Source organism: Pseudomonas sp. 14A, assembly GCF_018132745.1.
GTDB lineage: Bacteria > Pseudomonadota > Gammaproteobacteria > Pseudomonadales > Pseudomonadaceae > Aquipseudomonas > Aquipseudomonas mercuritolerans.
Window position 1 is genome coordinate 1 of record NZ_JAGRQJ010000015.1, and the last position, 113427, is coordinate 113427.

Consider the following 113427-nt stretch of genomic DNA (forward strand, 5'->3'; position numbering starts at 1 on the left):
ACTTCAACCACTTGCGCTTCCGATCTCTCGTTAGCGGGAGGCGAATTCTACAGCGTTAATCGCTGCTGTCAACACCTCTTTTTCTCCGCTTTCGATCGAGAAGATCGAACCGTTAAAAGAGCCAAACATCACCGCTCTTTCAACTCCTTCCAGGCTTCGATGATCTGAAGCAAGCCGCTGTCGAAAACCGTGTAACTCTCTGAATCTCAAGGAGTTTTCCGTTTCGACTGCGCCGGAAGTGGGGCGAATTATAGACCTCTGGAATCTGCCGTCAACCGTTAATTTCGCTTTTCTTTCAAAAGCTTAAAAAGCTTCTCTATATATAGACGCAGCCCACTCCAATGCGCAGTATATTGCCCACTACCACAACAATATTTGTTTTTGCCTTGGATGCTGCCGCGCAATGAATCACCACCCCCGCTCTCTCTCCTCCACATTGTTTCCGGTTTGCCTGCTCATGATAGCCATGGCGTCCATCCAGTCGGGCGCTTCTCTGGCCAAAAGCATGTTCCCCGTAATAGGGGCACAGGGCACAACCACGCTGCGCCTGATCTTTGCCAGCGTGATCATGCTGCTGATACTGCGCCCATGGCGTGCAAAGCTGACCGCCAAGTCTCTTCGTACCGTAATCATCTACGGGATGGCATTGGGCGGGATGAATTTCCTCTTCTATATGTCTCTGCGCACGGTGCCGCTGGGCATCGCCGTTGCGCTGGAATTCACTGGCCCTCTGGCCGTAGCTATATATGCCTCTCGCCGAGCCATCGATTTTCTCTGGATCGCGCTCGCTGCAGCCGGTTTGCTCCTATTAATACCTACTGGGACAACCACTGCTGGCATAGACCTGGTCGGAGCAGGCTATGCGCTGGGCGCCGGGGTGTGCTGGGCGCTGTACATTCTCTTCGGGCAGAAGGCCGGCGCTGATAACGGAGTGACTACGGCTGCGTTGGGCGTGATGATCGCCGCGCTGTTTGTGGCGCCGATCGGAATCGTTCATGCCGGCGCGGCGCTGCTTACACCATCACTGATTCCGATTGCTATCGGTGTCGCCATTCTCTCCACCGCTCTGCCCTATACCCTGGAAATGGTAGCTCTCACCCGAATGCCCGCGCGCACCTTCGGCACTCTCATGAGTATTGAACCGGCATTCGGCGCGCTATCAGGTCTGCTTTTTCTCCAGGAATACCTTTCATTGTCACAATGGCTGGCCATCCTGTGCATTATCCTGGCGTCGGTGGGCGCAACCATGACCATGGGCAGCGGAGCAAAGCCTGCTGTCGCTGCCGACTGAAGCTTAATAGAAAGTGAGATCTGGTAATTGGTGCTCATTTAGGCCATGTTTAGCTTCGTAACCCATCGCCAGGCATGGATTTTTTCGCAAAGGACGGCACAACGCTGCAAACGCGAGCGAATACAGGCAGACCCGAGCACCAGACTCGTGGCCGCTATTAAGGATGGTAATGAAACGAATTTTGCTATTGATCGCCCTGCTGGCGATCGCGAGTTGCGCAGCGACCTCGGAAACCCAGGTCAAACGCGGCAAGAAGGGGCTGCATATCAACTGTTCCGGACTTTCATCCTCATGGGACAAGTGCTACACCAGCGCCGCCAATTCCTGCGCGCCCAAGGGTTACAAGGTGATCGCCAAATCCGGGGACGCCGTCGAAGAACCTGGCGATTATCCGTTCGGCTTGAACCCGGCCGGTTATACCAGCCGCAGCATGATCGTCATCTGCAAATAACTACTCGGCTCGGGACAAAGCGAGCTGACGTGTAATTTCCTCGTGACTCGAGCGCAACACCGTACGCTGTACGTCCGGTGTCGCCAGCATCCGCGCGACCACCAATGCGCCCACGCATTGCGACAGCACCGACCAGGCCAGACTCTCGCTTTCTAGTATCTGCGCCCAACTTTGCTGCAGACGGCAGATCCATTCTTCAGCCTGCTCACGCACCCGCACATCGGCACGGGCAATCTCTGCGCCCAATGTCGGCAACGCGCAACCGGCCTCGGGTTGCTCGACGTGGGCCATGCTCAGGTACTGCTTCAGACAACGCTCCAGACGCTGCCGATCCGTACCGCCCTGCCCACCAAGACGCTCAAGACTCTCACTCAACTCGCGCTCTACGATGGCAGCAAACAGGGCATCCTTGGATGAAAAGTGGCTGTAGAACGCGGCGCCACTCAAACCGATGGCTTTCATCAGGCCATCCACGCCCACCGTGGAAAACCCCGATTTCTTTGCCGACAGCGCGCTGCTTTGCAGCAATCGTTCGCGGGTTTCCGATTTGTGTCCGGCCAAATAACGCATGTCATCTCCTGAAGTAGATCGCCTTGACGCTGCCCCAATCCTAGCATAACGTTCGTTAACTAAACGATCGTTAACCCAAAGGGATTCACCCATGAATAACAAGAAGGTCGTGTTGGTTGTCGGTGCCGGTGATGCCACGGGCGGGGCAATTGCCAAGCGCTTTGCCAGTGAGGGGTTTATAGCCTGCGTGACCCGGCGCAGCGCCGACAAACTGCAGCCACTGGTTGACGCAATCATCGCTGAGGGCGGTGAGGCGCATGGTTTTGCCTGCGATGCGCGCAAGGAAGATGACGTCATCGCCTTGATCGAAGACATCGAAACCCACGTCGGCCCGATCGAGGCCTTCGTCTTCAACATCGGCGCCAACGTGCCGTGCAGCATTCTCGAAGAAACCGCGCGCAAATATTTCAAGATCTGGGAGATGGCCTGCTTCTCCGGCTTTCTCAATGCTCGTGAAGTGGCCAAGCGCATGGTCACTCGGCAGCGCGGCACGATTCTGTTCACCGGTGCCACGGCCGGGCTGCGCGGCGCCTCTGGATTTGCCGCTTTCGCTGGAGCCAAACATGGCATCCGCGCACTGGCGCAAAGCATGGCGAGAGAATTGGGGCCGATGAACATTCATGTCGCCCACGTTGTGGTTGATGGTGCGATCGACACCGACTTCATCCGCAGCAGCTTTCCCGAAAAATACGCGACCAAGGATCAGGACGGCATTCTCAATCCGGAGCACATCGCTGAAAACTATTGGTATCTGCACAGTCAGCCACGGGATGCCTGGACTTTTGAGCTGGACCTGCGTCCCTGGAACGAACGCTGGTAAGCCCTCCTCCCTCATTACAACAATAAGAGAGCAATTTGATCATGACCAAAACCGTGGAATTCTATTTCGACCTCGGCAGCCCCACCACCTATCTGGCGCACACCCAGCTAGCGAAAATCTGCGCCGATACCCAAAGCGAACTGATCTACATCCCGATGCTGTTGGGTGGCGTATTCAAAGCCACCGGCAACGCTTCGCCGGCAGTGATTCCGGCCAAGGGCCGCTACATGTTTCAGGACCTCGATCGCTTCGCCAAACGCTACGGCGTACAGCTCAGATTCAATCCGCACTTTCCAATCAACACGCTGATATTGATGCGTGCCGTCACCGGCATTCAACTGCATCAGCCACAGCGTTTCGCCGAGTTCGTCGATTGCCTGTTCAGGGCGCTTTGGGTGGAGGGCCGTAACCTCAACGACCCGCAAACCATCGCCGCCGTGCTGACTGAAAACGGCTTCGATCCCGAAGAAGTATTGGCCCTGAGCAACGATGAATCAGTCAAAGCCAAACTCAAGGAAAACACCGAAGCCGCTATCAAGCGCGGCGTCTTCGGTGCCCCCAGCATGTTTATCGGCGATCAGCTGTTCTTCGGTCAGGATCGACTCGACTTCGTAGAAGAGGCATTGCGCCAGGATTGAAGCCGAGCCCCAAGGCATCGCGAGCGGTGCCTTGGGTAAATCGATCAAATGGCCACAGTGCGCTCGTTCAGCCAGCTCAGCGCCGCGCCATCCAGCAACGGACTCAGACGCTCGCGTACTTCACTGTGATAAGCATTGAGCCACTGCTTTTCTTCCTGAGTCAGCAGGTCGGCAATCAGGCAACGGGTGTCGATCGGGCACAGCGTCAGGGTTTCGAACTTGAGGAAGTCGCCGAATTCGCTGCTGCCGGCCTCGCGGTTCATCGCCAGGTTCTCGATGCGCACGCCCCAGCGGCCCGGGCGATAAGTGCCGGGTTCGATCGAGGTAATCATCCCCGGCTGCATCGCCGTCTGCGGTGCCGGTGCCGCTTGATAAGCGATCACTTGCGGACCTTCGTGAACGTTGAGGAAATAGCCAACGCCATGACCGGTGCCGTGACCGTAGTCGACGTTGTCAGCCCAGATCGGCGCACGAGCGATGGCGTCGAGCAGCGGCGACAGGATGCCTTTCGGGAATCGTGCCCGCGACAGCGCAATCACGCCTTTCAACACGCGCGTGCAGTCCTGTTTCTGCTCCTGCGTCGGCGTACCCACCGGGACCATGCGCGTGATGTCTGTGGTACCGCCAAGGTATTGGCCACCGGAGTCGATGAGCAACAGACCATCACCCTCGATCACCGCATGCTCTTCTTCGGTAGCGTGATAGTGCGGCATCGCGCCATTGGCGTTGAATGCGGCAATGGTGTTGAAGCTCAGCGAAACATAATCGGGGCGACGTTCACGGGCAGCCGTAAGCTTCTCGTCGATGGTCAGTTCGGTGATGCGCTCGCGCCCCCATGCCGATTCCAGCCAGGCAAAGAATTCGCACAACGCCGCGCCATCCTGCTCCATGGCTTTACGGATGTGTTGAGCGTCGGCTTCGCTTTTCTGCGATTTGGCCAACGTAGTCGGGTTGAGACCCTCGACCAGTTTCACGCCACTGTCCAGGTTATCCAGCAACCCCGTGGTCACTCGCGCCGGATCGACCAGCAGGCTCGCGTCACTCGGCACAGCACGCAACGCATCGGCCACTTCGCGGTAGTCACGCAGCGTCACGCCATCCTGCTCGAGTACCGCGCGCAGATCGGCATCGACCTTGCTCAGCGCCACAAACAGCGTGGCCTGTTGCTGATTGATCAAGGCGAACGAAACAAACACCGGGTTGAACGAGACGTCACCACCGCGCAGGTTGAACAGCCAGGCAATGTCATCCAGGGTGGCGATGAAATGCCAGTCAGCACCGCGCTCTTGCAAGGTTTCGCGCAGTTTCGCCAGTTTCTCGCCACGGCTGACGGTCGCTTGCGGCGGCAGATGCTGATAGATCGGCGCGTTGGGCAGGCTCGGGCGATCGCGCCAGACTTCCTGCAACAGGTCGATATCGGTACGCAGGCGAGCGCCGCGTGCTTCGAGCTTGCTGCTCAGCGTACGCGCCGACGCCACTGCCATCACCGCGCCGTCCACCGCAACCACGCCGCCCTCAGGGGTTTGTTCGGCCAGCCAGTCCAGCGGGCTCGGCTGCCCCGGTTGCAGTTTGACCAGTTCGATGCCGCTGCCGTTGAGCTCCTTGGTCGCCTGTTCCCAGTAACGACTGTCGGCCCACACACCGGCGAAATCGGCAGTGACGATCAGCGTACCGACCGAACCGTGGAAACCCGACAGCCATTGCCGGCCCTGCCAGTAGCCCGGCAGGTATTCCGAAAGATGCGGGTCGGCGGACGGCACCAGCAGCGCATGGATGCCTTCGCGGCGCATCAGTTCACGGGTATGCGCCAGGCGCTGAGGCACCGATCCTTCGGTCAAGGTGTGGGAACTCATCATGTCTCCTGCTAATCGCGTCATCGTTATTGTTCGTAGCCTTCGCGGCCATGGAAAGCGTCTGCTGTTTAGAGCCCTGTCGCCCAGAATGCCGGGGCACTGGCGCAGGCGGTTGTGATCAGGTCAACGGCCTTGTCGACATCCTCAACGGTGGTAAACCGCCCGAGGCTCAAGCGAATGGTGCGCCCCGCCAGCCGCGCATCGTGCCCGAGCGCGAGCAGCACGTGGGACGGTGCGTTGCTCGCGGAATTACATGCCGAAGTCGCGGAAAACGCGATCGAATGGCTCAATGCGGCGCTGTTGAACTCGCCCTCGCTGAAGGTCAGGCTCAGGGTGTGCGGTATTCGTTGCGATTCACTGCCATTGAGGCGTACGCCTGGCAGAGTCAACAAGCGTGCGAGCAAGCGTTCGCGCAAAGCGATAATGGACTTTTTCTCTTCATCGAATGCGCTGGCGGCCAGCGCGAACGCTGCGCCCATGCCGGCGATCTGATGAGTCGCCAAGGTCCCGGAGCGCAGGCCACCTTCATGACCGCCGCCGTGGATCTGTGCCTGCAAGCGTTGCTGCGCCTGCGGGCCGACATACAAGGCGCCGATGCCCTTGGGGCCGTAGAGTTTGTGTGCGGAAAACGACATCAGATCCACCGGCCAGCGGCTCAGATCGATCGCGACTTTGCCCGCGCCTTGCGCCGCATCAACATGAAACAACGCCTGCCGACTGCGCACCACTTCGCCAATCGCCTCGACATCGTTGACCGTGCCCAACTCATTGTTGACCAGCATCAGCGACACCAGAAAAGTGTCGTCACGCATCGCTTCGCTGACCGCTTGCGGCGTGATCAAGCCTTGGGCGTCCGGCACCAGATAGGTCACGGCAATGCCCGAGTCCTGCAATTGCCGCGCGGTGTCGAGAATGGCCTTGTGTTCGATCTGACTGGTAATGATGTGCCCGCCGCAAACGCCACGGGCCTGGGCGACGCCTTTGAGGGCGAGGTTGTTGGATTCGGTGGCACCAGAGGTCCAGACGATCTGCTCAGGCTGCGCGCCGACCAGATCGGCGACTTGCCGACGTGCCTGCTCGACCGTCTGCCGGGCCTGCTGGCCGAAAGCGTGGGAGCTGGACGCCGGGTTACCGAAGTTACCGTGAAAACCCAGACATTCGATCATCACCTGGATGACCCGCTCGTCCACCGGGGTGGTGGCGGCGTAATCGAAATACAACGGACGTGTGTTCATAAAGGTCTCGCAGAGCGTGTTCCGGGATCAGGAGGCTCGTGTCTGCAAACGACGATGCACAGCCTCGTGAGCTGTGCATGGGTTCGAGAGCGTCATCAATACCTGATCGGATGCCGTTAAAGAAGTAGGGCTTCATTTAAAAGTGCGTAGGAACGCTCCTGAAACCGAGCTTAACAGGCATCGGGCCGGCGATTGAAGCAATGCGTCAGTGAAAGCTTTCCAGAAGTAACGGGTACAACGAGATCACCAACAGCGCCGCCATGCCCCAATTGAACACGCGCAACCAGCGCGGATCTTTCAGCACATTGCGCAACAGCGTGCCGCACGCCGCCCACAGGCCGACACTGGGCAGATTGATGATGGCGAACACCGCCGCGATGATCACAACGTTATAGAAATAACCCTGCATCGGCGTGTACGTGCTGATGGCACCGATGGCCATGATCCACGCCTTGGGATTGACCCACTGGAACGCCGCGGCGCCCAGATAGCTGATCGGTTTCGCCTCGCCGTGGGCACTGTCGCCGACCGGGCCGGAGTGGGCGATCTTCCACGCCAGATACAACAAATACGCCGCGCCGACATAACGCAGCACCGTATACAGAATCGGATAGGCCTGAAACACGGCGCCAAGGCCAAAGCCCACCGCTACCACCAACAGGAAGAAGCCGCAGCTGATGCCGAGCATGTGCGGAATGGTGCGGTTGAAACCGAAATTCACTCCGGACGCCAGCAACATGGTGTTATTCGGCCCCGGTGTGATAGAGGTGACAAGGGCAAACAGGGCAAAGCCCAACAGCAGATCAAGCGAGAGGTTCATCGAGGCAGTCCATCCAGGGTCGTTCAGCTGTTGACCCTATCCCACACGGCCCGGCAAACCCACGGACAGTTAGGGAAAACTTCAAGCAGTACAGTTTGCTTTCAGCTTGGACGGCCGTGCAGCTGTATGGCACGTTCGGCGCTCATCTCACCCTGTTGGTCGAAGCCGAAAGTCTTCTGCGGCTGGCCGAGCAATTGGGCTTTTTTCGCGTGGTATTCGTCGAACGACAGGCCGCTGCGGTTCAGCGCTTCCAGTGCCAGTTCGCGGGACTCTTCAGCGGTGTAAGGGCGCAGTTCTGGCGAAACATGGCCGGCACAACCGGCGAGTACGGAAACAGCGAGCATCAGCGAAACAGTCAGTAAACGGTTCATGGGAGCGTCCTGGCGAGCAATGTGGGGTCGATGAAGAAAGGCTACGCCCCGGCTCGCTCGCGCAGAAATCAACGCTCTCAATAGTGGCTATCAGCTTTGCGCTAATACTGGCTGACCGGCAGACGGCAGTGCAGCGCGTCGTCGTGGCTGCGGGCAATGCTGCTGTGCACCTGGAACGAATTGAAGGTCACGGTTTTCGCCCGATGAGTGCGGATCAATTGCCAGAAATCCTGCTCCCCGCTTTCGAAACCGTGAAATGCCGCCTCCCCCGCTTCGCGACTTTGCCACTGCAAAAAGCTCAACACGCGGCGGCCGTCGTCGCTGGCCTGCACGCTGGCGCTGAGAAACCCGTCGTAACGCTGGGCCAGCCGCTCGGTCTGCGTGGCCAATGCCGAGACCAGCGCCGCTTGCTGGCGGGGTTCGATTTCGAATTCGATCAATTGGGTAAAGCTGCGATTGCTCATGGAAAGCCCCACTCATCTTGAAGCGAGCCTTGCGACCCGAAGAGCTGCAGGGTAAAACCTCTAGTTAAGTCAAGGTCAAGAGTATTTTCCGCATGATCAGCAAAGAGCAGGTGCACAAGCCTCTCACCGTGGGTGAGGTTGCGGCGCGCAGTGGCGTCGCAGTCACGGCGCTGCATTTTTATGAAGCCAAAGGTTTGATCAAGAGTGAACGCAATGCCGGCAATCAGCGCCGCTATCCGCGCGCCGTCCTGCGCCGGGTGGCGTTGATCAAAGTCGCGCAACGGTTGGGGATACCGCTGGCGGAGATCGGCGAAGCGCTGAAAATCCTGCCGCAGGATCGCGCGCCATCAGCGGCGGACTGGAAGATTCTGTCTGAACAATGGCAGCGCGAGCTCGACGAACGGATCAGGCAATTGACGCTGATGCGCGATCAGCTCACCGGGTGCATCGGCTGCGGCTGTCTGTCAATGGAAGCCTGTCCGTTGCGCAATAAAGGCGACATGCTCGGTGACCGAGGGCCAGGCCCGCACTTTCGCGATGAGTGATGACGCTGCTCGTCGGCGAACAATTTGCGCAGCAAGGACGGTTCTATAGTGATTGCTCCGGGTAAATCCGGTGTAACCACATCTGTTGAAAACAAAAACAGGGAGAACGTCATGAGCGTCAAACCCATTCCCGAGGGGTATCACAGCATTACCCCGTATCTCGGCATCCAACAGGCTGCCGAGGCCATCGAGTTCTACAAGAAAGCCTTCAATGCCAGCGAAGTCATGCGCCTGACCATGCCCGACGGCAACATCGGCCACGCCGAGCTGCGCATCGGCGACAGCGCGATCATGCTCGGCACGCCTTGCGATCAAGGGCCGCTGAGCAATCCGCAGCAGGCGGTGTCGATCGGCTTGCACCTGTATGTCACCGATGTCGACCAGTCCTTTCAACAAGCGCTGGATGCCGGGGCGCAAAGCGTTTCCGAGGTCAAAGACCAGTTTTACGGTGACCGCAGCGATACCTTGAGAGATCCGTTCGGCCATCTGTGGTTTCTCGCCACCCACAAGGAGGATCTGAGCGAAGAGCAGATTCGCCAGCGGGCGATGGAAATGTTCAGCCAAGGCTGAGGGCTTTTTGCCTCGAATCGACCGGTAAAAAATGCACCGCCGATGTAATTGCGAAACATTTACTTTCATATCCGCTTTCGGGATTTTCTTCGCTCATCCGTCTTATAGGAATGCAGGCCGTTCGCGTAGGCAAAAGCCACGAACGGCCTCCCGGGGAGTTCAGTGCTGCGAAGCCCGTAGCCCGGCCCCTTCCACCGCAATCAAGACGCGCAATCATGTCGAAGAAATCCCGTTCCAAACTGTGGTTCCTGGTGCATAGCTGGCTGGCGTTGCCGATCTGGTTCTTTGTGTTGATCGTGTGTGTCACCGGCACGCTGGCGGTGGTCAGCCAGGAGATTGTCTGGCTGGCCAACCCGCAAATGCGCGCCAGTCAGCCGTCGGACGACGCACCGCGACTGAGCTATGACCAGATTCTCGCCGCGATCAAACAGGCCGAGCCGCAAACCCTGGTGCAGAGCATCAATCGGCCGGACGAGTCGCACTTTGCCCTCGACGTCGAAGTCAGCTACCCCGACGGGCGCTCGTTGACGGTCTATGTCAATCCGTACACCGGGGTCATCCAGGGCACCGCGCCGGCCTTCGATTTCAAGGCCTTTACCCGCGCCCTGCACGGCTGGTGGCTGGTGCCGTTCACCAATGGCTATAGCTGGGGCTGGTATCTGGTGTCATTGCTCGGCGTGCCGATGCTGGTGTCGCTGATTACCGGGCTGGTGGTCTACAAGCGCTTCTGGAAAGGCTTTCTGCGCCCGACCCTGCGCGTGCGCCATGGCGCGCGGATCTTCTGGGGCGACTTCCATCGCCTGTGCGGCATCTGGTCGATCTGGTTCATCGCGGTGATTTCCATCACCGGCATCTGGTTCCTGATCAAGGCTTTCCTTTTCGATAACCAGATTTCCATTTCCAGCGAGCCGATCATTCCGGCGATGTCCCGCGAAAGTGTGCCGATTTCGGCCGCTGGCACCCCGCCGCCGCGCATCAGCCTGGACCGCGCCATCGAAATCGCCCAGCAGAAGATTCCCGGGCTGGAGGCCAGTTACGTCAACCTGCCGGGCAACGCCTACTCGCACATGAGCGTCAGCGGCCGTGGCTGGTATCCGTTGATGTACCAGACCGCGACTCTCAATCCGTATAACGGCGAGATGGCCTCCTCACGGTTGCTGTCCGATCGGTCCTCGCTGGAATTCGTCACCGAATCCATGCGCCCGCTGCACACCGGCGACTTCGGTGGGATCTGGATCAAGTTGATCTGGTTCTTCTTCGGTCTGTTGCTGAGCATGATGATCCTCAGCGGCCTGCTGATCTGGACCAAGCGCACCGCGCTGGCCACCGCCAATGCGCTGAAACGCGAGGACAAGAAAAACCGCGTCACCGCCCAGCCGGCGCTGCGCCGTGAGCCTTCGGAGGCGAGCCTGTGAACAAAGCCATCTCGGTCACACCGCCCTCGCGCCTGTCGCGTTTCTGGCACAAGTGGCGTTTCCACATCAATGTCCTGCTGTTGCTGATCCCGCTGGGCTTCATGCCGAAATACTTTGCCGATGCCTCGCTGTTTCGCGGCGACAGTGGCCTGGGCCAGCGTGAAATAGGCAACGTTCAGGTCGGCCCGTGGAGCCTGCGCCTGGCCGAACTGCGTGACGAGGCGCCGCACCTTAGCGGGCCGGCGGGCTATATGAAGGATTTCACTGCCGCCGTTTGTGATACCTGCGTCGAACAGGTGAAGGCCACTTACCTGCGCATCGGCAAACCGCGCAGTCTGCGCGCCGCTGGCACGATCTTCTTCGGCACCCCGTACCGCATGGGCACGCAAATGCCGATCCCGGCGAAGACCAAACCTGACGCCGAGCTGTGGATCACCATGGAAGGCTGGGACGGCAGCATGCACCAGGCCGCGATTCCCCTGAGCCAAGCCTCCCCCGCCACGGTTGCGTGGCTGAACAAACAAGGAGCCAAACCATGACTCGCTCACCCCTTCAGACCCGTTTGCTCGCCAGCGCCGCGCTGCTGCTGAGCGCCGGTTTCAGCGCCAGCGCCCTGGCGCACAACCCGATGTGCGAATGCAAAGCCATCGATGCCGAACAGATCAAATGCACCGGCGGTTTCTCCGACGGCAGCGGCGCGCCGGGGGTGACCCTCGATGTGATCGGCTACGACGAAACCATTCTGGTGCCGGGCAAATTGGGTGATGACTCGACGCTGACGTTCAAGAAGCCCGGCAGTGAGTTCTATGTGCTGTTCGACGCCGGCCCAGGCCACGTGGTGGAAATCGACCAGGCGGATATCGAAGCCCCATGAGTAGCCCGACGACGCAAGTGGTACGCCCGGCCGGCGCCGGCCATGAAACCCTCAATGTGCTGCTGTTGTGCCTGCTGATCCTCGCGGTCGCCGGCTCGGTGGTGGCGTGGCGCGGGGTTTCCCATGAACCGGAGCCGGTCGCCAGCAACCAGTACGACGCCCGCCGCGATCTCAGCGCCGCAGAGCAAGGCATCTATGCCGACCTGCGAGTGACCCTCGACGAAATCCGCTTGCTGCGCGAAGAGCAACAAGCCCTGCCGACACCACAAATGCTCGCCGAAGAAGGCTTTGCGCCGTTCGCGCAGGATGCCAGTTCGGTCAGCCGTGGCGGTCATGCATGGCAGATGTTCGCCGATCGCGCCTATTTCGGTCGGAGTGCGACGCCTGACGTCGCCGGCTCGTTTCTGATGCGTGTCGGCACTGACGCCAACGCGGCGCCGGACATCTGGCTGAACCGCAGCGCCGATCCCGCGCCTGCTGGGGATCTGTCCGACGCCGCGCTGTCCGCCGCTGGCTGGAAACAGATCGTCGCGCAATTCGATGCCGGGGTTACCCGCGAACATCGCCATTGATTCCTCGCCTTTATCCGAGAGAAGACTGCTTGCCCATGTTCATTTCATCTCCTCGCCGTCCCTTGTTGCGCCTGTTTCTGCTTGGCCTGTGCGCCTGCCTGCTGAGCCCGTTGGCCAGCGCCGAGCAAGGCAAACGCCTGCGCATCGGCATCACCCTGCATCCGTATTACAGCTATGTCGCCAACATCGTCGGCGACAAGGCCGAAGTGGTGCCGCTGATTCCTGCGGGCTTCAATCCGCACGCCTACGAACCGCGCGCCGAAGACATCAAGCGCATCAGCGGACTGGACGTGATCGTGCTCAACGGCGTCGGTCATGACGACTTCGCCGACCGGATGATCGCCGCCAGCGAAACACCCAACGTCAAAACCATCGAAGCGAACGAAAACGTGCCATTGCTGGCGGCCACCGGTGTCGCTGCGCGCGGCGCCGGCAAAGTGGTCAACCCGCACACGTTCCTGTCGATCAGCGCCTCCATCGCCCAGGTCAACAACATCGCCCGCGAGCTGGGCAAGATCGACCCGGACAACGCCAAGACCTACACGCAAAACGCGCGCGCCTATGGCAAACGCCTGCGGCAGATGCGCGCCGACGCGTTGGCCAAACTGACCCAGGCACCCAACGCCGAACTGCGCGTAGCCACAGTGCACGCAGCTTACGACTATCTGTTGCGTGAATTCGGTCTGGAAGTGACGGCCGTGGTCGAGCCGGCTCACGGCATCGAGCCAAGCCCGAGCCAGCTGAAAAAAACCATCGACCAGTTGCGTGAACTCGACGTGAAAGTGATCTTCTCGGAGATGGATTTCCCGTCCAGCTACGTCGACACCATCCAGCGCGAATCCGGGGTGAAGCTGTACCCGCTGTCGCACATTTCCTACGGCGAATACACCGCCGACAAGTACGAAAAGGAAATGACCGGCAACCTCAACACCGTGGTTCGGGCGATTCAGGAGTCGGGGGCATGACGTCGAAAGAAACCCTGATCCCTGACAACACCGATAACCCGGTGGGAGCGAGCCTGCTCGCGAAGGCGCCGGATCAGGCAACATCTTCGTTGAATGACGCACCACATTCGCGAGCAGGCTCGCTCTCACAGGGGATAACCGGGCCATCGCTGGAGTTTACGGAAGTGAGCCTGACGCTGGGGCGCACGACGATTCTCGACAAGGTCACTTTCCAGGTGCAGCCCGGCAACGTGCATGCGCTGGTCGGCCCCAACGGCGGTGGCAAGAGTTCGCTGATCAAGACCCTGCTCGGGCAGATGCCGCATCAGGGCCAGCTCAGCCTGCACTGGCCCGGCGAGCCTGGCACCATTGGTTACGTCCCGCAGGCGCTGGAGTTCGATCGCGGCCTGCCGATGACCGTCGACGATTTCATGGCCGCCATGTGTCAACGCCGCCCGGCCTTTCTCGGCTTGAGCAAACACTACGCCGGCGCCATCGGCGAAGCGCTGGAACGGGTCGGCATGCAGGGCAAGCGCAAGCGCCGCATGGGCGCGCTGTCCGGCGGCGAGCGGCAGCGGGTGCTGCTCGCGCAGGGCTTGATTCCGGCGCCGCAACTGCTGGTGCTCGACGAGCCGATGTCGGCCCTCGATGAGGCCGGGATCCGGGTGTTCGAACGTCTGCTGACTGACTGGCGCGCGGCGGGCATCACGGTGTTGTGGATCGAACATGACCTGGAAGCGGTGGGTCGGCTGGCCGATCGGGTTACCGGTCTCAACCGCCGCGTGCTGTTCGATGCCACACCGCAACAGGCGCTGACTCCGGAACGTCTGCTGACGCTGTTTTCCACCCATCCACGGAGCGCGGTCTGATGAGCTACGAAGCCTTTCGTTTGATGGTCCAGGGTTGGGCGTCTTCCGGTTATCTGCCGGAAGCGCTGGCCTACGGTTTTGTCGTCAACGCCTTGCTCGCCGGCCTACTGATCGGCCCGGTGCTGGGCGGGCTCGGCACGCTGGTGGTGGTCAAGCGCTTCGCGTTCTTTTCCGAAGCAGTCGGCCATGCCGCGTTGACCGGTGTCGCCATCGGCATCCTGCTCGGCGAACCCTACACGGGCCCGTACGGCAGCCTGTTTGGCTACTGCCTGCTGTTCGGCATCCTGCTCAATTACTTGCGCAACCGCACAGGGCTGGCACCGGATACGCTGATCGGCGTGTTTCTCTCGGTGTCGCTGGCCCTGGGCGCGAGCCTGCTGCTGATTCTTGCCGGCAAAATCAACGTGCACATTCTGGAAAACGTGCTGTTCGGTTCGGTGTTGACCGTCAACGGCAATGATCTGGCGGTGCTGGCCATCGTCGGTTCGCTGGTCATGGCCCTCGCCCTGCCGCTGTACAACCGCATCATGCTCGCCAGTTTCAATCCGCAACTGGCGGCGGTGCGTGGCGTAGCGGTGAAGACCCTGGATTACCTGTTCGTGATTCTGGTGACCCTGATCACCGTCGCGGCAGTGAAGGTGATTGGCGCGATTCTGGTCGGTGCCTTGCTGGTGATTCCGGCGGCAGCGGCGCGCTTGCTTAGCCAGTCGCTCAAAGGTTTTTTCTGGTGTTCGGTGCTGATCGCTACCGTCAGTACGCTGTGCGGGATTCTCGCGCCGATCGTATTCGATCTGCCGATCCCGTCCGGCGCCGCGATCATTCTGGTCGCCGGCATCGCTTTCGCCCTCGCCGCCATTGCGCGCGGCGTCGTCCCCAGCCTGAAAGGGAACCTTGGATAAATGGCTTTTTCACTGCGTAACCTGACTTTGGCCATGGCCCTGTGTGGCGTGGTCTGCACCCCGCTGCTGGCGGCTGAAAGCGCGAAACCCTTGCGCGTTCTGGCCTCGTTACCGATCACCTATGGATTGGGCGAAGTATTGCTCAAGGGCACGAACGTCAACCTCGAACGTGCGGCGCCGGCCAACCTGCCCGGCAGCCGTCAGACTGCGTATTTCACCGGCCGTGGCGCTCCGGCGCTGAGCAAACTGGCCACCGACGCGGACGCGGTAATCGGTCTGCGTTCGCTGTGGGCCGATGATCCGCTGTACCCGATCGCGCGGCGTAGCAACATCCGTATCGTCGAAGTCGACGCTGCGCGCCCGGTCGACGGCGCCCTGCCCGGCATCGCCGTGCAGCCGGGCCTGCAGGTTGATGGCCTGAACAGTCAGCCATGGCTGGCGAGCAACAACATGGGGCGCATGGCCGATGTGATGGCCGCAGACCTGGTGCGCCTGGCGCCGAGCGCCAAGCCTGCGATCGAGGCCAACCTGGCGGCGTTGAAACAGCGTTTGCTGAAACTCAGCGCGGACACCGAAGCGCGCCTGGCCGAGGCGGACAACCTGAGTGTGATGAGCCTGAGCGATCACTTCGGCTATCTGATTGGCAGCCTCAACCTTGAACTGGCTGGACAGGACGCGCGTCCCGATGCCGATTGGACGCCTGAAGAACTGAAGAAACTGACGGCAACGCTCAAGGACAATGACGTGGCGGTGGTGCTGCACCATCGCCAGCCAGCAGAACCAGTGAAAGCGGCGATTGCCGAATCCGGCAGCCGCCTGGTGGTGTTGAGTACCGATGCGGCAGATCCGCTGGCGGAGCTGGAGGGGAATGTGGATTTGTTGCTCAAGGGGTTGAGCGGAGCGTAGTTTTAGTAAGTCCGCGTAATCGTTCTTCGCGAGCAGGCTCGCTCCCACAGGGGATCGCATTTCAATTGTGGGAGCGAGCCTGCTCGCGAAGAGGCCCGCACCCACAACGTCACTCTCCAGACATGAAAAAACCCGCTGACCATCACTGGCCCAGCGGGTTTTTTATGCCCGGTCGCTTATTGCGCCGCGACTTGCGCATCCATCTTCTGGCGCAGGCTCAACGGGCGCATGTCGGTCCAGACTTCTTCGATATAGGCCAGGCATTCCTTTTTCAGGCCGCTTTTGCCCACGGTACGCCAGCCTTGCGGCACAGCTTTGTAATCGGGCCAGATCGAGTATTGCTCTTCGTGGTTGACCACGACCTGAAAGAGGATGTCCTCGCGGTCGAATACTGACGTCATGCTGGTTCTCCATCGTTGTAAGGTCGGCTGCACAAAAAATGCAGCCGGGTATGTAGAAAGAACGTTCGCCGAGCGGAAAAATTTACAGTGCGGCGCTGGCAGCGGCCAATGCGCGACCGAAGATCTCGGCCACCCGATCGATTTCCGCGGCAGTGATCACCAGCGGCGGCAGGAAGCGCACGACCGCGCCATGGCGACCGCCCAGCTCCAGAATCAGGCCACGCTTGAGGCATTCTCGCTGCACCAGCGGCGCCAGACGCGCAAACGCTGGCGGATGACCGAGCGCGTCGGGCGCGCCGTTCGGGTCGACCAGTTCGACGCCGAGCATCAGGCCACGACCACGAATATCGCCCAGCTGCGGGAAGTCGCGTTGCAGGATGTGCAGATGTTCGCTGAGTCGATCACCCATGGCAGCGGCGTGCTCGCAAACCTTGTGCTCCACCAGATAGCGCATCACCGCTGAACCGGCGGCCATGGCCATCTGATTGCCACGGAACGTGCCGGCATGGGCGCCGGGTTGCCAGGTGTCGAGCCAGTCGCGGTAAACCACCACCGCCAACGGCAGGCTGCCACCGATGGCTTTGGACAGTACAACCACATCCGGAACGATGCCCGCGTGTTCAAAGGCAAACATCTTGCCGGTACGGGCGAAACCGCTCTGGATCTCATCAACGATCAACGCCACACCGGCCTTCTCGGTGATCCGGCGCAAGCCGCGCAACCACTCGATGTCCGCCGGTATCACGCCGCCCTCGCCCTGCACCGCCTCGACAATCACCGCCGCCGGCAATTGCACACCAGCCTCGGGATCGTTGAGCAGGTTTTCCAGATAACTCAGATTGGCATTGACGCCCGCTGCGCCGCCGAGACCGAACGGGCAACGGTAATCGTAGGGAAAAGGCATGAACTGCACGCCGTTGCTGAGCAACGCACCCAATGGTTTTTTCGGCCCCAGGCTGCCCATCAGGCTCAACGCCCCCTGACTCATGCCGTGATAACCGCCGGAAAATGACAGCACGGTGCTGCGCCCGGTTGCGGTGCGTACCAGTTTCAGCGCTGCTTCCACGGCGTCGGTGCCGGTCGGGCCACAAAACTGGATTTTCGCCTGCGCCGCCAGCTCCGTCGGCAGCAGGCCGAACAGGTCCTGGACGAATTGATCCTTGACCGGCGTGGTCAGGTCGAGGGTGTGCAGCGGCAACTCGTCGGCCAGCACTTGCTGGATCGCCTCGATCACCACCGGGTGGTTATGCCCCAGCGCCAGCGTGCCGGCTCCAGCCAGGCAGTCGATGAATGTACGTCCTTCAACATCCTCGACATACAGGCCCTTGGCACGCTTGAGCGCCAGCGGAATACGCCGAGGATAGCTGCGCGCATTGGACTCCTGCCGGCTCTGCCGCGCCAGCAACGGGGATTCGTTGAATTCGTACAAGGTTTCTGCCGGCGCCGAGGCGACCCGGGCCGATGACGCTTCGATAAGACTGGTGGCGACTGACATCTCTCGACCCCTCAATTCGCTATGAATATTGACCAAAACAGCACACCGACAGATGCGCGTTCCGGTCGCGGGGCGCACTTGCAGGTTTCCTGTTCTGGAAACGCTTCAGCGCGGTGCGGATTTACACCCCTGATCGAGTTGTCAGTCCGATAAGGACAAAGGTTTGTGCAGCGGCACGGTCTGCAAGCCGTTGGAGAGGCCGGGTGGCGCGGTTTGTCGGTAACCCAGATGCCGATAGAATGCCTCGGCGGTGCGGGTGCTGTTGAGATGAACATTGCGCGCACCGCGAACCCGCAACCAACCCTCGAGATTGTGCATCAGCGCCCGACCGACGCCTCGGCGGAAGGATTCAGGCTGGACGTAACACAGCAGGATTTCGCCATTGGCCCGGGCCATGCCCACACCAACCGGTTTGTCTTCGAACGAAGCGGTACAAAGATAGAAGTGCGGGTCGGCGAGACGGCTACTGATGAGGTCGACGCAGGAGCGACCGAGCCAGTGACTGACGAGCAGCGGATCATTGCGGTGATCGAGTGCGCATCCGACGCGGATCGAACGCTCGACGATACGACTGATGATGCCGGAGTCGGCCAAGGTGGCCGAACGTATGCAGACGGGTGCTTCCATGGCGCAGTTCCCTCAATCCATTGAGTCAAAGCTGCGTTGACCTTAGCCCCAACCCTCACGGATAGCCAACGCCGAGAAGTTACATTTGATGTGCCAGAACATGTTCTTTTGTGGGAGCGAGCCTGCTCGCGAAAGCGTCAGGCCAGTCAACGTCGATGTTGAATGACTTACCGCATTCGCGAGCAGGCTCGCTTCCACAGGGGATCTGAGGTGCGATCAGAGGGGTTGCAACGGCATGGTCAGCTCGACCCGCAAGCCATCCGCGCGGCTGTCGAAATGCAGGGCGCAGTCACAGCGCTGGACGATCGCCTGGACAATCGCCAGCCCCAAGCCGCAACCGGTGCTCTGGCCGTTGCGCCAGAAGCGCTGGGTCAGATGCTGCAAGTCATCCGGCGCAATCCCCGGGCCATGGTCACGCACGACAAAACGCACGCGGTTGCCGATGCTTTCGAGATTGACCTCGACCGCACAATCTTCAGGCGTATGGCGCAGGGCGTTGTCGAGCAGGTTGCGCAATGCAGCAATCGCCAGCACGGCAGGCATTTGCAGCGGCGCGGCGGAGAGGTCGTCCGGCACGTGCAGTCTGATCCGCAGCCGTTCACCGCCGGTGGCGTCCTGAATCGCCAGCCTGGCCACTTGCTCGGCGCTGCATTGCGAGCCGTCATCGAACGACAGGCTGCCTTCGACCCGCGCCAGCAGCAGCAACTGTTCAAGGGTGCGGTGCAGGCGATCGGCGCCCTCCTCGGCGCGGGCCAGCGATTGATCGCGGGCACTGCCGTCGGTCATGCGCGCCACTTGCAGGTGGGTCTTGATCGCCGTCAGCGGGCTGCGCAGTTCATGCGCGGCGTCACCGGTCAGGCGACGTTCACGCTCGATGGTCTTGCCGATGCGCTGGAACAATTGATTCTGGGTTTCCAGCAACGGCTTCAATTCGCTGGGAAAGGCCTGCAACTGCAATGGCTCAAGGGAATCGGCATTGCGCCGCATCAGCGCCTCACGCAGGCGATTGAGTGGTGCAAGACCCTGGCCGATGCCCAGCCACAGCAGGCACAGGCAACCCAGCAAGGCCACACCGACCGGCACCGAAGCGGCGAGCAGAATCGACATGTTCAAGGCTTCGCGTTCGATCTGCCGATCCGCCGTAGTGATGCGCACATCGCCCCGGGCCAGGGTGAAACTGCGCCACGGCGCGCCGTCGATCATCTGATCGTGGAAGCCCATTTTTTCCGCTTCCAGCGCTTGCTCGGGATTGTTGTGGCTACGGGCAAGGATTTCGCCGCGCAATGAGCTGACCTGACAGGCCATGCCACCGGGAATGTTCAGCTGTTCGGCGCTGAAGTGGGTGCCCTCGCCCTTGCTCGGCAGGGTCGGCAATTGCTCGAGCAAACCAGCGACCATGCGCGCCGAGGCAACCAGACGCTGGTCGAGGGAAAACATCATCTGATTGCGCAGATCGCTGAGCATCCATGCCGCCGCCAGCGCCCAGATCAACGCGAAGGCGGCGCCGAGCGTCAGGCTCAGGCGCAGGCGCAGACTCATCACTTGCCTTGCTCTCCGCCATCGGCAGGCCCGAGGCGATAGCCCAGACCACGCACGGTTTCGACAATGCCTTTGCCAAGCTTGCTGCGTAGATGATGGATATGCACGTTCAGTGCGTTGCTTTCCAGTTCGTCGTTGAAGCCGTAGACGCTGTCCTTCAGTTGCTCGGTTGACAGCACCCGGCCGCGATTGTGCAGCAATGCCTGCAACAGAGACTGCTCGCGGCGCGACAGGTCCACCGGCTGCCCGGCGAGTCGGGTTTCGCGGCTGCTCGGGTCGTAGGTGAGCGCGCCGTGTTCGATCAGATTGACGCTGCGCCCGGCCACCCGGCGCAACAGGGTTTGCAGGCGAGCGAACAGTTCGCGCAGGTCGAAAGGCTTGAGCAGGTAGTCGTCAGCACCGGCCTGCAAGCCGTCGACTCGATCAGTCACCGAATCACGGGCGGTGAGGATCAGCACGGGGATCTCCAGGCCGCTCTGCCGCAGCTGTTGCAGCAACTTGAGGCCGTCTTCGTCGGGCAGGCCGAGATCGAGCACCATCACGTCGAATTCAGCAACCTTGAGCATCGCCCGCGCTTTCGACGCGGTGTTGACGTGCTCGACGGTCAGGCCCTGAGCCGTAAGCCCGGCAACGATGCCGCTGGCGATCAGCTCATCGTCTTCGCATACCAGTACGTGCATGGAGGCTCCATGAATAAAAACGCGAGTGAAGCAGGCGAGGATTAAGGCGCAATTATGGCGGTACATGTCGAGTTCGGGAAGCTGCACGAGAACATCGCGAATTGTCGTGTTCAGCAGCGGATGCCAAGCATACAGTCAAACTATTGCCAATTCGGGCTACCGATCCAGAAACACATCCAGACTTTATCGAAAACATGAGTTCATTTAGTTTCGCACTGCAACTTCAAAACCACATTCAAATGGAACTTGAAACATGAGCAACTTGAATCACTTCGTCGCGATAGATTGGCGCTCGGGTCCTGATCGAATTTATTTTTTCTTCAAGGACACCGACACTTATTCGCGCTTTGATCTGGGAAGCAATAGCGTATCGGCAAATTACCCAGCCTCCACCGCAGGCAGCTGGGATACTTTCGATCCCTATACAAAGGATCTGCGCTTCGGTTTGACCACCACTTCGTTCGGCTGGAATGCCGGAAGCGACGAGGATATTGCATGGTTGTTCTTCTATCAGGGAACAACCCCGATGGTGTGCAAGTATGATCAGGACAAGGATAAAGTTGCCGCCTTCTACAAAGTAGCCGACTCAGCGTGGAAGCCGATTCTTCCATATTTTGACAAGATCATCGCTGGCACCTGGTTTCAACTTACCGGCCACCCCTTTCTGTTCCGATTCATTCTCAATGACGGGCACTATCTATCGTTCAACTTCAAGGCCAAGACCGTGACACGCAACCGTTTCGGCGAATATCAACTGGGCGCGCTGAAACCCTATAAAGACCGAATTATTACCGCTGCACAGAATGACCGAACACTCGCAGACAGTTACTGGTACATCTTCCTTACCAACAATGAGTATTTGACCTACAACATTCAGTCCGACCGACTGGTGTCCGGCCCCCGAACCATCAATGACGATAACTGGCCCGGCCTGCTGCGCGGCTGATTGGTCAATCCCGGCGAGCCTAGTAGGATAGGGTTAATTATCGGTTAATCGCCGCCGCCCATCCTGCACCCCACTTGCACAGGGACAAGGCTCCTCCATGCGTCATTTTTTTCTTCTGTTTGCTCTACTGGTTTCCGGTCTGGCTCAGGCCGGAAACAATCCGTTCGAGTCCAAGCCGGACTTTTTACCCGTCGACAAAGCATTCGTACTCACCTCCGAGCGTCTGGACTCGGGCGAAACCCAGCTGTTCTGGCAGATCACCGACGGCTACTACCTGTATCAGAAACGCTTGAAATTCGATGGATTGGCCGCCGAGCAGCAGCCGGTGCTGCCTGAAGGCGAATCCCACAGCGATGAGTTCTTCGGCGAGCAGCCGGTCTATCGCCAAGGGCTGGAAGTGAAGATCCCGGCGGCGGCCAGCGGTCAGATCAAGGTCAGTTATCAGGGCTGTGCCGATGCCGGCCTGTGCTATCCACCGCAAACCCGGGTGATCGATCTGGGCGGCAAAGCCGCAGCAACAACGGGTGCCGAAGCGCCGGATCAGGCGTTGGCCAGCAGCCTGCAACAACGAGCGCTGGGCTGGAGCCTGCTGGTGTTCTTCGGACTTGGCCTGCTGTTGGCGTTTACCCCGTGTTCGCTGCCGATGCTGCCGATTCTGGCCGGCATGATTGTCGGCAGTGGCGCAACACCACGGCGCGGCTTTGCCTTGGCCAGCAGCTACGTGATCTGCATGGCACTGGTCTATGCGGCGATGGGCGTGATTGCTGCGCTGCTCGGTGCGAACCTGCAAGCCTGGTTGCAGAATCCTTGGTTGCTTGGAGCGTTTGCGACGATTTTCGTGGTTCTGGCGCTGCCGATGTTCGGCTTCTTCGAGCTACAACTGCCGGTGGCCCTGCGTGATCGCCTTGAACATGCTTCACGCAGCCGCAGTGGCGGCAGCCTGATCGGCGCCGGGGTGCTGGGCGCATTGTCCGGTCTGTTGGTCGGGCCGTGCATGACCGCGCCATTGGCCGGAGCGCTGCTGTACATCGCGCAGAGCGGGAACGCGTTGCACGGCGGTCTGATTCTGTTTGCACTGGGCATTGGCATCGGTGTGCCGCTGTTGCTGCTGGTCACAGTGGGCAACCGCTTCCTGCCGAAACCCGGCGCGTGGATGAATCTGCTCAAGGGCATATTCGGCTTCCTCTTTCTTGCCACTGCATTGTTGATGCTGCGCCCGGTACTGGACCCGTCGTTGTGGCTGGGCCTGTGTGGCGCGCTGCTGGTGATTGCGGCTTACAGCGCCTGGAAACAATCCGCAGGGTTTGGCCGCGTCGCGCAGATGTTTGGCGCCCTGTCCCTGTTGCTCGGTTTGTGGGGCAGCTTGTTGGTGATCGGTGCGGCGGGTGGCAGCGAGGATCCGTATCAGCCTTTGCAGGTCTACAGCGCCGGCCCTGTCGCCAGCGCGGCGCCGACGGGTCACGATGCCTTCAGCACAATCAAGGAACCGGCCGCCCTGCAACGTGAACTCGACGCGGCCAAGGCCCAGGGTCAGTGGGTGCTGCTCGATTACTACGCCGACTGGTGCGTGTCGTGCAAAGTCATGGAGAAGAAGGTGTTCGGTGAGGCCAAAGTCATGCAGGCCCTGAGCGATGTGCGCCTGCTGCGCCTGGATGTGACCGCCGACAACGCCGCCAGCCGCGAGCTGCTCAATCGCTATAAGGTACCTGGGCCGCCGACGTTCATCTGGATCGGCGCCGACGGTGAAGAACGCCGCAGCCAGCGCATCACCGGCGAGGTCGATGCCGACACCTTCCTGCAACGCTGGTCCGCCACCCGAGACGCCAACTGATGCTGACGTTCACCCTCGGCACCTTCGCCATCGCGCTCAACCACCTGCTGCTGATCAGTGCTCTGGCGCTGGCGACATTTGTCGGCTGGCGAGTGGCCAAGCGCGGCGGCGATAACCCCGAGTCAGCGCTGTTCAGCCTGTTTTTGCTGGGCATGCTCGCGGCGCGCATTGCGTTTGTCGCGCTTTACTGGCCGCACTATCGCAATGACCCGTGGCAGATCATCGATCTGCGCGACGGTGGTTTCCTCGCCTGGCCCGGAGTGATCGTGCTGCTGCTGACGGCGTTGTATCGCGGCTGGCGCCGGCCCGCTTTGCGTCGACCGTTGGGTTTCGGCGTGGTCAGTGGCGTGGCGTTCTGGCTGCTTGCCACCCTGTCGCTGAATCTCTATGAACAAGGCACACGCTTGCCGGATATCTCCCTGCGTAACGCCGCCGGGGAAAAGATCAAGCTCAGCGACTATCAGGGTGGCCCGCTGGTGATCAACCTTTGGGCAACCTGGTGCCCACCTTGCCGGCGGGAAATGCCGGTGCTGGAAAACGCCCAGCAACAACGCCCGGATCTGACGTTCTTGTTCGTCAATCAGGCCGAGAGCATGCAAAGCGTGGCAACGTTCCTGGAAACCCAGGGCCTGAGCCTCAACAACGTGCTTTTCGACCGCAATGGCCGTCTCGGTCAGGCCGTGGGTTCCATGGCGTTACCGACTACGCTGTTCTATAGCCCGAACGGTCGTTTGCTGACCAGTCATCTCGGTGAACTGTCGAACGCCAGCCTCGCCCGCGCCCTGGAAACCTTCGACACTTCGCCTTCAAGCCCGAATCAGGCCGTTGCCCCGGCCAACTCTGCAAGGAAACTGCCATGCCCCGCCTCCGCCACCTGCTGACGCTGACCCTGGGCACTGCCCTGCTGCACTTGCCGTCGGTGCAGGCTGCTGAAGAACTGCCCGCCGCAATCAAAAAGATCGAAGCCAAGGGCGCGAAAATCGTCGGCCAGTTCGACGCCCCCGATGGCCTGCGCGGGTACGCGGCGCAATACCAGAACCGCGGCATGGCGCTGTACCTGACCCCGGACGGCAAACACGTCGTGGTGGGTAACCTGTACGACGCCGACGGCAAGGACCTGAGCAGCGAACCGTTGCAGAAACTGGTCTACGCGCCGATGTCCAAGGAAGTCTGGGGCAAGTTCGAGGCGAGCAACTGGATTCAGGACGGCAACAAGGATGCACCGCGCACGGTGTACCTGTTCAGCGATCCGAACTGCCCGTACTGCAACATGTTCTGGGAACAGGCACGGCCATGGGTCAAGGCCGGCAAGGTGCAGTTGCGCCACATCATGGTCGGCATCATCCGCGAAGACAGCCCGGGCAAATCAGCCGCGCTGCTGGCGGCGAAAGACCCGGCCAAGGCCCTGGAAGATCACGAAAAGGCCGGCAAGGGCAGCGCGCTAAAGGCCATGAAAGACATTCCGGTCGCCGTGCAAAGCAAACTCGCGGCCAACATGCAGTTGATGGAAGACCTCGAACTGCAGGCCACCCCGGCGATTTTCTACATGGATGACAAAGGCGAACTGCAACAGCAGCAAGGCGCGCCATCGCCGGACAAGCTGGTGAAGATTCTCGGGCCTAAGTAGCCTTCACAAGCACTGACCGATGCGGGTCTGTCAGTACTCACACCGCTCGATAATGTCCTGCAAGTGCTCGGTGTTTCCCTGTTCCGTGAGAAAGCTTGTCACCTCAGCGCACCACGCTTGGTCTGAAGGAATACCGGCCCAAGCGTGCGTCCCCGCCCAATGCCAGGGACGGTCGTCAAACGTATTGATCAGCGCCTGATTGAATGTGTGAACGTTGAACTTGGGGTTTCTCGCGTTTTGCAACATCAACGAACTGAACACGCGTTGTTGCGTTGCTTCGCATGGTTTGATTTGCTGGGCTTTGGTCGAGCTCAGGACAATGAAATCAGGTTTGACACCTTCATCGAGCGCGGCCTGCAATCGGTAATGTCCATCGATGACCACGTAAGAACACAGTCCGCCCACATACCAGAGCAGGATCGGCGGCAAGCTGCCCTCCCTGGCTTTTTTGCGCCACCATTTGAGGCGACCTGCGAAAGGGTCCACCGTGTGCAGCCCGATCAAGTGCCCCAAACCCCAATCAAGCCAATGCACGGTGTGCGGTTGCACGTTGTCGAGAATGCCCTCGCCGCGCGCGTACCAGTTGGGCAGATGGCTGGACGCCTCGGCCGGGGTGGAAAAATACCAGCCATCCGGACCGGCAACGGGTTTGTATCGGCTGACTGCTGGCAATAAAGGGCGCGCCACCCAGTGGCCGGGATAGAGAAAGTCCGCCTGATTGTTCATCAACTGGTTGATGAAATAGCGACACCAGCGCGGGAAGCGCTCTTCGACGGGTAATTCAAAGTGCTCCTGGACGTCGGCCGAATCGATGGGTGGCACGGGTGACGATTCCAGTTGAACGGGCCTCGGATTGCGAACCAGCCAAGCACCGTAATATGAGGTGGCAATGGTCGCCCAGAAGAGTGGGCTTCCATTGAGCATCAACTTCATCCGCCCGTTGTTGCCACTTTGCAGATGAAGCAGCGGTTTGCTTGATTTCGGTCGGTTGACCTCAATACTCAACCCAACCCACTTGTCCTCGAGATCCTTGAGGTCACGCCACCAGAACTGTTGCACGTCATTCCCTTATCAAATGCTCTTGTAGATGAGTTTCACACTCGCGATTGTATGGTGCCCTGAGAGGCCCCTTCGCGAGCAGGCTCGCTCCCACAATGGAATGCGATTAACTGTGGGAGCGAGCCTGCTCGCGAATGAAGCTCACTCGGTCTCGCGGTTGCGCTCGGCCAGAAACGCCAGCAGTGCCTCAGTGACAAACTCGGGATTCTCCAGATTGGAGATATGCCCCGCCTCCGGTACCAGCACGCACGGGCAACCGATCAATTCAGCCATTTCCCGTGCTTCCGACGGTGGCCGTGGTTTGTCCTGATCGCCGCACAGCACCAGCGTCGTCGCCGGGTTCAGCTCGCCCAGGCGTGGCAACAGATCGTCGCGGCCAAACGTGATGCGGCCCATCGGCACGATGCTTTCACGCAGACGGTCGGGCGAGTAGTTCTTCAATTTCGCGCGGAAATCCTGATACAGCGCCGAGTGCGGGTCGATGCCCGGGCGGAAAAAGATCGGCACGACGATGTTGAGCAGTTGTTCGGAGATGGCGCCGCTGTCTTCGATCTGCTTGAACAGCGAGAAGTAATACTGCCGGGTCGGTTCCGGCTCGACGCCGACGTAGGTGTCCATCAGCACCAGACCGTTGAGACGTTGCGGCGCGGACAGCGCCAAACGCACGCCCCACATGCCGCCGACCGAAAGCCCGACGAGGGTGACGCGGTCGATGTCCAGATGATCAAGCAAGGCCTGCGCCTGTCGGGCAATGTCGTCGAGCGAGGTTGTGCCTTCGGGTAACTTGCCGGACTCGCCATGCCCCCAAAGATCCACGGCAATGACGCGATAGTGCGGGGTCAGCGCGGCGATCTGCGGCGCCCACATCGCTTGGTCCCAAAGGTAACTGCCGGCCAGCAACACGGCCGGGCCGGTGCCTTGATCAATGTAGTGCAGTGCTTGTCCGTCAACCGTGAAAAAGGGCATCGACCACCTCCGCGAGAAAAAACAGAACCGGCAGACTGAGCTGCCGGTTGTTGATCGTCAAGGATGGAAATGTACAGACGCCATTCGCGAGCAGGCTCGCTCCCACAGGGGATTTGTGTTCACCACAGATCCCGTGTGGGAGCGAGCCTGCTCGCGAAGAGTCCAGCCCAGGCGCCGAAGAACTACAGCCCTTCCAGCTCCGCCATCAGGTCGTTCAACCGATCGACCTTCTCCTCAGTCATATCACTGGCCGCCAGCCCATCGATGTATTCGGCCAGTTCCTCCACCGTGCTGCACTCGAACATCGCGCGCAGCGGCACGTTGCGTTGCAGGGCTTTTTGTACCCGCGATGCAATTTGCGTAGCCAGCAGCGAATGCCCGCCCAGTTCGAAGAAATTGTCGCGCACGCCGACCTTTTCCACTTTCAGCACCTCAGCCCAGATATCAGCCAGGGTCTGTTCCAGCTCGTTGCGCGGCGCTACATAATCCGCACTCTGCAACTGACCGATCTCCAGCGTTGGCAAGGCTTTGCGGTCGAGTTTGCCGTTGGCATTCAGGGGCATCTGCTCCAGCCATAGCCAGTGCAGCGGCACCATGTATTCCGGCAGTTCGGTGCGCAGGCGTTGCTTGATCCGTTCCAGACGCTCTCCCGGATTGAGCGCTGCATCGGCCGCGACCAGATAGCCGACCAGATGCTTGCCGTTGACGCCCTCCTGCACACCAACCGCCGCGTCACGCACTTCCGGTTGTTCGTGCAGGCGCGCTTCGATTTCACCGAGCTCGATACGGTAACCGCGAATCTTCACTTGATGATCGACGCGGCCGACGTATTCCAGCACGCCGTCGGTGCGGCGCCGTGCCAGGTCACCGGTGCGGTACAGGCGTTCGCCCGGCGCGCCGAACGGATTCGGCACAAACACCGGAGCGGTGCGCAGCGGATCGCTGACATAACCGCGACCGACCCCGGTGCCAGCCACACACAATTCACCCACCGCACCCAAAGGCACCAGTTCCAGCGCGCCATCGACCAGGAACAGCAAGTTATTGTCGGTCGGCGTGCCGATCGGCAAGTAACTGCCGCGCGTTGAAGCCATGTCGACACGGAAGAACGCCACGTCATCCGAGCATTCCGCCGGGCCGTAAGCATTGACCAGACCAATGTCCGGGTAACGCAGCAGCCATTGATGGGCCAGTTCCGGCGGCATCGCTTCGCCGGTGGGCAGCATCCAGCGCAAACCATCAAGGCTCGTGTGATCAGCGGCGAGCATGCCCTGAATCAGCGATGGCACACTTTCGAGCACGGTGATGCGCTGCGCCTGCACATGGCCCAGCAAACCTTGCGGATCGTGGGCAATCGAATTCGGCACGATGTCGACCCGCGCGCCGAACAACGGCGCGGCGAGGAATTGCCAGACGGAAATATCGAAGCTTTGCGAGGCGGTCTGCGCGATCACATCGGCCTCGCTCAAATCGAGGTACGGGCGTTTGCTCAACTGGTTGTTGAGCATGCCGCGCTGCTCGACCATCACGCCTTTAGGCAGCCCGGTCGAACCCGAGGTGTAGATCACATAGGCGAGATTGTCCGGGCCGCTGTGAATGCCGAGATTGTGCGTCGCTGCCACCGATGCCTGGACCTCTTCCCACACCAGCAGGCGCGGGCGATTCGAACAGCCAAACTCTTCGAGCAAGGTCTGCGCCTGCTCTAGGCAGGCTGCGCTGCACACCAGCAACGGCGTGCGGCTCAGCTCGATGATGCGGCTCAGGCGCTGGCTCGGCAGACCCGGGTCCAGCGGCAGGTAACCGGCACCGGCCTTGAAGCTGCCGATGATCATGCCGAGCAGGTCGAGATTACGCTCGGCCAGCAGCGCCACCGGTTGATCCATGCGCACGCCGGCAGCGACCAGGGCATGGCCGAGGCGGTTGGCGTTGTGGTTCAGCTCGGCGTAGCTAAGTTGCTCGTCAAGGCAACTGGCGGCAACGCGCTGCGGATGCGCTTCAACCTGCGCTTCGAACAACGCCACGTAGCTTTGCTCCAGCGGATAGTCGTGGCCGCTCTGGTTGCAACCGTGCAACAGGAAGTCGCGTTCTTCGTCGCCCAGTAGCGGCAAATCGGCCATGTCGCCATGGAAGCCGTCGACCAGCGCCAGCAGCAAGCGCTTGAACTCAGCGAGCATGCGCTCGACCGTCGCCTCGTCAAAGTAACGCTGGTCATACGACAAATGCAGGCCAAGGTCATCGCCCGGGTAACACACCGCCGTCAGCGGGAAGTTGGTATGGGTGCGACCGGAATCCGAGGTCGCATTCAGGCTCTGTGCACGATCAAGCACCGAGACTTCCACCGGGGCGTTTTCGAAGACGAAGAGGCTGTCGAACAGCGGCTGGCCTTTGGGCAATTCGCTCTGTTCCTGGATATTCACCAGCGGCAGATATTCGTACTCGCGCAGTTGCATGTTGCTGTCGAGCAAAGCGCTGAGCCATTGACGCACACTGCTGCGCTGATCGTCGGCAGGCATCTTCACCCGCAGCGCAATGCTGTTGATGAACAGGCCGACGGTGCGCTGCATTTCCGGCATGTCAACCGGCCGACCGGCGACGGTGACGCCGAAGAGCACGTCGCGATCGCCGCTCAGGCGTCGCAGGACTAATGCCCACGCAGCCTGGGCGAAGGTGTTGACGGTCAGTTGATGAGCCTGCGCCAGTTCCCGCAACCGTGCTCCTTCTTCAACATTGAGGCGGGTGTAACGGTCGCCGACGATCATGCCGCCGCTTTCACCGGCGTGTTCGCGCAGGAACGGCCGGTCGCTCGGGATCGGCGTGGTGCGCTCGAAGCCTTGCAGATTCTGCCGCCACCACTGCCGCGCCTCGGCCAGGCTCTGGCGTTGCAGCCAACCGATGTAATCGCGATAACGCGGCGGCACGCTCAACTGCGCTTCACGACCTTCACCGAGGGCGCTGTAGATCTCGAAGAAGTCGTTCATCAGCAGAGAACGGCACCAGGCGTCGATGAGGATGTGGTGGTTGCTCATCATGAACCAGTAGCGCGCCGCGCCGACCTTGATCAGGCGCAGGTGAAACGGCGCCTGATTGAGCAGATCGAACCCGGCTTCGCGCTCGCTTTTCAGCAGCGCTTGCAGCTGTGGTTCCTGCTCGGTTTCGGCGACGGCGCTCCAGTCCAGATACTCGATCGGCGTACGCCCCGGCGTGTGAATCACTTGCAGCATGTCTTCGCCAACGTTCCAGCAGAACGAAGCGCGCAACGCTTCATGTCGGGCGACCACCGCTTGCCAGGCCTGGGCGAAACGCTCGGGGTCGAGCTCGCTGTTGATGCGATAACGATCCTGCATGTAGTACAGACCGGTGCCAGGTTCGAGCAAGGTATGCAGGAGCATGCCTTCCTGCATCGGCGTCAGCGGGTAGACATCTTCGATGTGCGCGGCCGGCACCGGCAGCGCATCGAGTTGCGCCTGAGTCAGTTTCGCCAGCGGGAAGTCCGACGGCGTCAGGCCGCCGGCTTCGTCTTGCAGACAATGGGCTATCAGGCTTTGCAACTCACCGAGGTAGGCGTCGGCCAGATCGTTAATGGTTAGCGCCCCGTAACGCTCGGCACTGAAAGTCCAGCGCAGCAGCAGTTCTCCACCGTAAACCTGACTGTCGACACTCAGCTCGTTGGGCAACGGCGCCTGCGGATCGTGGGCAGCACCGATTGGCTCATCGAGAGGACGGAACAGCGCATCGCTGCCGAAGCTCTGGTCGAACTGGCCGAGGTAGTTGAAGGTGACCTGCGCCTGCGGCAGCGCGGCCATGTTCTGGCGGCAGCCGTCATCAGCCAGATAACGCAACACGCCATAACCGAGACCTTTATGCGGAACGGCGCGCAATTGTTCTTTGATCGCCTTGATCGAAGCGCCCTGCCCGGCGGCCTCTTCGACATTGTGCGGAGTCAGGCGCAGCGGATAAGCGCTGGTGAACCAACCGACGGTGCGGGTCAGGTCGATCTCGTCGAACAGGGTTTCGCGACCGTGGCCTTCCAGTTGAATCAGTGCCGAGGGCTGGCCGCTCCAGCGGCACAGCACCCGAGCCAGCGCGGTCAACAGCAGGTCGTTGACCTGAGTGCGATAAGCGCTCGGTGCCTGTTGCAGCAACTGCCGGGTGCGCTCGGTATCGAGGCGTACGCTGACGGTTTGCGCATGACGATTCTGCCTGCCGCCCTGCGGATTTTCGCAAGGCAGATCAGCGCTCGGCCCGGCCAGTTGTGCTTGCCACCAACCGAGTTCTTCGCGCAGGGATTCGCTGCCGGCGTAGGCCTGCAAACGCGCGGCCCAGTCCTTGAAGGCGCTGGTTTTCGCCGGCAGTTTCAGCGGCTGCGCAGCGTCGAGCTGGCGATAGGCGGTTTGCAGATCATCCAGCAGCACGCGCCACGACACACCGTCGACCACCAAGTGGTGGATGGCGATAAACAGACGTTGCTGATCATTCGCTACATCGACCAGCACTGCGCGCAGTAATGGGCCGTTGTGCAGATGCAGACTGCGTTGCGCGTCGGCGAACAGGGCTTCGCACCGATCCAGCGAATCGACGCTGACTTGCCAGAGCACATCCTCATTCATCAGCGCTCGATGCGTCGCTTGCCATGCATCATCGGCTTCAGTGAAACGCAGACGCAGGGCATCGTGCTGCTCGATCACTGCCAGCAAAGCTTGCTGCAATCGTTGCGGCTCGAGGCGCACAGTCGGTTCCAGCAGCAGCGCCTGATTCCAGTGCTGACGCTGGGGAATGTCCGTATCGAAGAACCAGTGCTGAATCGGCGTCAGACGCGACTCGCCGACCACCAAACCTTGCTCGGCAGTCACTTGCTGGGTGCGACTGGCAACGGCGGCGAGCGTCTGTACGGTCTGATGCTGGAACAGGTCGCGCGGGCTGAAATGAATGCCCTGCTGACGCGCGCGGCTGACCACTTGAATCGACAGAATCGAGTCACCGCCGAGTTCGAAGAAGTTATCGTTGAGGCCGACCTGCTTGACGTTAAGCACATCGCACCAGATCTGCGCCAGGGTCTGCTCCAGCTCATTGCTTGGCGCCACATAGTCCTGACGATTCAACTCGGGATCGGGCGCCGGCAAGGCGCGGCGGTCGAGTTTGCCGTTGGCGGTCAGCGGCATGCTTGCCAGCAGCATCAGCTGGGTCGGCACCATGTAGTCCGGCAGTTGCGCCTTGAGGTGCGACTTGAGCGCTTCGCGCAGTTCAGCCTGTTGCGCTTCGCCGTGTCCGGCGACATCGGTAACGAGGTAACCCACCAACTGCTTGCCACTCGGCGCATCCAGCGCCAGCACCACCGCTTCGCGGATCGAAGGGTGATCGAGCAGGCGCGTTTCGATTTCGCCCAGCTCGATGCGGAAGCCACGGATTTTCACTTGATGGTCAATCCGGCCCAGATACTCGACCAGACCATCGGCACGCTGGCGCACCAGGTCGCCTGTGCGGTACATGCGCCCGCCTTCAGCGGCAAACGGGTCAGCGACAAAACGCTCGGCGCTGATGCCCGGACGGTCGTGATAGGCCTGAGCCAGACCGGCGCCGCCGACAAACAATTCACCGGTCGCGCCTTGCGGCACCAAGGCCAGATCGACGTCGAGAATGTACGCGACCCGCGCGCCGATCACGCTGCCGATCGGCACACTGCCAGCGCCCTCTTCCAGTACCTGCGGCGCCAGACTGGCCAGCGGCATGACCACGGTTTCAGTCGGGCCGTAGGCGTTGAAGAACTGCGCTGGCTGGAACGCCGCGCGGATGCGCTGCAGATGCTCGCCGGTCAGCGCTTCACCGCCGGTGATGATCATGCGCACCGGCAGGACTTCATTCTGCGTGGCAAGGAACTGCGCCAACTGGCTGCCGTAGCTCGGCGTGAAGCCGAGGACGTTGATCCGATGCGCACGAATCAAGCCGCAGATTTCTTCCGCGTCCCACTGCCCTTGCGCCCGCAGCACCACCTGCGCACCGCTGAGCAGCGGCACCAGCAAACGTTCGGTGGCGGCGTCGAAGTTGATCGAATAGAAATGCAGTTCACAGTCGTCCGGGCGCATGCCGAACCGTTCGATCACGGCCTGACAGTGCATGGCAATTTCGCCGTGGGAGACCACCACGCCTTTCGGTTTGCCGGTCGAGCCCGAGGTGTAAATCAAGTAGGCCTGATGCTGCGGCAGGCTGATAAACGGCAGCTCGCTGGCCGGGTAGTCGGCCAATCCCGGGCTGTCATCTTCCAGACACCAGCGCGCCACGTCTGACGGCAAGTCACCCAGGGCCTGAAACATCGCCCGATCGCTGAGCAGCAAACCGATGCGGCTGTCTTCGATCATGTAATGCAGACGGTCGAGCGGGTACTCCGGATCCAGCGGCACATAGGCGCCGCCAGCCTTGAGAATCGCCAGCAGGCCGATGACCATTTCCAGCGAACGCTCCAGCGCCAGACCGACCCGCACTTGCGGGCCGACGCCGCGCTCACGCAGCGCCCAGGCCAGACGATTGGCCCGGGCATCGAGTTCGGCGTAGCTCAGGGTCTGCCCAGCGAAAGTCAGTGCTGGTGCGTCTTTGCGCGCCAGTGCCTGTTCGGCAAACAGATGATGGATGCACTGGTCGAGACGATGTTCGCCCGGCTCGACGCCAAGGCTGTCGAGCAGGTGCTGTTGCTCGGTGTTGTCGAGCAACGGCAGTTCGCTGAGGCGTTGCTGCGGATCAGCGATCAACGCTTCAAGCAGGTTGCGCCAATGCCTGGCCATGCGTTCGATGGTCGGTTCGTCGAACAGATCGGTGCTGTAAGTCAGGCAGCAGCCGAGGCGATGGTCGAGGTCGGTGACTTCCAGATTGAGATCGAATTTGGTCGCCCGCGCATCGTTGGCCAGATACTCGACAGTCATCCCAGCGAGGGTGCGGCTCTGCTGGAATTCCCAGCGCTGCACGTTGCACATCACCTGGAACAGCGGGTTGTAAGCCGCGCTGCGTGGCGGCTGCAAGGCTTCGACCAAATGATCGAACGGCAGATCCTGATGGGCCTGGCCTTCGATCACGGTGTGGCGCACCTGCTCGAACAGTTCGCCGACCGACATCTGCCCGTCGAGCTGGCAACGCAGCACCTGGGTGTTGAGAAACGCCCCGATCAGCCCTTCACTCTCCGGGCGGATGCGGTTGGCCACCGGTGCGCCGATGCGCAGATCGGTCTGGCCGCTGTAGCGGTAGAGCAATGTGGCGAGCGCGGCGGTCATGGTCATGAACAGGGTCAGACCGTTTTGCGCATTGAACGCCCGCACCCGCGCAGCGAGATCGTCGCTCAGATCGAAACGGAACAGCTCGCCCTGATGGCTCTGCACCGGTGGACGCGGACGGTCGCCGGGCAGTTCCAGCAGCGGGTGTTCGCGACCGAGTTGCGCGGTCCAGTAATCGAGCTGGCGCTGGCGCTCGCCGGACTCCAGCCACTGACGCTGCCAGATGCTGTAGTCGAGGTATTGCACCGGCAGCGGCTCGAGCGGTGATTCGCGCTCATCGACGAACGCTTCATACAGCGCGCTGAGTTCACGGGCAAAGATGTCCATCGCCCAGCCTTCGGTGACGATGTGGTGCAAGGTCAGGACGAAGTAATGCTCGTGCTCGGCAGTCTTGACCAGGCAGGCACGCAGCAACGGACCGGTTTCCAGATCGAACGGCTGGTGCGCTTCTGCATCGGCCAGTTGTTGCACTTGTTGCTCCCGGACTTCTGCCGGCAGGCTGGAGAAATCCTTCCAGCCCATGCGCACGCCGGTCTCGGCATGCACCTGTTGGCGGGCGACGCCGTCAACGCTGGGGAACGTAGTGCGCAGGGTTTCGTGGCGCAGGATCAGTGCCTGCAACGCCGCCTCGAAATGCTCGACATGCAGCGCGCCGCGCAAGCGCGCCATGCCGCCGACGTTGTAGGCCGGGCTGTCCGGTTCCATCTGCCAGAGGAACCACATGCGCTGCTGCGAATAGGACAGAGGCACCGCTTGGCTGCGGTCGACTGTGCCGATCGGCAGCTGTTGGTTGGTGCGGCCGCTGGCCTGGATCAGGCGGATCTGTTCGGCGTAATCGCCCAGTTTGCTGTGCTCGAACAGTGTGCGCAGCGGCAGTTCGACGTCACAGGCCTGACGTGTGCGCGAAATGATTTGCGTGGCCAGCAGCGAGTGACCGCCGAGAGCAAAGAAATCGTCGCGCAGGCCGATCTGCTTCAGACCCAGCACTTCGCGCCAGATCGCGGCGATTTGTTGCTCCAGTTCGCTGACCGGTTCGATGTGTTCACGCACTTGCCATTGCGGCTCGGGCAAGGCGCGGCGGTCGAGTTTGCCGCTGGGGCTCAGCGGCATCGCGTCGAGGCGCATAAGTTGCGCCGGGACCATGTATTCCGGCAGCTCAGCGACCAAAGCGTTGTTCAGTCGAGCGATTTGTTGCTCGGCATTTTCATGCGCATCGCTCGCCGTGAAGTAGCCGATCAGTTGCCCACCGGCAGCGGTTTCGCGCACCAGCACCACGGCTTGGGCGACGCCATTTTGCGCCAGCAGTCGCGCCTGGATTTCTTCCGGTTCGACGCGAAAGCCGCGCAGTTTGACCTGCTGATCGAGACGGCCGAGGTATTCGATCACGCCATCAGCGGTCCAGCGCGCACGGTCGCCGGTGCGGTACAAACGGGCACCCTGCTCGCCCAGTGGATCGACGACAAAACGCTCGGCGGTCAACGCCGGACGCCCCAGATAACCACGCGCCAGACCGATGCCGCTGATGCACAACTCGCCCGCCACACCCGCCGGCACTGGATTGAGATCGGCATCGAGAATGCGGCAGACCACATTGCCCAGCGGCCGGCCAATCGGCGAGCGCGCACCATCGGCGGCACTGCAATGCCAATGGGTGACATTGATCGCGGTTTCAGTCGGGCCATAACGGTTGTGCAATTGCACCGCCGGCAGTTGCGTCAGCACACGGTTGCGCAACTCGGCGGGCAAGGCTTCACCGCCGGAAAACAGCCGGCGCAGGCTGGTGCATTCGGCACTCAGCGGCTCGTCGATGAACAGCGCCAGCAGCGGCGGGACGAAGTGCAGCGTGGTCACGCCGTATTGCTGAACCAGTTGCGCGATGCGATGCGGGTCGCGGTGCTCGCCTGGGGCGGCAAGCAACAGACGCGCGCCGCTGATCAGCGGCCAGAAGCATTCCCACACCGAGACGTCGAAACTGATCGGCGCTTTTTGCATCAGCACGTCGGTTTCGTCGAGGCGGTAAGTGTCCTGCATCCATTGCAGGCGCTCGGCCAGCGCGGCGTGGGTGTTGCCGACGCCTTTCGGTTGCCCGGTGGAACCCGAGGTGTAAATCACGTAGGCGAGGTTGTCGCCGTGCAGTCGCAGTCCCGGTGCCTGGCTCGGCCATTTATCCAGGTGCAGCGCATCCATGGCGATCACGCTGACGCCATCGCTGGCCGGCAGACGCTCGAGCAATTGCGTCTGGGTCAGGAGCAGTTCGACGCCGCTGTCGCGGAGCATGTACGCGAGACGCTCGGCCGGATAATCGGGATCAAGCGGCACATAGGCGCCGCCGGCCTTGATGATCGCCAGCAGACCGATCAGCAGTTGCGGCGAACGCTCGGCGGCAATGGCCACGCACACGTCCGGGCCAACGCCCTTGTCGCGCAGGTAATGGGCGAGGCGGTTGGATTGCGCGTGCAGCTCGGCAAAATCCAGACTACCGCCGTCCCACACCAGCGCGGTGCGTTGCGGGGTGTTGCGCAATTGTTGCTCGAGCAGTTCCGGCAGCCATTGTTGCGCCGGGGTGCACGGAGCGACGCTCCAGTCCTTCTGCTGATTCTGCTCGCTGGCGGTCAGCAAGCGCAGATCGCCGATGGCCTGCTTTGGCTGTTCGCAGACCTCGCTGAGCAGATTATGGAAATGCTCGGCCAGACGCTCGATGGTCGTGGCATCGAACAGTTCGCTGGCGTAGTCGAACGCCAAGCTCAGACGCCCGTTGCGATCCTCTTCGCTGTGCAATTGCAGATCGAACTTGGCCTCGCGGCTGTGCCACGGCAGTTCTTCGGCGAGCAGACCGGGCAGGCGCTTGAGTGCACTGAGGTCGCGCTGCTGATGGTTGAACATGACCTGGAACAGTCCCTGTTCGCGGGCCTGCGGGAAAGCTTCGAGCAATTGTTCGAAGGGCAGATCCTGATGGGCCTGGGCGCCGAGTGCGGCTTGGCGGGTCTGGTTCAGCAACTCGGCAAATGTCAGGCGCGAATCGATTTGCGCACGCAACACTTGGGTATTGATGAAGAAGCCGATCAGGCTTTGGGTTTCCAGGCGCGGACGGTTGGCGTTGGGCACGCCGATGCGAATGTCGCGCTGACCACTGTAGCGGTGCAGCAAACTTTGCAACGCAGCGAGCAGAAGCATGAACGGCGTGGCTTCGTGAGCCTGCGCGGTCTGGCGGATCGCCTCGCTGAGTTTGCTACTCAAGCGCACGTTGTAGCGTGCGGCGCTGTGGTTGTGTCTGGCCGAGCGCGGGTGATCGGTGGCCAGTTCCAATGGCGGATGTTCTTCGCCCAACTGCGCTTTCCAGTACGCCAGTTGCCGCTCGCCCTCGCCTTGCGCCAACCATTGCCGCTGCCAGTTGCCGTAATCGGCGTAATGCGTGGGCAGCGCTGCCAGTGTCGCCGGCGCACCTTGGGTAGCCGCCGCGTAGAGACGCGAGAATTCATCGAGGAGGATATTCAGCGACCAGCCGTCAGCGATGATGTGGTGCAGGGTCACCAGCAGTTGATGTTCTTCGTCATCGAAACGCACCAGTGTCACCGACAGCAGCGGGCCTTTTTCCAGATCGAACCGAGTGCGCGCCTCGTCTTCGCGAATCTGCTCGGCACGGGCTTCACGCTCGGCCATTGGCAGGTCGCTGATGTCGATCAGTTGCAGGTTGAATTCGGCATCAGCGAGCACTTGCTGCAATGCCACGCCGTCACGTTCGAAGAAACGTGTGCGCAGTGATTCATGGCGTTCGATCAGTTGCTGGAAGCTGTCGCGCACGGCGTTTACGTCCAGCTCGCCCCGCAGGCGCAGGCCGCCGGGAATGTTGTAGGCGCTACTGTGCGGGTCGAGTTGCCAAGTGATCCACAGACGGTTTTGTGCCAGCGACTGCGGCATCGGCTCGCTGCGCGACAAGGTGCTGATCGGACCTTGAGCGCTGCCGCCGTCCTGTTTTAGCTGCGCCACAGCGGCGGCGAAAGCGGAGAGGGTTGGCGCTTCGAACAGCAGGCGCAGGCTCAGCTCGACACCGAGTGCTTCGCGAACCCGCGCCACCACTTGCGTGGCAGCGATCGAGTTGCCGCCGAGCAGAAAGAAATGGTCATCGCCACTGACCTGCTTGACGTTGAGTTGCTCGGCCCAGATTTGCCCGATCAACGCTTCAAGGTCCGAAGTGCTGCTGGTCGCGGTTTCCGTTGCGGCTGTGATCGAAGGGAACAGCGCGTAACTGTCGAGGCTGCCATCAGCCAGACGATTGCGGCACGCCGAGCGCTGCAGTTTGCCGCTGGAGGTTTTCGGCAACGCGCCCGGATTGAGCAGCACCACCACGCTTGGCGCCTCCTGATACGCCTCGGCCACCGCTTGGCGAATGGCTTTGATCAGCGCATCTGGCGCAAGGATTTTCTGCACGCTGCGGCTGATTTCTGCAGCGATGCCGATGCCCTCTTCGCCGTCGTGAGTGACCGCGAACGCCGCCACGCGGCCCTTGCGCACCACTTCGACTTCGCGCTCGACAGTCTGCTCGATGTCCTGCGGATAAAGGTTGTGTCCGCGGACGATGAGCATGTCTTTCAGGCGCCCGGTGACGAACAACTCGCCCGCACGGATAAAACCCAGGTCGCCGGTGCGCAACCAGGTGCGGCCGGCGTGCTGGACAAAAGTCTTGGCGCTGGCTTCGGGGTTGCGCCAATAACCGTGGGCGATGCTCGGGCCGGCGGCCCAGACTTCGCCGACGGCGTTGTCGGCGAGTTCTTCGAGGGTATTCGGTTCGACGATCAGCACCGCGTGCTCAGGCTGGCTGATGCCGCAACTCATGACCGCGCTGCCGTCGCCCGGCTCGGCGCGGTTTTGCGCCAGCGCCTGATCGTCCACGCGCAAAGCCGGGATGCCGGTGCCACGCGGCGTGCCGGCGACAAACAGGGTCGCCTCGGCCAGACCGTACGAAGCCATGAAGCTGTTGTCGCTGAAACCGCAAGCAGCGAATTTTTCCGCGAAGCGCTCGAGGGTATCGAGACGGATCGGCTCGGAACCGGAATAGGCCACGCGCCAGCGGCTCAGATCAAGGCGCTCAAGGGCCGATTCGCTGACCCGCTCACTGCACAAACGGTAGGCGAAATCCGGGCCGCCGCTGATGGTGCCGCCGTATTCGGCGATCGCTTCCAGCCAGCGCAACGGCCGGCCGAGGAAGTAGGCCGGCGACATCAGAATGCACGGCACGCCGCTGAAAATCGGTTGCAGCAGGCCGCCGATCAGCCCCATGTCGTGGTACAGCGGCAACCAGCTGACGATGACGTCGCCCGGATTGACGTCGATGCCGAAACCGTGACGGATCAACAGTTCATTGGCGACCAGATTGCCATGGCTGACCTGTACGCCCTTGGGCAGCGCGGTGGAGCCGGAAGTGTATTGCAGAAAGGCGATGTGTTCGGGCGGCAGGCTCGGTTCAACCCACTGTTCGGCCAGTGCGCTGTCGAGGGTGTCGACACACAACAGCGGCGGCGCGCCGTCGATTTGTTGCAAGGCATCGCGCAGGTCGGCGCTGGTCAGCAACAGCGTGGGCTCGGCGTCGGCGATGATCGACAGCAAACGCTCCTGATGATGACGACGCGCGGATTCCGGCGGATAGGCCGGCACCGCAATCACACCGGCATACAGGCAACCGAAAAACGCCGCGACGTAATCCGCGCCACTGGGAAACAGCAGCACCGCACGCTCACCGAATCCAGCCTGAGCCTGCAACGCAGCGGCGATGGTGCGCGCGCGTTGATCGAGTTCGCGATAGCTGAGCACCACAGCCTGCTCCGGGTTTTCGGCGAGAAAACGCAAGGCCAGTCGGTCCGGCGTCAGGGCCGCGCGACGCTTGAGGGCATGGACCAGGGTGCTGGGAAGTTCGAACGCGTCGGTCATGAGGTTTCCTGCCTGAATTCGGCTTGCAAGTGGAATCGGGTGGCTGCGTCACACCTGTCGAGAGGCGTGCGGGGCGCGGTCTGTGCCGACCGCGCAAGGCATCGGAATGCGCTGAGGCCGGGGATCTGCACCCGGGCCATTCACCAATGAGAACGGATGGAGTGGGGAAATAATTAGTCGGCAGGCGCGACGTCCAGCGGGGCTGGGGTGCGGCGGCGTGTCGCAGTTGGCAAAACACATCGCCTTACAGCAATACCTCTCTTTCTCATTTGACAATCATTATCATTCAACATAATTTGTCGCTCGATGTGTAGGACGGCGCCGTCCCCCGAGGCCCTCCCACTAACCTATTGGCAGCAAGGTGATTTCCATGACGGAACAAGTATCCACAAGCAGGTGCGATTCACCGCTACTTCAGGCATTCGTCGACAATCGACTGATTCTGGTCAAGATTGCAGCCCGCATTACCGGTTGCAGGTCTCGTGCCGAAGACGTGGTTCAGGATGCGTTTTTCCGACTGCAATCGGCGCCGCCGATCACGTCGTCGATCAAGGCTCAGCTGAGCTACCTGTTCCAGATCGTGCGCAACCTCGCCATCGATCACTACCGCAAGCAGGCGCTCGAACAGAAATACTCAGGCCCGGAAGAGGAAGGCTTGAACGTGGTGATTCAGGGCGCTTCGCCGGAAACTTCGCACATCAATTTCTCGACCCTGGAACATATCGCCGATGCGCTGACCGAGCTGCCCAGCCGCACCCGCTATGCCTTCGAGATGTACCGCTTGCACGGCGTGCCGCAGAAAGACATCGCCAAGGAACTGGGCGTATCGCCCACCCTGGTCAACTTCATGATTCGTGATGCGCTGGTGCACTGTCGCAAGGTCTCGGGCAGTCGGCGGGATGCGGTGATTGCGGGTCGTCGTTAGGATCCGGATGCTGCGTCAAGCCATTCGCGAGCAGGCTCGCTCCCACAGGGTTTGATTAACGACACAAATCCAGTGTGGGAGCGAGCCTGCTCGCGAAAGCGGCCTCAGACTCAACGCAATACCGATGCCGAACGCATCAGGTCAGCTTGCACCGATCAAAAAACCGCTCCCGCCCCAGAATCATCAATGCCGCGCGCTTGTGCGGAAAATCGAATTCCTTCTCGCAGTGAAAGCACTGGTTGTGCATATGTCCGATCATCTTCGCGTTGTCGGCACGTGGCTCGGCGACCACGCGCTGGGTCCGTGGATCATCGAGAAACAGGTAATGCACCAGTGCCGATAACCAGCTCGCCACTTTGTGTGGGCCGCGATGACTCTCCTCGCCGACCAGCATGTGAATGCCACGGTCGTAATCGCCGGCATCGTAGAACGGCGCGATGCGATCTTCCTTGGCCCAGTAGGCTTCGAAATAGGCAAATGGCTGATCGTCAAAACAGCCGATCAGCGTCAGCGTGTGCGGATCGGCATCGAGCTTGTTGAGATAGTCGCGATGCTGCTCAAGGCTGCCCTCCTCCTGCCAGAAACTCGCCACGCGCGGGCTATTCTGCCAGCGATTGAAGCGCGACAGATCTTCTTCGATTTCCAGCGTACGCAAGGAAATCCACGCGCCGAGCCGTGCATCGAAACGCCGATAGACTTCACCGCGCGGCTTCACCGCTCGCAGCGGATGGCGCTTGCCGTGGCTGATGACCATTTGCTGCGGATAGCTGCCCGTCAGTGAAGTGCCCAGCCACGGTTGCGGCAATTGCCAGAACAACGCGCGCTCGCAGCGATACTCGCCGGCGACTTCGGTATTGATCAGCAGACCACTGCGCAAGGCTTCGGTCGGCGGCTGATCGAGTTGCCAGCTCAATTGCTGACACGCCGGGTCACGGGCGAACAACCAATAACAGGCGGCCCACAAGGCTTGCCCGGGCGGCAGGGCAAAACGTTCATCAAGCTGAATCGGGCCATTGGCCTCGCGGTCCAGGCGCAGCCGAATCAGCGGTTGCCCGTCCAGGCTCAGGCTCAGTCGGCTCTCGGTAGCATCAGCGATCAATCGACTGCCCGAGGGCAACGCCAGGGCAGTCAGGTCATTCAGATTGGACATGGGTCGGGCTCACGTAATCGTCGACAGTTCAACGAAGTGACGTGAGCCGGGAGGGGAAATTTAAGCGCGAGATGCAAACAGCACTTCAGTGATGCGGCACGGGCACCACGGCAATCCTGTAAGGCTCGAAAATCTTCAGCAATTCGCCATTGTCACGCAGACGCTGCAACAGATTGCCGAAGGCGTCGCCGGTGATCGGAGCGCTTGGCCGCAGAATCGCGTAATGGTGATAGATCTGATCGGTACGCTGCGACGCCAACAGCTCATCGCGGACCTTCTCGTTGCGCAGCAGGTAATCGAACAGATAGGAGCGGGTCACCAGGGCAATGTCGGCGCGTCCGCGCAGGACCATCAACAGGTTGCTGTCGTGGGAATAGGTCAGCGTGGCGTTGTAGTTGTGCGCGAGGTATTTCGGGTCGGCGTTGAAGTTGGCGAATTCGTAGTGATAACCGCTGAACAGCGCCAGACGCTTGCCCGACAGGCTCGAGAAGTAATTCTGCTGGCGACCGTCTTCGCGTTGTGCGACGAAGATTTCGGCGTCTTCCAGGCCCATGTCGACGTCGTCGTGGGGAATGTCCTTCCAGCCCCACTCGGGGTTCTCGAAGATCGCCATATCGATGCGGCCCTGCTTGAAATCACCGAAACGGCGCGGGATCGAGGTTGGCACCAGGACGAACTGATAGTCGCTTTGCGAGCGGTTCAGCGCCTCGATCAATTGCGGCAACAGGCCGGTATCGGCGCCGTTTTCCGGGCGAATCGTATAAGGCGGGAAATGCGCGGCGCCGACCCGGACCAATTGCGCTGACTGAGCGGGCAATACCCATAACGCAGCCAGCGCAGCGAGCATCAGCCCGGCGGCTGTCCGAATTGGCGAAGACTTCAAAACACCCCACTCCCCGAAAAAAATAGCGATCAATGCATTCAAGCTAGGCGGTTTCGCCGACTTAGCCAGTTTGTCGGCCGGTCCGACAACTGTTCAACGCGCTTCGAGGACCAGAATCAGCGCTTCATCGGCGAGCTGATCGAGGCTCAAACTGCCGCCGGCACGGAACCAGGTGGTGGTCCAGGACAGTGCGCCGGTAAGGAAACGTCGGGTAATAAAAACGTCGCCGCGAATATAGCCGGCGTCCTTGGCCTCGCCCAGAACCTGCAGCCAGATGTCTTCATAAACGTCACGTAAAGCAAGGACTTTAGCCTGGCCGTCTTCGGACAATGAGCGCCATTCGTACACCAGCACCGCCATCGCCTCGCCACTGCCGCCCATGATCGACTGCAATTCGCAGCGAATCAGCGCCAGCACTTTCTCGCGCACGTCGCCGGCTTCGGCCAAGGCTGCGCGCATCAGCGCGGTGTTGTAGCGGATGGTTTCCTCCATCACCGCGCGGAGAATTTCATCCTTGCTTTTGAAGTGATGAAAAATGCTTCCCGACTGAATGCCCACAGCGCTGGCCAGATCGCGCACCGTGGTGCGCTCGTAGCCTTTGTTGCGAAACAGGTGAGCCGCCACTTGCAGCAATTTGCCGCGGGCGCTGTCCGGGTCGGTCAACTGGCCTTGGTCGACCAGTTCGCGCATGACCCGCAGGGCTTTTTGCTCGTCCACCCGTTCTCTCCTACAGTCGATCAGTGTGTTGCCCCCTGTAACCGCAGGGTTGCGCGCAATTTAAGCCGCGCGCGGGCACCAAGCAAGCGCTTGGGCAGAAGAATGTTTCGCCTGTTTACAAACCAAGCGCTTGCTTGGTAGCCTCCAGACACTTCTGTCGCAGGTCCCTGAGTCGGAGATAAAAATGCCAACCACCGTGCGAATCGGCTGCGCCAGTGCTTTCTGGGGCGACACCTGCACCGCCGCCGCCCAACTGGTGACGGGGGGAAACCTCGATTATCTGGTCTTCGATTATCTGGCCGAAATCACCATGTCGCTCATGGCTGGTGCGCGTCTTAAAGACCCACAGGCCGGGTTCGCCAGCGATTTCATCGAAGTGCTGGCGCCGCTGCTGACGCAACTGGCCGAACAGAACATCCGCGTGATCAGCAATGCCGGCGGGGTCAATCCGCAGGCTTGCGCGGCGGCCCTGCAAGCGGCCTGTGACCAGGCTGGAGTCCAGCTGAAGATTGCCGTGTTGCTCGGCGACGACTTGCAAGGACAGCTCAAAAACCCCGCCGATATCCGCGAAATGTTCAGCGGCGCGCCACTTCCGCGCAGGTGCGTGTCGACCAACGCCTACCTCGGCGCGCCGGGAATTGTCGAAGCGTTGCGCCTGGGCGCCGACATTGTCATCACCGGCCGGGTGGTCGACAGCGCCGTAGTCAGCGCGGCGCTGGTCCACGAATTTGGCTGGTCGTGGCATGACTACGACAAACTCGCCCAGGCCGCGCTGGCCGGGCACATCATCGAATGCGGCGCGCAGTGCACCGGCGGTAATTTCACCGACTGGCGCGAGGTGCCGGATTACGAGCACATCGGTTTTCCGATCGTCGAAGTCAGGGCCGATGGCCAGTTCCTCGTCAGCAAACCCGAAGGCTCCGGCGGACTGGTCACGCCGTTGACCGTCGGCGAGCAGATGCTCTACGAAATCGGCGATCCGCAGGCCTATCTGTTACCCGACGTGGTCTGCGATTTCACTCAGGTCAAACTCCAGCAACAAGGCAAAAACGTCGTGCAGGTGCATGGTGCCAAAGGCCTGCCGCCCAGCGACAAATACAAGGTCAGCGCCACGTACCCGGACGGTTTTCGCTGCACCGCCAGTTGCCTGATGGCCGGCATCGACGCGGTGGACAAGGCGCGGCGGGTCAGTCAGGCGATCATCGACAAGACCGCCGAGATGTTCAGCCTGCGCGGCTGGGCGCCGTACAGCGAAACCCATGTCGAACTGCTCGGCAGCGAAGCCACCTACGGCCCCCACGGCCAACGCCGCGACAGCCGTGAAGTGGTGATCAAAATCGCCGTGCGCCATCCTGACAAACGCGCGCTGGTGCTGTTTTCCAAAGAGATCGCCCAGGCCGCGACCGGTATGGCGCCCGGTCTGACCGGCATCGTCGGCGGACGTCCGACCGTGTACCCAGTCATCCGCTTGTTCTCGTTCCTCGTCGATAAAAGTGCCTGCGCCCTGCAAGTCGACATCGCAGGCGAACGTCATCCTTGCGCCCTACCCGACCCAGTGGCCCTCGACAGTGCAGATTTGCCGATCGCCCATCAGCCACCCAAACCCCAGGGCCGCGCCGATGCCAGTGTGCCGTTGGTGAAATTGGCGGTGGCGCGCTCCGGCGACAAGGGCAACCACAGCAACATCGGCGTGATGCCGCGTCATCCCGATTACCTGCCGTGGATCGCCGAAGCGCTCACCACCTCGGTGGTGGTCGACTGGATGCGCCACGTCCTCGATCCGCTTCTCGGGCGTGTCGAACGCTGGTATCTGCCCGGCACCCACAGCCTCAACTTTCTTTTGGAAAACGCCCTCGGCGGTGGCGGTGTCGCCAGTCTGCGCATCGACCCGCAAGGCAAAGCCTTCGCCCAGCAACTATTGGAAATCCAGATCCCGGTGCCGCAGAGCATCGCCGAACAGCTCGACTAGAGGATGGTGTGCATGGCTTACGCGTCGATTTTTCGCGCCGATCTGTTCAGCGGCCAGAACCTGATTGTCACCGGCGGCGGCAGCGGCATCGGTCGCTGCACCGCCCATGAACTGGCAGCGCTCGGCGCCAATGTGCTGCTGGTCGGGCGCAAGCCGGAAAAACTCGAAAAGGTCGCCGCCGAAATCGCCGAGGACGGCGGCCGCGCGCACTGGAAGGCCTGCGATATCCGCGATGAAGAAGCGGTCAAGCAATTGGTCAAAGAGCTGATCGCCGAACACGGGCCGATCCACGGCCTGGTCAACAACGCCGGCGGCCAATACCCGTCGCCCTTGGCCTCGATCAATCAGAAGGGCTTCGAAACCGTGCTGCGCACCAATCTGGTCGGCGGTTTTCTGATGGCCCGCGAAGTGTTCAACCAGTCGATGAGCAAACACGGCGGCAGCATCGTCAACATGCTTGCCGACATGTGGGGCGGCATGCCCGGCATGGGCCACTCGGGCGCGGCGCGTTCGGGCATGGACAACTTCACCAAGACTGCCGCGTTCGAGTGGGGTTACGCCGGGGTCCGGGTCAACGCGGTGGCGCCGGGCTGGATCGCCTCCAGCGGCATGGACACTTACGAGGGCGCATTCAAAGCGGTGATTCCGACCCTGCGCGAGCATGTGCCGCTCAAGCGTATCGGCACCGAATCGGAAGTCAGCGCGGCAATCGTGTTTCTGCTCAGCCCGGCGGCGGCATTCATCAGCGGCACCACAGTGAAAATCGACGGCGCCGCCAGCCTCGGCAGTCGCGCCTGGCCGCTGCACAAGGCCAGCCACAGCGAATCGTTCAACGGTTTTCACCGCGCGTATTTACCAGAAGTGTTGCGTCCCGACGTGCTCAAGGACAAGGAATAAGCCATGGCGCAGATTCAGTCGCAACTCGATCCGCACAGCGAAGCGTTCGCGCGCAACCGCGCGGCCATGCTCGCCGCCATCGAGCAGGTGCAGCAGCTCGAACAGAACCTGTTGAACAAGGCCGCCGAAGCCAAAGACAAATTCAGCAAACGCGGGCAACTGTTGCCCCGCGAACGCCTGAACCTGCTGCTCGACCCCGGCGCGCCGTTCCTCGAACTGGCCAGCCTCGCCGGCTATAAATTGCACGACGACAAGGACGGCAGCTCGGCCGGTGGCGGGCTGATTGCCGGCATCGGTTATGTCTGCGGCATCCGCGCGATGGTGGTCGCCAACAACAGCGCAATCAAGGGCGGCACGATCTCGCCGAGCGGCCTGAAAAAATCCCTGCGCCTGCAACAGATCGCGCGGGAAAACAAACTGCCGATGATCACCCTCGCCGAAAGCGGCGGCGCCAATCTCAACTACGCGGCAGAGATCTTTGTCGAAGGCGCGCGCAGTTTCGCCAATCAGGCGCGCATGTCAGCGATGGGTTTGCCGCAGATCACCGTGGTGCACGGCTCGGCCACCGCGGGCGGCGCCTATCAACCGGGGTTGTCGGATTACGTGGTGGTGGTGCGCGGCAAGGCCAAGCTGTTCCTCGCCGGCCCGCCATTGCTCAAAGCGGCGACCGGCGAAGTGGCCACCGATGAAGAACTCGGTGGCGCCGAGATGCACGCGCAGGTCGCCGGCACTGCCGAATATCTCGCTGAAAACGACGCTGACGGCATACGCCAGGTCCGCGAGATCATGCGCATGCTGCCATGGAACGAGCAGTTGCCGTGGCTGCCGGAGCGGCAATTCAAAGAACCGCTCTACCCCATCGACGAGCTGCTCGGGCTGATCCCGGACGATGCAAAAAAGCCCTACGACGTGCGCGAAATCATCGCGCGGATTGCCGATGAGTCGGACTTCCTCGAATTCAAAGGCGAGTTCGATCAGCAAACCCTTTGCGGCCAATTGAAAATCCAGGGCCGCGCCTGCGGCTTCATTGGCAACAACGGACCGATCACCCCGCAAGGTGCGAGCAAGGCGGCGCAGTTCATCCAGTTGTGCGACCAGAGCCAGACGCCGCTGCTGTTTTTCCACAACACCACGGGGTTCATGGTCGGCACCGAATCGGAACAGCAAGGGGTGATCAAGCACGGCTCGAAACTGATTCAAGCGGTGGCCAACGCACGGGTGCCTAAACTGACCATTGTCGTCGGCGGTTCCTACGGCGCCGGCAACTACGCCATGTGCGGGCGCGGGCTCGATCCGCGCTTCATCTTCGCCTGGCCCAACAGCCGCACGGCAGTAATGGGCGGCGCACAGGCCGGCAAGGTCTTGCGCATCGTTACCGAAGCCAAACAGCTCAAGGACGGCATCGAGCCGGATCCGAAAATGCTCGACATGCTCGAACAGATGACCGCGCAGAAACTCGACAGCCAATGCACCGCGCTGTACGGCAGCGCCAACCTGTGGGACGACGGCCTGGTCGACCCGCGCGACACCCGCACCCTGCTCGGTTACTTGCTGGATATCTGCCACGAAGCCGACATGCGCACGCTGCAACCCAACAGCTTCGGCGTCAGCCGCTTCTGACCGCCACGGATCCTACGGAGAACAACAACAATGATCTTCACCCCGGAACACGAAGCCCTGCGCCGCACCGTCCGCCAGTTCGTCACGCACGAGATCAACCCGCACGTCGAAGAATGGGAAAAGGCCGGGCGCTTTCCGATCCATGAGATTTTCCGCAAGGCCGGCGGCCTGGGTCTGCTGGGCATTTCCAAGCCGGAAAAATTCGGCGGCATGGGCCTCGACTACAGCTATTCGATCGTCGCCGCCGAAGAGTTCGGCACCATCCATTGCGGCGGCATTCCGATGTCGATCGGCGTACAGACCGACATGTGCACACCCGCCCTCGCCCGCTTCGGCTCCGATGAATTGCGCGAAGAATTCCTGCGCCCGGCCATCACCGGCGAACAGGTCGGCTGCATCGGCGTCTCCGAAGTCGGCGCCGGTTCCGATGTCGCCGGGCTGAAAACCACGGCGCGCAAGGACGGCGATGACTACGTGATCAACGGCAGCAAGATGTGGATCACCAACTCGCCGAGCGCCGACTTCATCTGTCTGCTGGCCAATACCTCAGACGACAAGCCGCACATCAACAAGTCGCTGATCATGGTGCCGATGAACACCCCGGGGATCAGCCTCAGCTCGCACCTGGACAAGCTCGGCATGCGCAGTTCGGAAACCGCGCAGGTGTTCTTCGACAACGTGCGCGTGCCGCAGCGCAACCGCATCGGCCACGAAGGCGCGGGGTTCATGATGCAGATGCTGCAGTTCCAGGAGGAACGCCTGTTCGGCGCGGCAAACATGATCAAGGGCCTGGAATATTGCATCGACAGCACCATCGAGTACTGCAAGGAGCGCAAGACCTTCGGTAATGCGCTGATCGATAACCAGGTGATCCACTTCCGCCTCGCCGAATTGCAGACCGAAATCGAATGCCTGCGCGCGCTGGTCTATCAGGCCACCGAGCAGTACATCAAAGGTCAGGACGTCACGCGCCTGGCGTCGATGGCCAAGCTCAAGGCCGGACGCCTCGGCCGTGAAGTCAGCGACAGCTGCCTGCAATATTGGGGCGGTATGGGCTTCATGTGGGACAACCCGGTGGCCCGCGCCTATCGCGATGTGCGCCTGGTATCGATTGGCGGCGGCGCCGATGAAATCATGCTGGGGATCATCTGCAAACTGATGGGCATCCTGCCGGGGAAAAAGAAATGAGCCGCCTGCCCGATTGCCAGACGCTGTTGCTGGAACTGCATGGCGGCGTGCTGCACATCACCCTCAACCGCACGGACAGCCGCAATGCGATGAGCCTGCAAATGGTCGCCGAACTGCGCGCGGTGCTGACGGCGGTGCACGATGACCGCACAGTGCGGGCCATGGTGCTCAGCGGTGCCGGCGGGCATTTTTGTGCCGGGGGCGACATCAAGGACATGGCCAATGCCCGTGCTCAAGGCGCGGAGGCTTATCGCGATTTGAACCGGGCGTTCGGTGCGTTGCTGGAGGAAGCCCAGCACACGCCGCAGGTGCTGATCACGGTGCTGCAAGGCGCCGTGCTCGGCGGCGGCTTCGGCCTGGCCTGCGTCAGCGATGTTGCGATTAGCGATCACCAGGCGCAGTTCGGCTTGCCGGAAACCAGCCTTGGCCTGATCCCGGCGCAAATCGCACCGTTTGTGGTGCAACGGATCGGCTTGACCGAAACCCGCCGGCTCGCGCTGACGGCGGCGCGTTTCGATGGCGCCGAGGCGCAGCGATTGGGGCTGGTGCATTTCGTTGAACAGGATGCCCAGGCGCTGGCCGAGCGACTGGATGAGGTCTTGCAACAGGTACTGCGCTGCGCACCCGAAGCGAATGCCGCGACCAAAGCATTGTTGCTGGCGAGTGCCGGACAGCCGTCGAGTGAGTTGCTTGATGAGGCGGCGCAGTGGTTCAGCGCGGCAGTGACTGGAGACGAAGGGATCGAAGGCACCTTGGCCTTTATGCAAAAGCGTAAACCGCGGTGGGCTATCTGAAAGCTTCGCGAGCAAGCTCGCTCCCACATTGGATCTGGATCACTTACAAATCTCTGTGGGAGCGAGCTTGCTCGCGAAGAGGCCAGCACCTGCGACGCAACTTCTGAGGAAATAGCCCATGCCCACCCTCCACAAAATCCTGATCGCCAACCGCGGTGAAATCGCCTGCCGCATCCAGCGCACGGCCCAAGCGCTGGGCTATCGCACCGTCGCCGTGTTCAGCGACGCCGACGCCGATGCGCTGCATGTACAAATGGCCGATCAGGCCGTGCACATCGGCCCGGCGCCGGTGCAGCAGTCGTACCTCAACATTGCGGCGATCATCGACGCCGCCCGCCGCAGCGGCGCTGATGCGATTCACCCCGGCTACGGCTTCCTCTCGGAAAACGCCGATTTCGCCCGCGCCTGCGCCGAGGCAGGGCTGGTTTTCATCGGCCCCAGCGTCGAAGCCATCGAACTGATGGGCAGCAAACGCCTGTCGAAAATCGCCATGCTCGACGCGGGCGTGCCGTGCATTGCCGGCTATCAAGGCGCAGCGCAGGACGATGCGACCCTGTTGGCCGAAGCCGAGCGCATCGGTTATCCGCTGATGATCAAGGCCAGCGCCGGTGGTGGTGGACGCGGCATGCGTCTGGTGCACGAGGCCAGCGATCTGCTGGCGCAACTGCGCACCGCGCGCTCCGAAGCGCTGAACGGTTTCGGCAGTGACGAACTGATTCTCGAACAGGCGTTGATCGAGCCGCGCCACGTCGAAGTGCAGCTGTTCGGCGACCAGCACGGCAACCTGGTCTACCTCGGCGAACGCGATTGCTCGATCCAGCGCCGCCATCAGAAAGTCATCGAAGAAGCGCCGTGCCCGGTGATGACCGCCGAGCTGCGCCAGGCCATGGGCGAAGCGGCGCTCAAGGCCGGGCGCGCGGTGGATTACGTCGGCGCCGGCACCGTGGAGTTCCTCCTCGACGCGCGCGGGCAGTTCTACTTTCTGGAGATGAACACCCGTCTGCAGGTCGAGCATCCGGTAACGGAATTGATCACCGGGCTGGATCTGGTCGCGTGGCAGTTGCTGGTTGCCGAGGGCCAGCCGCTACCGCTGACGCAGGCACAGATTCGTCTCGACGGTCACGCCATGGAAGTGCGCCTCTACGCTGAAGATCCCGCTGCGGATTTTCTCCCGCAAACCGGCCGAATTGCGGCATGGCAACCGGCTTCGGATCGCGGTGCGCGCATCGATCACGGTCTGCTTGAAGGCCAGTCGGTCAGCCCGTTCTACGACCCGATGCTGGGCAAACTGATCGCCCACGGCGCAACCCGCGAAGAGGCGCGACGCAAATTGTTGCGTGCGGTGCAGGACACCGTGCTGCTCGGCGTGCAAAGCAACCAGCGCTTGCTCGAAGGCCTGCTGCAACATCCGCAGTTCATCAGCGGCGATTTCAGCACCGCTTTCATCCAGCAACATTTTTCCAGCCATGCCTGCCTCAACACTTATGTGCCGACGACGGCGCAACTGGCGATTGCCGTGGCGTTGTTCTATCAGGCCAGCGCCCTGCCCCATCGCCCGCCGTTGAACGGCTGGCGCAACAACGCCAGTGTGCCGTTGCACTATCGGCTCGGCAGTGACGAGCAGGACTGGACGCTGTCGGTGCTGGCGCGCAAACCCGGCGAGTTGGTCGTGCAGGCTGGCGAAAGCACTCTGGCGATGAAAATCATCGAGCACGCCGCGCAATCGATCACCATCGAAGTCGACGGCTTGCGCCAACGTCACGCCTATCGTCTGCACGACCAACAGCTGTGGCTGTTCACCCATCCGGGCAGCCTGCGCCTGGAGGATCGAACTCATGCGCCGATCGACAGTCAGACCAGCGTCGCCTCCGGCATCCTGAAAGCCCCGATGGACGGTGCCATTGTCGATGTGCTGGTCAGCGAAGGCAGTATGGTCAGCAAGGGTCAATTGCTGGTGGTACTGGAGGCAATGAAAATGGAGCATCCGTTGAAGGCCGGCATCGATGGCGTGCTCAAACGGGTGCAAGTGAAGGTCGGCGATCAGGTAAAAAATCGTCAGGTTCTGTTGCAGGTCGAGTAGTCGCCCGGGCACAAGCGCGGGGTTTGACTACGCTCTGATAAATCAGAACGCGGAAATCAGGAACCCTGCGATGCCCCATTGGCTGGTCATAGATCTGGAAGCCACCACAGACGAGGGTGGCTGGCCGGTCACGGAAATGGAAATTATCGAGATCGGTGCGACCCTGGTCGACCGCGCCGGGCGCGAGCAGGATCACTTCCAGCGCTTCGTCAAACCGACCCGCCGGCCATTGCTGACGCCGTTCTGTCGGGAGCTGACACACATCACCCAGGCCAACATCGATTCGGCGCAACCGCTGAGCGAGGTCTGGCCGGCCTTTGAGCGTTGGCTCGCGCAGCATCAAACCCGTCTGGAAGGCTGGGCCAGTTGGGGCGGTTACGATCGCCAGCAATTGCTGCAGGAGTGGCAGCGTCTGCACATCGACAGCGGCCTGAGCAAAGTCCCGCACATGAACCTCAAACAGCGCTTCGCCAAGGCCCGCCGCCTGGAACGACCACTCGGGCTCAACGGCGCGCTGCAACTGGCGGGCATGCAGTTCAGCGGCCAACAACATCGCGCGCTGGAAGATGCCCGCAATACCGCACGGTTATTGCCGCTGGTCCTGCCGCTTTAGACGCGTGACGGCGCGAAAAGCCTTGTGCATACTGGCCGCCCCCTTTTAAGCCCTTTTCGAGGAATCCGCCCATGTTTAAAGTCAACGAGTACTTCGACGGCACCGTCAAGTCGATCGCCTTTGGCACCGCTGAAGGTCCGGCGACCATTGGCGTCATGGCCCCGGGCGAATACGAATTCGGCACCAGCCAGCGCGAGATCATGCACGTGGTGTCCGGCGCGCTGAGCGTAAAACTGCCAGACAGCAGCGACTGGGAAACCTTCGCCGCCGGCAGCCAGTTCAACGTTCCGGCCAACAGCAAGTTCCAACTGAAAGTCGAAGTGGATACCGCTTACCTGTGCGAATACCGCGGCTGATCCCGCCGGTTTCACAGCGCAAAAAAATGCCCGCGTCCAAAAGACCCGGGCATTTTTCGTTTCAGCGACAGCCTATTCGAGAATCTCCACCGGCATGCCGACTTCCAGGCGACCGTTACCGTCGTTGACCAGATTCTGCCCGAACATCGCGCCATCGGCGGTGCTGCGGTGTTTCTGTAACGTCGCGAACGGCTCACGATCAGCACTGCGCTCACCGGTTTGCGGGTCGACGGTGGTCATGATGCAACGCGCACATGGCTTGACCACGCGGAATTCGATATCGCCGATGCGAATGCGTTTCCATTGGTCCTCGGCGTAAGGCGCGCTGCCTTCGATCACCAGATTCGGGCGGAAGCGCAGCATCTCCAGCTCTCGCCCTACCGTCTCCGAGAGCGCCAGCCGCGAGGCTTCGCCGATCAGCAGCAATGGATAACCATCGGCGAACGCCACTTGATCGTCATCCTTGCCGAAACCCGACTGCGTGGTGCGCGCCCGCTCGAGTGGCATTTGCACCAGACGTGTCGGCTTGCCGAGGAATTCGCTGACAAAACGCGCGGCTTGATCACCGGCGTCCGGCACCCGCAGGGTGTCACGCCAGATCGTCACACCGCGCAGCTCGGCGTCGGCAGCAGGCAATGGGACTTCAATCGAACCCTGCTCGGGCGTGCTCAAGGTCAAGCCACCACTGGCATTCCACAGCGCCGACAACTGACTCATCTTCGCTTCGGCACGCTGGGTCAGAAAGCGCCCGCTGGCCTCGTCCACCAACATCCAGCGTCGGTCACCCGCCAGCCCGAGCTTGTCCAGCTTGATGCTTTGCAGGATTTCGCCCTTGCCGGATTTCAACGGGTAACGATAAAGCGCGCTCAGACGCAGCATGACCAGCTTCCTTGGAGGAAAAACGCCACCCTATACGAGCTTCAATACCGAATCAAAGCCGTCTGGGGTTTAAACACAATCCCCGTGGGAGCGAGCCTGCTCGCGAACAGGCCGGCACATTCGCCATCAATGTGTCCGACCCTGCGCTTTCGCGAGCAGGCTCGCTCCCACAGGAAGCAAGATGTGCGTGTTTCAGGCCGGCACAACGTCGAGCATCAGACGCTGGCGCACCACGTCGACCAGTTTGTCCGGCTGGAATTTGGAGAGGAAGTTGTCGCAGCCGACCTTCTTCACCATCGAGTCGTTGAAACTGCCGGACAGCGAGGTGTGCAGCACGACGTACAGGCCACGCAGACGAGGGTCGTTGCGGATCTCCGTGGTCAGGCGATAGCCGTCCATTTCCGGCATTTCCGCATCGGTGAAGATCATCAGCAGTTTGTCGGTCATGTGCACGCCGGTATCGGCCCAGGCCTTGAGCATGTTCAAGGCTTTCAGACCGTCGCTGGCAATGTGCATTTTCACCCCGAGCTGGCCGAGGGTATCGCGCAATTGCGAAAGCGCTACGTTGGAGTCGTCCACCAGCAAGACTTCGCGGCCACGGGCGCGCTCCAGTACCGGGTCGTCGAGTTTTTCGCGCGAGACCTTGGCGTTGTACGGGACGATCTCGGCGAGGACTTTTTCGACGTCGATGATCTCTACCAGTTGCTCGTCGACCTTGCTGATTGCGGTCAGATAATGCTGGCGGCCGGCACTGGTCGGCGGCGGCAGAATGGCTTCCCAGTTCATGTTGACGATGCGGTCGACACCGCCGACGAGGAAGGCCTGCACCGAACGGTTGTATTCGGTGACGATGATCGTGCTGTTCGGGCCCGGCACCAGCGGGCGCATGCCGATTGCCTGGGACAGGTCGATCACCGGCAATGTCTGGCCGCGCAGGTTGACCACGCCGCAGACGAAAGGATGACGCTGCGGCATCAGGGTCAGCTTTGGCAGTTGCAGAACTTCCTGAACCTTGAACACGTTGATCGCGAACAATTGACGTCCGGCCAGGCGAAACATGAGGATTTCCAGGCGATTCTCACCCACCAGTTGCGTGCGTTGGTCTACCGTGTCGAGAATGCCGGCCATCAATGACTCCTGGGCTTGTTCTGATGAATTCACTATGGGGGTTTATCGGCTGCATTCAGCTAATCTTGATTGCTGTAAAGCGCGCCGCTAAAAATGCCATAAACGGCCATTGATGTCACACTGACATCATGCTTTACTGGCAATCGTGATTTCATCTGCTAGATTCATTGCGGCGCGACCTCGGTTTGCACGTTAGGTTCCCGCGCCTAAGGGATTCCCCTAGGATCAATCAGGCCCAACCTGATATTCGCCATTTCCAATAGCCATTACTGTGACGCCATTCTCATTGCATGAACGGAGTCAGGCTATTGTGTGCGATCGCAATTCAGTGGCAACCCACCCTCTGGAACCCCTCGGTCCGTGCACCTGCACCGCCGGGCGCGATCTGCCGACGATTCACGATCGTCGCCACACACGGCCATCCGTCAACCAACACGACGTGGTGGAGATGAACATGCCAATCGACCGTAAAGACTGGGCGCAACGCTTCCCCGAATTTCTGGTCGAGGCCGAAATGCTTCTCGCCAAGTCCGAAGAATGCCTGAGCCATCTGCAACTGATCAGCAATGACAAGGATGCCATCGACTGCATGCTCGGCACTCTGCTGAAATTGGCTGGCCGTGCCGAAGCGTTGGCGCTGGAAGCGATCTCCGAATTCTCCCTGCACATCTATAGCCTGCTGAATCTGACTCAGGACCGGGTAGATCTGCACGAACAGGCCCTTGATGCGCTACGTGACTGCTTTACCTTGATGGCTTGGCAGCTTGAGCTGGTCGACCCTAAGACCGGGCAGCTAAGCCTGGATGAACGCGAGCAGGCTGATCTGCTCGAAGCCTTTGCGGCACAAATGGGCCAGACCTCGTTTGAGCCGAAGATGATGAGCAAACGTTTGCTCTCTGCGTCCGTTACCGCTCGCCAGGCTTGAGCCTGTCTGCAGCAATATTGTCGTAAATGAATAGTTCGTACCTGTCAGCGACAGTCCGGGCCAAATAATCAACCCGACCAACGGCTGATTTCCAGGCACCGCCCTCAGGGTTTTCCTGTGTGCCGCAAGCGATACTTCCAAACGTATGGAAGTCATTCAAAAAACAAGAATTCAGACTTTTCCAATATGGAACTTGCGTCCACGTTCCGGTATTTCCTGACTGAATGGACATATATAGCAACCGCGACCAACGGTATGTTAAGTGGTATTATGCCGCCGGTTAATTGCTTGCCACTTAATGGCACACTGACTCCAGCGTTTCATTAGCGATGTTATTGCCAGCCAATGATTGCTTAACGAATACGGTTTGAATCCATAACATAATTGACAGTATTTCCAGACAGAGATCCGCCATCCACCGGCCGGTCTGCCCGCAGCGAACATCCATTGGCTCCATCCGTTATGTACGCCAGTCTCAAGTCACTCATCACATGGCCACCCTCGCGGGAAAACGCCCGGCGCTTCACACTGGTTCTGTGTGTTCTGGCGACCCTGGGCAGTCTGCTGGCGTATGTTGTTTCCGCGCGCATTCCCTTGGGGTTGCTGGCACTCGACATCGCCGCCACCGCGTGCGTCTGGGTGCAATATCGCTTGTCACGCAAATCGATCAAGTTTCAACCACAAGAGCTGGCTGATCGACTGTTGCAAGTCCAGGAAAACGAGCGCCATCGCCTCAGCCGGGAATTGCATGACGATATCGGCCAGTTGCTCACCGCCGCCAAACTGCAAAGTGACTGGCTCAAACGCCGCCTGCCGGAAGATCTGCAGGAACAATGCAAGGTCCTCTGCGACACGCTGGATGAAACCCTGAACAAGGTGCGTGACGTCTCGGCGATTCTCAATCCACGGCAATTGACCAGCCTGGGACTCGAAGCCAGTCTGCGTGCGCACTTGCTCAAGACGTTGGCCAACACGCCGGTCAACTGGAGTCTCGATTGCCAGCAGCGGCTCAACGGAATCCCCGAGGAAATGGCCGTCGCGGCGTTTCGTATTGCTCAGGAAGCCGTGACCAACATCCTGCGCCACGCACAGGCGAAAAACCTGTTGATTCTGGTACAGCGTCTGCCGCAAGGTCTGACTTTGTTGATCAGCGATGACGGTCTCGGTTTCGCGCCTGCTAGCGATCCGGCCAGAGAAGGCCAACGCGGCATGGCCGGGATGGCCGAGCGCGTCGAACAGTTGGGCGGTACATTGAGCGTTACCAGCGAGCCGGGCAAAGGCACAAGAATCGAAGCACTTTTCCCCTGGGCGCCGCGAGCGCTCGAAAGGGCCAGTACGAATAAGGTTATGCGTTGACTTGTAACTTACTTCTGGTGGATGACCACTCGCTGATCAGAGCCGGCGTGCGCGCTCTGGTACTGGATATTCCCGGTTACGCGGTAATCGGCGAAGCCAGTGATGGTTCGCAATTGCTCGAAATGGTCGAGCACCTGAGCCCGGACATCGTATTGCTGGACATCTCGATGAGGGAAACCGGTGGACTGGAAGCGCTGCAACGCCTCAAGCGCGTGCGCCCGCAGAGCAAAGTGCTGATCCTGTCGATGCACACCGATCCGGCGCTGATCATGCAGGCGCTGGAGTCCGGCGCCCACGGCTATCTGCTCAAGGACACCACGGCCACCGAGCTCGAGCACGCGCTGGAAGCACTGCGCAACAACGAACGCTACCTCAGCCCGGCCATCGCTCATACGGTGATCAATCAGGCACTGACCCGAAACCAGAAAAGCCAGCCCGACATCGCCGATTCACACAATCTGACCGCGCGCCAGCTGGAAATCCTGCGGCTGATCGTGCGCGGCAAATCGACCCGGGAAATCGCCAACGGTCTGGGCTTGAGCGTCAAGACCGTCGAAACCCACCGTGCGCAGATCATGAAGCGCCTGCAAATCTACGACGTGGCGGGTCTGGTGCTGTTCGCCGTGCGTGAGCAGATCATCAGCCTGGATGACTGATCGACGGTTGTTGGCCCAGTAATGGCGAGTCCTTTGGCAGGTGCACCTGCAACGCAGCAGGTTTCGCAACAAATCGCAGACTGTCGCCCTCCAGCGGCTCGCCGTCGAGATTGATGCTGAGCCCTTCGGCGACCTTGATCTCGACCCACGGCAATCGCGCCCGCACGAACATATTGTCGAGGCCGAAGCCCTCGCTCAGCAGATTCTTCAGCGTGCCGACCAGCTCCTGCGGTGCCGGGAGGATGCTGATATCCAGCAAACCATCGTCGACTCGCGCCTCGGGGCAAAGCACATGGCCGCCACCCGCCTGCCGCCCATTACCGATGCCCAGCGCCAGCAGCTCGCCCTGCCAATGAAAGTCCGGCCCCTGCAACTCGCCGTAAGCGGCATGCAGCTCGCTGAACCGGGTCAGGCCGGTGAACAGATACGCGGCGCCGCCCAAGACCTTTTTCAGGTCTTCTGAAGTATTGGCGGTAACCTGACTGCCGAATCCGCCGGTCGCCATGTTCAGGAAAATCTGCCCGCCCACCTCGCCCAAATCGATATCCGAGGGGTGAACATCCAGTAGCTCAAGGGCTTCGGCAGGCTCCAGGGAAATACCGGCGGCGCGGGAAAAATCGTTGGCGGTCCCCAGCGGGAGCAAAACGAGGCTGGCTTTCTTAGGGTGTTGAGCCAGCGCTTCGGCGATATCGCGCAAGGTGCCATCGCCGCCGCCAGCGATGATTTTCGTGTAGCCCGCTGCCAGCGCTTCTTCTACCAGACGCTGGGCGTCGCCGGCCTCCCAGGTCACTCGCACGGCCAGCTCCCAGCCTTGCTCGCGCTTGGCTTCGACGGCAGCGCGGACATCCTCGTTGAGTGCCTGTTTGCCATGCAAGATCAGCAGTGCCCGGCGTTCACTCATAACGTCACTCCAAGAATTGAATCGATTGAAACATCTTGACCACTGTGCGCCTTAAAAAAGCCACGGAGCTGGCAATTAATTGCTCATCCAGCAGCTGGCGTCCTACACGGCGGTATTTTTTCTTACGAAACAAGAGGAATCGGCTCAATTGACCCCGCCCACCCCATGGGTCACCGTGTGCTGGCAGCATCAACCTTTAACCTTCAACCCAATAACACAAGGATGTGCCGGTAATGTACGGATACCCCCCGATTTATTTTCATGAATCGCGCAACGGAAAAACCAGCAGGCGTGCAATCGTTACGATCAGCGAGTACTTCCATGCACAACCATGAAACCAAGGCACCGGTGAGCCCGGTCGCCGCTCTCGCCGAAAGCCGTGCCAGCAAGAAACCAGACTTCTGTAACAGCACCAAGCCCACTGGAGAGTTTGATATGGAACCCCGTGTCAGCGAGCTGGAAACCCACTTCAAATACATGCGCCGCGACATGGACGAAGTGCTCAATGACGTCCGCACGATCAAACACCGTCTGGCGTATTCGGCGGGTGCGACCGCTGTCATCCTGGGACTGCTGGGATGGGTGGCCAACAGCCGATTCGACCAGTTGGTGACCCTGATCAGCAACTGACCGAATCACTTGTCGCACGCGCCGCGCACATCAGCCGACGCGTGCTTGGGCAAGAACGGTCAGCCCAGCAGGTCACTGAGCGGAATGAAGCTCACTTCATCACCCTCGTGCAGCGTGCGGCCCTCTCGGACTTCCACCAACCCGTCGGCCCACGCGGCGCTACGCAGCACACCCGAGCTCTGGTTGCGGTAAATGATTGCGCGCCCCTGCTCCAGACGCCCGCGCAGGTATTCGCGACGATTGCCGGCCACCGGCCAGACAAAGCCTGCGGGCACTGCAAACTTCAGCGGCTCGACGTCCTGCGTCCCGAGGCGTCGCAATAGATAAGGGCGCGTCAGCAAGGCGAACGTCACCAGCGTAGAGGCGGGATTGCCGGGCAGGCCAATCACCGGCACGTTGCGGAAATGACCGAAGGTCAACGGCTTCCCGGGCTTGATGGCCAGCTTCCACAGGGCCAACTCGCCTTCTTCACGCAGGGCAATGCCGAGGAAATCCGCCTCACCGACCGAGACACCGCCGGTAGACAGAATCAGATCGACATTTTGTAGCTCGCCCAACCGCGCCCGCGTGGTGGCCAGATCGTCCGGGAGAATTCCGCCATCAATCACTTCACAACCCAGACGCTGCAGCCAGCTGCACAAAAGCACGCGGTTGCTGTTATAGATCTGGCCCGGACCCAATGCCTGACCGGGTTCAACCAGCTCATCCCCGGTGGACAAAACCGCGACGCGAGGTTTGCGCACGACATGGAGGCCGGCACAGCCAAGCGAAGCAGCCAGCCCTTGCTCAATCGGCCCCAGTCGGGTTCCAGCTTGCAGCACCAATTCACCGACCGTAGTTTCCTGGCCCTGCGGACGAATGTTCTGCCCGGCTTTCAAAGGCTCGAGGAAGCGCACTCGGCCGTCGGCCTGAACTTCAGCGTTTTCCTGCATCTCGACACAGTCGGCGCCGGGCGGCAGCGGTGCACCGGTAAAGATGCGTGCGCATGTGCCTGGTTCCAACGGCTGCGGAGATTGCCCGGCAAAGACCTTTTGACTGACCGGCAGCGGCTCGCCCTGCCAATCCGCCAGGTTCAAGGCGTAGCCGTCCATGGCGCTGTTCGGCCAAGGCGGCAGATCCAGCGTCGAGATCAGATCTTCCGCCAGCACCCGCCCTTCGAGTTGAGACAGCGGTAAATATTCGCGCTCGACAATGCGCGACGCATCGGCCATTGCCAGCAAACGCTCGAGCGCCGTTTCGACGGGCAGCAAACTGCCAGTCTTGCCCGGCTTACCCACGGGATTCACAAGGCGCCGCCTGCTTCAGATGGGTGACGAAGTTGCACGGACGATGACGGGCATCCAGTTGTTCAGCGAGGATGCCATCCCAGCCGGTGCAAACCGCATTGGTCGAACCCGGCAGGCAGCACACCAGCGTGCCGTTGGCCAGACCCGCCAAGGCCCGGGACTGCACGGTCGAAGTGCCGATATCGGCCAAGGAGATCTGGCGGAACAGTTCGCCAAATCCGTCGACCTGTTTGTCGAGCAGGCATGCCACCGCTTCCGGCGTGCTGTCACGCCCGGTGAAGCCGGTGCCGCCGGTGATCAACACAACCTGAACCACATCGTCGGCAATCCAGTTGGCGACTTGCGCGCGAATTTTGTAGAGATCATCTTTAAGCAAAACCCGCTCGGCCAGCGCGTGGCCGGCCGCGATCAAGCGATCAACGAAGACCTGGCCGGAGGTATCGGTTTCCAGGGTTCGGGTGTCGCTGACAGTCAGCACCGCAATATTGAGCGGCACGAAAGGTACATCAGCCTTGGCTTTCATAGGCTCTTCCAGTTGTAGGGGAAACAGCCCGGTGTTATATCACAGCGGCTCATTTTTCCGCCGCCCCTCTGGAGAGTCGTCATGCCCTGGAACAGCCAATTGCCATCCTGCTCAGTCCTGCTTCTGGCCGGTGGACGCGGCCAGCGCATGGGCGGTCAGGACAAGGGGCTTATCGAGTGGCTGGGCGAGCCTTTGATCGGGCATTTGCAGCGCAAGGTGCGTTCGTTGACCGACGATCTGATCATCTCGTGCAACCGCAATCGCGAGCGTTATGCCGGATTTGCCGATCAGTTGGTGATGGATGATGAAGGCGATTTCCCCGGGCCGTTGGCCGGGATTCGGGCAGGGCTGAAGGCTGCACGGCATTCGCATTTGCTGGTGTTGCCCTGCGATGTGCCGCGAATCGACGAGGCGCTGCTGAAGGACATGCTGGTTACTGCCGATCAGCAACGTGAAAAACCTTTAATGCTGCGCCATGGCGAACATTGGGAACCGCTGCTGTGCGTGATTCCGGTGGCGCTGTTGCCAGCGTTCGAAGCGGCATGGAATGCTGGCGAACGTAGCCCGGGGCGGGTAATGCGCAGCCTCGGCGCCGTCGCGTTGCAGTGCCCCGAAAACGATCCGCGGCTGGCCAACCTCAACACCCCGCAATTGTTACATCTGCACAACACTGTGTCAGACTGACACCATGCAAGGAACTCTCACGCCTTGTTTACGTCTCAAGCTCAGTAACCAGAAGATTTCCCATTCGGAGACACACTCATGACCCAACGGACCCTCGCCACTTTCATGCTCGCACTGGGCCTGGCAACCCTCGCCGGTTGCTCCTCGCCGACAGTGATCACCTTGAATGACGGTCGCGAAATCCAGGCCGTCGACACCCCGAAATACGATGATGATTCGGGCTTCTACGAGTTCCAGCAGCTGGACGGCAAAGAGACCCGCATCAACAAGGATCAGGTTCGTACCGTCAAAGAGCTGTAAGGCTTCAGGTCGTGACCGGATACAGAAAAGCCCGCATTGTCATGCGGGCTTTTTCATGGGCGCTCGGAAAGCAGCTTCAGCATTACCACTGCAAGGTGATTCGACTCTCGAACTCCCGTAATTCCCCGGTCACCGGGTCAATGAAGCGCAGGCCTTGCGCAAGCAGCTTCAACGGGTTGGCGTAATCGTCCTCGACATCTTTCAACACAGTCGGATAAAACGGATCGTTGCAAATACTCGCTCCCAGCGACGTCATGTGCACCCGCAACTGATGCTTTTTGCCGGTCACGGGATACAGGCCATAGCGCCACAGATCACCATTTTTCTCACGCACCTCGACCGCCGTTTCGGTGTTGCTGGTGCCAGGCCCCTCTTGCATGCGGAAGAACGGCTCGCCATCAACAAGGCGGCTCTTGTGCACCAAGGGGAAATTCAGCTCGGGCAACGCCGGGGCAATCGCTTCGTAGCGCTTGTCGATCTGCCGGGTCGGGAACAATGACTGATAGGCCGAGCGGGTCTGCGGATTGGCCGAGAAGATCACCAGCCCTGCGGTGTGCCGGTCAATACGGTGCAGCGGCACCAGATGCGGATTGTCCAGCCGACGGATCAGCCGGCGCAGCAGGGTTTGTTCGACATATTCCCCGGCCGGGGTGACTGGCAGGAAGTGAGGCTTGTCGGCCACCACCAGATGCTCATCGGCGTAGAGAATCGACTCGAGAACCGGGATCGGCTTTTCGTCCGGCACCTCACGAAAGTAATGAATGCGCAGCCCTTCCTTGTACGGCAAGTCCAGCGCAATTGGCTGGCCCTGCGCATCCAGGACCCGCCCCCGAGCAATGCGGTCGAGCCATTGTTCGTGGCCGATGGCACTGAAGTGCTCGCAGAGGCAATCGAATACCGTCAGCCAGTGCCCGGGCGGCAAGTACAAGGTGCTGGCCTGATTGTGCGCAGCGGAAAATACGGGACTGGACATACGAAACGGAAATCCTCAATGCGGGCCGGCATTATCCAACACCGAGGCAAAGCCACCTAGCGCAGTTTGATCAGGCCGGAATCGATTTGAGCGCCGCCGCTTCGGTGAACTCCTTCAGCCAGCGCAACACATCGACCGCTTCCCAGCGTCCCGGATCGTACAAGGCGTACAACAGCCCCTGATAACCGACCACATCCAGTTGCTTGTGATAACCGGCGCGCTGAAACAACGCTTCGATTTCGGCAAAGCAGGTATTGAAATGCAGCTTGTTGAACGGCGTCTTGCCTTCCGTGACCAGCCCGTCCAGGCGCAATTCGAGGACGGCCTCGCGCACCACGTCGACCGACATCCGGTTAACGCTGCTCTTCAACTGTTCGACATTGACCACGGTTCATCCCTCTGACTCGATTGCTGTATGGACATACAGTAACCGAAGAAGCCGGCGAGTGCCAACGCAAGGATGGGTTGCTGCGACCAGCGGAATGAAGGAGATCAATCTGCGTCAGCGTAAAAACGCCACGACCTGGTCTGCGCTGAAAGGCCAATCCAGCTCGGCGCCAGTGTCGATCCGCCGCAGCACCGGGATACGCAAGCTGTATTTTTCGAACCACGATTCGTCTTCGGCGATGTCCACCAGTTCAACCAGCAGACCATGCTCGACGAAGGGCATCAGCTCGGCTTCGGCGACTTCACACAGATGACACCCAAGGGTGCCGAACAACTGACATTCAGGAGGCATGACGGCGTTACCGGAAAACAGGTGAGGCCATTCTAGGACGCCACCGAACCCTCGTCGACCCAGCGCCGCCCAAAGGCCGCGACGCTCCCGGCGCAAAATCCTGACGCAAATCATTCAGCGCAAAGTGCAATTGCGTCATCCTCGCGGACTTTTTGCCTCTACGCTTCAGAGGCCAACGCCCTGACAGCGGAGTGTCCCGTGTTTGCAAACCTGTTGATCATCCTCGCCTCATCCCTGGTGGTGATTGCCCTGTTCCGGCGCCTGCGACTGCCGCCGGTGCTGGGCTACCTGTGCGTGGGATTGCTGGTCGGGCCGAACGCGTTCGACTGGGTCAACGAGAGCGAACACTTGCCGGATGTCGCCGAGTTGGGCGTGGTGTTCCTGCTGTTCTCGCTCGGTCTGGAGTTCTCCCTGTCGAAGATGATTGCGCTGCGTCAGGTGGTGTTTCGCCTTGGCAGTCAGCAAGTGCTGATCAGCACAGCGTTGCTCGGCACACTGTTGATGTTGCTGGGCATGCCACTGATGCCAGCGCTGTTGCTCGGAGCCGGTTTATCGCTGTCATCCACGGCGATCGTGACCAAGGAGCTGGGCAGCCTCGGTGAAGTGTTCAGCAGCCACGGCCAGAACGCGGTCGGCGTGCTGCTGTTTCAGGATGTGGTCGCGGTATTGCTGCTGACACTGGTTCCGGTGTTCGCCGGCACCAGCGAGCAGGCCTGGTATTGGGCCTTGCCGCTGACCCTGGGCAAAACCGTGGTGCTGTTTTTCGGCCTGCTGCTGGCCAGTCGCTGGTTGCTGCCACGGCTGTTTCATGAAGTGGCGGCCTCACGCTCGGCAGAGCTTTTCGTCCTGCTGGCACTGGTGATCGTGCTGCTCACCGCTTGGCTGACGCATTTGCTGGGGCTGTCGCCAGCCCTCGGCGCGTTTCTGGCCGGTATGCTGCTCGGGGAAAGCCATTACCGGCACCAGATCGAAGCTGACATCCGACCTTTTCGCGACATTCTGCTCGGCGTGTTCTTCGTCAGCATCGGCATGCTGATCGACCTGCAATTGTTCGTCAGTCACAGCCTGTTGATCATCGGCCTGACGCTGGGCCTGATGCTGATCAAGGGCATCGTGGTCGCGCTGCTGGTGAAGGGGCGCGGCAGTGACAGCGAAACCGCATGGCGCAGCGGCCTGGCCCTGGCCCAGGGTGGCGAATTCTGTTTTGCCTTGATGGCGCAGATGCAGCAGAACAGCCTGTTGCCGGCCGAACCGGGCGCCCTGCTGCTCGCGGCGACCTTCTGTTCGATGCTGCTCACGCCACTGCTGTTGCGCGCGGCGCCGCGCATCGCCGCCGTGCTGCACCGCAAGCCCAATCAGGAAGCGCAGATCGAACAGATCAGCGCGCTCAACGCCGACCTCGACCAGCACGTGGTGATCTGCGGCTACGGACGCGTCGGCCAATCCATCGGCCGCTTCATGGGCAACGCCGGGCAAGCCTATGTTGCGCTGGACAACGATCCGGTGCGGGTGCAGGAAGCCGCATCTGCGGAAAGCGACGTACATTACGGCGACTCGGCGCGTGGCGATCTGCTTACTGCGGTTGGCCTGTTGCGCGCCAGGCTGCTGGTGATTGCCGTGGATCAAAGTGACGTGGCGTTGCGCATTCTGCGCGAAGCCCGGCGACTCAACCGACAGGTGCCGATTCTGGTACGCACCCGTGACGACAGCCAATCGGCGGAGCTCAGAGCCGCCGGCGCCACCGAGGTGGTGCCGGAGCTTTTGGAGTCGAGCCTGATGCTCGCTTCACATGCGCTGATCATGCTCGGCCTGCCCGCGCACAAAGTGCAGGAGAAGGTCGATCAAGTGCGCATCGATCGCTATCGCCTGCTCCACGGTTTCTATCCCGGAGCCAATGATGAGGAAATCTAGTCCTGACTCACCGCGCCGATCTTGTGCAGCGACAGGTCGGCGCCGTAATACTCTTGTTCCTGACTCAGGCGCAGCCCATGCAATGCCTTGATCGCGCCGTAGACGACGAAGCCGCCAACCAGCGCCACCACAACGCCGAGCCCGGTGCCGATCAACTGGCTGATCAGGCTGACGCCACCCAGCCCCCCCAGCGCAGTCTGGCCGAAGACGCCGCAGGCAATCCCGCCCCAAACACCACACAAACCGTGCAAAGGCCAGACGCCCAGCACGTCGTCGATGCGCCATTTGACTTGAGCGGCGGTAAAGCACCAGACAAACAAGGCTCCGGCGATCGCGCCGGTTACCAGCGCACCGACCGGATGCATCAGGTCGGACCCGGCGCAAATCGCCACCAATCCGGCCAACGGGCCGTTGTGCAGAAAGCCCGGGTCATTGCGCCCGACGATCAACGCCGCGACGGTGCCACCGACCATGGCCATCAGCGAGTTGACCGCGACCAGGCCACTGACACCTTGCAGGGTTTGCGCGCTCATCACGTTGAAGCCGAACCAGCCGACAATCAGGATCCACGAGCCCAGCGCCAGAAACGGAATGCTCGACGGCGCGAACGCGACCAGGCGCCCATCGCGGTAGCGACCATTGCGCGGGCCGAGCAGCAGAACAGCGGCCAACGCCAGCCAACCGCCCACGGCATGCACCACCACCGAGCCGGCGAAATCATGAAATGCCGCGCCAAACTGCGCCGCCAGCCAGCCTTGCAAGCCGAAGTTGCCATTCCAGATCAGGCCCTCGAAGAACGGATAGATAAACGCCACGATCAGCGCCGTCGCGCACAACTGCGGAACAAACCGCGCGCGCTCGGCAATGCCGCCGGAAATGATCGCCGGGATCGCGGCAGCAAAGGTCAGCAGGAAGAAAAACTTCACCAGGCCATAGCCGTGGTCAGCCGTGAGCACCGCTGCCGGTTGCATGAAGGTGACGCCATAGGAGATCCAATAGCCTATAAAGAAGTAGGCCAGTGTCGAGACGGCGAAGTCGCTGAGGATTTTCGCCAGTGCATTGACCTGGTTCTTCTGCCGGACCGTGCCGACCTCCAGAAAGGCGAAACCGGCGTGCATCGCCAGAACCATCACCGCACCGATCAGGATGAACAATGTATTGGAGCTGTGAACCAGCGTGTCCACAGCGCTTTGCAGATTTTCCATGAGGAGGCAGACCCAAGGCTAAAAGGCACCAAAGCGGTTCATGCGGGCATTTCCTGCACCAAATTACGACTCATCAGTCATACAACCGCAGGGTTGATGAACTGATTTGGCGCATATATCGATGCCCGATCACAAACGGCTAGCAAATGAATTAGAGTTTTTCTGCGCGGACGCCCGGCAACAGCGCACGCGCACCGAGCGACGCACCACGACACAGCAAAAGTTGTACCAGGCATTTGCACTGAACCTTCACGCAAGGCTCATACTCGAACGCTTCAAAGCCACCTACGGAGATCCACCAATGGCCAGCATCAAGGCAAAGACTGCTCAAGAAATCCTGATGAACGACTTCCAGACTCTGGTCGCCGACACCGAACGCCTGCTCGAGCACACCAAGACCCTCGCTGGCGATCAGGCCGATGAGCTGCGTGCCCAGATTCACGACAGCCTGCTGCGTGCCCGGGAAACCCTGAAAGTGACTGAAGACACCCTGCGCGAACGCGGTCAGGCGGCGGTCACCGCTACTGAAGACTATGTATCGGCCAACCCATGGCAATCGGTGGGCATCGCTGCCGGCGTCGGCTTTCTGATCGGCCTGCTGGCAACTCGGCGCTGATCATGTCGATCGGTGAATCCGGCCCGACTGCGGGCACCGCCTCCTCCACGCGTCGCCTTGGCGCTGCCGTTCTGGGCCTGCTGCACAGTCATGTCGAGTTGTTCGGCATCGAATTGCAGGAGCAGAAATCACGCACCGTCAGCCTGCTGCTGTTCGCCGGCCTGGCGCTGGTGTTTGCCCTGCTGTTGCTGGTGGGTCTGTCGACGCTGGTGATGATCATCTTCTGGGACACCTACCGCCTGGCGGCGATCATCGGCCTGTGCGTGTTTTACACGCTGGCGTCGATCTTCTGCGGCCTGCGCCTCAAAGCAGCGATTTTCGATGAGTCCTCGCCTTTCCACGGCACGCTCGAAGAGCTGGCCAACGACCGGGAGCGCCTGCTGCCATGAGCCTGCCTGAACTTCCGCACAACAGCTCACGTCGGGAAATGCGCAAGGCACTGATCCGCCTGCGCATGGAAATGCACCGACAGGAAATCCGCCACGAAACCGCGCAAGTGCTGCAGCCGTTGCAGCGCATGCGTGGAATGAAGCAGAACGTGCAGGACGGTTTCGGCATCAAGCACGCGCCGTTGTGGGGCGTGGCGGCGGTGACGCTGCTGGGTTTCCTCACCGGCAAAGGCTCGAAACGCAGCAGTGGTGGCGGTTTGACGCGACTGCTGCGTCTGGGCACGACGCTTGGGCCGCTGATCAGACTGGTCATGCACAGCTCGGGCAAACGCTGACGCGCCCCTCTGGCTACATTCTTGCAATAGCGCCGGGATGAATCTCCCTATCGGGGGATTCAGTCCCGCGTGCCTATCCGGCAGACGCGGCCAAACCAAAAACAAGATTAAGGACTTGCCGTGATCGACGGGCAACCGCTCGCCTGTTTTCAGCCTTTCATCGATACCGCCACCGGCCGCATCGCAGGCGTCGAAGCATTGGGTCGCCTGCGTCAGAGCGATGGTCAACTGACCTCGGTCGGACCATTGTTCGCCGATCCGCGCACTCCGGCCACTGCCTTGCGCCGTCTCGATCGGCAGATCCGTGACCACGCCCTCAGCCGCCTGCATGAAGCACCGGCGGAGTGGTTTCTCAGCCTGAACATGTCGCCACGCTGGATCAGCCGGCTACGCGCCGATCAAGCGCTGCCAAGTCTCAAGCAATTGGCGCGACACCAGGTTGATCCGCAGCGCATCGTTTTCGAGATCACCGAACTGGGTGGTAACAGCGAACGCCTGGCCCACGTGGTCGGGCGCTACCGTGACGCAGGGGCAAGAATCGCCATTGATGATTTCGGCGCCGGCTATTCGCAGCTGGATCGGGTGCTGGCCCTGCAACCGGACATTCTCAAGCTCGACATGCGCCTGTTTCAGGCTGCGGCTCTCGGCGGACCGAGCAGTGACGTGGTCAAAGCACTTGCGCAGATGGCCGAAAAAACCGGCTGCTGGATCATCGCTGAAGGCGTCGAAACCGAAGCGCAGCTGAATTTCGCCCTGGAATGCGGCTCGCGCTACGTGCAGGGATTTCTCTTCGCCCGGGCGCAGGAAGAATTCTTCGCTACAGACGCATTCGTCGCGCATTTCGCCCAACTCAGGCAACGCTACGTGAAGCAGAAACTCAGCGAGCGCGGGCGGTTGATGCAAATGCGTCAGCAGCTCAGCGAGCTGATGGCGATTCTGCAGCAATGGGCGCAGGCCCGCGCCCCGCTCAGTGCCTTGCCGCAATTGCAGGCGTTTCCCTGGCTGCTGCGCTTTTACCAGTGCGACCGCCACGGCACGCAACTGACTCCCAACCTCGAATGGCGTCATGACGGCTGGTTCGCCGATGATCGCTATCTGGGGCACAACTGGTCGTGGCGACCATACTTCTATCATCTGCTGGCCGAAGGCTGGGAAGAACGCCGCCTGACCCTGTCGAGCACGTATCGCGATGCCACCAGCAACCAGTATTGCCTGACTGCCGGACAGTTTTTCGATAACGGTGAACGGTTGTTGTTGATCGATATCGATGCCGCAGGCCTATAGTTCCGCTTGCAGGCGCAGGGCCGAACCGGGAAGCTAGTGCAATCAGTCACCTGACGGAGAGAATCAGCCTTGGATTGGCCTACCCTGCTCAACCGCGAACGCCTCGGCAAGCCGCTGCACAGCCCGCAAGAACTCGGCCGCAGCCCTTTTCACAAAGACCATGACCGCATCATTTTCTCCGGTGCCTTCCGCCGCCTCGGGCGCAAGACTCAAGTGCACCCGGTCACCAGCAACGATCACATCCACACCCGCCTGACCCACTCGCTGGAAGTCAGCTGCGTCGGCCGCTCGCTGGGCATGCGTGTCGGCGAAACCTTGCGCAGTGCGCTGCCGGAATGGTGCGACCCGGCCGACCTCGGCATGGTCGTGCAATCGGCTTGCCTGGCGCATGACATCGGCAACCCGCCGTTCGGCCATTCCGGCGAAGACGCGATTCGCCACTGGTTCCAACAAGCTGCCGGGCGCGGCTGGCTGGACGGCATGAGCGACGCCGAGCGTGGTGACTTTCTCAATTTCGAAGGCAACGCCCAGGGCTTTCGCGTGCTGACGCAGCTGGAATATCACCAGTTCGACGGCGGCACGCGCCTGACCTACGCGACGCTGGGCACTTACCTGAAGTACCCCTGGACCGCGCGCCATGCCGACTCCCTCGGCTACAAGAAACACAAGTTCGGCTGCTATCAGAGCGAGCTGCCATTGCTCGAACAGATCGCGCACAAACTCGGTCTGCCGCAAATCGAAGACCAGCGCTGGGCACGCCATCCATTGGTGTACTTGATGGAGGCGGCCGATGACATCTGCTATGCGCTGATCGATCTTGAAGACGGCCTGGAAATGGAGCTGCTCGAATATGCCGAAGTCGAGTCGCTGCTGCTCGGCCTGGTCGGTGACGACTTGCCGGAGACCTATCGCCAGCTCGGCCCGCAGGATTCCCGCCGGCGTAAACTGGCGATCCTGCGCGGCAAAGCCATCGAGCACCTGACCAACGCGGCAGCGCGGGCGTTTGTCGAACAGCAGGATGCTCTGCTCGCCGGCACGCTGCACGGTGATCTGGTCGAACACATGCATGGGCCGGCAAAGCGCTGCGTGTTGAACGCCAAGGACATCGCGCGCAAGAAAATCTTCCAGGACAAGCGCAAGACGTTGCATGAAATCGGCGCGTACACGACGCTAGAGATCCTGCTCAATTCGTTCTGCGGCGCCGCGCTGGAGCAGCACAACGGCCGCACGCCGTCGTTCAAGAGCCGGCGCATCCTCGATTTGCTCGGCAATAACGCGCCGGATCCACAGGGTTCGTTGCACAGTTCGTTTCTGCGCATGATCGATTTCATCGCCGGCATGACCGACAGCTACGCCAGTGACATGGCACTGGAAATGACCGGGCGTTCCAGTCATTGAGCATGCCGCATTCAGCCGACCGTTGATCTGGCCGGCTGAATTCCCGCTGAGTTTCCTCGCCACGTATCGCAATAACGCGCTTTTGATTCTGGTCAGATTCAGCTGCGCTGACCCATGCGACCAATAAAACAAACTGCACTAATTAAACACGACCTTAAACACCAGCAAATAATCGGAGATCAATAATAGCTCTTGGATAATTTCCATCTTTGGCCAATTGCATACTCGCACTTCCTTACGTCAAACCTAATTTCAACGTAGTCCCTTTCCTCATTACGCGTAGGATTAATCCGATAACGTAGTCGCGACACTACCAGTCAATGCGAGTGCTCATGCATCTGAGCTAAGGTGCGCGCTTTATTCATGCTTGCATGGGACTCTTTTTATGAACTCCGTTTTTATTGTGGACGATCATCCGGTAATCCGCCTCGCCGTGCGAATGCTTCTGGAACATGAAGGCTACAAGGTCGTCGGTGAGACCGATAACGGTGTCGACGCCATGCAGATGGTCCGAGAATGCATGCCCGACCTGGTCATCCTCGATATCAGCATCCCCAAGCTGGACGGCCTCGAAGTACTGGCCCGCTTCAACACCATGGGTTCGAATTTCAAGATTCTCATACTGACGGCGCAGTGTCCTACGCTGTTCGGTATCCGGTGCATGCAATCCGGCGCATCAGGATATGTCTGCAAGCAGGAAGACTTGAGCGAACTGGTCAGCGCAATCAAAGCGGTACTTTCCGGTTACAACTATTTCCCCAGCCAAGCGCTTAATCCGGTGCGCAGCGACGACACTCGATATGCTGAACTTGAATTATTCAAATCCGTCAATGACCGCGAATTGATGGTATTGCAGTTATTTGCCCAAGGACGTACCAACAAGGAAATTGCCAAAGGCATGTTTCTGAGCAACAAGACCGTCAGCACTTATAAAAAGCGCCTGATGCAAAAACTCAAAGCCAGATCCCTTGTAGAACTTATCGAGATGGCCAAACGCAACGCACTCGTGTGAGACTCCGCATGCCCAGCCGTGTAAAGGACTACCTGATCGCCTTGAGCGCTGTTTTCTATCTGAGCGCCAATGCCTTCGCCACGCCAAGCGCTTCACCGGATTACGCATTGCTCAGCCGCTCGGCCAGCGAGGCCGTTCAAACTGTCTTGCTGCCGTCACAACGGCAATGGCTGCAGGCTCGCAGCGAACTGAAACTGGGTACCTCCGCACCGGATTACCCGCCGTTCGACATGACCGTCAGTGGCCAGGACTACGAGGGTCTGACTGCCGATTACGCGGGGATTCTCGGTCAGGCCACCGGCTTGCCGATTCGCGTGCAACGCTTTCCCTCGCGCGAGGCTGCAATTCGCGCCTTGATCGATGGCCAGATCGACCTTCTTGGCACAGCCAACGGCTACGAAGCAGGCAATGCCAATCTCGCCCTCTCCAGACCTTATGCGGTCGATCAGCCGGTGCTGGTGACGCGCGAGGATGACGCCCGCTCGTTAACCGAAGGCCTGGCAGGCCTGCGCCTGAGCATGGTCTATCACTACCTGCCGCTGCCCGAGATCAAGGCGCTGTATCCCAAGGCGCTGATTACTTGCTACCCCTCTTATCAGAACGCAATCAACGCCGTCGCCTTCGATCAGGCCGATGTGTTTCTCGGCGATACCCTCTCCACCCATTACATGATCAACAAGGGCTATCTCAACAACGTCCGCATGGCCAATTTCGGCAAACAGGAAGCGCAAGGCTTCAGCTTTGCCGTAAGGCGCAGCAATCCCCAGCTGCTGGGCATCATCGACGCCGTGCTCACCGCGGTGCCAAGCGCCCAGCGCGACGACATCGCCAAGCGCTGGAGCGCTGGCAGCGACATGTTGCTGACTGACAAAAAACTGCAACTGACCCAACGCGAACAGGCCTGGCTCAAGCGTCACCCCATCGTCAGCGTGGTGGTCAATGAAGCTTACGCACCGTTGACCTTCTTCGACAGCGCCGGCAATTTTCGCGGCATCAGCGCCGACCTGCTCGAGCTGATCCGCTTGCGTACCGGCCTGCGTTTCGAGGTTCAGCGCAGTCGCAACGATGCGGAAATGATCAGGCAGATCGACAACCACAAGGCTGATCTGATCGCCGCCCTGCTGCCCAGCGCAGAACGTGAAAAAAACCTGAGTTTCAGTCGCCCGTATCTGGAAAACTCCTATGTGCTGCTGACCCGCAAAAGCGCCGACAGCCCCACCAACCTGGCCCAACTCAAAGGCAAGCGACTGGCGATCGCTCAGGGCAATCCGCTGGTCGCTTACCTCCACGAGAATTTTCCGGGCATCGAACTGATCGAAACCCCCGACACCTTCAGCGCCGTGTCGATGCTCGCCGACAACCACGTCGACGGCGCCGTCAACTCGCTGGTGATCGCCAACTATTTCATCTCCTCGCGCATCTTTGACCGGCCACTGCAAATCACCACCACGATCGGCACCAGCCAGGCCGCCTTCTCCCTGGCAACCGCCCGTGACAACACCGAGCTGGCCTCGATCATCAACAAGGCGCTGCTGAGCATCGCTCCCGAGGAGCTCGGCGTGATCAACGGCCGCTGGCGCGGTTACTCCACCGCGTCCCAGAACATCTGGCAGAACTATCAGCGCCTGTTCTATCAGGTGATTGCCGCCGCCGGCCTGATCCTGCTGCTGTTGTTGACCTGGAACGCCTACATGCGCCACCAGATCAAACAGCGCCAGGCCGCCGAGCGTGCGCTGAACGATCAGCTGGAGTTCATGCGGTCGCTGGTCAACGGTACGCCGCACCCGATCTATGTCCGGGATCGACAGGGCCTGCTGCAAAGTTGCAACGACAGCTATCTCGAGGCGTTCAACGCCAGACGCGAGGACATCATTGGCAAAGATGTCATGCAAGGCACACTCGGCAATGCCTTCGAAGCGCAGGCGTTCCAGGCCGATTACCAGAGAGTCATCGCCGAAGGCACTCCCTTGATACTCGACCGCCCCCTGCACATCGGCAACCGCCGTTTGACGATTTACCACTGGATTCTTCCCTATCGCGACTCCAGCGGCGACGTTCAAGGCATTATCGGCGGCTGGATAGACATCAGTGAGCGCCGCCAATTGTTCGAAGAGCTGCGCGCGGCCAAGGAGCAGGCGGACGAGGCGAACCGAGCCAAGAGTACCTTTCTGGCGACCATGAGCCACGAAATCCGGACGCCGATGAACGCCGTGATCGGCATGCTCGAACTGACCCTGCGCCGCATTGAACCGCAGCACCCCGATCGCGCTTCGATCGACACCGCCTACCATTCGGCCAAGGATCTGCTGGGGCTGATCGGCGATATTCTGGACATTGCGCGTATCGAGTCCGGGCGCCTGAGCCTGTGCCCGGAATGGATCAATCTGGTCGATACGGTGACGTCCGTTGCACGCATCTTCGACGGCCTCGCGCGGCAGAAAAATCTTGCCTTGCAAGTCGTCTTCAACCCGCCGCACCCGGCCGTGGATGTGTATCTGGATCCGCTGCGCTTCAAGCAGGTGCTGTCCAATCTGGTCAGCAACGCGATCAAGTTCACTGAGTCTGGCCACGTGCGGATCAGCCTCGACCTGATCTCGTCAGACGCTGCTGGTCGAGCATTGATGCAACTGACCGTGCAGGACAGTGGCTCAGGCATCAGCGCCGAAGATCAACAGCGCTTGTTCGAGCCCTTCTCGCAGGCGAGTAACGGCAGTCAACAGGCAAAAAACGGTGCCGGCCTGGGCTTGGTCATCAGTCGCAATCTGTGCGAAATGATGGGCGGGCAACTGCAGTTGAGCAGCCAGCCCGGTATCGGCACTCAGGTCTGCGTCTCGTTGCCGCTGGACAGCGTGCCGGTGAAAGCCAATCCGCCGAAAAGCGAACCGTTGATCAAGCCATCGGCAACGCCGCTGCATGTACTGGTGGTCGACGACCATCCGGCCAACCGTTTGCTCATGTGTCAGCAACTGGAGTTTCTCGGCCATCGGTTCAGCATTGCCGAGGACGGCTGCAGCGGTCTGGAACGATGGAAGGCCGATCATTTCGATCTGGTGATCGTCGACTGCAACATGCCCTTGATGAACGGCTACGAGATGACCCGCGCCATCCGCCAGCTTGAACTGCAAAATCGCCGCCGGCCGTGCACCGTGCTGGGTTTCACCGCCAATGCCCAGCCCGAAGAAATCCAGCGCTGCAAGCTTGCCGGCATGAACGACTGCCTGTTCAAACCGTTGAGTCTGACGTTGCTCGGGCAGTGGATCGACGGCATCACGCCGGCCTCATCCGCGTTAGTGTTCGACCTGCAAAGTCTGAGCCTGCTGACCGGCAACCACCCGGCGCAGACCCGCCGCATGCTGGTTGAATTGCTCAAAAGCAGCCGCCTCGACCGCGAGGAACTGCTCAGGCTCTCGCCCGAGGATGATCGCGAAGCGCTGGCAGTGGTCGCGCACAAGATCAAGGGCGCCGCACGCATCGCGCAGGCATCACGATTGATCGAATGTTGCGATGCCCTTGAGGAAGCTTGTCAGCAAGCGCTCGCGTCAAAGGAGATTGCCCGTCGCTGGGCGGCAACCAGCCAGGCCATGCTCGAACTGGAGCAAGCCTTGCAGGATCAATTGACCTTGGCCGATCAAGGCACAGTGAGCGAGTCTTAACTATGCTTGGGCGCTGAGCAGTGAGTTAAACATTCATGGAGAGCCTGCAATGCACAGCCCACTGCGCCCCGAGCAACGCCGGTTGCCGCTGCACGTGCACATCAGCGTCATGTTCACCTTTCTCCTGTTGCTTACGGGCGTGGTGCTGGGCCTGTTCAATTACCACCAGACCACGCAGATCATCCTGTCGAGCAGCGAAAAGCTGTTTGACCGCATCGAACAGGATGTACGCCTCGATCTGCAGGCAACCTATCAGCCGATCCGCAACCTGCTGAGCCTGCTGGCGGACACCCCGGCGGCCCAGGCCAGCGATCTGCAACAACGCCTGCCGTTACTCAAACCCTTCAGCCAGTCGCTCACCGATAACCCGGCGCTGGCGTCGCTGTATCTGGGTTACGCCAATGGTGATTTCTTCATGGTGCGCGCGCTGCGCACGCCGGCTCTGAAGGCACAGCTTCAGGCGCCGGAAGCGGCGGCCTATCAGGTCTGGAGCATCGAGCACGAGCCGCAAGGCACCGTGCGCTCGCAATCATTGTTCTTCGATCAGGCCCTGACACCGATCAACCGCCGCGAACATTCCGAAGAGCCATACGATCCGCGCAGCCGGACCTGGTTCAGCGACGCCCTGCAAAAGGCCGGGCAGATCACCACCGAGCCCTATGTATTTTTTTCGACCCACAATGTCGGCACCACGCTGGCCCGGCGCAGCGGCGAGAATGCCGTGATCGGCGCCGACCTGACCCTCGCTTCGCTGTCGACCGCCCTGGGCAAACATCGTGTCACGCCCTCGACAGAGATCGCGCTGTACGACACCGACGGCAACGCCGTGGCCTACCCCGACAGCCATCGCCTGATCGTCGATGACCGCACTGCGCGTCTGGCCAGAGCGGCCGATCTCAGCCCAGAGCTGAACGCGCTGCTCAGCTCCGACAATATCGGCAAGCGTCTGCTAGTAAACGACCGGCAATGGATCGTCGCGCGCACCAGCATCGAGGAAGGCGGGCCGAAAGGTCTGCAACTGGCGCTGCTGGTACCGGAAGACGAATTGCTGGTAGATGCTTTGCGCATGCGCTGGCAAGGCGCGCTGATCACCTTGGCCATCCTGTTGCTGTGCCTGCCATTGGGCTGGGTGATTTCGCGGATTCTGGTCAAGCCGCTGCATGCCCTAGTCAAGGAAGCCGACGCGATCCGCAGCTTCGACTTCAGTTCTCCGCTGGCGCGCCGCTCTCCCGTACTGGAAGTCGATCAGTTGAGCCTGTCGATGGCGCGGATGAAAGAAACCCTGGGAAGTTTCTTCCGCATCACCGACAGCCTTTGCGCCGAAACCCGTTTTGCCCCGCTGCTCGAACGCGTGCTGTTCGAAACCGTGCAGATCGCTCAGGCGCAGGCCGGTCTGATCTACCTGCGCGAAGCCGACGGCGCGCGCATGGAACCTTACGGGCTGGTGATCAATGGCGTGCCGCAGGCGCTGGAGGCGTTCGACATCCAGGGCCGTGAGCTGCATAAAAACACCGGGCCGGCCTGGTTCGAGCAACTGGCCAGCGCCAACAATACTGTCAGCCATCTGGGCTTCGATCAGGCCGGCGACTTGCAGAAAATCCTCCTGGCCATGGACTCACCGCGCATTCACCTGATCGGGATCCGCCTGCACAACCAGCACGACGAAACCATCGGCCTGCTGATTCTGCTGATCAATGACAGCGGCGCGCCGGGCGATCTGGAAAAGCTGCGCCCCGACCGTATCGCCTTCTTGCAGGCGGTGTCCGGTGCGGCGGCGGTGAGCATTGAAAGTCAGCGTCTGCAGGCCCGGCAAAAACAGCTGCTCGACGCCTTCATCCAACTGCTCGCCAGCGCGATCGACGCCAAGAGCCCGTACACCGGAGGCCATTGCCAGCGGGTGCCGGAATTGACGCTGATGCTCGCCCAGGCTGCTGCGGCGAGCCAGGACCCGGCGTTCAGCGCTTACCAACCGAGCGAGGATGAATGGGAGGCGTTGCACATCGCAGCGTGGCTGCACGATTGCGGCAAGGTCACGACGCCGGAATACGTGGTCGACAAAGCCACCAAACTCGAGACCATCAACGACCGCATCCACGAAATCCGCACCCGCTTCGAGGTGCTCAAGCGTGACGTGTGGATCAACTACTGGCAGACGCTGGCGAACGGTGCAGATCAAGCGGCGCTGGCCCGCACCCGTGATAGTGAGTTGCTGATGCTCGATGACGACTTCGCCTTTGTCGCCCGCTGCAATCTCGGTGGCGAGGCCATGGCCGAGGCTGATCTGCAACGCCTCGAGCAAGTCGCGCAACGCAGATGGCTGCGCACACTTGATGATCGCCTCGGTGTGTCCTGGGAAGAAAACCGCCGCCAGGCAAAAACACCGGCGGCGACGCTGCCCGTCAGTGAAACACTGCTGGCCGACAAACCCGAGCATCTGATCGAACGCGACAAGAACGAGCTGATCCCCGAGGACAACCCCTGGGGCTTCAAACTCGATGTACCCGCGTACAAGTACAACCGCGGCGAGCTGTACAACCTGAAGATCGCCCGCGGCACCCTTACCCGTGAAGAGCGCTACATCATCAACCATCACATGGTGCAGACGATCATGATGCTCAGCCACCTGCCCTTCCCCGGTCACCTGGACAGCATTGCCGAGATCGCCGGCGGTCATCATGAAAAAATGGACGGCACCGGGTATCCGAAACGGCTGAAACGCGAGGAGATGAGCCTGCCGGCGAGGATGATGGCGATTGCCGATATTTTCGAAGCGCTGACCGCCGCCGACCGCCCTTACAAGAAAGCCAAGTCGTTGAGCGAGGCGCTGGGAATCATGGCGACCATGTGCCGTGAAGCGCACATCGATGCTCCGTTGTTTGGCCTGTTTATCAACGAGGGGGTGTACATGCAGTACGCGACGCGGTTTCTCGATCCCGCGCAAATCGACAGCGTGGATACGGCCAGCCTGTTGCACAAGGCTGGCCTCAGCGGTTGATCAGCAGTCGGTCAGGCGCAGGAAAATCGCCGCCAGTTGCTCGATGCCGGCCTGATCCTCGGCGCCGAAACGCGCCAGCTTCGGGCTGTCGAGGTCGAGCACGCCGATCAGTCGACCGTCCTTGACCAACGGCACAACCAGTTCGCTGTTCGAGGCGCTGTCGCAGGCGATGTGACCGGGGAAGGCATGCACATCCTCGACGCGCTGGGTTTGCAGGCTGGCAGCAGCAGCGCCGCAAACACCGCGCCCGAACGGGATGCGCACGCAAGCGATCTGGCCCTGAAACGGGCCGAGCACCAGCTCTTCGTTGCGATTGAGGTAGAAACCGGCCCAGTTCAGATCATCGAGCTGGTTGAACAGGAATGCGGAAAACTGCGCGGCATTGGCGATGAAATCGCGCTCGTCCGCCAGTAGCGATTCCAGTTGCGCGGCCAACATACCGTAGCCTTCGAGGCCCTGGCCGCTTTGTTGCAAATCAATCATGCCTTGTGCTCCAGCAATTTCAGTCCCACCCAGTAGCGGGCGAATTGATACGCGCAACGTCCGTTGCGATTACCGCGGCCGGTGGCCCAGCGCACGGCGAGGATGTCCAGTGCTTCGTCGCGCTGCCAGCTCAGGCCGGCCTTGGCGGCCAACTGGCCGATCCAGTGCTCGACGACGTTGAGAAAGTGTTCTTGGGTAAACGGGTAGAACGACAGCCACAGGCCGAAACGATCAGACAGGGCGATCTTGTCTTCCACCGCTTCGCTCGGGTGCAGTTCGCCGTCGACGCGCTTCCAGTTTTCGTTGTCGCTTTCCTTTTCCGGCACCAGGTGGCGGCGATTGGAGGTCGCGTACAGCAAGACGTTGTCGGGGGCCTGCTCGAGCGAACCGTCGAGCACGCTTTTCAGCACGCGGTAGTCGCCTTCGCCGGATTCGAACGACAGGTCATCGCAGAACAGCACGAAACGTTGCGGCAATTTGGCAATTTGCTCGACCACGCGTGGCAGGTCTGCCAAGTGATCGCGTTCGATCTCGATCAGACGCAGGCCGGCAGCGGCGTGCTCGGCCAGCAACGCACGCACCAGCGAAGACTTGCCGGTACCGCGCGAGCCCCAGAGCAAGGCGTGGTTGGCCGGCATGCCATCGAGAAATTGTTGCGTGTTGCGCCCCAGTTGCTCCAACTGCCGGTCCACGCCGATCAGGTCGGACAGACGCATGTCGAGGCTGACTTCCAGCGGCAACAGGTAGCCGCTGCGCCCGTCACGCTGCCAGCGCGCCGCCAGGCAAGTGGTCCAGTCAATGACAGGGCGCGGTGCCGGCAACAGTGGTTCGATTCGCGCCAGAACCGACTCGGCGCGCTCAAGAAAAGCATTCAATCGGGAATCCACGTCTTCTCCTCGGGCACTTTCACAGTGATGATGACGATCCAGCGACGACACACAGATAAAATCGCCTCAGCAAGCCTTGTTACAAGGCGATTCGGGAACCTCGGTATCCCTGCATGATCGACTATGCTTGAGCAGCGAAGGGAAACGGAAGTGGTTCAACAACCCATGGATATCAAATTCACCCACCGGCTGTCTTACAAGCAAGCCAGGCTTACCGTGCTGGTCGGGTTCATTCTGGGCACCCTGCTCAGTCTGCTGCAGATCGGCATCGATTATGCCAGCGAAGACGCTTCCATCAACCGGGAAATCCTCGCGCTGCTGGAAATCAGCCACAATCCGGCCTCGCGCATCGCCTATAACATCGACGCCGAACTGGCGCAGGAACTCACGCTGGGCCTGCTGCGCTCGCCGGCGATCATCGCCGCGCAACTGATCGACAACAACGATACCGTGCTGGCCAACGTCAAACGCCCGGAACTGCAGAGCAGCTATCGGCTGATCAGCGACTTCCTGTTCGGCGCCAAGCGTCATTTCGAAGATCGCCTGTACCTCGACCACTTGCCCAACGAATCCCTCGGCGTGCTCAAGCTTGAAGTCGACACTTATGCCTTCGGCAGCCGCTTCTTGCGCCGCGCGGAAGTCACCCTGCTCAACGGTTTCGCCCGCAGTCTGCTGCTGACCGGGATCCTCCTGGCGCTGTTCTACGTGATGCTGACCAAACCACTGGTGCGGGTCATCCGTGAACTCAGCGGCCGCGACCCGCGCAGTGCCGAGCCGACCACGCTCGAGTGCCCCGCCGGCCACGGCAACGATGAAATCGGCGTGCTGGTCAAAGTCGCCAATCAGCAGTTCGAAAACATCGCCACAGAAATCCAGCAACGGCGCACTGCGGAAAACCGCCTGACCGAATACCTCGCGCAACTGGAAGACATCGTCTCGGCGCGCACCGCCGAACTCAAGGCGATCAATGCCCGCCTCAGTCAGTCCAACGAAGAACTTGAAGTGGCACGCCGCACGGCGCTGGACATGGCCGAAGCGCGTTCGGCGTTTCTGGCCAACATGAGCCATGAAATCCGCACGCCACTCAACGGTCTGCTGGGGATGATCGCGCTGTCGCTGGACGGCCCGCTCAACGCCGAACAGCAGCAACAACTGTCGATCGCCCACGACTCGGGCAAGGTGCTGGTGGAACTGCTCAACGATATTCTCGACCTGTCGAAATTCGACGCCGGGCAACTGGAGCTGGAAAACATCCCCTTCGACCTCGGCTCGCTGATCGAAGACACCGCCAACCTGCTTTCGCAGAATGCCGCTCCGAGCGTCGAGCTGACCTGTCTGATCGAGCCGCACTTCCCGGCGCTGGTGCTGGGCGACCCGACGCGGGTGCGGCAGATCGTCAGCAACCTGCTGTCCAACGCGCTGAAATTCACCCGCTTCGGTCGCGTCGATGTGCGTCTGTCGGCGCACAAGAATGGTGTGCGCATCGAAGTCTGCGACACCGGCATCGGCATCGCCCAGGAAGCGCAGGTGAAAATCTTCCAGCCGTTCACCCAGGCCGGCGCCGGTATCACCCGTCAGTACGGCGGCACCGGGCTGGGACTGGCGCTGACGTATAACCTCTGCGAGGCAATGCAGGGTCGGCTGACCATCAGCTCCGAAAGCGGTTTCGGCAGCCAGTTCTGTGCAGAGCTGCCACTGCCCTGCCACACTCGCGCCCTCCCTCCGCAGCCGTTACGTGGCAAGGTCCTCGCCATTACTGCAGCCAGCAGTGGCCTGGCGGAATTGCTGAAAAGCCTGTTGCCGGTGTGGGGCCTGGAATACACGCAGCGCACCATCGATGATTCCCTGCTGGGCCTAAATCCTGACGTCCTGATCACTGATTGCCCCGAGTGTCTGTTCGGTTTGCGCCCGAGCATCACCGCGCCGATTCTGCTGGTGACTGCCTACGGCAGTTTTCTGCCCAGCGAAGAAGCCGCCGCCCTCGCCCCCTTGCAGCAGCAAGCCCGGCCGCTGGCGCGCAACGCGCTGTACCAGCATCTGCGACGGATTCTGCAACCGGAGGTCGCCGCCCTCACCGAAGCGCAAGCGGACGCCTCGCCGTCCGCGCGTCGGGGCAAGGTGCTGCTGGTCGAGGACAACCCGGTCAACCAACTGGTCGCCAAAGGCATGCTCGGCAAGCTTGGCTGCGATGTGGTGGTGGCGGGCCATGGCGCCGAAGCATTGGATCAGCTGGAGTTTGCCGACTTCGATCTGGTGCTGATGGACTGCAACATGCCGGTGATGGACGGCTATGAAGCCAGTCGGCAAATTCGCCAGAGCGGGCGCTGGCCGAATCTGCCGATTGTTGCGCTGACCGCCAATGCCATGTCCGAGGAACGCGAACGTTGCCGCGCGGCCGGCATGAGCGACTATCTGGCCAAACCGTTTCGCCGCGAAGAACTCGCCGCGCTGCTCGACCAGTGGATGCCGACTACGTCAGCGCTTTGATTTGCCCGAGCAAATGATCGAGGCCGGCGCGCAAGTCGTTGAGCCGGTCAAGATCAACGCCACTGTCGCAGAGCAGGCGCCCTTTCAGTGGCCCAACCTGCTCGCGCAATGCTTGCCCTGCTGGCGTCAGGCTCAAATGCACTTCGCGTTCATCCCGCGCCGAGCGCCGACGCTGGACCAGATCGATCTGCTCCAGGCGCTTGAGCAAGGGCGTCAACGTGCCCGAATCCAGCGCCAGACGTTCGCCCAAGGCCTTGACCGTCGGTTGCTCCGGCGCCGCGTCCTGCCATTCCCACAGCACCAGCATCGCCAGATACTGCGGGTAGGTCAGGCGCAACTGATCGAGCATCGGTTTGTAGGCACGAATCACCGCCCGCGAGGCCGCGTACAGCTTGAAGCACAACTGGTTGTCGAGCTTCAGCGAATCACCCGGCTGACTCATTTCAGCAAAGCTTCGATCTCGCCGCTCAGGTCCTGCGGTTTGGTCGTCGGGGCGAAACGCTTGACCAACTGGCCATCCTTGCCGATCAGGAACTTGGTGAAATTCCACTTGATGCCCTGCGAGCCGAGCAGGCCCGGGGCGCGCTTCTTCAACTGCACGAACAGCGGGTGAGCATCGGCGCCGTTGACGTCGATCTTCTTGAACAGCGGGAAGCTGACGCCGAAATTCAGTTCGCAGAACTCGCTGATGGCGCCCTCATTGCCCGGCTCCTGTTTGCCGAACTGGTTGCAAGGGAAACCCAGTACCACCAGCCCTTGATCCTTGTAGGTCTGCCAGAGTTCTTCGAGGCCCTTGTATTGCGGAGTGAAGCCACACTTGCTCGCGGTATTGACCACCAGCACCGCTTTGCCGGCGAAATCGGCCAGGGTCTTTTGCTCACCCTTGATGGTAGTGCACGGGATATTCAGCAGGTTGTCGCTCATCGGTCGGCTCCGCAATGGTGAGGAAGGCGCAAACATAACGAGCAATTGAATCGTGCGCAATCTAATTGCTCGATAAAAAAGGCGACGCAATGTCGCCTGTTTCGGTTATTCGCGGGGCTCGAGGTTCAGGCACACCGAGTTGATGCAATAACGCAGGCCGGTCGGTGGCGGGCCATCCGGGAACACGTGCCCCAGATGCGCATCGCAGCGCGCGCACTTCACTTCAGTGCGGATCATGCCGTGGCTGGTGTCGCGGATTTCGGTCATCGCGCTTTCGCCGATCGGCTGATAGAAACTCGGCCAGCCGCAGCCGGAGTCGAATTTGGTCTTGGAGTCGAACAGCGGCTCGTTGCAGCAGACACAGTGGTAGACACCGTCGGTTTTGGTGTCGTTGTACTTGCCCGAGAACGGGCGCTCGGTGGCACTCAGACGGCAGACGTTGTACTGCTCGGGGTCGAGCATGGCCTTCCACTCTTCCAGGGTTTTCTGCAACTTTTCCATCATCACACCTCAGCGGCTGAAAAAGCCCGATCTGTACCTTTTCCACGGATCGGGCGGCACGTATGATTGCGCCTCGTCACGCGCCAGTCTGGCAGCCAGACCGGGCGCATTCAAACGGATTCTGAGCGCAAAAGCGCCAGACCTCCGCCTGTGCGAAGACGCAGCAATCCCAGTACGGTTGTCCATTTGCCGCCTGGATCGTTCATTTTCGGGATCACATCGCCATGCAGTTCAGCAAATCGAACAAGCTCGCCAACGTCTGCTACGACATTCGCGGCCCGGTGCTCAAGCACGCCAAACGACTGGAAGAGGAAGGCCAGCGCATCCTCAAGCTGAACATCGGCAACCCGGCGCCGTTTGGTTTCGAAGCGCCGGACGAAATCCTTCAGGACGTGATCCGCAACCTGCCGACCGCGCAGGGCTACAGCGATTCCAAAGGCCTGTTCAGCGCGCGCAAGGCGGTGATGCAGTACTACCAGCAAAAGCAGGTCGAAGGTGTCGGCATCGAAGACATCTACCTGGGCAACGGTGTGTCCGAGCTGATCGTGATGTCGCTGCAGGCGCTGCTCAACAACGGCGACGAAGTGCTGGTGCCGGCTCCGGACTATCCGCTGTGGACCGCTGCGGTGAGCCTCGCCGGCGGTAACGCTGTGCACTACCTGTGCGACGAAGGCGCCGACTGGTTCCCGGATCTCGCCGACATCAAGGCCAAGATCACTCCGAACACCAAGGCCATGGTGATCATCAACCCGAACAACCCGACCGGTGCGGTGTATTCGAAGGAAGTGTTGCTGGGCATGCTGGAAATCGCCCGGGCGCACAATCTCGTGGTGTTCTCCGACGAGATCTACGACAAGATTCTCTATGACGACGCCGTGCATATCTGCACTGCCTCGCTGGCGCCGGACCTGCTCTGCCTGACCTTCAACGGTCTGTCGAAATCCTACCGCGTGGCCGGTTTCCGCTCCGGCTGGATCGCCATTTCCGGGCCGAAACACAACGCGCAGAGCTACATCGAGGGCATCGACATGCTGGCCAACATGCGCCTGTGCGCCAACGTGCCGAGCCAGCACGCGATCCAGACCGCGCTGGGCGGCTATCAGAGCATCAACGATCTGGTGCTGCCGCAGGGTCGCTTGCTGGAACAGCGCAACCGCACCTGGGAACTGCTCAACGACATTCCCGGCGTCAGCTGCGTGAAGCCGATGGGCGCGCTGTACGCATTCCCGAAAATCGACCCGAAGGTCTGCCCGATCCATAACGACGAGAAATTCGTTCTCGACCTGCTGCTTTCCGAAAAGCTGCTGGTGGTGCAGGGCACGGCATTCAACTGGCCGTGGCCGGACCACTTCCGCGTGGTCACCCTGCCCCGCGTCGATGACCTGGAGATGGCCATCGGCCGCATCGGCAACTTCCTCAAGTCCTACCGCCAGTAATGGGCCAGCAGTGCGCAACGGATTGGCTGTTGCGCACTGTCTGATTCAGCAACACATCTTTAATCCGCGCCTTTGCAGCCCTTCTACACTTGCGATGCGAGCTGTACAGACGTGTCTGACCTAATGGCGGCGGGGCGAAAGGCTGTGTCATCCGTGTCGGAATCGAGGGTGGGAATTTTCTTTTTGCTCAGGAAACCGCTGTAGGACACAGTTTGAAATAGTCACTCGGTTGAATAGCCCGGTGCCGCACCTTATATACCCCGCAGTACGCTACATCTTTAGCTTGAGGAGAGTTCTACAACCATGATGCGCATCCTGCTGTTTTTGGCCACTAACCTGGCGGTCGTGCTGATAGCCAGCATCACCCTGAGCCTGTTCGGCTTCAACGGGTTCATGGCGGCCAACGGGGTCGACCTCGACCTCAGTCAGCTGCTGGTTTTCTGTGCGGTCTTTGGTTTCGCCGGCTCGCTGTTCTCGCTGTTCATCTCCAAGTGGATGGCGAAGATGAGCACCGGCACGCAAATCATCAGCCAGCCACGCACCCGTCATGAGCAATGGCTGCTGCAAACGGTCGAGCAATTGTCCCGCGAGGCCGGGATCAAGATGCCTGAAGTCGGGATTTTCCCGGCCTACGAAGCGAATGCTTTCGCTACCGGCTGGAACAAGAACGACGCGCTGGTCGCGGTCAGCCAGGGCCTGCTCGAGCGATTCTCGCCCGATGAAGTGAAAGCCGTACTGGCCCACGAAATCGGTCACGTCGCCAACGGCGACATGGTCACGCTGGCGCTGATCCAGGGCGTGGTGAACACCTTTGTGATGTTCTTCGCGCGGATCATCGGCAACTTCGTCGACAAGGTCATCTTCAAGAACGAAGAAGGCCAGGGCATCGCCTACTACGTGGCGACCATCTTCGCCGAACTGGTGCTGGGCATCCTCGCCAGCGCAATCGTCATGTGGTTCTCGCGCAAGCGCGAATTCCGTGCCGACGAAGCCGGCGCCCGCCTGGCCGGTACCAGCGCGATGATTGGCGCTCTGCAACGTCTGCGTGCCGAACAGGGCCTGCCGGTGCACATGCCCGACACCCTGAACGCCTTCGGCATCAACGGTGGCATCAAACAGGGCTTCGCCCGCATGTTCATGAGCCACCCGCCGCTGGAAGAGCGTATTGACGCACTGCGTCGTCGCGGTTGATTTGACCGAAGTGAAAAAGAAGGCCCGCAGCGATGCGGGCCTTTTTTTGTTTCTTCAGATCATGCATTGTCAGCAAAGTCCCTTTCGCGAGCAGGCTCGCTCCCACCTTTGGAATGCATCCCACTGTGGGAGCGAGCCTGCTCGCGAAGACGCCGGAGCTGCTGACAGAAAACTATCTGGAAGAAACCCGATAAACCCGCTCCACCAACCACTCAGCCCCAGCCTGCAGAAACTTCGGACTCTCAGCCAGAACATCCTGCTGCTCCAGTTCGTCCACCTGCCAGCCCTCACCCAGCAACCGCTGCACTTCATCATCAGTCACCGCAAACGGCGGCCCCGGAATCTGCGTCTGATCGTAATCCAAAGTAATCACCAGCCCTTTCACCTCCGGCGCCAGCAAGTGCTGCAGATGCGCTGCATAGCGCTGACGCATCACGTCCGGCAAGGCAATCAGCGCGGCGCGATCATACAGCGCCGTGCAACCGACAACATCCCCCGCCGTCAGGGCGAAAAAATCCCCGCACCACAGTTCGATGGCATCACTGCGATAAACCTTGAATGCGCCTTGCTCGCCGATCTGCGGCTGCAACTGATGATTGCTGAAAAAATCCTCGACAGCCTTCTCCGATAGCTCAACCCCAAGCACTTGATGCCCCTGCCCGGCAAGCCAGAGCAGATCCAGACTCTTTCCGCACAGCGGCACCAGCACACGCGCCGACGGTGCAATCGCCAGCTCCGGCCAATAGCACTGCAAATACGGGTTGGCCTCGGACTGATGAAAGCCGATCTGGTTCGAATCCCATTTCTTGTACCAAAACTCAGACTGCATGGCTCACTCCCGAAAAACCGATGAAAAACCGCAGAAACTTATATTGGATTCAGATCGATGATCTGACTGAAGATGGCTCATCTTAGCGCTCAGGAGCCCGTCCATGTTGCCCAGCCTGTTTATCTCCCACGGTTCACCGATGCTGGCGCTGGAGCCCGGTGCCAGCGGCCCGGCACTGGCGCGACTGGCCGCTGAACTGCCGCGCCCCAAAGCCATCGTCATCGTCTCGGCGCACTGGGAAAGCCAGGAACTGCTGGTCAGCAGCCACCCGCATCCGGAAACCTGGCACGACTTCGGCGGTTTCCCCCGTGCGCTGTTTGAAGTGCAGTACCCGGCCCCGGGTAATCCGCAGCTGGCCGCCGAAGTGGCTGAACTGCTGAACGCCCATGACTTGCCGGCGCGGCTCGATCCGCAACGACCGTTTGATCATGGTGTCTGGGTGCCACTGTCTTTGATGTATCCGCAGGCCGACATTCCGGTGGTGCAAGTCTCGCTGCCGAGTCGTGGTGGGCCGGCGTTGCAGACGCGGGTTGGCCGTGCGCTGGCGAGCCTGCGCGAACACGGCATTCTGTTGATCGGCTCCGGCAGCATCACCCACAACCTCCGCGAGCTGGACTGGCATGCCGGCCCGGAAAGCATTGAACCGTGGGCGCGGGATTTTCGTGACTGGATGATCGACAAACTGGCGGCCGACGATGAAACGGCGCTGCATGATTATCGCCAGCAGGCGCCAAATGCGGTGCGCAGTCACCCGAGTGATGAGCATTTGTTGCCGTTGTATTTTGCTCGCGGTGCGGGCGGGGTTTTCAGCGTGACGCATCAGGGTTTCACGATGGGGGCGCTGGGTATGGATATTTATCGCTTCGGTTGAGGCCTTCGCGAGCAGGCTCGCTCCCACAGTAGCCAATGAACAGGCAAAAAAAATCCCCGAACCAGTCGGGGATTTTTTATGTGCGATCAATCAGCCCAAGGGCGGATCAATCTTCGCGGTAGCGACGCAGCTTGAGCTGCTTACCGGCAACGCGAGTGTCCTTCAGCTTGGTCAGGAGTTTTTCCAGACCTTCTTCCGGCAGCTCGACGAGGCTGAAGCTGTCACGCACCTGGATGCGACCGATCGCTTCACGGGCCAGACCGCCTTCGTTGAGGATGGCGCCCAGCAGGTTTTTCGCAGCGATACCGTCACGCGCGCCCAGCGCGGTACGGCAACGAGCACGGCCTTCGCCCAAAGGCATTGGCGCGCGACGCTCGCGGTCACCACGATCAGGACGATCACCGGAACGCTCAGGACGGTCGCCACGCGGTGCGTTGTTCGGCACCAGTGGACGTTCCTTCTCGATTGCGGCCAGGTTCAGCGCTTGACCATTGGTGGCCTTGCGCAGCAGCGCAGCAGCCAGTGCACGCGGGGTGCAACCGATGTCGGCGGTCAGGCGATCAAGCAGTTCGCCGTGAGTCGATTCGGCATCAGCAACCAGCGGCGACAGGCTGTTGGTCAGTTTCTTGATGCGTGCATCGAGAACGGCTTGAGCGTCTGGCAGGCGTACTTCAGCAACTTTCTGACCGGTTACGCGCTCGATCACTTGCAGCATGCGGCGCTCACGTGGAGTCACCAGCAGCAGTGCACGACCTTCGCGACCGGCACGGCCGGTACGGCCGATACGGTGCACGTAGGATTCCGGGTCGTACGGCATGTCAACGTTGAATACGTGAGTGATGCGCGGAACGTCCAGACCACGGGCAGCAACGTCGGTCGCGACAACGATGTCCAGACGGCCATCCTTGAGCGAGTCGATCACGCGCTCACGCTGGTTCTGGGCAATGTCACCGTTCAACGCGGCGGCTTTGTAGCCTTTGGCGTCGAGGGCGCTGGCCAGGTCCAGGGTCGCTTGCTTGGTGCGCACGAACATGATCAGCGCGTCGAAGTCTTCGACTTCCAGCAGGCTGAGCACGGCAGAGGTTTTCTGGTCAGCGTGAACCAACAGGTGAGCCTGTTCGATCGCGGTAACGGTCTGGGTCTTGGTCTGGATCTTGACGTGTTGCGGATCGCGCAGGTGGCGTTCGGCAATGGCGCGGATCGACTGCGGCAGGGTCGCCGAGAACAGCACGGTCTGGCGGGTCGATGGCAGAGCCTTGAAGATGACCTCCAGGTCATCCATGAAGCCCAGCTTCAACATTTCGTCAGCTTCGTCGAGAACCAGATGGTTCACAGTCGACAGGACTTTCTCGTCGCGACGCAGGTGGTCGCACAGACGACCCGGAGTAGCGACAACAATCTGTGCGCCATTACGGATTGCCTTGAGTTGCGGGCCCATCGGCGCGCCGCCGTAGACAGCCACGACGGTGACGCCTGGCATTTGCTTGGCGTAGGTTTCAAAAGCGGTTGCTACTTGCAGCGCCAACTCTCGGGTCGGCGCCAGGATCAGGGCTTGCGGTTCGCGCTTGGCAGGATCGATGCGGTGCAGAATAGGCAGTGCGAACGCGGCGGTTTTACCGGTACCGGTTTGCGCCTGGCCAATCATGTCCTGGCCGGCCATGATGATCGGGATCGATTGCTGCTGAATCGCCGAAGGCTCTTCGTAGCCAGTCGCTGCGACGGCTGCAAGAATATTCGGGTTGAGATTAAAAGCGGCGAATCCGCCGGTTTCCTGGGTCATGGGTCTGCCTCTAAGTGCATCCGCAAAGACCCATGCTCCAAAGCTGCGCATGCCGTGTTGAGACTCAAGAGTCGCCCTGGCAGCTTTGTCGGCGGGGATTTGCGAAAACGAATGAATGAAGATGAATCGTCAAGGAAGAGCCCGCAATGCGGACATGCAGCCGAAGCTGACTTCGGGAAATGCGCTACCTAAACGCGGCCCGGTTAAAGGCCGGCGCGCACTATACCGGATTTCGCCCGAAAAGGGAGCTTTTTTTGTGGCCCTTATCCGGGTGTCACCGCCGTGTAACGGGGTTTTGCGGATAATCGCGCAACGGTCTATTTTGCAAAGGCCCGGCCCTGCGGGCGATAACGCTCAAACGGTTCACCGATCTGCGGCAAAGCGCCGCGCACCCGCCCTTCCCGCTTGAGGATTTAGCCATGAATCAGCCCTGCGCCGGCCGCGTCAGCCGAGAACGTCGTGGTCATGTGCACTTGATCGGCCTTGATCGGGCGGCCAAGCGCAACGCTTTCGATATCGACCTGCTAAACGACCTGAGCCTGGCCTACGGCGAATTCGAAGCCGACCGCGAAGCGCGGGTCGCCGTGGTGTTCGGCCATGGCGAGCACTTCACCGCCGGACTCGATCTGGTCAATGCCAGCGCCGCACTGGCCGAAGGCTGGCAGGTTCCGAGCGGCGGTTGCGATCCCTGGGGTGTTTTCGTCGGCCCACGGGTGAGCAAACCGGTTATCGTCGCCGCGCAGGGTTACTGCCTGACCATCGGCATCGAGCTGATGCTGGCGGCGGACATCAACCTGTGCGCGAGCAATACCCGCTTCGCGCAGATGGAAGTGCAGCGTGGGATCTTTCCGTTTGGCGGCGCGACTTTGCGTTTCCAGCAGATCGCTGGCTGGGGCAACGCGATGCGCTGGTTGCTCACTGGCGATGAGTTCGATGCCCACGATGCGTTGCATCTGGGCCTGGTGCAGGAAGTGATGGCCAGCGAAGATTTGCTGCCCCGCGCGATCGAGCTGGCCGAACGGATTGCCCGGCAGGCACCACTGGGCGTGCAGGCGACCTTGATGTCAGCGAGACAGGCGCGTTATGAGGGTGAGACAGCGGCGGCGCAGGCGTTACCGGCGCTGGTGAAGAAGTTGCTCGCCACTGAGGATGCCCGGGAGGGGGTGCGATCGTTGGTGGAGCGGCGGTCAGGGATCTTCAAAGGCATCTGAAGATTCTGCTGCCTGTCAGGGCCTTTTCGCGAGCAGGCTCGCTCCCACAGGGAGAATGCATTTCAAATGTGGGAGCGAGCCTGCTCGCGAAAAGGGCGGTACTGCCGACTTACGTCGCCGGGCGAATCGCGTTGATCAACGACTGCAACGAATACCCCAACCGCGGCGCCAGCGCTTCGGCCCGCTGGGTCAGCGCCTGCATGTCCAGCGCCTGATCGAGATCCGCCGGAACGATCAGAATCACGTTGCCCTCCTTCACCGGCAATTCCCAGTAGTGCCGGTGATAGAGCCCGCGCAACAACGCCGCGCCCAGTGGCTTGCCATCGTCGGTGGCCCACTGGTTGATCACCAGCCAGCCGCCCGGATTCAGGCGCTTCTGACAATCGCCGAGAAAACTCCAGGCCAGATGCCCGACACCGGGACCGACATCGGTATAGAGGTCGACGAAAATCAGATCCGCCGGCTCGGCAGTCGGCAGCAATTCCAGCGCATCGCCGACGCGGATGTACAACCGCGGATCATCATCCAGACCGAGATACTCGATGGCCAGGCGCGGCACGTCCGGGCGCAGTTCGATGGCTTCGACGTCTTCGAGCGGCAGAAACTTCAGGCAAGCCTGGGTCAGCGTGCCCGCGCCCAAACCGAGAAACAGCGCACTCTCCGGCTGCTCGTGGCACAGCGCGCCGATCAGCATCGCGCGGGTGTAGTCGTACTCCAGCCAGCTCGGGTCGGCGGTGAACACGCAGCTCTGCTCGATCGCATCGCCGAATTCGAGAAAGCGGTAATCGGCCACTTCCAGCACGCGAATCACGCCGAACTCATCCTGTACTTCGGCGAGCAGATGCTCGACGCGCTCCTCAGTCATTTCGTCTCCTGATGGTCACCGGGCGCGGTGACGCGATGGCACCGCTGTGGCGCCGTGGCAAAGCGGCGATTGTCGGCGATGGGGCGGGAGCAGGTCACGCACTAATTGCTGCTAACATGGCGCTTCCCTGCGTACGAACTTCGAGACCGTGATGAGCCAACCGTGGAGCCCTGACAGCTGGCGCGCCCTGCCGATCCAGCAACAACCGCAATACCCCGACGCCGCGCACCTGCGCCAGGTCGAGCAAACCCTGGCCAGCTATCCGCCGCTGGTGTTCGCCGGCGAAGCCCGCGAGCTGCGCCGCCAGTTTGCCGAAGTCACTCAGGGCCGCGCGTTCCTGTTGCAGGGCGGCGATTGCGCGGAAAGCTTCGCCGAATTTTCCGCCGCGAAGATCCGCGACACCTTCAAAGTGTTGCTGCAAATGGCAATCGTCATGACCTTCGCTGCCGGCTGCCCAGTGGTCAAGGTCGGGCGCATGGCCGGTCAGTTCGCCAAGCCACGTTCGGCCAACGACGAAACCATCGGCGGCGTAACCCTGCCGGCCTACCGTGGCGACATCGTCAACGGCATCGGCTTCGACGAAAAGAGCCGCGTGCCGGATCCGGAGCGTTTGCTGCAGTCCTACCATCAGTCCACAGCAACCTTGAACCTGTTGCGCGCTTTCGCCCAGGGCGGTTTCGCCGACCTGCACCAAGTGCACAAGTGGAACCTGGATTTCATCGCCAACTCGGCGCTGGCCGAGAAGTACAGCCACCTCGCCGACCGCATCGATGAAACCCTCGCGTTCATGCGCGCCTGCGGCATGGACAGCTCGCCGCAACTGCGCGAAACCAGTTTCTTCACCGCCCACGAAGCGTTGCTGCTGAACTACGAAGAAGCCTTCGTCCGCCGCGACAGCCTGACCAACGATTACTACGATTGCTCGGCGCACATGCTGTGGATCGGCGACCGCACACGTCAGCTCGACGGCGCGCACGTTGAATTCCTGCGCGGGGTGAACAACCCGATCGGCGTCAAAGTCGGCCCGAGCATGAACCCCGATGACCTGATTCGCCTGATCGACGTGCTCAACCCGGACAACGATCCGGGGCGGTTGAACCTGATCGCGCGGATGGGCGCGAACAAGGTCGGCGATCATCTGCCGGCACTGATCCGCGCGGTCCAGCGCGAAGGCAAGCAGGTGCTGTGGAGCTCCGATCCGATGCACGGCAACACCATCAAGGCCAGCAGCGGCTACAAGACCCGCGATTTTGCGCAGATCCTTGGCGAGGTGAAGCAGTTCTTCCAGGTGCACGAAGCGGAAGGCAGCTATGCCGGCGGCATCCATATCGAGATGACCGGGCAGAACGTCACCGAGTGCATCGGCGGCGCCCGACCGATTACCGAGGATGGCTTGTCCGACCGTTATCACACCCACTGCGATCCGCGGATGAATGCTGACCAGTCGCTGGAATTGGCGTTTTTGATTGCCGAGACTCTGAAGCAAGTCCGCCGCTAGACCGAGTCGCCCCAATTCGCGAGCCTGCTCGCTCCCACATTTGCAATGCGTTTCCCTGTGGGAGCGAGCCTGCTCGCGAAAGGGCCGGCTCAGGCAACCTCAATCCGCGCCAATGCCACCCGCAACCGCCCCGCACTCTCGCGCTGACAATTCAACTGCACCCGCTCAAGCCCCAGCCAACCCGCCATCCGCCGCAAATTCAGCGCCAGCGCCAGCATGCCCTCCTCGTCCAGCCCCGGTTCTTCCTCGTGCACCGCATGCACCGCCAACTGCCCCGCCGCCCGTTCGGCGCGCAGATCAACCCGCGCGGCGATCCGCTCGTTGTGCAAAAACGGCAGCACGTAATAGCCGTAAACGCGCTTGGGCTGCGGAGTGTAGATTTCCAGGCGATAGCGGAAATCGAACAAGCGCTCGGTGCGGCTGCGCTCCCAGATCAGCGAGTCGAACGGCGACAGCAGCGCACTGGCGATGACCTTGCGCGGCACTTTGGGCTCCGGCAGGCAATAGGCGATCTGCCGCCAGTCGGCGACTTCGCACATCTGCAATTGCCCCGCTTCAACCAACTCAGCCAGACGCGGGCGCGCATCCGCAGGGCTCAGGCGAAAGTAATCGCGCAGGTCTTTTTCCGTACCAACGCCCAATGCTTGCGCCGCATGCAACAGCAAACCGCGTTGCGCCTCGGCCTCATCCGGCTCGGGCTGCTGCAGAATCGCTGCCGGAATCACTCGCTCGGGCAAATCGTACAAACGCTCAAATCCGCGTCGCCCCGCCACCGTGACCTCACCGGCGGCGAACAACCATTCCAGCGCGTGTTTCTCGGCACTCCAGTCCCACCATGGCCCGGCCTTGTCTTCGCGGGTCGACAGACTGCCGGCGCCGAGCGCGCCCCGCTCCTCAACCGCAGTCAGCACGCGGCGAATGGTTTCCTGTTGTTCGCGACCAAACCTCGCCAATTGCTGATAGATGTCTTCGCCACGCTTGGCCCGTTGCATGCGCCAACCCAGCAATGGGTACATCGACAGCGGCAACAGCGACGCTTCATGGCCCCAGTATTCGAACAGCGTGCGCCGCCGGCCGGCACTCCAGGCAGCCTGGTCGAGCAAGTCAGATGGATAGGAACCGAGACGGGAAAACAGCGGCAGGTAGTGCGAGCGCACCACGGCATTGACGGAATCGATTTGCAGCAGGCCCAGCCGTTCGATCAGCCGGTTGAGATGGCCGGCAGTGACGGTCGGCGGCTGGCGCCCGTTGAACCCTTGGGCGGCCAGCGCCAGACGTCGCGCCTGTTTGAGGGAAAAGGACACTGTCGCGGGCATTTATTCCTCCATGTCTGCTCGCAACCTACCTCACCTGAAAGGGGTTTGTGTAGCGATCGCCTCATCATTTATGCATCGGGTCGTCCCAGAACGGCCGCACGGTTTCATGCTCGACATCGGCGCGGCTGATGCCGATGTCCTTCAGCGCCTCATCGCTCAGACCGGCGAGCATTTCCCGTTCACGATGCAGCTCATACCAACGGCTGAATTTGTGCAGCAGATCGGACACGATATGGCCGTGGCCGGACAGCTGTTCTTGGCTTGCATACTCTCTTTGACCTTTCATCGTCTTGCCTCCTTTTGTGGATGGCTCAAGTCTCGCGCCAGCGCTAAGATCAATCCAACGAATGTTTCTGATGGCATGCATCACGGAGATTCATCAATTGTCCGCCTACCCCAGTATCGATACCGATGTCCTGCGCACCTTTGTCGCGATTGCCGATCAGGGCGGTTTCACCCGTGCCGGCGAGATGGTCAACCGCACCCAGTCGGCGGTGAGCATGCAGATGAAACGTCTGGAAGAAGACGTGTTGCAGCGCCAGCTGTTCGAGCGCGATGGCCGTCAGGTGCGGCTTACGGCTGAAGGCCAGGTTCTGCTCGGTTATGCGCGGCGCATCCTCAAACTGCACAGTGAGGTGTTCAACACCCTGCGCGAGCCGCACATGGTCGGCACCGTGCGCATCGGTACGCCGGATGATTATGTGATGCGTTTTCTGCCGGGGATCCTGTCGCGGTTCGCGCAGTTCTATCCGCTGATCCAGATCGAAGTGCATTGCGAATCGACCAAACAACTGTTGCAGCGCACTGATCTGGACTTGTCGATCGTTACCCGCGAGCCGGGCAACGAGATCGGCCAGTTGCTGCGCAAGGAGCGCTTTGTCTGGGCCGAGGCGCAGAACTTCAGCGCCCACGAACAGACGCCGCTGCCCCTGGCGATGTTCAACAGTGATTGTTTCTGCCGCCTGTGGGCATGCAATGCGCTGGACGCGATGGGCCGCGATTACCGCATCGCTTACAACAGCAGCAGCCTGTCGGCGCTGATGGCGGTAGTCAGCGCGGGGCTGGCGATCACCGCGCAACTGGAAAGCCTGATCACCCCGGATATGCGCATCCTTGGCGCCGCCGAAGACCTGCCACTGTTGCCCGAGGCGAGCATCATGCTGATCCGCAATCTGAACAACCCGTCGCCGATCACCGAGTGCCTGGCCGAGCACATCGTCGAGGGCTTCAAACTTTAAATGCGAGCATCACCGCACACAGCACCAGAAAGCCGCAGAACAGCCCACGCAGGAGTTTTTCCGGCATGGCGTGGGCAACTTTCACGCCCCAACTGATGCTGAGCAGACCTCCGACCGCCAGAGGCAGGCCGATCATCCAGTCGACTTCGTGGTGCACCGCGTAGGTCACCAGGGTTACGCCAGTGCTCGGCAGGGCCAGCGCCAGCGACAATCCTTGAGCAACCACTTGGCTGGTGCCGAACAGGCTGGTCAGCACCGGCGTCGCCACCACCGCGCCGCCGACGCCAAACAAACCGCCCATGGTCCCCGAGGCGGCGCCGAGCACGCCCAACCACGGCCACGAATAGCGCATCTCGGCAGTCGGCGCTGGTCGCGGACCGAACATCTTCAACAGGTTGTAGGCCGACAGCGCCACCAGAAAAGCGACAAATCCGATGCGCATGGTCTGCGCATCGATGCCCACCGCCCAGATCGAGCCGAGCCAGGCAAAGCAGAAACCCATCACTGCCAGCGGCAGCGCATGGCGCAATTCGATGCGATTGCGCTGGTGATAACGCCACAGCGCCAGCATCACGTTCGGTACCACCATCACCAGCGCCGTGCCCTGGGCGATCTGCTGATCAAGCCCAAACCACACGCCAAGCAACGGGATCGCAATCAAGCCACCGCCAATGCCAAAGATCCCGCCCAATGTGCCAAGGGCGGCGCCGAACAGCAGGTACAACAGAAAATCCATCACAACGGTAATCCTCTAACGACAGGCGGCCAATGCTACGCACTCGCGCCTAGCGGGGAAACGCACAGCAACGCACAATGGCTATGCCGATTTTGCACAAGCGTGATTTCCATGAATCCCAACCAATTGACCGATCAGCTCGGCCTGTTTCTCGATGTGCTGGAGAGTGGCAGCTTTTCTGCCGCTTCGCGCCGCCATCCGCTGACGCCTTCCGCCGTAGCCCGGCGCATCGATAGCCTGGAAAGTGCCGTCGGCAGTCAGCTGTTCGTACGCAGCACCCATGCCGTGCTGCCGACTTCGGCCGGCCTGGCCTTTGCCGAGCGGGCGCGACGGATCATCGCCGAGTTGCAACTGGCGCGGGCCGAAGCGGTGTCGTTGAGCAGCGCACCGGAAGGCCTGATCCGCATCGATGCGCCAGCAGCTTTCGGGCGGCGGCATCTGGCGCCGGTAATTGCCGATTTTCTCCTGCTGTATCCGGGACTGGATGTGCAGATGCACCTGATCGACAGCTTCAGCGACATGGCCGGCAGCAGCCTGGGCAAGGTCGATCTGGTGCTGCGTACCGGCCAGTTGGCTGACTCGCGCCTGGTCGCCACGCCATTGGCGAGCATGGTCCGCGTCGCCTGCGCCAGCCCTGACTATCTCAAGCAGCGTGGCGTGCCCGAGCACCCAGCGCAGTTGAGTGAACACGACGGGCTCGACTGGGAAGGCCTTGCGCCGCCCTTTGCCTGGAAATTCGAAGTGGACGGGCAAATGCAACTGCACCGGCCATCGCGGGTGCGCCTGAGCGCCAACAATGCCGAAGCCCTGGCGTGTGGCGCGGCGGCGGGTCTGGGCGTCGCACACTTGCCGACTTGGCTGGCCAGCGAATACTTGCTGCGTGGCGAACTGGTGCCACTGTTCTGCGAAAACGGCCTGCCGCCGCCGGAGTCCACCGGCATTTACGCGCTGCGCATGGAACAGCAGGTCCATTCGCGCAGTCGGTTATTGCTGGAATACCTGAAAACCCGCTTCAGCCCGGTGCCGCCGTGGGATCTGGCGTTGCAACGGCAATTCGCCCGGCACTGACGCCGGACATATTTATCTGGCGCCTTAAAGATTCGAGCGCTAGATTAAAAAACGATCAACGATCAAGGCTTTGACAATGACTTGCGAACGCGACAACTGCGACGACCTGCTGCTCGACAATCAGGCGTGCTTCGCCCTGCACTCGACCTCGCTGATGATGACCAAGGTCTACAAGCCGCTGTTGCAGGCGCTGGGCCTGACCTATCCGCAATATCTGGCGATGATGGTGTTGTGGGAGAAGGACGGTCTGACTGTCGGAGAAATCAGCGCACGCCTGCTGACCGATCCGGGATCGCTGACGCCATTGCTCAAGCGTCTGGAAGCCGAAGGCCTGCTCAGCCGCACCCGCAGTCGCGAAGATGAGCGGGTGGTGATTGTCGAACTGACCGCAGCGGGCCGCGCCTTGCGCGACAAGGCGCAGACCGTGCCGCAGTGCATTCTTGGCGCCAGTGGCTTCACCCTTGAACGTCTGCAGAAATTGCAGGCCGAGCTGCAAGCGCTGCGCGGACATCTGCAAGACAGCCTGAATTAAGCCCCGCTACATTCCCCTGTGGGAGCGAGCCTGCTCGCGAAAGCGTCCGATCAGACAGCGAGTCGTTGAATGTTCCACCGCCTTCGCGAGCAGGCTCGCTCCCACACTGATTTTCAACGCCAACAAAAATATTTTTCCCGCCTGCATTCCCTCGTCAAGCGCTCTAAATCAAGCCTTACCCGCCCCTTCAACGCTATGCCCTTGAGCAAAACGCGATATTTATTAAAAAATTATCTTGCGCGCCAAACATTAGCGCTATACATTCTCTTCACACCTACTTAGCGCGCAAACAATTAGCGCGCAAAACCACAACCAATGAGGCTCACACCATGCAAACTCTCTACACCGCAATCGCAACTTCCACTGGCGGCCGTGACGGTCGTGCGATCTCCAGCGACAACGTACTCGACGTCAAACTGGCCACCCCGAAAGAACTCGGCGGTGCTGGCGGTGCGGCGACCAACCCTGAGCAACTGTTCGCTGCCGGTTACTCGGCCTGCTTCATCGGCGCACTGAAATTCGTCGCCAGCCAGACCAAGCGCAAGATTCCTGACGACGCGTCAATCACCGCCCATGTCGGCATCGGCCAGATCCCTGGCGGTTTCGGTCTGGACATCGATTTGCACATCAGCCTGCCGGGCCTGGAACAAGCCGATGCGCAGTCGCTGGTCGACGCCGCTCACCAGGTCTGCCCGTACTCCAACGCCACCCGTGGCAACGTCGATGTGCGCCTGCACGTGACCGTGTAATCACTCAAGCCCCCGGCCCGAACAAGGAAAAATGAACATGAACACTTTCAGCAAAGTCTTGACCGGTACCCTTCTCGCCCTGTCGGTACACAGCGCTTTCGCCGGTGATGTCGAACACAACACCCAGGCATTCCTCGATGCGCTGAATTCTGGCAGCGGCAAGCCGATCGAGCAGCTGTCGCCCAAGGATGCCCGCGCCGTGCTGGTCGGCGCGCAGTCCGGGGTCAAGTTGACGTTGCCCAAAGCCGATGTCAGCGAGAAGACCATCCAGGTCGATGGTCAACCGCTGAGCCTGACCATCGTCCGGCCGGCCGGGGTCAAGGGTGAGCTGCCGGTGTTCATGTTCTTCCACGGCGGCGGCTGGGTGCTGGGAGACTTCCCGACTCACGAACGTCTGGTACGCGATCTCGTGGTCGGTTCGGGTGCGGCGGCGGTGTTCGTCAACTACACCCCTTCGCCGGAAGCGCATTACCCGGTGGCGATCAACCAGGCCTACGCTGCGACCAAATGGGTGGCAGAACACGGTAAAGAGATCAATGTCGACGGCAAGCGACTGGCCGTGGCCGGCAACAGCGTCGGCGGCAACATGGCCGCAGTGGTTGCGCTGATGGCCAAGGACAAGGGCACCCCGGCGATCAAATTCCAGGTGCTGCTGTGGCCGGTGACCGATGCCAACTTCGACACCGGTTCGTATAACCAGTACGCCGAAGGGCACTTCCTCACCCGCAATATGATGAAGTGGTTCTGGGACAACTACACCACCGACGCAAAGCAGCGCAACGAGATCTACGCTTCACCGCTGCGCGCCACCACCGCACAGCTCAAAGGCCTGCCGCCAGCACTGGTGCAGACTGCCAGCGCCGACGTGCTGCGTGATGAAGGTGAAGCCTATGCGCGCAAACTCGACGAGGCCGGAGTACCGGTAACGTCGGTGCGCTACAACGGCATGATTCACGATTACGGCTTGCTCAACGTGGTCAGCCAGGTACCGGCGGTGCGCTCGGCGATGTTGCAGGCGTCTGAAGAACTGAAGCAACACTTGAAGTAACCACCGTCCCATTGTGAGAGCGAGCCTGCTCGCGAAAGCGTCCCGTCAGACAGCGCTTCATTGAATGACACACCGCGTTCGCGAGCAGGCTCGCTCCCACAGGGTTCCGAGTGTTTCTTACAGGCACAAAAAAACCCGACTCAATGGTCGGGTTTTTTCTTTCCGCAAAAAGCAGTGCTTATTTCGCACGGCCTTTGTAGGAACCGCCTTCGCGGGTATCGATCTCGATCATGTCGCCGATTTCGATGAAGTCGGCAACCGACAGCTCGGTACCGTTCTTCAGTTTGGCAGGCTTCATCACCTTGCCGGAAGTGTCACCGCGAGCGGAGCCTTCGGTGTAGTCAACCTGACGCACGATGGTGGTCGGCAGTTCTACGGAAACCAGACGCTCTTCGAAGAACACGGCTTCGCAAACGTCGGTCATGCCTTCTTCAACGAAAGGCAGAACGCTTTCGATGTCTTCGGCGTTCAGCTCGTACATGGTGTAGTCAGTGGTGTCCATGAACGTGTAGGTGTCACCGCTGATGAACGACAGGGTGGCTTCTTTACGATCCAGAATCACGTCGTCCAGTTTGTCGTCCGCACCGTAAACGGTTTCGGTCTTGTAACCGGTCAGCAGGTTCTTCAGCTTGGTCTTCATGATCGCGCTGTTACGGCCCGACTTGGTGAATTCAGCTTTCTGAACCAGCCAAGGATCGTTGTCGATACGGATCACGGTACCGGGTTTGAGTTCTTTACCAGTTTTCATTGCGAATATCCGAATTTGGATGGGATTTACAAAAATCTAGGCCGCGTATCATATCCAATTTACATAAAACTGTACCAGCGCCGTGGCAAGATCCGCCTGCAAGGCCTGTTCCAGACACCATGCCTCGGCGTTTTCCTCGAGTTCCGGCCAATGATTTCGCACCGCCAGCCAGTGCTCGCCGATCGGTTGCCCGGCGCTCCACGCGCGCCACAGACCGTTCATCGCCTGCGCCGCAGCGGGCGTAAGGCCGTGAGTGTAGAGCGCAAGAAAAGCATCGAGCTTGTCCAGATGGATGTCATCGTCCTGCTGATAGATGTGCCAGAGCATAGGCCGCCCCGCCCATTGCGCGCGAACGAATGAGTCCTCGCCACGCACCGCGTTGAAATCGCAGCACCACAGTAGATGGTCGTATTGATCCTGACGGACGAACGGCAGCACCTGCACGGTGAGCGAATCGCGCACATGAATCGCGCCGACCGTCAGGGTTTCCACATTCAGCCAGCGCGCCACATCGCCGAGAATCCGTCCTTCCGGCACCAGCAGGTGAGTCGGCCGCGCATCGGCCGCCAGCACGTCCAGCCAACTGGCCAGCCCGGGGTTTTCATAAGCAAACAGCGAGATCAGTTGCGCGTCCGGAGCAGGATCGATGCCCAAGGCTTGCAGGAAATGTCGCTGGGCCGGCCGATCCTGCTGAAACTGCCGACGCTGCTCGAGCAGTCCGCGTTCGCGCAGCAGGCCACCGGTGCCCGGTTTGAAGCCTGGAAAGAAAAAGAACTTCTGCACCGTTTTGTATTTTACCGACGGCAAGCCGTGGCAGCCGGTGACCCAGTCTTCGGCGCTGAGATAATCGAGGTTGAGCCACAGCGGCGGCGTTTCCCGCGCAGCCATGCTGTCCATGTAGTCGGCGGGCAACTGACAGGCGAAGGCGGCGATGACTACGTCGGCCGCCTCGGCGTGCAGCCACTCGCTCGGCCACTGACGCACCTCGACGCCCTGCTGCCATTGCTGCACAACATCGACATCGATCTCAGGACAGAGGCGCTCGAACGCGCGCAGATCATCCACCCACAGGCGCACCGGCAAGGCATGCTCGGCCACCAGCTGCCGGGCCAGGCGCCAGGTCACGCCGATGTCACCGAAGTTATCGACCACGGTGCAGAAAATGTCCCAGCGGGGTTTCACTTCAGGCATGCCGTTCTCCCGTTGGCAAAAAACCTCGATTGTCCGCATAAATGCACTCGCGCAGAAGAGCCGACGGCGATTAATCTTCGTGCGACAATCGCCGCTTGCCCGCAACCATCCGCCAGGAGGCCGCCATGCCCTACCGTCCGAATCCGCGTCGTCCGTTGCCCGTTCAGCTTAGCGCGCTGCATCTGACCGGCAGCATTGCGCTGGGCCTGTGGCTGGGGTTCCTGGCGATTGCGCTGACCTGCTGGCTGCTTTCGCGCTTTATCTTTCCCGAGCAACTGGCCCCTGTCGCGCAAGCGGTGCAGCAGCGCGTCAGTCCGCCGGCTGTGGCGCCCGTACAGGTACAGCCGGACATTCCACCGCAGAGTCCGCTGTTCCAACAGTACGAAGAAAACCTGCGCAAGAATGAACAGCAGGCCCGACTGGATCAGGCGCGCGCCAATTCGCGTAACGCGTCCAATCCGAAATGCCAGTTCTGGCTGCAGCAGGACCAGACCGCGCCGACCGAAAAGAGCCGCGCCAACGTTTTGCAATTCTGCGATTGATCATGAACAAACACAGCGTCCACCAGTTGATTCTCGACAAGCTGCGCATCGACCTCGACATTGCCGAACGCGCCGCGCAAACCGCTTACGAAACCGCGACCCACGAAGAAAACATCGCCGAAAACAAGTACGACACGCTGGGGCTGGAGGCGTCGTATCTGGCGGCGGGTCAGGCGAAGCGGGTTGAGGAAATCCGTCAGTCACTGGCGCTGTGTCAGAACCTGACGTTGCGTGCCTACGACGAAAAACGCGGCATCGAAGTCGGCGCCCTGCTCGGTCTGGAGGACGAAAAGGGTCGCGAGCAATGGCTGTTTCTGGCGCCGGATGCGGCGGGTCTCAAAGTCGATGTAGTGGGTCAACCGATCACCGTCATCACCCCGCGCTCGCCGCTGGGCAAAAGCCTGCTGGGCAAGTTCGAGGGCGATGAGGTGGAGATTCTGGTGGCGGGCACCCGGCAACAATTTGCTGTCACCGAGGTGCTCTGAAGCGGGTGCTTAGTGAACGGGCAGTTCGACGCCGTCGAACAGCTCTTCGAGCTCTTGCTTGTTGTGGCACTGAATGGCCTTGGCCATGACTTCGCGGGTCAGGTGCGGGGCGAATTTCTCGATGAAGTCGCACATGAAGCCACGCAGGAAAGTGCCACGTCGGAAACCGATCTTGGTGATACTCGACTCGAACAGTTCGCTGGCATCCAGCACCACCAGGTCGTTATCGAGCTTGGTATCGACGGCCATCTTAGCCACGATGCCTACGCCCAGACCCAGACGCACGTAGGTTTTGATCACGTCGGCGTCAGCAGCGGTGAACACCACTTTCGGCGTCAGGCCACGATGGCTGAAGGCTTCGTCGAGCTTGGAGCGGCCGGTGAACCCGAATACGTAAGTAACGATCGGATATTCGGCCAGCGCTTCGAGGGTCAGCTTCGGCAACTTGGTCAACGGGTGGCCGTGGGGTACGACCACGCAGCGGTTCCAGCGGTAGCACGGCATCATCACCAGATCGCCGAACAGCTCCAGCGCTTCAGTGGCAATGGCGAAATCGACGGTGCCGTCAGCGGCCATTTCGGCGATCTGCATCGGCGAGCCCTGATGCATGTGCAGGGCCACGTCCGGGTATTGCTTGATGAAATTGCTGATCACCGGCGGCAGCGCATAACGCGCCTGGGTGTGGGTGGTGGCGATCGACAGGGTGCCCTTTTTCTCGTTGGAGAATTCCTGGGCAATCTGCTTGATGCTTTCGACTTTGCGCAGGATCTCGCCAGCGGTGGTGATGATGCGCTCGCCGGCCGGGGTGACGCGGGTCAGGTGCTTGCCGCTGCGGGCGAAGACTTCGACGCCCAGCTCGTCTTCCAGCAGGCGGATCTGCTTACTGATGCCCGGTTGCGAGGTGTACAGGCTTTGAGCGGTAGCGGAAACGTTGAGGTCGTGGTGCGCCACTTCCCAGATGTAGCGCAGTTGTTGAAGCTTCATATCAATCCCTCAAAGCAGGTAGACGCCACGGGCATCAGCGACGGTATATAACTATATTAATGGTTCGAAGAATAAATCTAGAACTTTTTTATCAAAACGCCATTATTCCTGCTTCAGCGATCCTCACGCCGCCGGCGTTCCATCAGCGGCACCAGATAGACCGGCACCTTGGCCAACTGCAGGACCCGCGCCGCCGTGCGCCCCAACGGTGTTTCCGCACCGACACCATGGCTGTGACTGCCGACGATCAGCAGATCGACCGAGAGCTTGTGCACCTGTTCGAGAATCACCTGCGACGGATCACCCTGCAGCACGCGCACCGCGCGAATGCGCTGCAGATCCTGTTCGCCGTCGTCCCCCAGTTCTTCACGAAAGCTGTCGAGCACCCGCTGTTCGATATTGGCGATGACTGTTTTCAGACCCTGACTATGGAATTCGTTCAATGCCTGTTCGTCGAGATAGCTTTGCAGCACCGACTCGGCAAACAGGCCCATGGGTTCCACCGCGTGCACTACATACAGATCGGCATTGAAGGTGCGCGCCAAGGCCAGGGCATGCTGCATCACGAACGGTGCGTACAGACCGAGGTCGGTGGCATACAGCATTGAGCGAATCATGGGACCTCCTCGCGAGCCAACGATGGCGGAGATTGATTCAGCTTAGCAGTGCCTTGGCGAGTACGACGTGCGACGCAACGTCCTGAATGAAAAGGCTCTAGATCGGCTGTTCGTTGCTGATGCCATGGGGCACGTGGCCGGTGGCGACCACTTCGCGAGCCAGCTCGCAATGACCGGTCTGGTCATCGAAGAACACGTCGGCGGCGAAGGCTTCGAGGAACGCCGATTTGGTCAGGCCACCGAGAAACAGCGACTCATCGAGACGAATATCCCATTCCCGCAAGGTGCGGATCACCCGCTCATGGGCCGGCGCCGAACGCGCGGTCACCAGCGCCGTGCGGATCGGGCAATCGTCATCGGGAAACTCGCGCTGCAACAGATTGAGCGCTGCCAGAAAGCCCTTGAACGGCCCACCACGCAATGGCTCGCGTGCCGATTCGCGTTCCTTGGCCTGAAACGCTTCCAGGCCGCCGGACTGATAGACGCGCTCGGACTCGTCGGAAAAGATCACCGCATCACCGTCAAAGGCGATACGTAATTCATCACTGGCCGCACGGCTCGCGCCTCCGGACAGAATCGTGGCGGCGGCGAACCCGGCGTCCAGCGCCGCACGCACGTCTTCGGCGTGGGTCGAGAGAAACAGGTCGCAGCCAAACGCTTTCAGATACGGATACGGACTGCGCCCACCGACGAACGCCGCACGAGAAATCGCCAGGCCGTAATGATGGATCGAATTGAACACCCGCAGACCGGTGTCGGCGCTGTTGCGCGAGACCAGAATCACCTCGACCCGCGCGCGGCCGAGACGACTGTTCAGGCTCAGGAGTTTTTCCACCAGCGGGAACGCATCGCCCGGCGCGAGGATTTCGTCTTCGTGCTCGATCTGATATTGCCGATAGGCTTCGACGCCGCTCGACAGGTAGACCTTGTGGCTTTCACTCAGGTCGAACAAGGCGCGCGAGGAAATCGCCAGCACCAGTTTGTCATCGATGTTATTGGCCATGCCTTCCCCCAGAACAACCGACTCAGGTATTGCGTCGGTCGATAAAACCCAAATGGCGATACAACGCCTCGATGCGCGGCAACTCGCAGCCCGCCGCTTTCGCCGCCGCCAATGGCCGGGCGTAGATCGCCTCCAGCTCCAGCGGACGCTTGTGTGCAAAATCGTGGTACATGCTCGGCCAGTAATCGGGCATTTTTTCCGTCATGGTGAACAGGTACTCGGCGTAACCGGGCGGGATCTCGTATCCACAGGCCTTGGCGCCCTGCACCACTTCCGCCATCAACGCCTGAATCGACCGGCGGCTGTCAGCATCAGCCATCAGCGCTTCGGTTCCCGCCCCGAGCAGTACTGAAAGGCCGTTGTAGGGAATATTCCACACCAGTTTCTGCCAGCGCGCCTGATGCAGGTTGGCCATCGCTTGAGAGTCGATGCCGGCGGCACGGAACAACCCGGCGCCCTCCTCGACGATCGCCACGCGCGCTACTTCATCAATGGCCGAGCCGCTGTGATAACCGACATTCACCGCGCCAAGGGCCTGATGGGTAATCTGCCCCGGGCCTTCGCGATTTACGCAAACCAGACACAAACCGCCGAGCAGATGCAGCGAATCCGGCAGCAGCGGCCGCAGGCTGTCTTCGACATCCAGACCGTTTTGCAGCAACAGTACTTTGGCGTCAGGTTTGGCGGCCTGAATGATCGCCGGCGCCAGACCGGCGTTGCTGGTGGTCTTGGTGCCGACCAGCAGCCAGTCACAGGGCGGCATGTCTTCGGCAGCGGAATAGGCATTGGCCGGATTCAGCGTCAACGGCCCATGCACCGCACTGTTGATCTGCAAACCGCGCTCAGCCACTGCGGAAAATTCGCTGCGCAACAAGAAATGCACGTCGAAACCGGCACGCGCCAGCATCACCCCGTAAAACCCGCCGATCGCACCGGTGCCGATAATCCCCACCACCGGTTTGTTGACTGTCTCGCTCATGGCAACTCCTCTGCAATTCGACCCAGCGCCTGTGCCACTGCCTGGTTGAGCTCATCAACCGTCAGGCGGCTGTGCACTGCGCCAAAGAACTCGCCGTCGCGCACCACGAACAGCGCCGGCAAATGAAACACCTGATAACGCTCGACCAGCCCGCCGTTGTTGCCGGCGTCGATCCAGCACAGCTGGTCGATCATCAGCGGCAATTCCGGCAACACCTCGCGGGCATAACGACAACTGGCGCAGCCGACGCTGGTGAAGATCACCAGAGAAACCCCGCGCATCGCCAGCAGCCGCTGGTCGGCGTCGAAGTCGGTCAGCTCGGATTCGACCACTATACTGGGGGAAACAATGTCAGATGGCCGACACAGGGAGTCTGTGCTCATGGGACGTTTCATTCCTCATCCGGACGAAGTGCCGGTTGAATTGACGTTACTCAAGCCTGAATGCATTTCCAGACAACAGCTGCACACTATCAGCCTCGGCGGCATCGCTTGCAATTACCACCGCGCCTGGCGCCACGGCACTGCGCTGCAAGTGCGCATGCCGACGCTGAATGCCGACTTCTGTTATCCGGGCTATGTGGCCTGGTGTCTGCGGCGTAAAAAAGGCTATCTGGTGGGCATTGCCTTCACTGACGAACAGACCCTGTTCAGCGCGCGAATGGGTGAGCAGGTGTGTCAGATCGAACGCTATTCACGCATGCAGGACAGCCACGACGATCTGCAGGATAGTCAGGCGCTGGCCCTGCAATGGGTCGAGGAGCACGCCGAAGAGTTCTCCCACGACAACCTGCGCAAGGCTTTTGCGCAGCCAGCGCTGGACTAAAGCACGGTTTGCCCATTGTCGAGCCGCCTCTGACGCGCTAAGGTTCGGCTCCCCCGACGCGCTAAATCTGCTGTGCTCCGCCGCGCGGGGATCGCTGGCGGCCGGCACCCGTGACCTGACGAGTAAACGATGGCTGATTTACCGATCAACGACCTAAACGTCGCCTCTAACGAGACCCTGATCACTCCCGATCAGCTCAAGCGTGATATCCCCCTGAGCGACGCCGCCCTGCGCACCGTCACCAAGGGCCGCGAAGTCATTCGCAACATTCTCGATGGTACCGACCACCGTCTGTTCGTCGTGATCGGCCCGTGCTCGATTCACGACATCAAGGCTGCTCACGAATACGCCGATCGCCTCAAGGTGCTCGCCGAGGAAGTCTCCGACACTCTGTATCTGGTCATGCGCGTGTATTTCGAGAAGCCGCGTACCACCGTCGGCTGGAAAGGTCTGATCAACGATCCGTACCTGGACGACTCGTTCAAGATCCAGGACGGCCTGCATATCGGTCGTCAGTTGCTGCTCGACCTGGCCGAGAAAGGCCTGCCGACCGCCACCGAAGCCCTCGACCCGATCTCCCCGCAATATCTGCAGGATCTGATCAGCTGGTCGGCCATCGGCGCGCGTACCACCGAATCGCAGACTCACCGCGAAATGGCTTCCGGCCTGTCCTCGGCGGTTGGTTTCAAAAACGGCACCGATGGCGGCCTGACCGTGGCGATCAACGCCTTGCAGTCGGTGTCCAGCCCGCACCGTTTCCTCGGCATCAACCAGGAAGGTGGCGTGTCGATCGTCACTACCAAAGGCAACGCCTACGGGCACGTGGTGCTGCGCGGCGGCAATGGCAAGCCGAACTATGATTCGGTCAGCGTTGCGCTATGCGAGCAGGCGCTGAACAAGGCGAAGATCAAGCCGAACATCATGGTCGATTGCAGCCACGCCAACTCCAACAAGGACCCGGCCCTGCAACCGCTGGTGATGGAAAACGTCGCTAACCAGATCCTCGAGGGCAACCAGTCGATCATCGGTCTGATGGTTGAGAGCCATTTGAACTGGGGTTGCCAGGCAATCCCGAAAGACCTCGCCGACCTGCAATACGGCGTGTCGATCACAGATGCCTGCATCGATTGGTCCGCTACCGAAAACACCTTGCGCAGCATGCACGCCAAGCTCAAGGACGTATTGCCGAAGCGTCAGCGCACGTAAACTGCGTTTTACGGGCATAAAAAAACGCCGGACATTGTCCGGCGTTTTTGTGTGTGCGGTTCAGATCTTCGCGGCGCGACGCTGATGGCGTTCCATGTAGCGCTCGACGTAGGAGCAAGACGGGATCACCGTGTAGCCCATTTCTTCGGCGTATTGCAGCGCGCGTTCAGTCAGCGCTGCGGCAATGCCACGGCCGCGCAGGGCATTGGGCACGAAGGTACGATAGATATCCAGGGTCTGCTTGCCCAGATCCATGTAGGTCAGGTAAGCACGATGACCGTCCACAGTGGTCTCGAATTGATGACCAGCCTGGTCATGGTGGATGGACAACGCCTCGCTCATCACTACTCCTCGCGGGTCTTGAATTGTGACCCCTACCTTACCGATGTTTTCCCGGCGAAGGAACATCTACGCCACCCCGTGCCTGATGGACACCGAGAAGAGCCACACCGATCTCGCGCAACCTGACACCTGCTGAATAGTAGGCACCATTGGCAATAATGCTCAAGGTACGCTCGTCATCGGACGGTTTGGGGGCAAAGGCTTCGATGCTCGCAGGTTCGGTCGCAGACCCTCTTTGCGCGCCGCTTGCCTGAACATTGCCGGAATGTTGAGACTTAAGACGTGCAAGCTTTTTTAAAGTCACCTGAACATCAACAAAGATACGCGAAGCGCTTCGCAGAACCTGAACAAAAGTGTGGACGAATTCATTTAGAAAGACTTTAGCCGAAGTCGCAAAAACAGCATGCGACGGTGGGAACTTTTTCCGTTTGAGTCGCTCACGCCGGGGCTTGCAGCTGGATATTTTTTATACAGCGCAGTTAAAAGTTGCTCGAAAAAGAATCAACGCCTACAATTTTTTTTGCTTCTTGCGCTACGTCAGTTTACTTACTACAAGTAATGGGTAGTATGTACGCCGGCTATTTCCTCAATCGTGAGGAGACAGCCACTTAATTTGAAAGTCCTTGAAGGGGAACACGATGAACAACGTTCTGAAATTCTCTGCTCTGGCTCTGGCCGCAGTTCTGGCTACCGGTTGCAGCAGCGCATCGAAAGAAACCGAAGCACGTCTGACCGCTACTGAAGACGCAGCTGCTCGCTCCCAGGCTCGTGCAGACGAAGCTTACCGTAAAGCTGATGAAGCTCTGGCTGCTGCTCAAAAAGCACAACAGACTGCTGACGAAGCTAACGAGCGTGCTCTGCGCATGCTGGAAAAAGCTAGCCGCAAGTAATAATCCCTCGGGATTGTTATCGAGCCGATCCGGTTTTCCGGGTCGGCTTTTTTGTGCCCGGTGCTTTTCTCCGGGCAATAAAAAACCCACCGACGCTGCACGCCTCGGCGGGTTTCCGATCAATGCTTATTGCTGCAGATCGATCGGTGCACTGCTGACCATTGGCGCCGAGGTATTCGGCACGGCGATCTCAACCGGCAGGCCGTCTTCGGCCGCAACCACATCACGCACCACATCCCAGTTCATGCGCAGGTTGCTGGTGATGTCTTCACGCTTGAGCATCGCGTTGATCACCGCGGTGTGCTTGTCGACCACCGACGGGTTGCCCTTGTCGTCGAGCGGCGTGTGCGCTTCCAGATAGACCTTGCCGCCACTGCGACCGAACTTGTACGGGTCGTTGATGATGCGCACCGAGGTGCCGACCGGGACCATGCCGGCCATTTCCAGCACGTTGTTGTTGAACATGCGGAAGCAGCCGTGGCTGGTGCGCATGCCGATGCCGAACTTCTTGTTCGAACCGTGGATCAGGTAGCCCGGTGTGCCGAGGGTGAACTTGAACGGCCCCAGCGGGTTATCAGGACCGGCCGGCACCACATTCGGCAGCGGATCACCGTCAGCAGCGTGTTCGGCCTTGATCGAAGCCGGAGGCGTCCACGTCGGGTTCGGTGTCTTGGCGATGATCGAGGTGTGCGCGATCGGCGAGCCCCAGCCTTCGCGGCCGATACCCAGCGGGAACGTGTACACCACGTCGCGGCCTTTCGGATAGTAATAGAGACGGTATTCGGCGAGGTTGATGACGATGCCTTCACGCGGGCCCGGCGGCAGGATGAAACGCGTCGGCAGGACGATCTCGGTACCGGCGCCCGGCAGCCAGGCATCGATGCCCGGGTTGGCCGCAACCATTTCCGAATAGCCCAGATCGTAGGTGGTGCCCAGGTCGGCGAAGGTGTCTTCGTACTTGGCTTTGATCACCTGCACCTGGCCGACGATGTCCTCGCCGGGTGGTGGCAGGGGAAGCTCCAATGCAGCAACGGGACCAGCCACACACAGGGCGGCAAGTGACAGGCAGCGGGTGACGGCAGGAAAGCGCGGCAACATCCGGAAAATCCTTCGCATGATCATCAAGGGTATAAGGCCGCGATTGTACACCGCGGCCTGGGGATTCGGGAGGCCACGCAGTTGCAGGCGACAGAGTGCTTTCAAGGTGGGAGCGAGCCTGCTCGCGAAAGCAGTGTGTCAGCGACCATAAATGTCGATTGATGAAACCCTCTCGCGAGCAGGCTCGCTCCCACACTTTGATCTTGAGCGCTCAGAGCTCGAATCGCAGCTCGGGCCAGATCGGCGACGTACCGCGTTTCTGCGATTCAAGAATCGCCCGGCACAGCGAGCACAGACGCTGATCCTGGAACACCCGCCGATCAACATTCGACCAGCGCGGTTGCGCCGGCAGCAGAGTGCCGCACAGCGTGCGATCGGCCGAGCCACCGAGTTCCAGCTGCCGCGTCACCAGATGCACCCGCACTTCCTGGCAGGCGAACAGATCCAGCTGCTCGTCAGGCTCGATCAGTTGGTAGGCAAACAGGGACCAGGCAGGACGCGGCATCGGGGGCTCCAAATTAGGGGGCGCCACATTAGCCGAAAGCCTGCCACTAGAAAAGCCTCATAACAGCGGTTTTAGCGTCGGCCAGACATTTTCCAGCAACTTGCCCTGAGCCCCGGCGGCCGGGTGTAGACCGTCGGCTTGCATCAGGTCCGGGTGCCCACCGACACCTTCGAGAAAAAACGGCACCAACGGGATGTTTTTCTCTTCGGCGAGCTTGCCGTAAACCTCGGCGAACGAATCGGTGTAGCGCTTGCCATAATTGGGTGGCAACTGCATGCCGAGCAGCAGCACTTTCGCGCCGCTCTGCCGCGAGCTGTCGATCATCGAGGCAAGATTTTGTTGCAATTGCGTTGGCGGCATCCCGCGCAGGCCGTCGTTGCCACCCAACTCAAGGATTACCAGCTCCGGCTTATGCTCTGCAAGCAGCGCCGGCAGCCGCGCCTGGCCTCCGGCACTGGTGTCGCCGCTGATCGAGGCATTGACAACTTTATCGTCGAAACCCTCCTGTTTGAGCCGCTGCTCGAGCAGCGAGACCCACCCCAGACGGGTATCCAGGCCGAAACCGGCGCTGATACTATCGCCAACGATCAGGACAGTACCCGCCGCTGCGTTCTGGGCCATGCACATCAAGGCCAGGCCAGCACTCAAAAACCATACACGCATCGGATTCTCCATGGGCGCAAGCATTCTCACCGCGAAGAACCTCAGCAAAGTGGTCCCTAGCGCGGAAGGTGAACTGACTATCCTGCACGAACTCAGCCTGGAACTGAACAAGGGCGACAGCCTGGCTATCGTCGGCGCGTCCGGTTCCGGCAAATCCACCCTCCTCGGCCTGCTCGCCGGCCTCGACCTGCCGAGCAGCGGCGAAGTCACCCTCGCCGGCCAGGGCCTGAGCAATCTCGACGAAGACCAGCGCGCACGAATCCGTGCCGA

107 protein-coding genes and 1 pseudogene (1 of these 108 only partly in view) are annotated in these 113427 nt (G+C 60.7%); 60 read left to right on the forward strand and 48 right to left on the reverse strand.

The features are described from left to right. Positions 1-403 precede the first annotated feature (403 nt). Both rhtA and PS14A_RS16840 read left to right on the forward strand, forming a co-directional pair. Positions 404-1291, forward strand: coding sequence for a threonine/homoserine exporter RhtA (rhtA, locus tag PS14A_RS16835; RefSeq protein WP_130912267.1), 888 nt, complete (start codon positions 404-406; stop codon positions 1289-1291). A 169-nt stretch (positions 1292-1460) separates the two neighbouring features. Continuing rightward, the gene (locus PS14A_RS16840; protein ID WP_039759777.1) at positions 1461-1742 is read left to right on the forward strand and encodes a hypothetical protein; all 282 of its coding nucleotides are present in this window, start codon (positions 1461-1463) and stop codon (positions 1740-1742) included. On the opposite strand, the gene PS14A_RS16845 is transcribed toward PS14A_RS16840, so the two are convergent. Continuing rightward, a complete protein-coding gene (locus PS14A_RS16845) occupies positions 1743-2312 on the reverse strand; it encodes a TetR/AcrR family transcriptional regulator (protein WP_212616799.1) in 570 nt (189 codons plus the stop codon). A gap of 91 nt (positions 2313-2403) precedes the next feature. On the opposite strand from PS14A_RS16845, the gene PS14A_RS16850 reads away from it, so the two are divergent. Both PS14A_RS16850 and PS14A_RS16855 read left to right on the forward strand, forming a co-directional pair. Continuing rightward, entirely contained in the window at positions 2404-3132 is a 729-nt protein-coding gene (locus tag PS14A_RS16850) for an SDR family oxidoreductase (RefSeq protein WP_212616800.1), read from the forward strand. Between the two features lie 41 nt (positions 3133-3173). Continuing rightward, the gene (locus tag PS14A_RS16855; protein WP_130910044.1) at positions 3174-3770 is read left to right on the forward strand and encodes a 2-hydroxychromene-2-carboxylate isomerase; all 597 of its coding nucleotides are present in this window, start codon (positions 3174-3176) and stop codon (positions 3768-3770) included. A gap of 44 nt (positions 3771-3814) precedes the next feature. On the opposite strand, the gene PS14A_RS16860 is transcribed toward PS14A_RS16855, so the two are convergent. From PS14A_RS16860 to PS14A_RS16880, 5 genes are all read right to left on the reverse strand, one after another. Beyond that, positions 3815-5623 carry an aminopeptidase P family protein gene (locus PS14A_RS16860; RefSeq protein ID WP_212616801.1) on the reverse strand — a complete coding sequence of 603 codons (1809 nt, stop codon included), beginning with the start codon at positions 5621-5623 and terminating at the stop codon, positions 3815-3817. A 68-nt stretch (positions 5624-5691) separates the two neighbouring features. Continuing rightward, the gene (locus PS14A_RS16865; RefSeq protein WP_212616802.1) at positions 5692-6858 is read right to left on the reverse strand and encodes an aminotransferase class V-fold PLP-dependent enzyme; all 1167 of its coding nucleotides are present in this window, start codon (positions 6856-6858) and stop codon (positions 5692-5694) included. A gap of 205 nt (positions 6859-7063) precedes the next feature. Next, complete coding sequence (locus PS14A_RS16870; protein ID WP_024013660.1) at positions 7064-7678, reverse strand: LysE family translocator; 615 nt, start codon at positions 7676-7678, stop codon at positions 7064-7066. A gap of 101 nt (positions 7679-7779) precedes the next feature. Then, positions 7780-8049 carry a hypothetical protein gene (locus tag PS14A_RS16875; protein ID WP_016770723.1) on the reverse strand — a complete coding sequence of 90 codons (270 nt, stop codon included), beginning with the start codon at positions 8047-8049 and terminating at the stop codon, positions 7780-7782. 101 nt (positions 8050-8150) lie between these two features. Continuing rightward, complete coding sequence (locus PS14A_RS16880; protein ID WP_130912599.1) at positions 8151-8513, reverse strand: antibiotic biosynthesis monooxygenase; 363 nt, start codon at positions 8511-8513, stop codon at positions 8151-8153. Positions 8514-8605: 92 nt separating this feature from the next. Between PS14A_RS16880 and soxR the strand changes: the two genes are divergently transcribed. The 10 genes from soxR (at position 8606) to PS14A_RS16930 (ending at position 16107) form a co-directional block, all read left to right on the forward strand. Then, positions 8606-9058 (forward strand): redox-sensitive transcriptional activator SoxR, encoded by a 453-nt coding sequence (soxR, locus tag PS14A_RS16885; RefSeq protein WP_130912598.1) that lies wholly within the window; start codon positions 8606-8608, stop codon positions 9056-9058. Positions 9059-9169: 111 nt separating this feature from the next. Continuing rightward, positions 9170-9628 carry a VOC family protein gene (locus tag PS14A_RS16890; protein ID WP_212616803.1) on the forward strand — a complete coding sequence of 153 codons (459 nt, stop codon included), beginning with the start codon at positions 9170-9172 and terminating at the stop codon, positions 9626-9628. Positions 9629-9843: 215 nt separating this feature from the next. Next, positions 9844-11043, forward strand: a complete 1200-nt coding sequence (locus PS14A_RS16895; RefSeq protein WP_130912597.1) for a PepSY domain-containing protein — start codon at positions 9844-9846, stop codon at positions 11041-11043. After that, positions 11040-11582 carry a thiamine pyrophosphate-binding protein gene (locus PS14A_RS16900; RefSeq protein WP_073472512.1) on the forward strand — a complete coding sequence of 181 codons (543 nt, stop codon included), beginning with the start codon at positions 11040-11042 and terminating at the stop codon, positions 11580-11582. Before PS14A_RS16895 ends, PS14A_RS16900 begins: the two co-directional genes overlap by 4 nt. Continuing rightward, positions 11579-11917: a hypothetical protein gene (locus tag PS14A_RS16905; RefSeq protein ID WP_016770802.1), complete on the forward strand. Its 339-nt coding sequence runs from the start codon at positions 11579-11581 to the stop codon at positions 11915-11917. Before PS14A_RS16900 ends, PS14A_RS16905 begins: the two co-directional genes overlap by 4 nt. Then, the gene (locus PS14A_RS16910; protein ID WP_137216176.1) at positions 11914-12489 is read left to right on the forward strand and encodes a DUF6162 family protein; all 576 of its coding nucleotides are present in this window, start codon (positions 11914-11916) and stop codon (positions 12487-12489) included. The genes PS14A_RS16905 and PS14A_RS16910 overlap by 4 nt, the downstream gene beginning before the upstream one ends. Positions 12490-12524: 35 nt before the next feature. Continuing rightward, positions 12525-13454, forward strand: a complete 930-nt coding sequence (locus PS14A_RS16915; protein WP_212616804.1) for a metal ABC transporter substrate-binding protein — start codon at positions 12525-12527, stop codon at positions 13452-13454. Beyond that, positions 13451-14302: a metal ABC transporter ATP-binding protein gene (locus PS14A_RS16920; protein WP_249121338.1), complete on the forward strand. Its 852-nt coding sequence runs from the start codon at positions 13451-13453 to the stop codon at positions 14300-14302. Before PS14A_RS16915 ends, PS14A_RS16920 begins: the two co-directional genes overlap by 4 nt. Further along, complete coding sequence (locus PS14A_RS16925) at positions 14302-15201, forward strand: metal ABC transporter permease (RefSeq protein WP_007917717.1); 900 nt, start codon at positions 14302-14304, stop codon at positions 15199-15201. The genes PS14A_RS16920 and PS14A_RS16925 overlap by 1 nt, the downstream gene beginning before the upstream one ends. Beyond that, positions 15202-16107, forward strand: a complete 906-nt coding sequence (locus PS14A_RS16930) for a zinc ABC transporter substrate-binding protein (RefSeq protein ID WP_212616805.1) — start codon at positions 15202-15204, stop codon at positions 16105-16107. It abuts the gene before it with no gap. Between the two features lie 176 nt (positions 16108-16283). On the opposite strand, the gene PS14A_RS16935 is transcribed toward PS14A_RS16930, so the two are convergent. From PS14A_RS16935 to PS14A_RS16945, 3 genes are all read right to left on the reverse strand, one after another. Beyond that, positions 16284-16508, reverse strand: a complete 225-nt coding sequence (locus PS14A_RS16935; protein WP_016770808.1) for an MbtH family protein — start codon at positions 16506-16508, stop codon at positions 16284-16286. A gap of 82 nt (positions 16509-16590) precedes the next feature. Then, positions 16591-18003 carry an aspartate aminotransferase family protein gene (locus tag PS14A_RS16940; RefSeq protein WP_137216172.1) on the reverse strand — a complete coding sequence of 471 codons (1413 nt, stop codon included), beginning with the start codon at positions 18001-18003 and terminating at the stop codon, positions 16591-16593. 141 nt (positions 18004-18144) lie between these two features. Then, entirely contained in the window at positions 18145-18630 is a 486-nt protein-coding gene (locus tag PS14A_RS16945; RefSeq protein ID WP_212616806.1) for a GNAT family N-acetyltransferase, read from the reverse strand. Positions 18631-18740: 110 nt separating this feature from the next. On the opposite strand from PS14A_RS16945, the pseudogene PS14A_RS26640 reads away from it, so the two are divergent. Continuing rightward, positions 18741-18830, forward strand: a pseudogene (locus tag PS14A_RS26640) (metal ABC transporter ATP-binding protein); the annotation flags it as partial. A 16-nt stretch (positions 18831-18846) separates the two neighbouring features. Here PS14A_RS26640 and PS14A_RS16950 read toward each other — a convergent pair. Next, on the reverse strand, positions 18847-20169 hold the full coding sequence (locus PS14A_RS16950) for an ATP-binding protein (protein ID WP_130912588.1): 1323 nt from the start codon (positions 20167-20169) through the stop codon (positions 18847-18849). Further along, positions 20169-20849, reverse strand: coding sequence for a response regulator (locus tag PS14A_RS16955; protein WP_042607836.1), 681 nt, complete (start codon positions 20847-20849; stop codon positions 20169-20171). The genes PS14A_RS16950 and PS14A_RS16955 overlap by 1 nt, the downstream gene beginning before the upstream one ends. A gap of 253 nt (positions 20850-21102) precedes the next feature. Here PS14A_RS16955 and PS14A_RS16960 point away from each other — a divergent pair, with 253 nt between their 5' ends. The 4 genes from PS14A_RS16960 to dsbG all read left to right on the forward strand — a co-directional run bounded on the left by PS14A_RS16960 (position 21103) and on the right by dsbG (position 25253). After that, positions 21103-21795: a hypothetical protein gene (locus PS14A_RS16960; protein ID WP_130912587.1), complete on the forward strand. Its 693-nt coding sequence runs from the start codon at positions 21103-21105 to the stop codon at positions 21793-21795. A gap of 97 nt (positions 21796-21892) precedes the next feature. Beyond that, on the forward strand, positions 21893-23626 hold the full coding sequence (gene dsbD / locus PS14A_RS16965) for a protein-disulfide reductase DsbD (protein ID WP_212616807.1): 1734 nt from the start codon (positions 21893-21895) through the stop codon (positions 23624-23626). Beyond that, the gene (locus PS14A_RS16970) at positions 23626-24507 is read left to right on the forward strand and encodes a TlpA family protein disulfide reductase (protein WP_212616808.1); all 882 of its coding nucleotides are present in this window, start codon (positions 23626-23628) and stop codon (positions 24505-24507) included. The genes dsbD and PS14A_RS16970 overlap by 1 nt, the downstream gene beginning before the upstream one ends. Continuing rightward, positions 24483-25253 carry a thiol:disulfide interchange protein DsbG gene (gene dsbG / locus PS14A_RS16975; RefSeq protein ID WP_130912585.1) on the forward strand — a complete coding sequence of 257 codons (771 nt, stop codon included), beginning with the start codon at positions 24483-24485 and terminating at the stop codon, positions 25251-25253. Before PS14A_RS16970 ends, dsbG begins: the two co-directional genes overlap by 25 nt. Before the next feature lie 30 nt (positions 25254-25283). On the opposite strand, the gene PS14A_RS16980 is transcribed toward dsbG, so the two are convergent. The 3 genes from PS14A_RS16980 to PS14A_RS16990 form a co-directional block, all read right to left on the reverse strand. After that, on the reverse strand, positions 25284-26312 hold the full coding sequence (locus PS14A_RS16980; RefSeq protein WP_130912584.1) for a ParB/Srx family N-terminal domain-containing protein: 1029 nt from the start codon (positions 26310-26312) through the stop codon (positions 25284-25286). A 141-nt stretch (positions 26313-26453) separates the two neighbouring features. Then, the gene (locus PS14A_RS16985; protein WP_212616809.1) at positions 26454-27278 is read right to left on the reverse strand and encodes an alpha/beta fold hydrolase; all 825 of its coding nucleotides are present in this window, start codon (positions 27276-27278) and stop codon (positions 26454-26456) included. A 182-nt stretch (positions 27279-27460) separates the two neighbouring features. Beyond that, entirely contained in the window at positions 27461-40459 is a 12999-nt protein-coding gene (locus PS14A_RS16990; protein WP_212616810.1) for a non-ribosomal peptide synthetase, read from the reverse strand. A gap of 370 nt (positions 40460-40829) precedes the next feature. On the opposite strand from PS14A_RS16990, the gene PS14A_RS16995 reads away from it, so the two are divergent. Beyond that, positions 40830-41384, forward strand: coding sequence for an RNA polymerase factor sigma-70 (locus PS14A_RS16995; RefSeq protein WP_008088195.1), 555 nt, complete (start codon positions 40830-40832; stop codon positions 41382-41384). A 136-nt stretch (positions 41385-41520) separates the two neighbouring features. Here PS14A_RS16995 and PS14A_RS17000 read toward each other — a convergent pair whose 3' ends face one another. The 3 genes from PS14A_RS17000 to PS14A_RS17010 form a co-directional block, all read right to left on the reverse strand. Then, positions 41521-42534 carry a GNAT family N-acetyltransferase gene (locus tag PS14A_RS17000; RefSeq protein WP_212616811.1) on the reverse strand — a complete coding sequence of 338 codons (1014 nt, stop codon included), beginning with the start codon at positions 42532-42534 and terminating at the stop codon, positions 41521-41523. 85 nt (positions 42535-42619) lie between these two features. Next, positions 42620-43417, reverse strand: a complete 798-nt coding sequence (locus tag PS14A_RS17005; protein ID WP_212616812.1) for a transporter substrate-binding domain-containing protein — start codon at positions 43415-43417, stop codon at positions 42620-42622. 93 nt (positions 43418-43510) lie between these two features. After that, complete coding sequence (locus tag PS14A_RS17010) at positions 43511-44134, reverse strand: TetR/AcrR family transcriptional regulator (protein WP_016770820.1); 624 nt, start codon at positions 44132-44134, stop codon at positions 43511-43513. Positions 44135-44318: 184 nt separating this feature from the next. Here PS14A_RS17010 and PS14A_RS17015 point away from each other — a divergent pair, with 184 nt between their 5' ends. The 8 genes from PS14A_RS17015 (at position 44319) to PS14A_RS17050 (ending at position 53651) form a co-directional block, all read left to right on the forward strand. Further along, on the forward strand, positions 44319-46103 hold the full coding sequence (locus PS14A_RS17015; RefSeq protein ID WP_212616813.1) for an acyclic terpene utilization AtuA family protein: 1785 nt from the start codon (positions 44319-44321) through the stop codon (positions 46101-46103). A 12-nt stretch (positions 46104-46115) separates the two neighbouring features. Continuing rightward, entirely contained in the window at positions 46116-47000 is an 885-nt protein-coding gene (locus PS14A_RS17020) for an SDR family oxidoreductase (protein WP_122700113.1), read from the forward strand. Positions 47001-47003: 3 nt separating this feature from the next. Further along, entirely contained in the window at positions 47004-48620 is a 1617-nt protein-coding gene (gene atuC / locus PS14A_RS17025; RefSeq protein WP_212616814.1) for a geranyl-CoA carboxylase subunit beta, read from the forward strand. A 30-nt stretch (positions 48621-48650) separates the two neighbouring features. Next, entirely contained in the window at positions 48651-49808 is a 1158-nt protein-coding gene (gene atuD, locus PS14A_RS17030; RefSeq protein WP_130912577.1) for a citronellyl-CoA dehydrogenase, read from the forward strand. Then, a complete protein-coding gene (locus PS14A_RS17035; RefSeq protein ID WP_212616815.1) occupies positions 49805-50602 on the forward strand; it encodes an enoyl-CoA hydratase-related protein in 798 nt (265 codons plus the stop codon). Before atuD ends, PS14A_RS17035 begins: the two co-directional genes overlap by 4 nt. Before the next feature lie 118 nt (positions 50603-50720). Continuing rightward, complete coding sequence (locus tag PS14A_RS17040; RefSeq protein ID WP_212616816.1) at positions 50721-52682, forward strand: acetyl/propionyl/methylcrotonyl-CoA carboxylase subunit alpha; 1962 nt, start codon at positions 50721-50723, stop codon at positions 52680-52682. A gap of 70 nt (positions 52683-52752) precedes the next feature. Further along, positions 52753-53295: an exonuclease domain-containing protein gene (locus PS14A_RS17045; RefSeq protein ID WP_212616817.1), complete on the forward strand. Its 543-nt coding sequence runs from the start codon at positions 52753-52755 to the stop codon at positions 53293-53295. Between the two features lie 71 nt (positions 53296-53366). Beyond that, positions 53367-53651 (forward strand): pyrimidine/purine nucleoside phosphorylase, encoded by a 285-nt coding sequence (locus PS14A_RS17050; protein ID WP_024013687.1) that lies wholly within the window; start codon positions 53367-53369, stop codon positions 53649-53651. Positions 53652-53723: 72 nt separating this feature from the next. On the opposite strand, the gene PS14A_RS17055 is transcribed toward PS14A_RS17050, so the two are convergent. Then, complete coding sequence (locus PS14A_RS17055) at positions 53724-54530, reverse strand: MOSC domain-containing protein (protein ID WP_212616818.1); 807 nt, start codon at positions 54528-54530, stop codon at positions 53724-53726. A gap of 192 nt (positions 54531-54722) precedes the next feature. Then, entirely contained in the window at positions 54723-55658 is a 936-nt protein-coding gene (locus PS14A_RS17060; protein WP_130909850.1) for a chemotaxis protein CheV, read from the reverse strand. A gap of 454 nt (positions 55659-56112) precedes the next feature. On the opposite strand from PS14A_RS17060, the gene PS14A_RS17065 reads away from it, so the two are divergent. The 3 genes from PS14A_RS17065 to PS14A_RS17075 all read left to right on the forward strand — a co-directional run bounded on the left by PS14A_RS17065 (position 56113) and on the right by PS14A_RS17075 (position 58595). Beyond that, complete coding sequence (locus tag PS14A_RS17065; RefSeq protein WP_212616819.1) at positions 56113-56583, forward strand: hypothetical protein; 471 nt, start codon at positions 56113-56115, stop codon at positions 56581-56583. 462 nt (positions 56584-57045) lie between these two features. Then, the gene (locus tag PS14A_RS17070) at positions 57046-57939 is read left to right on the forward strand and encodes a sensor histidine kinase (protein ID WP_212617047.1); all 894 of its coding nucleotides are present in this window, start codon (positions 57046-57048) and stop codon (positions 57937-57939) included. Beyond that, entirely contained in the window at positions 57936-58595 is a 660-nt protein-coding gene (locus PS14A_RS17075; RefSeq protein ID WP_137216154.1) for a response regulator transcription factor, read from the forward strand. The genes PS14A_RS17070 and PS14A_RS17075 overlap by 4 nt, the downstream gene beginning before the upstream one ends. On the opposite strand, the gene yegS is transcribed toward PS14A_RS17075, so the two are convergent. Further along, positions 58579-59496 (reverse strand): lipid kinase YegS, encoded by a 918-nt coding sequence (gene yegS / locus PS14A_RS17080; protein ID WP_137216153.1) that lies wholly within the window; start codon positions 59494-59496, stop codon positions 58579-58581. The genes PS14A_RS17075 and yegS overlap by 17 nt on opposite strands. Positions 59497-59817: 321 nt before the next feature. Between yegS and PS14A_RS17085 the strand changes: the two genes are divergently transcribed. Next, the gene (locus PS14A_RS17085) at positions 59818-60126 is read left to right on the forward strand and encodes a hypothetical protein (RefSeq protein ID WP_178083628.1); all 309 of its coding nucleotides are present in this window, start codon (positions 59818-59820) and stop codon (positions 60124-60126) included. A 59-nt stretch (positions 60127-60185) separates the two neighbouring features. Here PS14A_RS17085 and glp read toward each other — a convergent pair whose 3' ends face one another. Both glp and moaB read right to left on the reverse strand, forming a co-directional pair. Beyond that, positions 60186-61412 (reverse strand): gephyrin-like molybdotransferase Glp, encoded by a 1227-nt coding sequence (gene glp / locus PS14A_RS17090; protein WP_212616820.1) that lies wholly within the window; start codon positions 61410-61412, stop codon positions 60186-60188. After that, on the reverse strand, positions 61396-61935 hold the full coding sequence (gene moaB, locus PS14A_RS17095) for a molybdenum cofactor biosynthesis protein B (RefSeq protein WP_212616821.1): 540 nt from the start codon (positions 61933-61935) through the stop codon (positions 61396-61398). Before moaB ends, glp begins: the two co-directional genes overlap by 17 nt. Positions 61936-62016: 81 nt before the next feature. Here moaB and mobA point away from each other — a divergent pair, with 81 nt between their 5' ends. Continuing rightward, a complete protein-coding gene (gene mobA / locus PS14A_RS17100; protein ID WP_130909913.1) occupies positions 62017-62619 on the forward strand; it encodes a molybdenum cofactor guanylyltransferase MobA in 603 nt (200 codons plus the stop codon). A gap of 78 nt (positions 62620-62697) precedes the next feature. Next, positions 62698-62919, forward strand: a complete 222-nt coding sequence (locus tag PS14A_RS17105; protein ID WP_016770600.1) for a YgdI/YgdR family lipoprotein — start codon at positions 62698-62700, stop codon at positions 62917-62919. 82 nt (positions 62920-63001) lie between these two features. Here the strand turns inward: PS14A_RS17105 and PS14A_RS17110 are convergent, their stop codons facing one another. The 3 genes from PS14A_RS17110 to PS14A_RS17120 form a co-directional block, all read right to left on the reverse strand. Continuing rightward, positions 63002-63892 carry a pseudouridine synthase gene (locus tag PS14A_RS17110; protein WP_212616822.1) on the reverse strand — a complete coding sequence of 297 codons (891 nt, stop codon included), beginning with the start codon at positions 63890-63892 and terminating at the stop codon, positions 63002-63004. Between the two features lie 70 nt (positions 63893-63962). Continuing rightward, the gene (locus PS14A_RS17115; protein WP_016770837.1) at positions 63963-64280 is read right to left on the reverse strand and encodes a hypothetical protein; all 318 of its coding nucleotides are present in this window, start codon (positions 64278-64280) and stop codon (positions 63963-63965) included. Between the two features lie 114 nt (positions 64281-64394). Continuing rightward, on the reverse strand, positions 64395-64631 hold the full coding sequence (locus PS14A_RS17120; protein WP_137216149.1) for a glutaredoxin family protein: 237 nt from the start codon (positions 64629-64631) through the stop codon (positions 64395-64397). A 198-nt stretch (positions 64632-64829) separates the two neighbouring features. On the opposite strand from PS14A_RS17120, the gene PS14A_RS17125 reads away from it, so the two are divergent. Continuing rightward, positions 64830-66542: a monovalent cation:proton antiporter-2 (CPA2) family protein gene (locus PS14A_RS17125; protein ID WP_212616823.1), complete on the forward strand. Its 1713-nt coding sequence runs from the start codon at positions 64830-64832 to the stop codon at positions 66540-66542. Here the strand turns inward: PS14A_RS17125 and PS14A_RS17130 are convergent. Further along, positions 66539-67747, reverse strand: coding sequence for an ammonium transporter (locus tag PS14A_RS17130; RefSeq protein ID WP_212616824.1), 1209 nt, complete (start codon positions 67745-67747; stop codon positions 66539-66541). The two genes, PS14A_RS17125 and PS14A_RS17130, sit on opposite strands and share 4 nt — an antisense overlap. Before the next feature lie 301 nt (positions 67748-68048). On the opposite strand from PS14A_RS17130, the gene PS14A_RS17135 reads away from it, so the two are divergent. From PS14A_RS17135 to PS14A_RS17170, 8 genes are all read left to right on the forward strand, one after another. Next, positions 68049-68363 (forward strand): YqjD family protein, encoded by a 315-nt coding sequence (locus PS14A_RS17135; protein WP_016770842.1) that lies wholly within the window; start codon positions 68049-68051, stop codon positions 68361-68363. A 2-nt stretch (positions 68364-68365) separates the two neighbouring features. Then, positions 68366-68752 carry a phage holin family protein gene (locus tag PS14A_RS17140; RefSeq protein ID WP_008079909.1) on the forward strand — a complete coding sequence of 129 codons (387 nt, stop codon included), beginning with the start codon at positions 68366-68368 and terminating at the stop codon, positions 68750-68752. Beyond that, entirely contained in the window at positions 68749-69087 is a 339-nt protein-coding gene (locus PS14A_RS17145; protein WP_016770844.1) for a hypothetical protein, read from the forward strand. The genes PS14A_RS17140 and PS14A_RS17145 overlap by 4 nt, the downstream gene beginning before the upstream one ends. Before the next feature lie 120 nt (positions 69088-69207). Further along, positions 69208-70371, forward strand: coding sequence for an EAL domain-containing protein (locus PS14A_RS17150; protein WP_137216146.1), 1164 nt, complete (start codon positions 69208-69210; stop codon positions 70369-70371). A 69-nt stretch (positions 70372-70440) separates the two neighbouring features. After that, positions 70441-71769, forward strand: coding sequence for a deoxyguanosinetriphosphate triphosphohydrolase (locus PS14A_RS17155; protein WP_212616825.1), 1329 nt, complete (start codon positions 70441-70443; stop codon positions 71767-71769). A 385-nt stretch (positions 71770-72154) separates the two neighbouring features. After that, complete coding sequence (locus PS14A_RS17160) at positions 72155-72781, forward strand: response regulator transcription factor (RefSeq protein WP_041478434.1); 627 nt, start codon at positions 72155-72157, stop codon at positions 72779-72781. An 8-nt stretch (positions 72782-72789) separates the two neighbouring features. After that, complete coding sequence (locus PS14A_RS17165; protein ID WP_212616826.1) at positions 72790-76434, forward strand: transporter substrate-binding domain-containing protein; 3645 nt, start codon at positions 72790-72792, stop codon at positions 76432-76434. Positions 76435-76483: 49 nt separating this feature from the next. Beyond that, the gene (locus tag PS14A_RS17170) at positions 76484-79429 is read left to right on the forward strand and encodes an HD domain-containing phosphohydrolase (RefSeq protein WP_212616827.1); all 2946 of its coding nucleotides are present in this window, start codon (positions 76484-76486) and stop codon (positions 79427-79429) included. On the opposite strand, the gene PS14A_RS17175 is transcribed toward PS14A_RS17170, so the two are convergent. Next, positions 79430-79912, reverse strand: a complete 483-nt coding sequence (locus PS14A_RS17175) for a GAF domain-containing protein (protein WP_016770850.1) — start codon at positions 79910-79912, stop codon at positions 79430-79432. Beyond that, the gene (locus tag PS14A_RS17180) at positions 79909-80799 is read right to left on the reverse strand and encodes an ATP-binding protein (RefSeq protein WP_137216143.1); all 891 of its coding nucleotides are present in this window, start codon (positions 80797-80799) and stop codon (positions 79909-79911) included. Before PS14A_RS17180 ends, PS14A_RS17175 begins: the two co-directional genes overlap by 4 nt. A gap of 165 nt (positions 80800-80964) precedes the next feature. Between PS14A_RS17180 and PS14A_RS17185 the strand changes: the two genes are divergently transcribed. After that, positions 80965-83286 (forward strand): response regulator, encoded by a 2322-nt coding sequence (locus tag PS14A_RS17185; protein ID WP_130911600.1) that lies wholly within the window; start codon positions 80965-80967, stop codon positions 83284-83286. Here the strand turns inward: PS14A_RS17185 and PS14A_RS17190 are convergent. From PS14A_RS17190 to msrB, 3 genes are all read right to left on the reverse strand, one after another. Beyond that, complete coding sequence (locus tag PS14A_RS17190) at positions 83270-83728, reverse strand: MarR family transcriptional regulator (protein ID WP_130911599.1); 459 nt, start codon at positions 83726-83728, stop codon at positions 83270-83272. The two genes, PS14A_RS17185 and PS14A_RS17190, sit on opposite strands and share 17 nt — an antisense overlap. Then, positions 83725-84210: a glutathione peroxidase gene (locus PS14A_RS17195; protein ID WP_016770854.1), complete on the reverse strand. Its 486-nt coding sequence runs from the start codon at positions 84208-84210 to the stop codon at positions 83725-83727. Before PS14A_RS17195 ends, PS14A_RS17190 begins: the two co-directional genes overlap by 4 nt. Before the next feature lie 105 nt (positions 84211-84315). Next, the gene (gene msrB / locus PS14A_RS17200) at positions 84316-84711 is read right to left on the reverse strand and encodes a peptide-methionine (R)-S-oxide reductase MsrB (protein ID WP_130911598.1); all 396 of its coding nucleotides are present in this window, start codon (positions 84709-84711) and stop codon (positions 84316-84318) included. 224 nt (positions 84712-84935) lie between these two features. Here msrB and PS14A_RS17205 point away from each other — a divergent pair, with 224 nt between their 5' ends. Further along, positions 84936-86147, forward strand: a complete 1212-nt coding sequence (locus PS14A_RS17205; protein ID WP_016770856.1) for a pyridoxal phosphate-dependent aminotransferase — start codon at positions 84936-84938, stop codon at positions 86145-86147. A gap of 303 nt (positions 86148-86450) precedes the next feature. After that, positions 86451-87338 (forward strand): protease HtpX, encoded by an 888-nt coding sequence (htpX, locus tag PS14A_RS17210; protein ID WP_007908619.1) that lies wholly within the window; start codon positions 86451-86453, stop codon positions 87336-87338. Between the two features lie 172 nt (positions 87339-87510). Here the strand turns inward: htpX and PS14A_RS17215 are convergent, their stop codons facing one another. Next, the gene (locus PS14A_RS17215; protein ID WP_212616828.1) at positions 87511-88167 is read right to left on the reverse strand and encodes a thiopurine S-methyltransferase; all 657 of its coding nucleotides are present in this window, start codon (positions 88165-88167) and stop codon (positions 87511-87513) included. A gap of 103 nt (positions 88168-88270) precedes the next feature. Here PS14A_RS17215 and PS14A_RS17220 point away from each other — a divergent pair, with 103 nt between their 5' ends. Further along, positions 88271-89038: a class III extradiol ring-cleavage dioxygenase gene (locus PS14A_RS17220; protein ID WP_212616829.1), complete on the forward strand. Its 768-nt coding sequence runs from the start codon at positions 88271-88273 to the stop codon at positions 89036-89038. A gap of 106 nt (positions 89039-89144) precedes the next feature. Here PS14A_RS17220 and PS14A_RS17225 read toward each other — a convergent pair whose 3' ends face one another. Continuing rightward, the gene (locus tag PS14A_RS17225) at positions 89145-90818 is read right to left on the reverse strand and encodes a DEAD/DEAH box helicase (protein ID WP_016770859.1); all 1674 of its coding nucleotides are present in this window, start codon (positions 90816-90818) and stop codon (positions 89145-89147) included. Between the two features lie 419 nt (positions 90819-91237). Here PS14A_RS17225 and PS14A_RS17230 point away from each other — a divergent pair, with 419 nt between their 5' ends. After that, a complete protein-coding gene (locus PS14A_RS17230) occupies positions 91238-92029 on the forward strand; it encodes a crotonase/enoyl-CoA hydratase family protein (RefSeq protein WP_212616830.1) in 792 nt (263 codons plus the stop codon). Positions 92030-92138: 109 nt separating this feature from the next. On the opposite strand, the gene PS14A_RS17235 is transcribed toward PS14A_RS17230, so the two are convergent. After that, positions 92139-92894: a spermidine synthase gene (locus tag PS14A_RS17235; RefSeq protein ID WP_130911595.1), complete on the reverse strand. Its 756-nt coding sequence runs from the start codon at positions 92892-92894 to the stop codon at positions 92139-92141. Positions 92895-93045: 151 nt separating this feature from the next. Between PS14A_RS17235 and PS14A_RS17240 the strand changes: the two genes are divergently transcribed. Continuing rightward, on the forward strand, positions 93046-94392 hold the full coding sequence (locus tag PS14A_RS17240) for a 3-deoxy-7-phosphoheptulonate synthase class II (protein WP_038861070.1): 1347 nt from the start codon (positions 93046-93048) through the stop codon (positions 94390-94392). A gap of 89 nt (positions 94393-94481) precedes the next feature. Here PS14A_RS17240 and PS14A_RS17245 read toward each other — a convergent pair whose 3' ends face one another. Both PS14A_RS17245 and PS14A_RS17250 read right to left on the reverse strand, forming a co-directional pair. Continuing rightward, entirely contained in the window at positions 94482-95708 is a 1227-nt protein-coding gene (locus tag PS14A_RS17245; protein WP_212616831.1) for a winged helix-turn-helix domain-containing protein, read from the reverse strand. Positions 95709-95772: 64 nt separating this feature from the next. Beyond that, positions 95773-95994: a DUF1127 domain-containing protein gene (locus PS14A_RS17250; RefSeq protein ID WP_016770864.1), complete on the reverse strand. Its 222-nt coding sequence runs from the start codon at positions 95992-95994 to the stop codon at positions 95773-95775. Between the two features lie 97 nt (positions 95995-96091). Between PS14A_RS17250 and PS14A_RS17255 the strand changes: the two genes are divergently transcribed. After that, positions 96092-96946: a LysR substrate-binding domain-containing protein gene (locus tag PS14A_RS17255; protein ID WP_174823892.1), complete on the forward strand. Its 855-nt coding sequence runs from the start codon at positions 96092-96094 to the stop codon at positions 96944-96946. On the opposite strand, the gene PS14A_RS17260 is transcribed toward PS14A_RS17255, so the two are convergent. Continuing rightward, entirely contained in the window at positions 96936-97685 is a 750-nt protein-coding gene (locus PS14A_RS17260) for a sulfite exporter TauE/SafE family protein (RefSeq protein ID WP_071173122.1), read from the reverse strand. The two genes, PS14A_RS17255 and PS14A_RS17260, sit on opposite strands and share 11 nt — an antisense overlap. A 108-nt stretch (positions 97686-97793) precedes the next feature. On the opposite strand from PS14A_RS17260, the gene PS14A_RS17265 reads away from it, so the two are divergent. The 4 genes from PS14A_RS17265 to PS14A_RS17280 all read left to right on the forward strand — a co-directional run bounded on the left by PS14A_RS17265 (position 97794) and on the right by PS14A_RS17280 (position 101079). After that, positions 97794-98750, forward strand: a complete 957-nt coding sequence (locus tag PS14A_RS17265; RefSeq protein ID WP_016770867.1) for a LysR family transcriptional regulator — start codon at positions 97794-97796, stop codon at positions 98748-98750. Positions 98751-98826: 76 nt separating this feature from the next. Next, entirely contained in the window at positions 98827-99282 is a 456-nt protein-coding gene (locus tag PS14A_RS17270) for a MarR family transcriptional regulator (RefSeq protein WP_073472431.1), read from the forward strand. A gap of 329 nt (positions 99283-99611) precedes the next feature. Further along, positions 99612-100031, forward strand: a complete 420-nt coding sequence (locus PS14A_RS17275; RefSeq protein ID WP_007940002.1) for an organic hydroperoxide resistance protein — start codon at positions 99612-99614, stop codon at positions 100029-100031. Positions 100032-100068: 37 nt separating this feature from the next. Next, entirely contained in the window at positions 100069-101079 is a 1011-nt protein-coding gene (locus PS14A_RS17280) for an alpha/beta hydrolase (protein ID WP_024013773.1), read from the forward strand. A gap of 178 nt (positions 101080-101257) precedes the next feature. Here PS14A_RS17280 and PS14A_RS17285 read toward each other — a convergent pair whose 3' ends face one another. Beyond that, positions 101258-101827: an elongation factor P gene (locus PS14A_RS17285; protein WP_003226785.1), complete on the reverse strand. Its 570-nt coding sequence runs from the start codon at positions 101825-101827 to the stop codon at positions 101258-101260. Positions 101828-101875: 48 nt separating this feature from the next. Continuing rightward, positions 101876-103018 carry an elongation factor P maturation arginine rhamnosyltransferase EarP gene (earP, locus tag PS14A_RS17290; protein ID WP_212616832.1) on the reverse strand — a complete coding sequence of 381 codons (1143 nt, stop codon included), beginning with the start codon at positions 103016-103018 and terminating at the stop codon, positions 101876-101878. A gap of 125 nt (positions 103019-103143) precedes the next feature. Here earP and PS14A_RS17295 point away from each other — a divergent pair, with 125 nt between their 5' ends. Both PS14A_RS17295 and PS14A_RS17300 read left to right on the forward strand, forming a co-directional pair. Next, on the forward strand, positions 103144-103560 hold the full coding sequence (locus PS14A_RS17295; RefSeq protein ID WP_016770871.1) for a hypothetical protein: 417 nt from the start codon (positions 103144-103146) through the stop codon (positions 103558-103560). A 2-nt stretch (positions 103561-103562) separates the two neighbouring features. Beyond that, entirely contained in the window at positions 103563-104045 is a 483-nt protein-coding gene (locus PS14A_RS17300; protein WP_130911591.1) for a GreA/GreB family elongation factor, read from the forward strand. 9 nt (positions 104046-104054) lie between these two features. Here the strand turns inward: PS14A_RS17300 and cysB are convergent, their stop codons facing one another. The 5 genes from cysB to PS14A_RS17325 form a co-directional block, all read right to left on the reverse strand. Beyond that, positions 104055-105029 (reverse strand): HTH-type transcriptional regulator CysB, encoded by a 975-nt coding sequence (gene cysB, locus PS14A_RS17305; RefSeq protein WP_016770873.1) that lies wholly within the window; start codon positions 105027-105029, stop codon positions 104055-104057. 113 nt (positions 105030-105142) lie between these two features. Further along, complete coding sequence (locus tag PS14A_RS17310) at positions 105143-105646, reverse strand: universal stress protein (protein WP_039759918.1); 504 nt, start codon at positions 105644-105646, stop codon at positions 105143-105145. 97 nt (positions 105647-105743) lie between these two features. Continuing rightward, positions 105744-106649 carry a 5'-nucleotidase gene (locus tag PS14A_RS17315; RefSeq protein ID WP_122611508.1) on the reverse strand — a complete coding sequence of 302 codons (906 nt, stop codon included), beginning with the start codon at positions 106647-106649 and terminating at the stop codon, positions 105744-105746. A 22-nt stretch (positions 106650-106671) separates the two neighbouring features. Further along, complete coding sequence (locus PS14A_RS17320; protein WP_212616833.1) at positions 106672-107628, reverse strand: putative 2-dehydropantoate 2-reductase; 957 nt, start codon at positions 107626-107628, stop codon at positions 106672-106674. Then, a complete protein-coding gene (locus PS14A_RS17325) occupies positions 107625-108011 on the reverse strand; it encodes a thioredoxin family protein (protein WP_212616834.1) in 387 nt (128 codons plus the stop codon). The genes PS14A_RS17320 and PS14A_RS17325 overlap by 4 nt, the downstream gene beginning before the upstream one ends. Here PS14A_RS17325 and PS14A_RS17330 point away from each other — a divergent pair. Both PS14A_RS17330 and PS14A_RS17335 read left to right on the forward strand, forming a co-directional pair. Next, positions 108010-108453, forward strand: coding sequence for a PilZ domain-containing protein (locus tag PS14A_RS17330; protein WP_024013780.1), 444 nt, complete (start codon positions 108010-108012; stop codon positions 108451-108453). The genes PS14A_RS17325 and PS14A_RS17330 overlap by 2 nt on opposite strands. A 129-nt stretch (positions 108454-108582) precedes the next feature. Next, positions 108583-109659, forward strand: a complete 1077-nt coding sequence (locus PS14A_RS17335) for a 3-deoxy-7-phosphoheptulonate synthase (protein ID WP_016770878.1) — start codon at positions 108583-108585, stop codon at positions 109657-109659. A 60-nt stretch (positions 109660-109719) separates the two neighbouring features. Here PS14A_RS17335 and PS14A_RS17340 read toward each other — a convergent pair whose 3' ends face one another. Beyond that, a complete protein-coding gene (locus PS14A_RS17340) occupies positions 109720-110001 on the reverse strand; it encodes a GNAT family N-acetyltransferase (protein ID WP_016770879.1) in 282 nt (93 codons plus the stop codon). Between the two features lie 638 nt (positions 110002-110639). On the opposite strand from PS14A_RS17340, the gene oprI reads away from it, so the two are divergent. Continuing rightward, positions 110640-110891, forward strand: coding sequence for an outer membrane lipoprotei OprI (oprI, locus tag PS14A_RS17345; RefSeq protein WP_003183784.1), 252 nt, complete (start codon positions 110640-110642; stop codon positions 110889-110891). 126 nt (positions 110892-111017) lie between these two features. On the opposite strand, the gene PS14A_RS17350 is transcribed toward oprI, so the two are convergent. From PS14A_RS17350 to PS14A_RS17360, 3 genes are all read right to left on the reverse strand, one after another. Further along, positions 111018-111989, reverse strand: a complete 972-nt coding sequence (locus PS14A_RS17350; protein WP_024013783.1) for a L,D-transpeptidase family protein — start codon at positions 111987-111989, stop codon at positions 111018-111020. Between the two features lie 211 nt (positions 111990-112200). Further along, positions 112201-112494: a hypothetical protein gene (locus PS14A_RS17355; protein ID WP_016770881.1), complete on the reverse strand. Its 294-nt coding sequence runs from the start codon at positions 112492-112494 to the stop codon at positions 112201-112203. A 57-nt stretch (positions 112495-112551) separates the two neighbouring features. Beyond that, positions 112552-113157, reverse strand: coding sequence for an arylesterase (locus PS14A_RS17360; protein WP_161984070.1), 606 nt, complete (start codon positions 113155-113157; stop codon positions 112552-112554). A 10-nt stretch (positions 113158-113167) separates the two neighbouring features. Here PS14A_RS17360 and PS14A_RS17365 point away from each other — a divergent pair, with 10 nt between their 5' ends. Then, positions 113168-113427, forward strand: partial view of an ABC transporter ATP-binding protein gene (locus tag PS14A_RS17365; protein ID WP_212616835.1) — the 5' end (the start) only. 424 nt of this gene lie beyond the right edge of the window; 260 of the gene's 684 nt are visible here — the first part of the coding sequence; its start codon is at positions 113168-113170; the stop codon falls past the right edge of the window.

Bases quoted from the DNA above. Each gene is read 5' to 3' on its own strand.
- PS14A_RS16910 (WP_137216176.1), top strand. From the start codon at position 11,914: ATGAGTAGCCCGACGACGCAAGTGGTACGCCCGGCCGGCGCCGGCCAT.
- PS14A_RS17060 (WP_130909850.1), bottom strand. From the start codon at position 55,658: ATGGCCGGCATTCTCGACACGGTAGACCAACGCACGCAACTGGTGGGT.
- PS14A_RS16995 (WP_008088195.1), top strand. From the start codon at position 40,830: ATGACGGAACAAGTATCCACAAGCAGGTGCGATTCACCGCTACTTCAG.
- yegS (WP_137216153.1), bottom strand. From the start codon at position 59,496: ATGAGTGAACGCCGGGCACTGCTGATCTTGCATGGCAAACAGGCACTC.
- PS14A_RS17300 (WP_130911591.1), top strand. From the start codon at position 103,563: ATGAACAAACACAGCGTCCACCAGTTGATTCTCGACAAGCTGCGCATC.
- PS14A_RS17340 (WP_016770879.1), bottom strand. From the start codon at position 110,001: ATGAGCGAGGCGTTGTCCATCCACCATGACCAGGCTGGTCATCAATTC.
- PS14A_RS17215 (WP_212616828.1), bottom strand. From the start codon at position 88,167: ATGCAGTCTGAGTTTTGGTACAAGAAATGGGATTCGAACCAGATCGGC.
- PS14A_RS16905 (WP_016770802.1), top strand. From the start codon at position 11,579: ATGACTCGCTCACCCCTTCAGACCCGTTTGCTCGCCAGCGCCGCGCTG.
- PS14A_RS17135 (WP_016770842.1), top strand. From the start codon at position 68,049: ATGGCCAGCATCAAGGCAAAGACTGCTCAAGAAATCCTGATGAACGAC.
- PS14A_RS17070 (WP_212617047.1), top strand. From the start codon at position 57,046: ATGTACGCCAGTCTCAAGTCACTCATCACATGGCCACCCTCGCGGGAA.
- PS14A_RS17190 (WP_130911599.1), bottom strand. From the start codon at position 83,728: ATGAGTCAGCCGGGTGATTCGCTGAAGCTCGACAACCAGTTGTGCTTC.
- cysB (WP_016770873.1), bottom strand. From the start codon at position 105,029: ATGAAGCTTCAACAACTGCGCTACATCTGGGAAGTGGCGCACCACGAC.
- PS14A_RS16920 (WP_249121338.1), top strand. From the start codon at position 13,451: ATGACGTCGAAAGAAACCCTGATCCCTGACAACACCGATAACCCGGTG.
- PS14A_RS17330 (WP_024013780.1), top strand. From the start codon at position 108,010: ATGGGACGTTTCATTCCTCATCCGGACGAAGTGCCGGTTGAATTGACG.
- PS14A_RS17185 (WP_130911600.1), top strand. From the start codon at position 80,965: ATGGATATCAAATTCACCCACCGGCTGTCTTACAAGCAAGCCAGGCTT.
- PS14A_RS17120 (WP_137216149.1), bottom strand. From the start codon at position 64,631: ATGCCTCCTGAATGTCAGTTGTTCGGCACCCTTGGGTGTCATCTGTGT.
- PS14A_RS17045 (WP_212616817.1), top strand. From the start codon at position 52,753: ATGCCCCATTGGCTGGTCATAGATCTGGAAGCCACCACAGACGAGGGT.
- PS14A_RS16865 (WP_212616802.1), bottom strand. From the start codon at position 6,858: ATGAACACACGTCCGTTGTATTTCGATTACGCCGCCACCACCCCGGTG.
- PS14A_RS16930 (WP_212616805.1), top strand. From the start codon at position 15,202: ATGGCTTTTTCACTGCGTAACCTGACTTTGGCCATGGCCCTGTGTGGC.
- PS14A_RS17265 (WP_016770867.1), top strand. From the start codon at position 97,794: ATGAATCCCAACCAATTGACCGATCAGCTCGGCCTGTTTCTCGATGTG.
- PS14A_RS17220 (WP_212616829.1), top strand. From the start codon at position 88,271: ATGTTGCCCAGCCTGTTTATCTCCCACGGTTCACCGATGCTGGCGCTG.
- PS14A_RS16870 (WP_024013660.1), bottom strand. From the start codon at position 7,678: ATGAACCTCTCGCTTGATCTGCTGTTGGGCTTTGCCCTGTTTGCCCTT.
- PS14A_RS17165 (WP_212616826.1), top strand. From the start codon at position 72,790: ATGCCCAGCCGTGTAAAGGACTACCTGATCGCCTTGAGCGCTGTTTTC.
- PS14A_RS17360 (WP_161984070.1), bottom strand. From the start codon at position 113,157: ATGCGTGTATGGTTTTTGAGTGCTGGCCTGGCCTTGATGTGCATGGCC.
- PS14A_RS16875 (WP_016770723.1), bottom strand. From the start codon at position 8,049: ATGAACCGTTTACTGACTGTTTCGCTGATGCTCGCTGTTTCCGTACTC.
- PS14A_RS17225 (WP_016770859.1), bottom strand. From the start codon at position 90,818: ATGACCCAGGAAACCGGCGGATTCGCCGCTTTTAATCTCAACCCGAAT.
- atuC (WP_212616814.1), top strand. From the start codon at position 47,004: ATGGCGCAGATTCAGTCGCAACTCGATCCGCACAGCGAAGCGTTCGCG.
- PS14A_RS17285 (WP_003226785.1), bottom strand. From the start codon at position 101,827: ATGAAAACTGGTAAAGAACTCAAACCCGGTACCGTGATCCGTATCGAC.
- PS14A_RS16925 (WP_007917717.1), top strand. From the start codon at position 14,302: ATGAGCTACGAAGCCTTTCGTTTGATGGTCCAGGGTTGGGCGTCTTCC.
- PS14A_RS17105 (WP_016770600.1), top strand. From the start codon at position 62,698: ATGACCCAACGGACCCTCGCCACTTTCATGCTCGCACTGGGCCTGGCA.
- PS14A_RS17280 (WP_024013773.1), top strand. From the start codon at position 100,069: ATGAACACTTTCAGCAAAGTCTTGACCGGTACCCTTCTCGCCCTGTCG.
- PS14A_RS17195 (WP_016770854.1), bottom strand. From the start codon at position 84,210: ATGAGCGACAACCTGCTGAATATCCCGTGCACTACCATCAAGGGTGAG.
- PS14A_RS16850 (WP_212616800.1), top strand. From the start codon at position 2,404: ATGAATAACAAGAAGGTCGTGTTGGTTGTCGGTGCCGGTGATGCCACG.
- PS14A_RS17325 (WP_212616834.1), bottom strand. From the start codon at position 108,011: ATGAGCACAGACTCCCTGTGTCGGCCATCTGACATTGTTTCCCCCAGT.
- msrB (WP_130911598.1), bottom strand. From the start codon at position 84,711: ATGGAAAAGTTGCAGAAAACCCTGGAAGAGTGGAAGGCCATGCTCGAC.
- PS14A_RS17130 (WP_212616824.1), bottom strand. From the start codon at position 67,747: ATGGAAAATCTGCAAAGCGCTGTGGACACGCTGGTTCACAGCTCCAAT.
- PS14A_RS17245 (WP_212616831.1), bottom strand. From the start codon at position 95,708: ATGCCCGCGACAGTGTCCTTTTCCCTCAAACAGGCGCGACGTCTGGCG.
- PS14A_RS17295 (WP_016770871.1), top strand. From the start codon at position 103,144: ATGCCCTACCGTCCGAATCCGCGTCGTCCGTTGCCCGTTCAGCTTAGC.
- PS14A_RS16985 (WP_212616809.1), bottom strand. From the start codon at position 27,278: ATGCCCTTTTTCACGGTTGACGGACAAGCACTGCACTACATTGATCAA.
- PS14A_RS16915 (WP_212616804.1), top strand. From the start codon at position 12,525: ATGTTCATTTCATCTCCTCGCCGTCCCTTGTTGCGCCTGTTTCTGCTT.
- rhtA (WP_130912267.1), top strand. From the start codon at position 404: ATGAATCACCACCCCCGCTCTCTCTCCTCCACATTGTTTCCGGTTTGC.
- PS14A_RS17145 (WP_016770844.1), top strand. From the start codon at position 68,749: ATGAGCCTGCCTGAACTTCCGCACAACAGCTCACGTCGGGAAATGCGC.
- atuD (WP_130912577.1), top strand. From the start codon at position 48,651: ATGATCTTCACCCCGGAACACGAAGCCCTGCGCCGCACCGTCCGCCAG.
- PS14A_RS17235 (WP_130911595.1), bottom strand. From the start codon at position 92,894: ATGACTGAGGAGCGCGTCGAGCATCTGCTCGCCGAAGTACAGGATGAG.
- dsbG (WP_130912585.1), top strand. From the start codon at position 24,483: ATGCCCCGCCTCCGCCACCTGCTGACGCTGACCCTGGGCACTGCCCTG.
- PS14A_RS16880 (WP_130912599.1), bottom strand. From the start codon at position 8,513: ATGAGCAATCGCAGCTTTACCCAATTGATCGAATTCGAAATCGAACCC.
- PS14A_RS17320 (WP_212616833.1), bottom strand. From the start codon at position 107,628: ATGAGCGAGACAGTCAACAAACCGGTGGTGGGGATTATCGGCACCGGT.
- PS14A_RS16935 (WP_016770808.1), bottom strand. From the start codon at position 16,508: ATGACGTCAGTATTCGACCGCGAGGACATCCTCTTTCAGGTCGTGGTC.
- PS14A_RS17175 (WP_016770850.1), bottom strand. From the start codon at position 79,912: ATGATTGATTTGCAACAAAGCGGCCAGGGCCTCGAAGGCTACGGTATG.
- PS14A_RS17065 (WP_212616819.1), top strand. From the start codon at position 56,113: ATGCCAATCGACCGTAAAGACTGGGCGCAACGCTTCCCCGAATTTCTG.
- PS14A_RS17355 (WP_016770881.1), bottom strand. From the start codon at position 112,494: ATGCCGCGTCCTGCCTGGTCCCTGTTTGCCTACCAACTGATCGAGCCT.
- PS14A_RS17335 (WP_016770878.1), top strand. From the start codon at position 108,583: ATGGCTGATTTACCGATCAACGACCTAAACGTCGCCTCTAACGAGACC.
- PS14A_RS17015 (WP_212616813.1), top strand. From the start codon at position 44,319: ATGCCAACCACCGTGCGAATCGGCTGCGCCAGTGCTTTCTGGGGCGAC.
- PS14A_RS17170 (WP_212616827.1), top strand. From the start codon at position 76,484: ATGCACAGCCCACTGCGCCCCGAGCAACGCCGGTTGCCGCTGCACGTG.
- PS14A_RS16945 (WP_212616806.1), bottom strand. From the start codon at position 18,630: ATGGAAGCACCCGTCTGCATACGTTCGGCCACCTTGGCCGACTCCGGC.
- PS14A_RS17110 (WP_212616822.1), bottom strand. From the start codon at position 63,892: ATGTCCAGTCCCGTATTTTCCGCTGCGCACAATCAGGCCAGCACCTTG.
- PS14A_RS16990 (WP_212616810.1), bottom strand. From the start codon at position 40,459: ATGACCGACGCGTTCGAACTTCCCAGCACCCTGGTCCATGCCCTCAAG.
- oprI (WP_003183784.1), top strand. From the start codon at position 110,640: ATGAACAACGTTCTGAAATTCTCTGCTCTGGCTCTGGCCGCAGTTCTG.
- PS14A_RS17050 (WP_024013687.1), top strand. From the start codon at position 53,367: ATGTTTAAAGTCAACGAGTACTTCGACGGCACCGTCAAGTCGATCGCC.
- PS14A_RS17085 (WP_178083628.1), top strand. From the start codon at position 59,818: ATGCACAACCATGAAACCAAGGCACCGGTGAGCCCGGTCGCCGCTCTC.
- PS14A_RS16950 (WP_130912588.1), bottom strand. From the start codon at position 20,169: ATGAGTCTGCGCCTGCGCCTGAGCCTGACGCTCGGCGCCGCCTTCGCG.
- PS14A_RS17140 (WP_008079909.1), top strand. From the start codon at position 68,366: ATGTCGATCGGTGAATCCGGCCCGACTGCGGGCACCGCCTCCTCCACG.
- PS14A_RS16845 (WP_212616799.1), bottom strand. From the start codon at position 2,312: ATGCGTTATTTGGCCGGACACAAATCGGAAACCCGCGAACGATTGCTG.
- PS14A_RS17055 (WP_212616818.1), bottom strand. From the start codon at position 54,530: ATGCTGCGTCTGAGCGCGCTTTATCGTTACCCGTTGAAATCCGGCAAG.
- PS14A_RS16895 (WP_130912597.1), top strand. From the start codon at position 9,844: ATGTCGAAGAAATCCCGTTCCAAACTGTGGTTCCTGGTGCATAGCTGG.
- PS14A_RS16890 (WP_212616803.1), top strand. From the start codon at position 9,170: ATGAGCGTCAAACCCATTCCCGAGGGGTATCACAGCATTACCCCGTAT.
- PS14A_RS17000 (WP_212616811.1), bottom strand. From the start codon at position 42,534: ATGTCCAATCTGAATGACCTGACTGCCCTGGCGTTGCCCTCGGGCAGT.
- PS14A_RS16940 (WP_137216172.1), bottom strand. From the start codon at position 18,003: ATGTCAGTCGCCACCAGTCTTATCGAAGCGTCATCGGCCCGGGTCGCC.
- PS14A_RS17310 (WP_039759918.1), bottom strand. From the start codon at position 105,646: ATGATTCGCTCAATGCTGTATGCCACCGACCTCGGTCTGTACGCACCG.
- PS14A_RS17350 (WP_024013783.1), bottom strand. From the start codon at position 111,989: ATGTTGCCGCGCTTTCCTGCCGTCACCCGCTGCCTGTCACTTGCCGCC.
- htpX (WP_007908619.1), top strand. From the start codon at position 86,451: ATGATGCGCATCCTGCTGTTTTTGGCCACTAACCTGGCGGTCGTGCTG.
- PS14A_RS17275 (WP_007940002.1), top strand. From the start codon at position 99,612: ATGCAAACTCTCTACACCGCAATCGCAACTTCCACTGGCGGCCGTGAC.
- PS14A_RS17160 (WP_041478434.1), top strand. From the start codon at position 72,155: ATGAACTCCGTTTTTATTGTGGACGATCATCCGGTAATCCGCCTCGCC.
- PS14A_RS17315 (WP_122611508.1), bottom strand. From the start codon at position 106,649: ATGGCCAATAACATCGATGACAAACTGGTGCTGGCGATTTCCTCGCGC.
- moaB (WP_212616821.1), bottom strand. From the start codon at position 61,935: ATGAAAGCCAAGGCTGATGTACCTTTCGTGCCGCTCAATATTGCGGTG.
- PS14A_RS16960 (WP_130912587.1), top strand. From the start codon at position 21,103: ATGAGCAACTTGAATCACTTCGTCGCGATAGATTGGCGCTCGGGTCCT.
- PS14A_RS17240 (WP_038861070.1), top strand. From the start codon at position 93,046: ATGAGCCAACCGTGGAGCCCTGACAGCTGGCGCGCCCTGCCGATCCAG.
- soxR (WP_130912598.1), top strand. From the start codon at position 8,606: ATGATCAGCAAAGAGCAGGTGCACAAGCCTCTCACCGTGGGTGAGGTT.
- PS14A_RS17205 (WP_016770856.1), top strand. From the start codon at position 84,936: ATGCAGTTCAGCAAATCGAACAAGCTCGCCAACGTCTGCTACGACATT.
- PS14A_RS17250 (WP_016770864.1), bottom strand. From the start codon at position 95,994: ATGAAAGGTCAAAGAGAGTATGCAAGCCAAGAACAGCTGTCCGGCCAC.
- PS14A_RS17035 (WP_212616815.1), top strand. From the start codon at position 49,805: ATGAGCCGCCTGCCCGATTGCCAGACGCTGTTGCTGGAACTGCATGGC.
- PS14A_RS17230 (WP_212616830.1), top strand. From the start codon at position 91,238: ATGAATCAGCCCTGCGCCGGCCGCGTCAGCCGAGAACGTCGTGGTCAT.
- PS14A_RS16840 (WP_039759777.1), top strand. From the start codon at position 1,461: ATGAAACGAATTTTGCTATTGATCGCCCTGCTGGCGATCGCGAGTTGC.
- PS14A_RS16855 (WP_130910044.1), top strand. From the start codon at position 3,174: ATGACCAAAACCGTGGAATTCTATTTCGACCTCGGCAGCCCCACCACC.
- PS14A_RS17020 (WP_122700113.1), top strand. From the start codon at position 46,116: ATGGCTTACGCGTCGATTTTTCGCGCCGATCTGTTCAGCGGCCAGAAC.
- dsbD (WP_212616807.1), top strand. From the start codon at position 21,893: ATGCGTCATTTTTTTCTTCTGTTTGCTCTACTGGTTTCCGGTCTGGCT.
- PS14A_RS16970 (WP_212616808.1), top strand. From the start codon at position 23,626: ATGCTGACGTTCACCCTCGGCACCTTCGCCATCGCGCTCAACCACCTG.
- PS14A_RS17270 (WP_073472431.1), top strand. From the start codon at position 98,827: ATGACTTGCGAACGCGACAACTGCGACGACCTGCTGCTCGACAATCAG.
- PS14A_RS16860 (WP_212616801.1), bottom strand. From the start codon at position 5,623: ATGAGTTCCCACACCTTGACCGAAGGATCGGTGCCTCAGCGCCTGGCG.
- earP (WP_212616832.1), bottom strand. From the start codon at position 103,018: ATGCCTGAAGTGAAACCCCGCTGGGACATTTTCTGCACCGTGGTCGAT.
- PS14A_RS16955 (WP_042607836.1), bottom strand. From the start codon at position 20,849: ATGCACGTACTGGTATGCGAAGACGATGAGCTGATCGCCAGCGGCATC.
- PS14A_RS17040 (WP_212616816.1), top strand. From the start codon at position 50,721: ATGCCCACCCTCCACAAAATCCTGATCGCCAACCGCGGTGAAATCGCC.
- mobA (WP_130909913.1), top strand. From the start codon at position 62,017: ATGCCCTGGAACAGCCAATTGCCATCCTGCTCAGTCCTGCTTCTGGCC.